Origin of the sequence: Antarctobacter albus (assembly GCF_900101505.1) — a bacterium.
Lineage (GTDB): Bacteria > Pseudomonadota > Alphaproteobacteria > Rhodobacterales > Rhodobacteraceae > Antarctobacter > Antarctobacter albus.
The window spans coordinates 57672-165778 of sequence record NZ_FMZI01000011.1; the positions used below are offsets into that span (position 1 = coordinate 57672).

General features: G+C 65.7%; 116 protein-coding genes, 1 tRNA gene and 4 pseudogenes (1 of these 121 only partly in view). 60 read left to right on the forward strand and 61 right to left on the reverse strand.

Annotation, left to right across the window (positions count from 1 at the left end):
- Positions 1–140: 140 nt before the first annotated feature.
- The 8 genes from BLQ71_RS18445 to cybH all read left to right on the forward strand — a co-directional run bounded on the left by BLQ71_RS18445 (position 141) and on the right by cybH (position 10210).
- A complete protein-coding gene (locus BLQ71_RS18445; RefSeq protein WP_074622771.1) occupies positions 141–1460 on the forward strand; it encodes a sensor histidine kinase in 1320 nt (439 codons plus the stop codon).
- On the forward strand, positions 1457–2449 hold the full coding sequence (locus BLQ71_RS18450; RefSeq protein ID WP_074622772.1) for an NADH-quinone oxidoreductase subunit B family protein: 993 nt from the start codon (positions 1457–1459) through the stop codon (positions 2447–2449). The genes BLQ71_RS18445 and BLQ71_RS18450 overlap by 4 nt, the downstream gene beginning before the upstream one ends.
- Positions 2446–3879 (forward strand): nickel-dependent hydrogenase large subunit, encoded by a 1434-nt coding sequence (locus BLQ71_RS26845; protein WP_074622773.1) that lies wholly within the window; start codon positions 2446–2448, stop codon positions 3877–3879. Before BLQ71_RS18450 ends, BLQ71_RS26845 begins: the two co-directional genes overlap by 4 nt.
- Positions 3876–6146 carry a carbamoyltransferase HypF gene (hypF, locus tag BLQ71_RS18460; RefSeq protein WP_074622774.1) on the forward strand — a complete coding sequence of 757 codons (2271 nt, stop codon included), beginning with the start codon at positions 3876–3878 and terminating at the stop codon, positions 6144–6146. Before BLQ71_RS26845 ends, hypF begins: the two co-directional genes overlap by 4 nt.
- A 222-nt stretch (positions 6147–6368) precedes the next feature.
- Positions 6369–7469, forward strand: a complete 1101-nt coding sequence (locus tag BLQ71_RS18465; protein WP_074622775.1) for a hydrogenase small subunit — start codon at positions 6369–6371, stop codon at positions 7467–7469.
- A gap of 3 nt (positions 7470–7472) precedes the next feature.
- A complete protein-coding gene (locus tag BLQ71_RS18470; RefSeq protein WP_074622776.1) occupies positions 7473–9266 on the forward strand; it encodes a nickel-dependent hydrogenase large subunit in 1794 nt (597 codons plus the stop codon).
- Between the two features lie 15 nt (positions 9267–9281).
- Positions 9282–9455 carry a hypothetical protein gene (locus BLQ71_RS26460; protein WP_157903882.1) on the forward strand — a complete coding sequence of 58 codons (174 nt, stop codon included), beginning with the start codon at positions 9282–9284 and terminating at the stop codon, positions 9453–9455.
- Entirely contained in the window at positions 9452–10210 is a 759-nt protein-coding gene (gene cybH, locus BLQ71_RS18475; RefSeq protein ID WP_074622777.1) for a Ni/Fe-hydrogenase, b-type cytochrome subunit, read from the forward strand. The genes BLQ71_RS26460 and cybH overlap by 4 nt, the downstream gene beginning before the upstream one ends.
- Before the next feature lie 13 nt (positions 10211–10223).
- Here cybH and BLQ71_RS26075 read toward each other — a convergent pair whose 3' ends face one another.
- Positions 10224–10505: a hypothetical protein gene (locus BLQ71_RS26075; protein WP_133066178.1), complete on the reverse strand. Its 282-nt coding sequence runs from the start codon at positions 10503–10505 to the stop codon at positions 10224–10226.
- Between BLQ71_RS26075 and BLQ71_RS18480 the strand changes: the two genes are divergently transcribed.
- The 12 genes from BLQ71_RS18480 to hypE are packed head-to-tail and all read left to right on the forward strand — an operon-like array spanning position 10483 to position 19520.
- The gene (locus BLQ71_RS18480) at positions 10483–11091 is read left to right on the forward strand and encodes a HyaD/HybD family hydrogenase maturation endopeptidase (RefSeq protein WP_074622778.1); all 609 of its coding nucleotides are present in this window, start codon (positions 10483–10485) and stop codon (positions 11089–11091) included. The two genes, BLQ71_RS26075 and BLQ71_RS18480, sit on opposite strands and share 23 nt — an antisense overlap.
- A 4-nt stretch (positions 11092–11095) precedes the next feature.
- Positions 11096–11416, forward strand: a complete 321-nt coding sequence (locus BLQ71_RS18485) for a HypC/HybG/HupF family hydrogenase formation chaperone (protein ID WP_074622779.1) — start codon at positions 11096–11098, stop codon at positions 11414–11416.
- Between the two features lie 9 nt (positions 11417–11425).
- Complete coding sequence (locus tag BLQ71_RS18490) at positions 11426–11809, forward strand: thioredoxin domain-containing protein (protein ID WP_043145616.1); 384 nt, start codon at positions 11426–11428, stop codon at positions 11807–11809.
- 11 nt (positions 11810–11820) lie between these two features.
- On the forward strand, positions 11821–12666 hold the full coding sequence (locus BLQ71_RS18495; RefSeq protein WP_074622780.1) for a hydrogenase expression/formation protein: 846 nt from the start codon (positions 11821–11823) through the stop codon (positions 12664–12666).
- On the forward strand, positions 12663–13454 hold the full coding sequence (locus tag BLQ71_RS18500; RefSeq protein WP_074622781.1) for a [NiFe]-hydrogenase assembly chaperone HybE: 792 nt from the start codon (positions 12663–12665) through the stop codon (positions 13452–13454). The genes BLQ71_RS18495 and BLQ71_RS18500 overlap by 4 nt, the downstream gene beginning before the upstream one ends.
- A gap of 4 nt (positions 13455–13458) precedes the next feature.
- A complete protein-coding gene (locus BLQ71_RS18505; protein ID WP_074622782.1) occupies positions 13459–14370 on the forward strand; it encodes a hypothetical protein in 912 nt (303 codons plus the stop codon).
- Entirely contained in the window at positions 14363–14704 is a 342-nt protein-coding gene (hypA, locus tag BLQ71_RS18510; RefSeq protein WP_043145609.1) for a hydrogenase maturation nickel metallochaperone HypA, read from the forward strand. The genes BLQ71_RS18505 and hypA overlap by 8 nt, the downstream gene beginning before the upstream one ends.
- Before the next feature lies 1 nt (position 14705).
- Entirely contained in the window at positions 14706–15554 is an 849-nt protein-coding gene (hypB, locus tag BLQ71_RS18515; RefSeq protein WP_074622783.1) for a hydrogenase nickel incorporation protein HypB, read from the forward strand.
- Entirely contained in the window at positions 15551–17035 is a 1485-nt protein-coding gene (locus BLQ71_RS18520) for a sigma-54-dependent transcriptional regulator (protein WP_069209640.1), read from the forward strand. Before hypB ends, BLQ71_RS18520 begins: the two co-directional genes overlap by 4 nt.
- A 3-nt stretch (positions 17036–17038) precedes the next feature.
- Entirely contained in the window at positions 17039–17329 is a 291-nt protein-coding gene (locus tag BLQ71_RS18525) for a HypC/HybG/HupF family hydrogenase formation chaperone (RefSeq protein WP_043145603.1), read from the forward strand.
- A complete protein-coding gene (gene hypD / locus BLQ71_RS18530; RefSeq protein WP_074622784.1) occupies positions 17326–18474 on the forward strand; it encodes a hydrogenase formation protein HypD in 1149 nt (382 codons plus the stop codon). Before BLQ71_RS18525 ends, hypD begins: the two co-directional genes overlap by 4 nt.
- Before the next feature lie 2 nt (positions 18475–18476).
- Positions 18477–19520: a hydrogenase expression/formation protein HypE gene (gene hypE, locus BLQ71_RS18535; protein ID WP_074622872.1), complete on the forward strand. Its 1044-nt coding sequence runs from the start codon at positions 18477–18479 to the stop codon at positions 19518–19520.
- 6 nt (positions 19521–19526) lie between these two features.
- On the opposite strand, the gene BLQ71_RS26650 is transcribed toward hypE, so the two are convergent.
- From BLQ71_RS26650 to dctP, 6 genes and pseudogenes are all read right to left on the reverse strand, one after another.
- On the reverse strand, positions 19527–19856 hold the full coding sequence (locus tag BLQ71_RS26650; protein ID WP_254780724.1) for an FCD domain-containing protein: 330 nt from the start codon (positions 19854–19856) through the stop codon (positions 19527–19529).
- On the reverse strand, positions 19739–20236 hold the full coding sequence (locus BLQ71_RS26655) for a GntR family transcriptional regulator (RefSeq protein ID WP_198548566.1): 498 nt from the start codon (positions 20234–20236) through the stop codon (positions 19739–19741). Before BLQ71_RS26655 ends, BLQ71_RS26650 begins: the two co-directional genes overlap by 118 nt.
- 46 nt (positions 20237–20282) lie before the next feature.
- Positions 20283–20670, reverse strand: a pseudogene (locus tag BLQ71_RS27085) (TRAP transporter large permease subunit).
- A complete protein-coding gene (locus tag BLQ71_RS26670; RefSeq protein WP_198548564.1) occupies positions 20637–20777 on the reverse strand; it encodes a hypothetical protein in 141 nt (46 codons plus the stop codon). Before BLQ71_RS26670 ends, BLQ71_RS27085 begins: the two are co-directional and overlap by 34 nt.
- 27 nt (positions 20778–20804) lie before the next feature.
- Positions 20805–20936, reverse strand: a complete 132-nt coding sequence (locus tag BLQ71_RS26990) for a hypothetical protein (protein WP_302848204.1) — start codon at positions 20934–20936, stop codon at positions 20805–20807.
- Positions 20937–20944: 8 nt separating this feature from the next.
- Positions 20945–21793, reverse strand: a complete 849-nt coding sequence (gene dctP, locus BLQ71_RS18555; RefSeq protein WP_198548563.1) for a TRAP transporter substrate-binding protein DctP — start codon at positions 21791–21793, stop codon at positions 20945–20947.
- A 349-nt stretch (positions 21794–22142) separates the two neighbouring features.
- On the opposite strand from dctP, the gene BLQ71_RS18560 reads away from it, so the two are divergent.
- On the forward strand, positions 22143–23354 hold the full coding sequence (locus BLQ71_RS18560) for an efflux RND transporter periplasmic adaptor subunit (RefSeq protein WP_229754903.1): 1212 nt from the start codon (positions 22143–22145) through the stop codon (positions 23352–23354).
- Entirely contained in the window at positions 23351–26449 is a 3099-nt protein-coding gene (locus BLQ71_RS18565) for an efflux RND transporter permease subunit (protein ID WP_074622787.1), read from the forward strand. The genes BLQ71_RS18560 and BLQ71_RS18565 overlap by 4 nt, the downstream gene beginning before the upstream one ends.
- A gap of 78 nt (positions 26450–26527) precedes the next feature.
- Here BLQ71_RS18565 and BLQ71_RS18570 read toward each other — a convergent pair whose 3' ends face one another.
- A complete protein-coding gene (locus tag BLQ71_RS18570) occupies positions 26528–29725 on the reverse strand; it encodes a calcium-binding protein (protein ID WP_074622788.1) in 3198 nt (1065 codons plus the stop codon).
- Between the two features lie 357 nt (positions 29726–30082).
- Entirely contained in the window at positions 30083–30871 is a 789-nt protein-coding gene (locus BLQ71_RS18575) for a class II aldolase/adducin family protein (protein WP_074622789.1), read from the reverse strand.
- Between the two features lie 93 nt (positions 30872–30964).
- On the opposite strand from BLQ71_RS18575, the gene BLQ71_RS18580 reads away from it, so the two are divergent.
- Positions 30965–31912 carry a GlxA family transcriptional regulator gene (locus BLQ71_RS18580; RefSeq protein ID WP_074622790.1) on the forward strand — a complete coding sequence of 316 codons (948 nt, stop codon included), beginning with the start codon at positions 30965–30967 and terminating at the stop codon, positions 31910–31912.
- Here the strand turns inward: BLQ71_RS18580 and BLQ71_RS18585 are convergent.
- The 8 genes from BLQ71_RS18585 to BLQ71_RS18620 all read right to left on the reverse strand — a co-directional run bounded on the left by BLQ71_RS18585 (position 31909) and on the right by BLQ71_RS18620 (position 40409).
- Positions 31909–32415, reverse strand: coding sequence for a DUF2165 family protein (locus tag BLQ71_RS18585; RefSeq protein ID WP_074622791.1), 507 nt, complete (start codon positions 32413–32415; stop codon positions 31909–31911). The genes BLQ71_RS18580 and BLQ71_RS18585 overlap by 4 nt on opposite strands.
- A 64-nt stretch (positions 32416–32479) precedes the next feature.
- Positions 32480–34144: an ABC transporter substrate-binding protein gene (locus BLQ71_RS18590; RefSeq protein WP_074622873.1), complete on the reverse strand. Its 1665-nt coding sequence runs from the start codon at positions 34142–34144 to the stop codon at positions 32480–32482.
- 113 nt (positions 34145–34257) lie between these two features.
- Positions 34258–35139, reverse strand: coding sequence for a TauD/TfdA dioxygenase family protein (locus BLQ71_RS18595; RefSeq protein WP_074622792.1), 882 nt, complete (start codon positions 35137–35139; stop codon positions 34258–34260).
- Between the two features lie 4 nt (positions 35140–35143).
- The gene (locus BLQ71_RS18600) at positions 35144–36538 is read right to left on the reverse strand and encodes an FAD-binding oxidoreductase (protein WP_074622793.1); all 1395 of its coding nucleotides are present in this window, start codon (positions 36536–36538) and stop codon (positions 35144–35146) included.
- Positions 36535–37764, reverse strand: coding sequence for an amidohydrolase family protein (locus BLQ71_RS18605; RefSeq protein WP_074622794.1), 1230 nt, complete (start codon positions 37762–37764; stop codon positions 36535–36537). The genes BLQ71_RS18600 and BLQ71_RS18605 overlap by 4 nt, the downstream gene beginning before the upstream one ends.
- Complete coding sequence (locus tag BLQ71_RS18610) at positions 37761–38555, reverse strand: creatininase family protein (RefSeq protein ID WP_074622795.1); 795 nt, start codon at positions 38553–38555, stop codon at positions 37761–37763. Before BLQ71_RS18610 ends, BLQ71_RS18605 begins: the two co-directional genes overlap by 4 nt.
- Entirely contained in the window at positions 38552–39250 is a 699-nt protein-coding gene (locus BLQ71_RS18615; protein WP_074622796.1) for a glutamine amidotransferase-related protein, read from the reverse strand. Before BLQ71_RS18615 ends, BLQ71_RS18610 begins: the two co-directional genes overlap by 4 nt.
- 286 nt (positions 39251–39536) lie before the next feature.
- Positions 39537–40409, reverse strand: coding sequence for a LysR substrate-binding domain-containing protein (locus BLQ71_RS18620; protein ID WP_074622797.1), 873 nt, complete (start codon positions 40407–40409; stop codon positions 39537–39539).
- Between the two features lie 186 nt (positions 40410–40595).
- Here BLQ71_RS18620 and BLQ71_RS18625 point away from each other — a divergent pair, with 186 nt between their 5' ends.
- Genes BLQ71_RS18625 through BLQ71_RS18650 form a run of 6 tightly spaced genes read left to right on the forward strand, consistent with a single transcriptional unit; the run spans position 40596 to position 47327 of the window.
- A complete protein-coding gene (locus BLQ71_RS18625; protein WP_162846281.1) occupies positions 40596–41348 on the forward strand; it encodes an HAD-IIA family hydrolase in 753 nt (250 codons plus the stop codon).
- Complete coding sequence (locus tag BLQ71_RS18630; RefSeq protein WP_074622798.1) at positions 41345–42271, forward strand: ABC transporter permease; 927 nt, start codon at positions 41345–41347, stop codon at positions 42269–42271. The genes BLQ71_RS18625 and BLQ71_RS18630 overlap by 4 nt, the downstream gene beginning before the upstream one ends.
- A 4-nt stretch (positions 42272–42275) precedes the next feature.
- A complete protein-coding gene (locus tag BLQ71_RS18635; protein WP_074622799.1) occupies positions 42276–43160 on the forward strand; it encodes an ABC transporter permease in 885 nt (294 codons plus the stop codon).
- A 46-nt stretch (positions 43161–43206) separates the two neighbouring features.
- On the forward strand, positions 43207–44757 hold the full coding sequence (locus BLQ71_RS18640; RefSeq protein WP_043145676.1) for an ABC transporter substrate-binding protein: 1551 nt from the start codon (positions 43207–43209) through the stop codon (positions 44755–44757).
- A gap of 59 nt (positions 44758–44816) precedes the next feature.
- Entirely contained in the window at positions 44817–45644 is an 828-nt protein-coding gene (locus tag BLQ71_RS18645) for a metallophosphoesterase family protein (RefSeq protein WP_069209627.1), read from the forward strand.
- A 3-nt stretch (positions 45645–45647) separates the two neighbouring features.
- Positions 45648–47327 carry an ABC transporter ATP-binding protein gene (locus BLQ71_RS18650; protein ID WP_074622800.1) on the forward strand — a complete coding sequence of 560 codons (1680 nt, stop codon included), beginning with the start codon at positions 45648–45650 and terminating at the stop codon, positions 47325–47327.
- A 51-nt stretch (positions 47328–47378) separates the two neighbouring features.
- Here BLQ71_RS18650 and BLQ71_RS18655 read toward each other — a convergent pair.
- Positions 47379–47654, reverse strand: a pseudogene (locus BLQ71_RS18655) (integrase core domain-containing protein); the annotation flags it as partial.
- A gap of 403 nt (positions 47655–48057) precedes the next feature.
- Between BLQ71_RS18655 and BLQ71_RS18660 the strand changes: the two are divergent.
- The 4 genes from BLQ71_RS18660 to BLQ71_RS18675 all read left to right on the forward strand — a co-directional run bounded on the left by BLQ71_RS18660 (position 48058) and on the right by BLQ71_RS18675 (position 52972).
- Positions 48058–48870 (forward strand): class I SAM-dependent methyltransferase, encoded by an 813-nt coding sequence (locus BLQ71_RS18660; protein ID WP_157923321.1) that lies wholly within the window; start codon positions 48058–48060, stop codon positions 48868–48870.
- 406 nt (positions 48871–49276) lie between these two features.
- On the forward strand, positions 49277–49537 hold the full coding sequence (locus BLQ71_RS18665; protein ID WP_074622802.1) for a hypothetical protein: 261 nt from the start codon (positions 49277–49279) through the stop codon (positions 49535–49537).
- Positions 49538–49748: 211 nt separating this feature from the next.
- Entirely contained in the window at positions 49749–50975 is a 1227-nt protein-coding gene (locus tag BLQ71_RS18670; RefSeq protein ID WP_043145582.1) for an ATP-grasp domain-containing protein, read from the forward strand.
- Positions 50975–52972: a hypothetical protein gene (locus tag BLQ71_RS18675; protein WP_074622803.1), complete on the forward strand. Its 1998-nt coding sequence runs from the start codon at positions 50975–50977 to the stop codon at positions 52970–52972. Before BLQ71_RS18670 ends, BLQ71_RS18675 begins: the two co-directional genes overlap by 1 nt.
- A gap of 405 nt (positions 52973–53377) precedes the next feature.
- Here the strand turns inward: BLQ71_RS18675 and BLQ71_RS18680 are convergent, their stop codons facing one another.
- Entirely contained in the window at positions 53378–54268 is an 891-nt protein-coding gene (locus tag BLQ71_RS18680; RefSeq protein WP_074622804.1) for a LysR family transcriptional regulator, read from the reverse strand.
- Between the two features lie 97 nt (positions 54269–54365).
- Between BLQ71_RS18680 and BLQ71_RS18685 the strand changes: the two genes are divergently transcribed.
- The 6 genes and pseudogenes from BLQ71_RS18685 to BLQ71_RS26850 form a co-directional block, all read left to right on the forward strand.
- Entirely contained in the window at positions 54366–55313 is a 948-nt protein-coding gene (locus BLQ71_RS18685; RefSeq protein WP_074622805.1) for a ketopantoate reductase family protein, read from the forward strand.
- On the forward strand, positions 55310–55687 hold the full coding sequence (locus tag BLQ71_RS18690; RefSeq protein ID WP_074622806.1) for a VOC family protein: 378 nt from the start codon (positions 55310–55312) through the stop codon (positions 55685–55687). Before BLQ71_RS18685 ends, BLQ71_RS18690 begins: the two co-directional genes overlap by 4 nt.
- The gene (locus BLQ71_RS18695) at positions 55688–56152 is read left to right on the forward strand and encodes a MaoC family dehydratase (protein WP_043145578.1); all 465 of its coding nucleotides are present in this window, start codon (positions 55688–55690) and stop codon (positions 56150–56152) included.
- Positions 56149–57363, forward strand: coding sequence for a CaiB/BaiF CoA transferase family protein (locus tag BLQ71_RS18700; protein WP_074622807.1), 1215 nt, complete (start codon positions 56149–56151; stop codon positions 57361–57363). Before BLQ71_RS18695 ends, BLQ71_RS18700 begins: the two co-directional genes overlap by 4 nt.
- Positions 57360–58181 carry a shikimate dehydrogenase gene (gene aroE, locus BLQ71_RS18705; RefSeq protein WP_074622808.1) on the forward strand — a complete coding sequence of 274 codons (822 nt, stop codon included), beginning with the start codon at positions 57360–57362 and terminating at the stop codon, positions 58179–58181. The genes BLQ71_RS18700 and aroE overlap by 4 nt, the downstream gene beginning before the upstream one ends.
- 30 nt (positions 58182–58211) lie before the next feature.
- A pseudogene (locus BLQ71_RS26850) lies at positions 58212–58340 on the forward strand (type II 3-dehydroquinate dehydratase); the annotation flags it as partial.
- Between the two features lie 906 nt (positions 58341–59246).
- Here the strand turns inward: BLQ71_RS26850 and BLQ71_RS18715 are convergent.
- Positions 59247–59693, reverse strand: coding sequence for a DUF302 domain-containing protein (locus BLQ71_RS18715; RefSeq protein WP_074622809.1), 447 nt, complete (start codon positions 59691–59693; stop codon positions 59247–59249).
- 98 nt (positions 59694–59791) lie between these two features.
- On the opposite strand from BLQ71_RS18715, the gene BLQ71_RS18720 reads away from it, so the two are divergent.
- Together BLQ71_RS18720 and BLQ71_RS18725 are read left to right on the forward strand one after the other, a co-directional pair.
- Entirely contained in the window at positions 59792–61294 is a 1503-nt protein-coding gene (locus tag BLQ71_RS18720) for a winged helix-turn-helix domain-containing protein (protein ID WP_157923320.1), read from the forward strand.
- A 714-nt stretch (positions 61295–62008) separates the two neighbouring features.
- Positions 62009–62392: pseudogene (locus BLQ71_RS18725) on the forward strand (transposase); the annotation flags it as partial.
- A 575-nt stretch (positions 62393–62967) separates the two neighbouring features.
- On the opposite strand, the gene BLQ71_RS26855 reads toward BLQ71_RS18725, so the two are convergent.
- From BLQ71_RS26855 to BLQ71_RS18855, 28 genes are all read right to left on the reverse strand, one after another.
- Entirely contained in the window at positions 62968–63234 is a 267-nt protein-coding gene (locus BLQ71_RS26855) for a hypothetical protein (protein WP_229754901.1), read from the reverse strand.
- A gap of 301 nt (positions 63235–63535) precedes the next feature.
- On the reverse strand, positions 63536–63745 hold the full coding sequence (locus BLQ71_RS18730) for a hypothetical protein (protein ID WP_074622811.1): 210 nt from the start codon (positions 63743–63745) through the stop codon (positions 63536–63538).
- Positions 63746–63927: 182 nt separating this feature from the next.
- On the reverse strand, positions 63928–64125 hold the full coding sequence (locus BLQ71_RS18735) for a hypothetical protein (protein ID WP_074622812.1): 198 nt from the start codon (positions 64123–64125) through the stop codon (positions 63928–63930).
- The gene (locus tag BLQ71_RS18740; RefSeq protein WP_074622813.1) at positions 64122–64607 is read right to left on the reverse strand and encodes an N-acetylmuramoyl-L-alanine amidase; all 486 of its coding nucleotides are present in this window, start codon (positions 64605–64607) and stop codon (positions 64122–64124) included. Before BLQ71_RS18740 ends, BLQ71_RS18735 begins: the two co-directional genes overlap by 4 nt.
- Positions 64604–64747 carry a hypothetical protein gene (locus BLQ71_RS26465; RefSeq protein ID WP_162846280.1) on the reverse strand — a complete coding sequence of 48 codons (144 nt, stop codon included), beginning with the start codon at positions 64745–64747 and terminating at the stop codon, positions 64604–64606. Before BLQ71_RS26465 ends, BLQ71_RS18740 begins: the two co-directional genes overlap by 4 nt.
- On the reverse strand, positions 64740–65048 hold the full coding sequence (locus tag BLQ71_RS18745; protein WP_074622814.1) for a hypothetical protein: 309 nt from the start codon (positions 65046–65048) through the stop codon (positions 64740–64742). Before BLQ71_RS18745 ends, BLQ71_RS26465 begins: the two co-directional genes overlap by 8 nt.
- 29 nt (positions 65049–65077) lie before the next feature.
- Positions 65078–67333, reverse strand: a complete 2256-nt coding sequence (locus BLQ71_RS18750) for a hyaluronate lyase N-terminal domain-containing protein (RefSeq protein ID WP_074622815.1) — start codon at positions 67331–67333, stop codon at positions 65078–65080.
- A complete protein-coding gene (locus tag BLQ71_RS18755; RefSeq protein WP_074622816.1) occupies positions 67333–67995 on the reverse strand; it encodes a hypothetical protein in 663 nt (220 codons plus the stop codon). Before BLQ71_RS18755 ends, BLQ71_RS18750 begins: the two co-directional genes overlap by 1 nt.
- A gap of 116 nt (positions 67996–68111) precedes the next feature.
- Positions 68112–70601, reverse strand: a complete 2490-nt coding sequence (locus tag BLQ71_RS18760; RefSeq protein WP_074622817.1) for a hypothetical protein — start codon at positions 70599–70601, stop codon at positions 68112–68114.
- The gene (locus tag BLQ71_RS26470; protein WP_074622818.1) at positions 70601–74020 is read right to left on the reverse strand and encodes a phage tail tip lysozyme; all 3420 of its coding nucleotides are present in this window, start codon (positions 74018–74020) and stop codon (positions 70601–70603) included. Before BLQ71_RS26470 ends, BLQ71_RS18760 begins: the two co-directional genes overlap by 1 nt.
- A complete protein-coding gene (locus BLQ71_RS26995) occupies positions 74017–76158 on the reverse strand; it encodes a hypothetical protein (protein WP_074622819.1) in 2142 nt (713 codons plus the stop codon). Before BLQ71_RS26995 ends, BLQ71_RS26470 begins: the two co-directional genes overlap by 4 nt.
- Positions 76155–76628: a hypothetical protein gene (locus tag BLQ71_RS18775; protein WP_074622820.1), complete on the reverse strand. Its 474-nt coding sequence runs from the start codon at positions 76626–76628 to the stop codon at positions 76155–76157. Before BLQ71_RS18775 ends, BLQ71_RS26995 begins: the two co-directional genes overlap by 4 nt.
- The gene (locus BLQ71_RS18780; RefSeq protein ID WP_074622821.1) at positions 76628–79093 is read right to left on the reverse strand and encodes a phage tail protein; all 2466 of its coding nucleotides are present in this window, start codon (positions 79091–79093) and stop codon (positions 76628–76630) included. The genes BLQ71_RS18775 and BLQ71_RS18780 overlap by 1 nt, the downstream gene beginning before the upstream one ends.
- Complete coding sequence (locus tag BLQ71_RS18785) at positions 79090–79680, reverse strand: phage connector family protein (RefSeq protein ID WP_074622822.1); 591 nt, start codon at positions 79678–79680, stop codon at positions 79090–79092. The genes BLQ71_RS18780 and BLQ71_RS18785 overlap by 4 nt, the downstream gene beginning before the upstream one ends.
- A gap of 47 nt (positions 79681–79727) precedes the next feature.
- The gene (locus tag BLQ71_RS18790; protein ID WP_074622823.1) at positions 79728–80183 is read right to left on the reverse strand and encodes a hypothetical protein; all 456 of its coding nucleotides are present in this window, start codon (positions 80181–80183) and stop codon (positions 79728–79730) included.
- A 60-nt stretch (positions 80184–80243) separates the two neighbouring features.
- On the reverse strand, positions 80244–81185 hold the full coding sequence (locus tag BLQ71_RS18795) for a phage capsid protein (RefSeq protein WP_074622824.1): 942 nt from the start codon (positions 81183–81185) through the stop codon (positions 80244–80246).
- A 244-nt stretch (positions 81186–81429) separates the two neighbouring features.
- The gene (locus BLQ71_RS18800; protein WP_074622825.1) at positions 81430–82440 is read right to left on the reverse strand and encodes a hypothetical protein; all 1011 of its coding nucleotides are present in this window, start codon (positions 82438–82440) and stop codon (positions 81430–81432) included.
- Positions 82433–82768, reverse strand: coding sequence for a hypothetical protein (locus BLQ71_RS18805; protein WP_074622826.1), 336 nt, complete (start codon positions 82766–82768; stop codon positions 82433–82435). The genes BLQ71_RS18800 and BLQ71_RS18805 overlap by 8 nt, the downstream gene beginning before the upstream one ends.
- Positions 82769–82801: 33 nt before the next feature.
- Entirely contained in the window at positions 82802–83686 is an 885-nt protein-coding gene (locus tag BLQ71_RS18810) for a phosphohydrolase (RefSeq protein WP_074622827.1), read from the reverse strand.
- On the reverse strand, positions 83683–83892 hold the full coding sequence (locus tag BLQ71_RS18815; protein ID WP_074622828.1) for a hypothetical protein: 210 nt from the start codon (positions 83890–83892) through the stop codon (positions 83683–83685). Before BLQ71_RS18815 ends, BLQ71_RS18810 begins: the two co-directional genes overlap by 4 nt.
- Positions 83889–85535 carry a portal protein gene (locus BLQ71_RS18820; protein ID WP_074622829.1) on the reverse strand — a complete coding sequence of 549 codons (1647 nt, stop codon included), beginning with the start codon at positions 85533–85535 and terminating at the stop codon, positions 83889–83891. Before BLQ71_RS18820 ends, BLQ71_RS18815 begins: the two co-directional genes overlap by 4 nt.
- Positions 85532–85732: a hypothetical protein gene (locus tag BLQ71_RS18825; RefSeq protein WP_074622830.1), complete on the reverse strand. Its 201-nt coding sequence runs from the start codon at positions 85730–85732 to the stop codon at positions 85532–85534. The genes BLQ71_RS18820 and BLQ71_RS18825 overlap by 4 nt, the downstream gene beginning before the upstream one ends.
- The gene (locus BLQ71_RS18830) at positions 85707–86237 is read right to left on the reverse strand and encodes a hypothetical protein (RefSeq protein WP_074622831.1); all 531 of its coding nucleotides are present in this window, start codon (positions 86235–86237) and stop codon (positions 85707–85709) included. Before BLQ71_RS18830 ends, BLQ71_RS18825 begins: the two co-directional genes overlap by 26 nt.
- A gap of 1 nt (position 86238) precedes the next feature.
- Positions 86239–86904, reverse strand: coding sequence for a DUF2829 domain-containing protein (locus BLQ71_RS26685; protein WP_074622832.1), 666 nt, complete (start codon positions 86902–86904; stop codon positions 86239–86241).
- Positions 86905–86907: 3 nt separating this feature from the next.
- Positions 86908–87144: a hypothetical protein gene (locus BLQ71_RS18840; RefSeq protein ID WP_043146379.1), complete on the reverse strand. Its 237-nt coding sequence runs from the start codon at positions 87142–87144 to the stop codon at positions 86908–86910.
- Positions 87145–87148: 4 nt separating this feature from the next.
- Positions 87149–87403 (reverse strand): hypothetical protein, encoded by a 255-nt coding sequence (locus BLQ71_RS18845; protein WP_074622833.1) that lies wholly within the window; start codon positions 87401–87403, stop codon positions 87149–87151.
- Between the two features lie 23 nt (positions 87404–87426).
- A complete protein-coding gene (locus tag BLQ71_RS18850; protein ID WP_175459249.1) occupies positions 87427–89223 on the reverse strand; it encodes a terminase large subunit domain-containing protein in 1797 nt (598 codons plus the stop codon).
- A 183-nt stretch (positions 89224–89406) separates the two neighbouring features.
- A complete protein-coding gene (locus tag BLQ71_RS18855) occupies positions 89407–90120 on the reverse strand; it encodes a hypothetical protein (RefSeq protein WP_074622835.1) in 714 nt (237 codons plus the stop codon).
- Positions 90121–90638: 518 nt separating this feature from the next.
- On the opposite strand from BLQ71_RS18855, the gene BLQ71_RS18860 reads away from it, so the two are divergent.
- On the forward strand, positions 90639–91184 hold the full coding sequence (locus tag BLQ71_RS18860) for a hypothetical protein (protein WP_074622836.1): 546 nt from the start codon (positions 90639–90641) through the stop codon (positions 91182–91184).
- A 52-nt stretch (positions 91185–91236) separates the two neighbouring features.
- Here BLQ71_RS18860 and BLQ71_RS18865 read toward each other — a convergent pair whose 3' ends face one another.
- The 8 genes from BLQ71_RS18865 to BLQ71_RS18900 form a co-directional block, all read right to left on the reverse strand.
- Positions 91237–93114, reverse strand: a complete 1878-nt coding sequence (locus tag BLQ71_RS18865; RefSeq protein WP_074622837.1) for a hypothetical protein — start codon at positions 93112–93114, stop codon at positions 91237–91239.
- Entirely contained in the window at positions 93107–93499 is a 393-nt protein-coding gene (locus tag BLQ71_RS18870) for a hypothetical protein (protein WP_074622838.1), read from the reverse strand. The genes BLQ71_RS18865 and BLQ71_RS18870 overlap by 8 nt, the downstream gene beginning before the upstream one ends.
- Positions 93492–94670, reverse strand: coding sequence for a DUF7146 domain-containing protein (locus BLQ71_RS18875; protein ID WP_074622839.1), 1179 nt, complete (start codon positions 94668–94670; stop codon positions 93492–93494). The genes BLQ71_RS18870 and BLQ71_RS18875 overlap by 8 nt, the downstream gene beginning before the upstream one ends.
- A complete protein-coding gene (locus BLQ71_RS18880) occupies positions 94667–95068 on the reverse strand; it encodes a hypothetical protein (RefSeq protein WP_074622840.1) in 402 nt (133 codons plus the stop codon). The genes BLQ71_RS18875 and BLQ71_RS18880 overlap by 4 nt, the downstream gene beginning before the upstream one ends.
- On the reverse strand, positions 95065–95880 hold the full coding sequence (locus BLQ71_RS26475; protein WP_175459250.1) for a hypothetical protein: 816 nt from the start codon (positions 95878–95880) through the stop codon (positions 95065–95067). Before BLQ71_RS26475 ends, BLQ71_RS18880 begins: the two co-directional genes overlap by 4 nt.
- Positions 95877–96215 (reverse strand): hypothetical protein, encoded by a 339-nt coding sequence (locus BLQ71_RS18890; RefSeq protein ID WP_074622842.1) that lies wholly within the window; start codon positions 96213–96215, stop codon positions 95877–95879. The genes BLQ71_RS26475 and BLQ71_RS18890 overlap by 4 nt, the downstream gene beginning before the upstream one ends.
- The gene (locus tag BLQ71_RS18895; RefSeq protein WP_074622843.1) at positions 96208–96600 is read right to left on the reverse strand and encodes a hypothetical protein; all 393 of its coding nucleotides are present in this window, start codon (positions 96598–96600) and stop codon (positions 96208–96210) included. Before BLQ71_RS18895 ends, BLQ71_RS18890 begins: the two co-directional genes overlap by 8 nt.
- Positions 96601–96705: 105 nt before the next feature.
- Complete coding sequence (locus BLQ71_RS18900; protein ID WP_133065838.1) at positions 96706–96981, reverse strand: hypothetical protein; 276 nt, start codon at positions 96979–96981, stop codon at positions 96706–96708.
- 91 nt (positions 96982–97072) lie between these two features.
- On the opposite strand from BLQ71_RS18900, the gene BLQ71_RS18905 reads away from it, so the two are divergent.
- The 16 genes from BLQ71_RS18905 to BLQ71_RS26490 all read left to right on the forward strand — a co-directional run bounded on the left by BLQ71_RS18905 (position 97073) and on the right by BLQ71_RS26490 (position 102995).
- On the forward strand, positions 97073–97711 hold the full coding sequence (locus BLQ71_RS18905) for a LexA family transcriptional regulator (protein ID WP_043146395.1): 639 nt from the start codon (positions 97073–97075) through the stop codon (positions 97709–97711).
- An 87-nt stretch (positions 97712–97798) separates the two neighbouring features.
- A complete protein-coding gene (locus BLQ71_RS18910) occupies positions 97799–98062 on the forward strand; it encodes a hypothetical protein (RefSeq protein ID WP_043146396.1) in 264 nt (87 codons plus the stop codon).
- The gene (locus BLQ71_RS18915) at positions 98059–98373 is read left to right on the forward strand and encodes a hypothetical protein (RefSeq protein WP_074622845.1); all 315 of its coding nucleotides are present in this window, start codon (positions 98059–98061) and stop codon (positions 98371–98373) included. Before BLQ71_RS18910 ends, BLQ71_RS18915 begins: the two co-directional genes overlap by 4 nt.
- Before the next feature lie 115 nt (positions 98374–98488).
- Entirely contained in the window at positions 98489–98665 is a 177-nt protein-coding gene (locus BLQ71_RS26480; protein ID WP_157923319.1) for a hypothetical protein, read from the forward strand.
- The gene (locus tag BLQ71_RS18920; protein ID WP_074622846.1) at positions 98658–98930 is read left to right on the forward strand and encodes a helix-turn-helix transcriptional regulator; all 273 of its coding nucleotides are present in this window, start codon (positions 98658–98660) and stop codon (positions 98928–98930) included. Before BLQ71_RS26480 ends, BLQ71_RS18920 begins: the two co-directional genes overlap by 8 nt.
- Before the next feature lie 24 nt (positions 98931–98954).
- Positions 98955–99260: a hypothetical protein gene (locus tag BLQ71_RS18925; protein WP_074622847.1), complete on the forward strand. Its 306-nt coding sequence runs from the start codon at positions 98955–98957 to the stop codon at positions 99258–99260.
- On the forward strand, positions 99257–99439 hold the full coding sequence (locus BLQ71_RS18930; RefSeq protein WP_074622848.1) for a hypothetical protein: 183 nt from the start codon (positions 99257–99259) through the stop codon (positions 99437–99439). Before BLQ71_RS18925 ends, BLQ71_RS18930 begins: the two co-directional genes overlap by 4 nt.
- Complete coding sequence (locus BLQ71_RS18935) at positions 99436–99693, forward strand: hypothetical protein (protein WP_074622849.1); 258 nt, start codon at positions 99436–99438, stop codon at positions 99691–99693. The genes BLQ71_RS18930 and BLQ71_RS18935 overlap by 4 nt, the downstream gene beginning before the upstream one ends.
- A 74-nt stretch (positions 99694–99767) precedes the next feature.
- Positions 99768–100382, forward strand: a complete 615-nt coding sequence (locus tag BLQ71_RS18940) for a hypothetical protein (RefSeq protein WP_175459251.1) — start codon at positions 99768–99770, stop codon at positions 100380–100382.
- Positions 100379–101548, forward strand: a complete 1170-nt coding sequence (locus BLQ71_RS18945) for a tyrosine-type recombinase/integrase (protein WP_074622850.1) — start codon at positions 100379–100381, stop codon at positions 101546–101548. The genes BLQ71_RS18940 and BLQ71_RS18945 overlap by 4 nt, the downstream gene beginning before the upstream one ends.
- A 9-nt stretch (positions 101549–101557) precedes the next feature.
- Positions 101558–101773, forward strand: a complete 216-nt coding sequence (locus tag BLQ71_RS18950; protein WP_074622851.1) for a hypothetical protein — start codon at positions 101558–101560, stop codon at positions 101771–101773.
- A 1-nt stretch (position 101774) separates the two neighbouring features.
- Positions 101775–102002 carry a hypothetical protein gene (locus BLQ71_RS18955; RefSeq protein ID WP_074622852.1) on the forward strand — a complete coding sequence of 76 codons (228 nt, stop codon included), beginning with the start codon at positions 101775–101777 and terminating at the stop codon, positions 102000–102002.
- The gene (locus BLQ71_RS18960) at positions 101999–102202 is read left to right on the forward strand and encodes a hypothetical protein (protein ID WP_074622853.1); all 204 of its coding nucleotides are present in this window, start codon (positions 101999–102001) and stop codon (positions 102200–102202) included. Before BLQ71_RS18955 ends, BLQ71_RS18960 begins: the two co-directional genes overlap by 4 nt.
- Before the next feature lie 176 nt (positions 102203–102378).
- Positions 102379–102564, forward strand: a complete 186-nt coding sequence (locus BLQ71_RS26485) for a hypothetical protein (protein ID WP_175459252.1) — start codon at positions 102379–102381, stop codon at positions 102562–102564.
- Positions 102565–102576: 12 nt separating this feature from the next.
- A complete protein-coding gene (locus BLQ71_RS18970) occupies positions 102577–102813 on the forward strand; it encodes a hypothetical protein (RefSeq protein ID WP_074622855.1) in 237 nt (78 codons plus the stop codon).
- Positions 102814–102830: 17 nt separating this feature from the next.
- Positions 102831–102995, forward strand: a complete 165-nt coding sequence (locus tag BLQ71_RS26490; protein WP_157923318.1) for a hypothetical protein — start codon at positions 102831–102833, stop codon at positions 102993–102995.
- A gap of 88 nt (positions 102996–103083) precedes the next feature.
- Here BLQ71_RS26490 and BLQ71_RS18975 read toward each other — a convergent pair.
- A tRNA-Thr gene (locus BLQ71_RS18975) sits at positions 103084–103159 on the reverse strand.
- A gap of 190 nt (positions 103160–103349) precedes the next feature.
- Between BLQ71_RS18975 and BLQ71_RS18980 the strand changes: the two genes are divergently transcribed.
- On the forward strand, positions 103350–104231 hold the full coding sequence (locus BLQ71_RS18980) for a hypothetical protein (protein WP_074622856.1): 882 nt from the start codon (positions 103350–103352) through the stop codon (positions 104229–104231).
- A gap of 37 nt (positions 104232–104268) precedes the next feature.
- The gene (locus BLQ71_RS18985) at positions 104269–104772 is read left to right on the forward strand and encodes a c-type cytochrome (protein ID WP_083342305.1); all 504 of its coding nucleotides are present in this window, start codon (positions 104269–104271) and stop codon (positions 104770–104772) included.
- Positions 104773–104866: 94 nt separating this feature from the next.
- On the opposite strand, the gene BLQ71_RS18990 is transcribed toward BLQ71_RS18985, so the two are convergent.
- The 4 genes from BLQ71_RS18990 to BLQ71_RS19005 form a co-directional block, all read right to left on the reverse strand.
- Entirely contained in the window at positions 104867–105610 is a 744-nt protein-coding gene (locus tag BLQ71_RS18990) for a proteasome-type protease (RefSeq protein ID WP_043146412.1), read from the reverse strand.
- 123 nt (positions 105611–105733) lie between these two features.
- Positions 105734–106531 (reverse strand): transglutaminase family protein, encoded by a 798-nt coding sequence (locus tag BLQ71_RS18995; RefSeq protein WP_074622858.1) that lies wholly within the window; start codon positions 106529–106531, stop codon positions 105734–105736.
- Positions 106532–106547: 16 nt separating this feature from the next.
- Positions 106548–107489, reverse strand: a complete 942-nt coding sequence (locus tag BLQ71_RS19000; RefSeq protein ID WP_043146414.1) for an alpha-E domain-containing protein — start codon at positions 107487–107489, stop codon at positions 106548–106550.
- A gap of 6 nt (positions 107490–107495) precedes the next feature.
- A protein-coding gene (locus tag BLQ71_RS19005; protein WP_074622876.1) for a circularly permuted type 2 ATP-grasp protein crosses the window boundary here: on the reverse strand, positions 107496–108107 show its 3' portion. Its footprint extends 813 nt past the window's final position; only the last 612 of its 1425 coding nucleotides appear in the window; its start codon lies off the right edge, out of view; it ends in the stop codon at positions 107496–107498.

Below are 108107 nucleotides of genomic sequence, written 5' to 3' on the forward strand. Positions count from 1 at the left end.
TGGCAGGTTTCCCAAAGCGCTTGCAGCCCCGTCCCCTCTCGCCCCGGCACGGGACCGCCGTCATGCTGCAACCGCCCGGTACGCCGCCTCTCCTTGCGTATTCCGGTCCGCGTATTACTCTGCCCGCCAAGGAGGCCAGAATGACACCCTCGCCCGCAGACGATCCGATGCATTCCCTCAGCGAAGACACCTGGCGGGACGTCATCGCCGCGATGGACCGCACCTATTCGGAACTCGTCGACTACCAGGAGTTGCTGGAAAAGCAGAACCGCGAGCTGGACGAGATGCGCCAGTTCATGGCTTCGGTGCTGTCGTCGATGTCGGACCTGCTGATCGTCGTGGACAAGAACCGCATCATCGAACGCACCGGCGGCGCCATCGATCAGATCCTGGGCGCCACCGTGGCCCGCAGCGGAACGCCCCTCGGCGCCTTGCTGGAGGATGGTGACAGCGACAACCTGCTGGCCGCGGTCGACAAGGTCATGCTGGGTCGAGAACCCACCACGGTCGAGGCCCGCTTCCTGACCGGGGACGGCCCCACGCCCCTGGAAATCAGCGTCAGCCCCCGGCTTGACCAGCGCGGACGCAGCCGCGGCGTTGTCTTGGTGGGGCGTCCGCTGGGCGAGTTGCGCAATGCATACATGGAACTGGAAGCCAGCCACGAGGCATTGCAACAGGCACAGACACAGCTTGTCCGCAACGAAAAGCTGGCCTCTCTGGGCCGTCTCGTCGCCGGGGTGGCGCATGAGCTGAACAACCCCATCAGCTTTGTCTATGCCAACACCCACGGGCTGGAGAAATACACCAAGCGGTTCGAGACCTATTTCGAGGCGGTCCAGGCCGGCAAGAGCCGCCCAGAGCTGGTTGCGCTGCGCGACGAGCTGAAACTTGAAAAGACCGTGCGCAACCTGCGCACCGCGATCGACGGCGCCAAGGACGGGGCCGAACGGGTCCGCGACATCGTCGACGACCTGCGCCGGCTCAGCGCCGATGGCACCGGCGAACGGTCGGCCTTCGACATGATGGCCACCACCCGGATCGCCGCCGACTGGGTCGTGCGCACCTCGCGGACCGCCGTCCAGATCACCTTTGCGGACGATGCGACACGCCTGGCCTGGGGCAATCCCGGCCACGTCCAGCAGATCGTCATGAACCTGGTGCAAAACGCCATCGACGCCATGTCGGAAACCGGCACGCCGACACTGCACCTGCATGTCCTGGACCGGGACGAACAGGTGCTGTTGCGCGTGACCGACAATGGACCGGGCATCCCCGAGTCGATTGCCGGGTCGATCTTTGATCCGTTCTTCACCACCAAGCAGGTCGGCAAGGGCACCGGGCTGGGCCTGTCCATCTCGCACAAGATCGCCGAAGAACATGGCGGGGCGCTGACGCTGGCCTATACCGGCCCCGAGGGCAGCTGCTTTGAACTGGCCCTGCCGACAGAGGGACACGCATGAACATTTTGTGGCTGCAATCCGCAGGCTGCGGCGGCTGTACCATGTCGCTGCTCTGCGCGGAGTCCCCCGGTGTACTGGACCTTCTGGGCGACGCCGGGCTGTCCTTCCTCTGGCATCCGGCACTGTCCGAACAGACCGGTGCCGAGGTGCGCGCCCTGCTGGCCGGGATCGAGGACGGCAGCCAGACGCTGGACATCCTCTGTGTCGAGGGGTCGATCCTGACCGGCCCCAAGGGCACGGGCCGGTTCCAGATGCTGTCTGGCACCGGGCGGTCGATGCTGGATTGGGTCAGATCGCTGGCGCCGCTGGCCGAACAGGTCGTCGCGGTGGGCACCTGCGCGACCTATGGCGGCATGACCTCGGCCGGCGGCAATCCCGCCGGCGCCATCGGCCTGCAATATGACGGCAGCTATCCCGGCGGCGCCCTGCCCGCCGAATTCCGCGCCCGCTCGGGAATGCCGGTCATCAACGTCGCGGGCTGCCCGACGCATCCCGACTGGGTGACGGAAACCCTGCTGCTGATCGCGGGCGGAGAGATGAACAAGGCGGCGCTGGACGAGCTGGGGCGGCCGCTGTTCTACGCAGAACACCTCGTCCACCACGCCTGCCCGAAAAACGAGTTCTACGAGTACAAGGCCAGCGCAGAGAAACCCGGCCAGCTGGGCTGCATGATGGAACACATGGGCTGTGTCGGAACGCAGGCGGTGGGGGACTGCAACATCCGCGGCTGGAACGGAGGCAGCTGCTGCACCCGCGCCGGTTACGCCTGCATCAACTGCACCGCCCCCGAGTTCGAGGAACCCAACCACCCCTTCACCGAAACGCCCAAGTTCGCGGGCATCCCCGTCGGCCTGCCCTCGGACATGCCAAAGGCCTGGTTCATGGCGCTGGCCTCGCTGTCAAAGGCGGCGACGCCCAAGCGACTGGCCGAAAACGCCGTGGCCGACCGGATCGAGGTGCCGCCCACCCTGCGGACGGGGCGCAAATGACAGAGCGTTCGCTGCTGGTCGGGCCCTTCAACCGGGTCGAGGGCGACCTTGAAATCCGGCTCGAGGTCAAGGACGGACGCGTGGCGCAGGCCTTTGCTAATTCGCCCATGTTCCGTGGATTCGAGATCATGATGCTGGGCAAATCGCCGATGGACGCGCTGACGATCACGCCGCGCATCTGCGGGATCTGCTCGATCAGCCAGTCCGCCGCCGCCTCGGCCGCGCTGGGGTCGCTGGCGGGTTTGCCACCGGCGCCGCAGGGGGCACTGGCCGCGGCGATCATGCACGGGGTCGAGAACCTCTGCGATCACCTGACCCATTTCAACCTGTTCTTTTGCGCCGATTTCGCCCGCGCCGCCTATGCCGGACGGCCCTGGCACGACCGCGCCGTGGCGCGCTTTACCGCGATGCACGGCTCTGCCGTGCGCTCCAGTGTCGAGGCCCGCGCCCAGATCCTGCACATCGTCGGGCTGCTGGGGGGCAAGTGGCCGCACACGCTGGCCATCCAGCCCGGCGGCGTGACCCGCGCGCCCACCGCGCGTGACCGCATCCGCATGACCAGCATCCTGGCCGCCTTTCGCCGCTACCTGGAAAGCACGCTGTTCGGCGCCCCGGTCGAGGAATTCGCCGAACTGTCTACCGCCCAAGCCCTGACCGGCTGGACGCGGGGCGATGCCGGTCTGTTCATGGAAATCGCCGAGGACCTTGTCCTGGCCGACATAGGGCACGGGTCGGGGCGGTTCCTGTCCTTCGGGGCCTATCCCCTGCCAGACGGCCCAGCCCTTGCCGCCGGGACCTGGGACAATGGCACGCTTGGGCCGGTCGACACGACGGAGATCCGCGAGGATCTCAGCCACGCCTGGATGCTGGGCGAGGCGCGCCACCCGACCGAGGGCCAAACCGACCCCGACGAAGACATGCAGTCCCCGGCCTACAGCTGGTGCAAGGCGCCGCGCCTTGCCGGCCGCACGGTCGAGACCGGCGCGCTGGCCCGGCAGGTCATCGACGGCCACCCCGCCGCGCGCGATCTGGTGGCCAGCGGCACCAATGTCCGGGCGCGCGTCGCCGGGCGCCTGCTGGAAATCGCGCGCACGCAGATCCTGCTGGAAACATGGGTCGCAGCGTTAAAGACCGACGCCGCATTCATCACCGATGTCGCCTTGCCGGATGCAGGCAGCGGAGAGGGGCTGGTCGAGGCGGCCCGGGGCGCGCTTGGACACTGGATCAAGGTCGAAAAGGGGCGGATCTCCGGTTACCAGATCGTCGCACCGACGACGTGGAACTTCAGCCCCCGCGACGCCAGCGGCACCCCCGGCCCGGTCGAGGCCGCGCTGGAGGGCGCGCCGGTCGGCCCCGGCGAGGAAACGCCGCTGTCGGTGCAGCACATCGTGCGCAGCTTCGACCCCTGCATGGTCTGCACGGTCCATTGAGCGGCGCCCTGCGCATCCGGGTACGCGGCCAGGTGCAGGGCGTGGGCTTCCGCCCCTTTGTCTGGCAACTGGCGCATCGGCTGAACATCCGGGGCGAGGTGCTGAACGACCCCGAGGGAGTCCTGATCCATGCCCAAGGCGCGCGGATCGCCGACTTTGTCGCCGCGATCACCGCCGAGGCCCCGCCACTGGCCCGGGTCGATGCGGTGGAAACCACCCCCTTCACCTTCGACACCCCACCCACCGGTTTCGAGATTGCCGCCAGCCAAGGCACCGGCGCGGAAACCCGTGTCACCCCGGATGCCGCGACCTGCCCCGATTGCCTGGCTGACATCCGGGGCGATGATCCGCGCCGCCGGGGCTATGCCTTTACCAATTGCACCCATTGCGGCCCGCGGTTCACGATCCTGAAGGGCCTGCCTTATGACCGGGCACGCACGACGATGGCCGGCTTCGAGATGTGTCCCGACTGTGCTGCCGAATACGCCGACCCCGGCGACCGCCGCTTTCACGCGCAACCCGTGGCTTGCGCCCTCTGCGGTCCGCACCTGGGGTTCGAGGATGCCAACGGCGCACATCCGGACGCGATCGCGGCGGCGGCCCGCGCCCTGCTGGACGGGGCGATCCTGGCGGTCAAGGGCTTGGGCGGGTTTCACCTGTGCTGCGACGCCACCAATGCCCAGGCCATCGACCGGTTGCGCCGCCGCAAGTATCGCCCGTCCAAGCCGCTGGCCCTGATGGGCCGATGGCAGGAGATCGACCGGCACGCCCGGCCAGACACCGAGGAACGCGCCGCGCTGGCCTCTGCCGCCGCGCCTATCGTCCTCTTGGCCAAGGGCGATCCGCTGCCCGAGGCCCTTGCGCCCAGCCAGAACCACCTGGGCTGGATGCTGCCCTATACGCCACTGCATCACCTGCTGCTGGATGCGGTTGCCCGGCCGCTGGTCATGACCTCGGGCAATCTCTCGGGCGAGCCGCAAGTGATCGGCAACGCCGAGGCCCGGGACAAGCTGGGCGGGATCGCAGACGCAATCCTGGACCACGACCGCGACATCGCCCGCAGGTTGGACGACAGCGTGATGCGGCTGACGCCCGAGGGACCGATGATCCTGCGCCGGGCGCGGGGGATGGTGCCGGACACCCTGCCCCTGCCGGACGGGTTCGGCGATGCACCGCAAGTGGTGGCCTATGGCGGGCAGATGAAGGGGGCCCTCTGTCTGATCAAGAATGGGCAGGCGCTCTTGGGGCATCATCTGGGTGAGTTGGACGAGGCGCTGAGCTGGGATGCCTTCTGCCAAGCGGATCGGGACTATGCAGAGCTGTTCGACCATACGCCCGAGGTGATCGCCGTGGACCTGCATCCCGGTTACAGGCCCACCCAGCATGGGTGGGCGCGGGCCGAGGCCTTGGGTTTGCCCTGCGAAGAGGTGCAGCACCACCACGCGCATCTGGCGTCTTGCCTGGCCGAGAACGGCTGGCCACTGGACGGCGGCAAAGTGGCGGGGATCATTTTGGATGGCACGGGCCTGGGGAGTGATGGCACGGTCTGGGGTGGCGAATTGCTGCTGGGCGATTACCAAGGCTTTGAACGGCGGGCATGGCTGAAACCTGCGCCCTTGATCGGCGGCGACATGGCGTCGCGCGAGCCGTGGCGGAACGCGCTGGCGCGGCTGGATCAGGCGGGGCTGTCGGATTGGGCGGACCAGTTGTTCGGGGACAAGCCGCTGGAAATCGCACGGATGGCCGCCAGCAAGGGGCTGAACGCCCCTCAAAGCTCCAGCGCCGGGCGGCTCTTCGATGCGGTGGCGGCTTGCTTGGGGGTTTGCGCAGATCGGCAAAGCTATGAGGGTGAGGCCGCGATGCGGTTGGAGACGATGGCTGCGGGCTATCTACAGACGCACTCCCCCGCGCATGGTTTCGGCTTCTATGATGTAAGCGACGAAATCGACCCGTACCCAATGTTCATGCAGATGAGCAGAGCGTTGGCGGCAGGCGAATCCGTAGCGCATTGCGCAGCCCTTTTTCACATCGGGCTTGCACGTGTCTTTGCGCGGAAGATTTACGGCCTGTATAAGAACCTTGAGGCCGAGGCGGTCGTCCTGTCAGGCGGATGCTTTCAAAATGCGCTCCTGCTGAGGCTGGTCTTGGAACAGGTAGACATTGGTCAACTACCCGTTCTGACCCACCGCACAACACCCGCCAATGACGGCGGGCTGGCGCTGGGACAGGCGGTGATCGCCGCCGCTCGACACCCGGTCCGCCGGTAAGCCCTGTGCCACACGGCACCACGGGCCGGTAAAGACCTATCCGCCCAGCCCGCTTTCGAAAGCCCGGCAAACTCCCCTAACCCCATAACCGCAAAGCAGGAATCGCGCCGCCCGCGATCCAGGGCTTTTTTGCAACCTTTGCCCCCGCCCCTGCGCGATCAAGAGGATGGAGACATCCCGGCGGCGGCCCCGCCATCCGGGTCAATGGCGGAGGAGACAGGCTTGGCCGAGATAGAAACTTTTTACGACGTGATGCGCCGGCAGGGGATCACCCGCCGCAGCTTCATGAAATATTGCGCGCTGACGGCAAGCGCCCTGGGCCTTGGGCCCGCCTTCGTGCCGAAGATCGCCAACGCGATGGAAACCAAGCCCCGCACGCCCGTCATCTGGGTGCACGGGCTGGAATGCACCTGCTGTTCCGAAAGCTTCATCCGCTCGGCCCACCCGCTGGCCAAGGACGTGGTCCTGTCGATGATCAGCCTCGACTACGACGACACGCTGATGGCCGCCGCAGGCCACGCGGCAGAGGCCGCGATGAAGGACACGATCGAGAAGTACAAGGGCAACTACATCCTCGCGGTGGAGGGCAACCCGCCCCTGAACGAGGACGGGATGTTCTGTATCTCGGGCGGCAAACCCTTTGTCGAGAAACTGAAATACGCCGCCAAGGATGCCAAGGCGATCATCAGCTGGGGCGCCTGTGCGTCCTACGGCTGCGTACAGGCGGCCAAGCCCAACCCGACGCAGGCAACGCCCGTCCACAAGGTCATCACCGACAAGCCGATCATCAAGGTGCCGGGCTGCCCACCCATCGCCGAGGTCATGACCGGCGTCATCACCTATATGCTCACCTTTGACCGCCTGCCCGAGCTGGACCGGCAGGGGCGGCCGGCGATGTTCTACGGCCAGCGCATCCACGACAAATGCTATCGCCGGCCACATTTCGACGCCGGGCAATTCGTCGAGGAATGGGATGACGAAGGCGCGCGCAAGGGCTATTGCCTCTACAAGATGGGCTGCAAGGGCCCGACCACCTACAACGCCTGCTCCACCGTGCGCTGGAACGACGGCGTGAGCTTCCCGATCCAGTCCGGCCACGGCTGCATCGGCTGTTCCGAGGACGGCTTCTGGGACCAGGGCACCTTCTACGACCGGGTGACCGACCTGAACCAGTTCGGCGTCAAAAAGAACGCCGACCAGATCGGCCTTGCCGCGGCGGGCGTCGTCGGCGGCGGCATCGCCCTGCACGCCGCCGTATCCGCGTTGAAGTCCGCGCAGAGCAAGGCCCAGAAATCCCCCAGCAAAACCAACGAGGAGGCCTGACGCATGGTCGTCCAGACACCCAACGGCTTCAGCCTTGACGACAGCGGCCAGCGCATCGTGGTCGACCCAGTCACCCGCATCGAGGGCCACATGCGCTGCGAGGTCAACGTCGACGACGAGGGCTTCATCCGCAACGCCGTTTCCACCGGCACCATGTGGCGCGGCCTCGAGGTTATCCTCAAGGGGCGTGACCCGCGCGACGCCTGGGCCTTTACCGAACGCATCTGCGGCGTCTGCACCGGCACCCATGCGCTGACCTCGGTGCGCGCGGTGGAGGATGCGCTGGGGATCACCATCCCCGACAACGCCAATTCCATCCGCAACATGATGCAGCTGAACCTGCAGATTCACGACCACGTCGTGCATTTCTATCACCTGCACGCCCTGGACTGGGTCAACCCGGTGAACGCATTGCGCGCCGACCCCAAGGCCACTTCCGAGCTGCAGCAGGCGGTTTCTCCGTCGCACCCGCTCTCCTCCCCGGGGTATTTCCGCGACGTGCAGAACCGCCTGAAGCAATTCGTCGAAAGCGGCCAGCTGGGCCTGTTCAAGAACGGCTACTGGGACAACCCCGCCTACCTGCTGCCGCCAGAGGCGGATTTGATGGCCACCACCCACTACCTGGAGGCGCTGGACCTGCAAAAGGAGATCGTGAAGGTCCACACGATCTTTGGCGGCAAGAACCCGCATCCGAACTGGCTGGTGGGCGGCGTGCCCTGCCCGATCAATGTGCATTCCACGGGTGCTGTGGGCGCGATCAACATGGAGCGGCTGAATCTTGTCAGCTCGATCATCGACAAGTGTATCGAGTTCAACAAGAACGTCTACCTGCCCGATGTCGTGGCCATCGGCGGCTTCTACAAGAACTGGCTCTATGGTGGCGGGCTGTCCTCGCAGGCCTGCCTCGCCTACGGCGATATTCCCGAGCATCCCAACGATTTCTCGCCCGACCAGCTGCACCTGCCGCGCGGCGCGATCATCGGCGGCGACCTGTCGACCGTGCATGACGTCGACCCGCGCGACCCCGAGCAGATCCAGGAATACGTCGATCACTCGTGGTACGATTACGGCGAGGCAGGCAAGGGGTTGCACCCCTGGGACGGCGTCACAGAGGCCAAGTTCGAGCTGGGACCGAAGCTGAAAGGCACCCGCACCAACATCGAGCAGATCGACGAAGGCGCGAAATACAGCTGGATCAAGGCCCCCCGCTGGAAGGGGCACGCGATGGAGGTGGGGCCACTGGCGCGCTACGTCGTCGGCTATGCCAAGGGCCACGAAGAGATCACGGACCAGGTCAACGGGTTGCTGAGAACGATGGACCTGCCGGTCGAGGCGCTTTTCTCGACCCTGGGCCGCACGGCGGCGCGGGCGTTGGAATCCGAATACTGCGGACGGCTGCAAAAGTATTTCTTCGACAAGCTGGTGACCAACATCAAGAACGGCGACGAAAGCACCGCCAACGTCGCCAAGTGGGATCCCTCGACCTGGCCGAAAGAGGCCAAGGGCGTGGGCATGACAGAGGCCCCGCGCGGCGCCCTGGGCCACTGGATCCGGATCAAGGACGGGCGCATCGAGAACTATCAATGCGTGGTGCCCACCACCTGGAACGGCTCTCCGCGCGACAGCAAGGGCAACATCGGGGCCTTCGAGGCCAGCCTGATGAACACCAGGATGGAACGCCCCGAAGAGCCGGTCGAGATCCTGCGCACCCTGCACAGTTTCGACCCCTGCCTGGCCTGTTCCACGCATGTCATGTCCGAAGACGGTGACGAGCTGACCACCGTCAAGGTTCGCTGAAGGAAGGAAAGACCCATGAAACGACTTGTGACCCTGATGACCGTCCTTCCCGGTGCCGCGCTGGCCCACGGTGGCCACGCGCCGGTTCCCGAGGCCGCGCATGGCATGACCCATGCCGCGCCCCTGCTGGGCGGTGCGCTGATCGTGGCGGCGCTGGCGTTGCTGATCCACAAGCGGTGGACGTCATGAACTTCGAGGCCACGCAAAGGCCGGACCCGGGCGTTCCCTTGACGGGGGACGCGACCGAGGCGGATCTGGCCACGGTGACGCGCAATACCTCGGTCTATGTCTACGAGGCGCCTGTGCGGCTCTGGCACTGGATCAACGCGGCGGCGATCCTCGTGCTCTGCGTCACCGGCTACCTGATCGGCTCGCCCCTGCCCAGTGTCGACATGGGCGAGGCCACGCACCAGTTCCTGTTCGGTTACATCCGTTTTGCCCATTTCGCGGCGGCGATGATCATGACCGTCGGGTTCTTCGGGCGCATCTACTGGGCCTTCGTCGGCAACTCGCATTCGCGGCAACTGTTTCGCCTGCCGATCTGGAACCGCCGCTGGTGGTCAGAGGTGGTGGACGAAGCGAAGTGGTACGCCTTTCTCAAGAAGCGGCCCAAGAAATACGTCGGGCACAACCCGCTGGCCCAGATCGCCATGTTCTTCTTCATGACGCTTGGCATGAGCTTCATGATCCTGACAGGCTTTGCGATCTATGCCGAGGCCGAGGGCTACGGCAGCCTGCTGGACCAGGTTTTCGGCCCCCTCCGCGACCTCGTGGGCGGCAGCCACGTCATGCACCAGCTGCACCACTTGGGCATGTGGGCCATCGTCGTCTTCGTCATGATCCACATCTATGCCGCCATCCGCGAGGACATCATGTCCCGGCAGTCGATGGTCTCGACCATCATCTCGGGGACGCGTACCTTCAAGGACGACGATCCGACCTGATCCCGGCAGATCGTCAATTCCTGGAAAGCGGGCGCCCGGCGCCCGCTTTTTTGATGGACAAGTTCAAACCAATATCACACCAATACGGAAAGTAAATTTCCACCATTGTTGCGCCCAGTATTTCAAAGAGCACGGAAAACTCCATGTTTTCAAGCGGATTATAAAATGCACTGAAATTCATCTTTTTTGCAGCTCGGCAGTCAGATGGTAAGCTACCCTGCACCAAAGCCCCGGATGGAAAGCTGACTGGCATCCGGGTGAGGGAGGGACAGATGGCATCGAACGTGCTGGTCATGGGCATCGGAAACGTGCTCTGGGCGGACGAGGGGTTTGGCGTGCGCTGCGTCGAGCACCTGGCGCAGAACTGGGCGCTGCCCGCGGACATCACCCTGTTGGACGGCGGCACGCAGGGGCTCTACCTGCTGCCGTTCCTCGAACAGGCGGACACGCTGATCGTCTTCGACGCGGTGGATTATGGCCTCGCGCCCGGCACGCTCAAGATCGTCGAGGGCGACGCGGTGCCGAGGTTCATGGGCGCCAAGAAGATGTCCCTGCACCAGACCGGCTTTCAGGACGTGATCGCGACCGCGCAACTGATGGGCTACTGCCCGCCGTCGCTCTTGCTGATCGGCTGCCAGCCCGAGGAGCTTGAGGACTACGGCGGCGGGCTGCGCCCTGTCGTGGCGGCCCGGATCGAGCCGGCGGTGTCGGTTGCACTGGAGCGGCTGGCCGACATGGGGATCACGGTTTTGCCGGGCCGGACCCACAGCAACCTGCTGGCGGACCCCTCGATCATGCAGGACGCCTATGAGGCCGGGCGCCCGACCGAGGAAGAGGCCTGCCGCATCGGCGACGATCGTTTCTTTCAGGCCGCGGATTGATCCCATGTGCGTCGGTCTCCCCCTTTGCATCCGCTCTGTCGACGGCATCGCCGCCACGGCCACCAACGGCCAGGAGACGGAACTGATCGACCTGTCGCTGACACCAGAGGCGGGCCCCGGCGACTGGGTGCTGACCTTTCTGGGCGCCGCGCGCGAAATCATTTCCCCCGATGAGGCACAAAAGATCACCGCCGCGCTGGACGGTCTGCGCGCGGTCATGCAGGGCGGCGGCCCCGGCGAGGCCTTTGCCGATCTCGAGGCCGCAGGCCCGCAGCTTCCCCCCCACCTTCAGGCCGCGCTGGACGCGGGCCGCACAACCGGTTGAGGACCAAAGATGACCCATCCCCTTGTCACCCGCCTGACCGAGGAATTCGGCTATCCCGCCCTGACGACAGAGGCCGAGATCGCGGCCTTCACCGAAGCGCCCGGCACGCATGTGATCTTTGTCCCCGGGGACGCACGCCGCAACCTTGAAACCCCCGACGTGGCCGTGGTGCTGCCCGAGTTGCGCCAGGCCTTCCAAGGCCGGTTCGATTGCGCCGTGGCCGCCGACAGCATCGAAACCGGCCTGCGCGAATCCACTGGCGTGCTGAAAACCCCCAGCCTGATCTTCTTCCGCGACGGGCAGGTTCTGGGCGGCATTCCCAAGGTGCGCGACTGGTCGGATTACGTCGACCGGATCACGCAACTGCTCTCGCAGCCCCTTGCCGCCGAATAAGGACCGACCCGATGACCAATCCCTTCATGATGCCGCCCACCGGCTTCGGCCCCGGATCGCAGCCGCTGGACAGCCAGGACGAGGCGCTGGAATACATGCCCTTGCCGCAGGACATGCGCACCTATTCCCCCCGCATCCCCGAGGTCGAGGCGTTGGGAGCGGCCGATCTTTCCCCGGCGCTGGATCTCTTGCATGATGTGGCCGAGGCTGCCGCGTGGATCGGCGGCGACGGCGGCAACGCCCGTTTCGACCTTGCCCCGCTGGACGAGGCGAACCGCGCCCTGATCGCCGAGACCCTGGGCAGCGGCGAGGTCGCCGCCAAGGTCCGCGACATTCCCGCCATCGCAGTGCAGGAAAGCGTCTTTGCCGGGATCTGGACCCTGAAAAGCGCCAAGGCCCATGTGATCGAGGTCGCCGCGATTCCCGCCTGCGTGACCGAGACGCCCTTTGCCCCGCACCGCGCCGCGACAGGTGGCGCCGAGCCGTTGTCCCCCGCGGTGGTCAACGCCCCGCCCCTGCTGGTCGAGCTGACGGACAAGTCCGCCGCCTTTGACGCCGCGGCGCCCCTGCATGTCATCAACCTCACCCTCCTGCCCCATACCGAGGAAGACCTGGCCTGGCTGGACCGGGCCCTGGGCGAAGGCGCGGTCACGATCCTGTCGCGCGGCTATGGCAACTGCCGTGTCACCGCCACCGCCCTGCCCCATGTCTGGCGGGTACAGTTCTTCAACTCGCAGGACGCGCTGATCCTGGACACCTTCGAGGTCACGACCGTGCCCGAGGTCGCCTGCGCCGCGCCCGAGGACCTGACCGACAGCGCCGACCGCCTGTTCAAGGTGCTGGAGGTGATCCGATGAATGGCGGGTTCGAGGGCAGTTTCCTGGGCGCCACCGACAAGATCAGCCCGCTGGCGATCATGGAATGCAAGATCTGCTGGACGCCCTACCACCCGGCCGAAGGCGACGATTTCCGCCAGGTCGACCCCGGCACCGCCTTTTCCGACCTGCCAGAGGATTGGTCCTGCCCCAATTGCAGCGCCCCCAAGTCGCAGTTCATGGTGCTGGAGGACCCCGGCGCGCAATCCGTGGCCGAGGCCGCGAAACTGGACGAGTTGACAGCGCGACTGGTGGCCGAGTTCCGCGAAATCTGGCACGCCAAGATGCGCGATGTGCCGATGGTCAACAAGTTGCTCAGCGTCGAGGCGGTCGGCTTTCGCATGATCGACGGGCGCCCCTTGGGGGTGCTGATCTCGCCCTGGTTCATGAACCTGGTGCAACTGCCCGGAGAGGGCGAGGACTGGTCCGGATTGACAGCAGGCGCCAAGGAGCTGATCGCCTTTCCGTCGGGCGAGTATGAATTCATCCACAACACCCGCGACATGATCGGCGGCTACAAGGCTTGTTCGCTGTTCTCGCCGATGGGGGATTTCTCATCGCAGATGCAGGCGCAAGAGGTCGCCCGGGCGGTCATGGTCGCCCTCTTCGACGAAGGGAACCGGGCCGAAACCGATCGCGCCGCCGACATTCGCGCGGCCCGCGAGACCGAACTGGCGCCCCCGGCCGAGGCCGAGGACACCGACAGCGCCCTTTCGGATGCTCCGACGCGCCGCGCGGTGATTTCCGCCGGCATGGCCGGATCCGACTGACCCCGTGCTGGCTGGGGCCGCATATCCCGCGCTGCGCGCCGTCCCGGTGCCCGGTCTGCCCGTTGCCCGCCTGGTCATCGGCAAACCGGCGGCTGAGGCGGCAGAACTGTTGCCACGCCTGTTCAACCTGTGCCGCGTGGCACAGGGCGTCGCGGCCCGGGCCGCCTTTGGCCTGCCCCTGCCTACCGGCTGGCAAGACGACCTGCGCGCAGAGATCCTGCGCGAACACGTTGCGAAACTCTGTCTCCGGTGGCCCGCGCTGGTCTCGCTCCCGCCGCTTGCGCTGCCGCGCGACTGGCAGGCGGGCAATGCCGAGACACGGCGCGTGATCTTCGGTCCCGCCGGACAGATGCCCGAAACGCCGGAACAGTTCCGCGCCTTTCTGGAGGCGGAACAGGGCTGCGCGCGCTTTCTGCGCGCGATCAGCCGCCTCTTTGCCCCGTTCGAGGCCTGCCGGACCGCCCTGCCCGCTCCGGGTGTCGGTGGGTTCTTCGGCCCTCGCGTGACCGAGAATTCCACTGCGACCCGGCAGGCCGCGCACCCCGTGCTGCAAGACATCGAAACGCGATGGGGGCGCGGGCCGCTCTGGTCGGCAACCGCTCTGGCCTGTGACCTGCAGGCGGTGCTGGACGGCAGGCTGCCTGCCGCCGTCATTTCACGGGGCTGCGCTGTCGTGCCCGCCGCGCGCGGGCTCTACGGGATCACGGCTGCGGTCGAACACGGGCGCGTCACGGCCTTCGCACGGCAGACACCGACGGATCATCTGCTGGCACCGGGTGGCGCCCTCGAGCAATCGCTTGCATCTTTGCGCCCGGCGCGGGCACAGGCCCTGGGACCGCTGGTTCTGTCCTTGCTTGACCCCTGCAGCCCGGTCAGGCTGGAACCCTTCGCACCGATGGAGGCTGACCATGCATGAAATGTCGCTTTGCGAGGGCATCCGCCGGGTGATCGAGGACCAGGCCCGCAAACATGACGTGACGCGCATCAGGCGCGTGCGGGTCGAGATCGGGCGTTTTGCCGGGGTCGAGACCGAGGCGCTGCATTTCGCCTTTGACGTGGTGATGCGCGGATCCGTGGCCGAGGGCGCCGAACTGGTGACGCTGGAACTGCCCGGACGGGCGATGTGCTACGACTGCATGAAAGAGGTGGAAATCATGGACCGCCTCGACCCATGCCCCACCTGCGGCGGCGGCAAACTGATGCCGCAGGGCGGGGACGAAATGAGAATCAAGGACCTGGAGGTAGCCTGAGATGTGTACGGTATGCGGATGCGGAGACGGCGAGACGACGGTGCATGGACATGGTCATTCACATGATCATGACCACGGGCATGATCCCCATCACGGGCATGGACACCACCACCATCATCACGATCACCACCACTACGGCCAGGGCCCTGCCGGCACCGAGGTGCCCGGCATGTCGCAGGACCGGCTGATCGAGATCGAGACCGGCATCCTGGCCAAGAACGACCAATACGCCCAGGCCAACCGCACGCGCCTGGCGGCACGGGGCATCCTGGCGGTGAACCTTGTCTCCTCTCCCGGGTCCGGCAAGACGACCCTGCTGTGCAAGACGATCGAGTCCCTCGGCGATCAGCCGCTGGGCGTGATCGAAGGCGACCAGCAGACCCAGAACGACGCCGACCGCATCCGCGCCACCGGCGCCCGCGCCGTGCAGGTGAACACCGGCAAGGGCTGCCACCTTGACGGGCACATGGTCGGCCACGCGATGGATCACCTGGACCTTGCCCCCGGCAGCCTGCTGTTTATCGAGAACGTCGGCAACCTGGTCTGTCCCGCCGCCTTCGACCTGGGCGAGGACGGCAAGGTCGCCATCCTCTCTGTGACCGAAGGCGAGGACAAGCCGCTGAAATACCCCGACATGTTCACCGCCGCGCGGCTTGCGATCCTCAACAAGATCGACCTGGCGCCGCATTGCGACGTGGATCTCGACCTCTATGAGGCCAACCTGCGCCGCGTGAACCCCGGGATAGAGATCCTGCGCGTCTCGGCCCGCACCGGCGAGGGCATGACGGAGTGGATCGACTGGCTGCGCACCCACCTGGCCGACAAGTCCTCCCCAGAGGCGGCGGAATGACCGCCCTGCCCACCCTTCTGCTGGTCGACGACGAGGAGCATTCCCTGGCCGCCATGCGCATGGCGCTGGAGGATGACTTTGACTGCCTGACCGCGCCGGGCGCCGAGGACGCGATGCGCCTGATGGAGGAGAACTTTGTCCAGGCGATCTTTTGCGACCAGCGGATGCCGGGCAAGACCGGGGTGGAGTTCCTGTCCGAGGTGCGCGAACGCTGGCCGGAAACGGTGCGGATCATCATCACCGGCTATACCGAGACCAACGACATGATCGCCGCCATCAACGAGGCCGGCATCTACCAGTTCCTGACAAAGCCCTGGCACCCCGACCAGCTGGTCATGGCGGCCAAGAACGCCGCGCAACTGTTCCAGCTCAGCCGCGATCACGACCGGCTTTCGCTGGAAATGCGGTTCATGGGCAAGACCGCCGAAAACAAGCTGGAGGCCCGCCGCCGTACCCTGCGCGAGGGCTTTGGCTTTGAGCGGGTATTGCGGGCACCCAACTCGCCGATGAACGCCACGGTCGAGCTGGCCCGGCAGGTGGCCAGTTTCGACGTGCCGGTGCTGATCACCGGCGAGGCGGGCACCGGCAAGGACGTGATGGCGCGCGCGATGCACTATGCCTCGCTGCGGTCGGACCAGTCCTTTTACGAGCTCAACTGCGCCGGCCTGCCGGACGAGGTGCTGATGGCCGAACTGCTGGGCGCCAAGAAAGGTGCCCTTGGCGGCGCCCCCAGCAACCGTATCGGCCTGTTGCAAAAGGCCTCGCGCGGGACGCTGTTCCTGAACGGGGTCGACACGCTCAGCCCGCAGATGCAGCTGATCCTGCTGCGCATTGCCACCGAGGGCAGTTTCGAACCGCTGGGCGGGACAGAGACCCTGACCACAAACACGCGCCTGATGGCGGGCAGCCACAGCGACCTGGCCCCGGCGCTGGCCTCTGGCCGGTTCCGCAAGGACCTGTTCTATGCCCTGTCCACCACCGAACTTTCCCTGCCGCCCTTGCGCGCGCGCATCGACGACCTGGACATCCTGACCCGGCATATCCTGGGCGACCTGGCCGCCCAGCACAGCAAGCCCGTCGAGGGGCTGACCAACCTGGCGCTGGAATTCCTGGGCAACTACGACTGGCCCGGCAACCTGCCGGAACTGAGCAACGAGCTGACCCGGATGCTGATCCTCAGCCAGGAACCACGCCTTGGGCCGGAACTGATCTCGCGCCACATCCTGCAGGCCGATCCGTCGGTTTCCGGCCGCCCCGATCCGTTCGAGGCCGGACTTCTGGCCTCCGAGGGTACGCTCAAGGACCGGATCGAGGCGATGGAGGCCCGCATCCTGCGCGAGACGCTGACCCGCATGAAATGGAACAAGAGCCGCGCCGCCGAGGAGCTGGGCCTCAGCCGCGTCGGCCTGCGCTCGAAACTCGATCGCTACGGCGTGCAGCAACCGGGCAAGTTCGACCCGGCCGAAGAGGAGGAGGACTGAGCCATGTGCCTGGGAATACCCGGACAGATCGTCAAGATCACCGACGAAACCCGCCTGATGGCGCTGGCGGACGTGTCCGGCGTGCGCCGTGAGGTCTCTGTCGCCTGCGTCGCAACGCCGGACCTGTCCGACCTGGTGGGCGAATGGGTGCTGATCCACGTAGGCTTTGCCATGAGCCTGATCGACGAGGACGAAGCCGCCAAGACGCTGGAGGCCCTGCGCGGCCTGGGCGAGGCGCAGGAAACGCTGGAGGCGATGGCCGACGGCGCCGCCGCACTGGAGGGCAGCCAATGAGATATGTCGAGGAATTCCGCGATCCCATCGCCGCCAGGGGCGTGCTGGCCGCCATCGGCAAGGTGGTGGACCAGATCGGCGCCACCGCCGAAAACCCCGTGCACATCATGGAAATCTGCGGCGGGCACACCCACGCGATCTTTCGCTACGGGCTGGACCGGCTGACACCTCCGGGGATCGAGTTCATCCACGGCCCCGGCTGCCCGGTTTGCGTGCTGCCGATGAGCCGGATCGACGAATGCGTCGACATCGCCGAACGCCCCGAGGTGATCTTTACCACCTTCGGTGACGCGATGCGGGTGCCCGGAACGCGCAAGTCCCTGATGCAGGCCAAGGCCGATGGAGCCGACATCCGCATGGTCTATTCCCCGCTCGACGCGCTGGAAATCGCCCGGCGCAATCCTGACCGCGAGGTGGTCTTCTTCGGCCTGGGATTCGAGACGACGACGCCCTCGACCGCGCTTTCGATCCAGCAGGCGGCGCGCGAAGAGCTGAAGAATTTCAGCGTCTTCTGCAATCACATCACCGTGCCGCCCCCGATCAAGGCACTGCTGGACGATCCGCACATGGTGCTGGACGGGTTCGTCGGGCCGGGTCATGTCAGCATGGTGATCGGAACGCATCCCTATGATTTCATCGCGCAGCTGTATGGCAAGCCCATCGTCGTCGCCGGGTTTGAGCCGCTGGACCTGTTGCAATCCGTGCTGATGGTACTGGAACAGATCCGCGACGGGCGGGCCGAGGTCGAAAACCAATATGCCCGCATCGTCCCGGAACACGGCAACCCGGTTTCGCTGGCCGCCATCGCGGATGTCTACGAACCGCGCCCGAGTTTCGAATGGCGCGGCCTTGGAGAAATCGACGCCAGCGGATTGCGCATCCGCCCCGCCTATGCCGCCTATGACGCCGAGGAGAAATTCGGCGTGGGCTATGGGGCGGGTCCGCGTATCGTCTCCGAACCCGAGGGCTGTGCCTGCGGCCAGGTGATGACGGGCCGGATCAAGCCCACTGGTTGTCCGCAATACGGCACCGGTTGCACGCCGGAAATGCCGCTGGGCGCTCTGATGGTCAGCTCTGAAGGGGCCTGTGCGGCCTATTACCAGTACGGCGCAACCGAAGATGCCGTGACGGAGGCCGTGCAATGACGATGGAACGCCCGATCATCCCGTCGCGCCTGCGCGGAGAGCGCGTGACTCTGGCCCACGGTGGCGGCGGCAAGGCCATGCGCGACCTCATCGAGGAGATCTTTACCGGCGTCTTCCAGCCCCCCGGCACCGAGGACCAGGCCCGTCTGACCGCGCAGGCGCTTGCGGAACCGGGCGCACAGCTGGCCTTTACCACGGACAGTTTCGTGGTCTCGCCGCCGGTCTTTCCCGGCGGCGACATCGGCAAGATCGCGGTCTGCGGCACCATCAACGATTTGGCCGTTGGTGGGGCAAAGCCGCTGTGGTTGTCGGCGGCCTTCATCATCGAGGAAGGCTGTGAATTCGAGCTGCTGCGGCGCATCGTGGCCTCGATGCAGGCCGAGGCCGAGAAGGCCGGCGTGCGCATCGTGACCGGCGACACCAAGGTCGTCGGGCGTGGCGCCACGGACAAGGTCTTTGTCACCACCTCCGGCGTGGGTGTGATACCGCCGGGCCGTGACCTGCAGGCGGGCAACATCCGCCCCGGCGACGTCGCACTGGTCAACGGTGTGTTGGGCGATCACGGCGCGACGATCCTCGCCGCGCGCGGCGACATGGCCCTGTCCACCGACATCCAGTCGGACTGCCAGAGCCTGAACGCCCTTGTCGAAGCGGTGCTGCATGCCGCCCCCAATGCCCGCGCAGCCCGAGACGCGACACGCGGCGGGCTGGCCTCGGCCCTGAACGAGATGGCAGAGACCGCCGGCGTCGCCATCGAGATCGACGAAACCGCCCTACCCCTGCGGCCAGAGGTCAAGGGCGTCTGCGAGGTGCTGGGGCTGGACCCACTTTACCTGGCCAACGAGGGCACGCTGGTGGTCTTTGTGCCCGAGGCCGAGGCAGAGGCCGCCCTGCACGCGATGCGTGAAACCGAGGCCGGGCGCGGCGCGGCGCGCATCGGCCTGGCGAAACCCGGCCCGGCGGGACGGGTCACGATGCGCACCGCCTTTGGCGGCCAAAGGCTGGTCGATACGCTGGTGGGTGAACAGCTGCCCCGGATCTGTTGATCCGGGTCAGGTAAAGTAATCGCGGTTGGCGTCCTTGATGTCGGGCAGCCGGCCAATGGTGCCGGACAGATGCGCCCGCATCGCGTCGGTTGCCCCCTGCCGGTCGCCGGCCTGAATGCGGTCGACCACCGCGCGGTGCCCCGCGACAACCGAATGCAGCTTGTCGCTGCGCGGCAGGTCCAGCGTGCGCAGGCGGGCCATCTGGCTGGATTGCTCGATCACCAGACGGTGCATGGCCTCGTGCCCGGCGGCGATGAACAGCGCCTCGTGGAAACTCTCGTCGAGTTCGCGGAACAGCTCGATCTGGTCCGGCTCGTCGACCAGCGCCTCCTGGATCTTGGATAGCCCAGCGCCTTGGTCAGGTCCGCGTCCGCTGTCCGGCACAAGAGGTCCACAACCTCGCATTCCAGGCTGCTGCGCAGGAAGCTCTCGTGCCGCAGGCCTTCGCAATTGATGCGCGTCACCTCGGTGCGGGACTGCCGGTAGGACACCACCAGGTCGATCTCTTCCAGCCTTTGGATCGCCTCGCGGATCGGCGACTGGCTGACGCCGAATGCCTCGGCCAGCTCGGCCCGGCTGAGGATCGTCCCCGGCGGCAGTTTCAGCGTCACGATCCGCGCGCGCAACTCCTCGAAGACGCGGGTAGAAGCCGCGACATTGGCAGTGACCGATATCCTTTCGGATGCGCGGGCACCGCGCAGGTCAGGGCGTGTCATGGGCGCCCCCGGTCTATGCATGTCTGGCTCGGTAAGGCTGGCCTCGTCATCCCATGATCGCCTTGGGTAGTGCCAGCGACATCCAGGGAAAGGCAAGCGGCAAGACGAAGAAGACCACCACCGCCAGGAAGGAGGGCACCGCCGCGATGAAGGCCGGGGAATAGCCCTGCTCGCGCATCGACGGCCCCAGTAGCCGCGCCTCCATCGAGGCATCGGCCACCGCAGAGCCGGAAATGCCCCCCATCAGCATGGACAGCACGATGGAGACCTGCGCCAACCAGCCAGCCGGTCAGCAGGCGCGAGTAGCGGACAAGGCGCTCCGTGATGCCGGCCTCGTTCATCAGGTTGCCCGCCAGGATGAAGAAGGGAACCGCCAACAGCGGAAAGTTTTCCAGCGCCGTCACCATCTTCTGGATCGCGACGGTGGTGGGCATGGTGCCGTCAACATGAAGACCGGGATCACCGCCAGCATCAGCGAATAGGCGGCCGGCAAGCCAATGAGCAGGAACAGGGCGAACAGCGCCGCGATCAGAAGCAGCATCAGCTTTCCCTCAAGCGGGGCAGGAATTCAGTGGCACAGCCCCACGGGCATGGCGAGATGGATGAAGGATTTGGGGATTTGCAGTGCGTCCTGCATCCGCTTGTGCATCAGGGGCACGTTGATCATGGCATGGTACAGCAGGTAGGCCAGCAGCCCCATCACCACCACTACGTTGACCAGCTCGATCCACCTGCGGGCGGGGCTACGTCGGCCAGCGCCTTGTCCCCCAGCTCGATGGTGAGGTTGGAGGCATAGCGCCCGTTCTCGACCGCCAGGTCGCGCAGGATTGCCTTGTGCTCGTCCGACAGTTGGTTCCACGAGTCGGCAGAGATCACCAGCGCCGTGACCAGCTGGATGTGCCCGGTCTTGGTGACATGCTTGATGACCTCGTAACGCTTGGCCCCCTTGATCGCGGTCGGCTGCGCCTCTGCCGCGTCGATGGTGCCCAGTTGCAGCGCGGAACAGACCTCGCCCCTGGCAATCGGCGTCGGTTCGGCGCCCATCGCGCGAATGGTCTCGATCCAGACCGATGCGCCGATGGTGCGCATCCTCACACCCGCCAGGTCCGCCGGGCCGCTTACAGGTGTCTGGGTCAGCGCATGGCGCGCGCCCTGGTACCAGGTCGAGGCCAGCATCACGAGCCCTGCCTCCTCTGCCAGTTCGTCACCCCAGCCAAGGTAGGCGTCGGACAGGGCGAACTTGTCCGCGTCCTCGTAGCTGTCAAAAAGGAACGGTGCCGACATGATGACCAGCGAAAGGACGAATTCCGACAGCCGCGCCACGTCGGTCACGGTGCCCACCCCGGCCCCTGCGCGGACCTGGTCCAGCATCTCTGTCGTGTCACCCAGTTGGCTGTTGTGAAAGACTTCGACGGTCACCCCGCCGCCCGTCGCCTCTGCGACCTCGGCAGCGAACTTGTCCAGCCCCTGCCCCATTGGATCGTCCGGCGCCAGGACCCTGCCGATGCGAATGGTGGTTTCGGCCAGTGCTGCGCCGGCCAGCCCCGCCGCCAGCAAGGCAGCCAGGCACGTCGTCTTGGCAAAAAATGGTCATGCCGCCCTCCCTTGGTATTCTTTTGTGAATTGATATTTTAATCTTATTCGAACATTGAACGATCCCAGATTTCAGTAAATCGTCTTGCCCCGCCCGAACCGGGCCGCCGAATGGTGAAAGGGAAAAGCCATGTCCACGGGCCGGACACCGGGGCATCCGAACACGAAACCGTGCAGTCGGGCGCACTGGTCGGGACAGGCGGTGGATGGCAACTATGTAAGCAAACATCCCCGTCGAAAGCCGTTCCGGACGTCTTTCTCTGCGAACGACTATACGAAAGGTGAAAGAGATGCGAAACGGTATCCAGCCGACATGGCTGCCCTGCTCGCAGCTCTCAAGAACGGATCGAACATGCGTTTCCTGAAACAAGTTATCCTGTCTGTCGTGATCCTGATCGCGACCCTCTTCGTCTGGTTGAACTATGTCCCCGGCGCGGCATCTTTCCTGGACCGCACCGGCGTGACGGGCCTTTTGGGGATCGAGGCCGCGGCGGCGGACGTCTCGAACACCGGTGGCGGCTTTGGTCCGCGCGGTCCGGCGCAGGTCGTCGTGGCCGTCGTGACAGAAGCCACGACCAACGACCGGGTCGATGCCATCGGCGACATCCGCGCCCTGCGCAGCGCGACGCTGCGGACAGAGGTCAGCGGCGAGGTCGTGCAGGTGGCGCTGGAAACCGGGGGGTTCGTGGACAAGGGCGCCGTGATCCTCCGGCTGGACGACGAGGCGGAACGGATCGCCGTGGAACGGGCACGCCTGCTGCTGGAAGACGCCCGCGACGCGGCAAGCCGGTTTTCACGCCTGCAGGATGGCGGCTCTGTCACCGAAGTGCGCCAGCGCGAGGCACAACTGCGCCTTCGGACCGCCGAGCTGGAGCTGAGCGAGGCCGAGTTCGCCTTGTCGCTGCGCACCGTGCGCGCGCCCTTCTCCGGCTGGATCGGCCTTGTGGACGTGGCCATCGGTGAACGCCTGTCGCCCACGGACGTGATCGCCACCCTGACCGACCGATCCGAGATCCTGGTGGATTTCCGCGTTCCCGAACGGGTGGTCGGCCAGGTCGAGCCCGGCATGCCGATCGAAGCCCGCCTGCTGGGAGTCGAGGGGGCGGACGCCCTGACCGGAGAGATCCACGCCGTCGACAACGTGGTCGACCGCAACAGCCGGACCCTGCGGGTGCAGGGACGGCTGGCAAACGAGGACGACCGCCTGCGCGCGGGCATGGCCTTTACCGTCACGCTGCGCTTTCCGGGGGAAACCCTGACCGCCGTCGACCCGTTGTCCGTGCAATGGTCAAGCGAGGGGTCCTACGTCTGGGCCGTGCGCGACGACAAAGTCCAGCGCGTTGGCGTGACCATCCGCCAGCGCGACGCCGACCGGGTGCTGGTGGACGGAGACCTGAGCCCCGGCGACCTGGTCGTCACCCAGGGCGTGCAGACCCTGCGCCCCGGCGCAGAGGTGGCCATCGCCGGACGCACCGAAGCCCGCGCCACCCTGCCTGGCGCCACCAAGCCGAGTGTCACGCGATGAAGGAAAGCTCTGCAGCCGTTTCCGGGTCGGGCACCGCGCTTTTTGTCCGCCGCCCGATCCTTGCGCTTGTCCTTTCGGCCCTGATCGTCCTGGCCGGATTGGCCGCCGTCTTTGGCGTCGAGGTGCGCGAACTGCCGAACGTGGACCGCCCTGTCGTCACCGTAACCACGCAATTCCCCGGCGCCTCTCCAGAAAGCGTCGACCAGGAGGTGACGGGCCGCATCGAGGGCGCCGTGGGCCGTGTGGCCGGCGTGCGCTCGATTTCCTCCAACTCGCGCTTCGGGCGGTCGCGGGTGACGCTGGAATTCGAGGATGACGTCGACCTGGATGTCGCCGCGACCGACGTGCGCGACGCGGTGGCGCGGATCGCCAACCAGATGCCCGACGGCGCCGAAACACCAGAGATCGTCAAGGCCGATGCCAACGCCCAGCCGGTCGTGCGCATCGCCGTCACCTCTGCCGGGCGCTCGCCGCAGGAACTGACCCGGATCGTGCAGGAACGGGTCGAGGATCGACTGTTGTCCGTCAACGGCGTGGCCGACCTGCAGATCTACGGCGATCGCGACCCGATCTTTCGCATCGACATCGACCAGTCGGCGCTGGCCGCGCGCGGCCTGACGCTGGCCGACGTCCGGAATGCGCTGGCGGATGTGGCCTTTGACGCGCCGGCGGGCGACCTGTCGGGCAACAGCCAGAGCATCGCCGTGCGGACCACGGCGACCGTCGCAACCACGGCCGAGTTCGAAGACCTCGAAATCGCCGAGAACGTCCGCATCCGCGACGTGGCCACTGTGACCCTTGGCCCGGCCCCGAATGAGACCGTCCTGCGCGCCAACGGTCAGACCGGCATCGGCCTGGGCATCATCCGCCAGGCAACGTCAAACACGCTGGAAATCTCCTCGGCGGTGCGCGCCGTCGTGACCGAACTCGACGAGGCGCTTCCCGACGACGTCTCGATCTTTGTCACATCTGACGATGCGGTGTTCATCCGTGGCTCGATCGAAGAAGTGCTCAAGACACTTGGCCTGGCCACCGCGATCGTGGTGGCGGTGATCTTTTTGTTCCTGCGCGACGCGCGCGCCACGCTGATCCCCGGGCTGACCATGCCCGTGGCGCTGATCGGCACCGTGGCGGCCATCTACATGGTGGGGTTCTCGGTCAACATCCTGACACTGCTGGCGCTGGTGCTGGCCACCGGCATGGTGGTCGACGACGCCATCGTCGTGCTGGAAAACATCGTCCGGCGGCGCAGCGAAGGCATGGGCGCCCGCGCTGCCGCCGTCCTTGGCACGCGGCAGGTCTTTTTCGCGGTGGTGACCACAACGGCCACGCTGGCGGCGGTTTTCGTGCCACTCTCCTTCCTGCCCGGCCAGGCCGGCGGGTTGTTCCGGGAATTCGGGTTCACCCTTGCGATGGCGGTGCTATTGTCCTCGGTCGTGGCGCTGACGCTCTGCCCGGTGCTTGCAAGCCGCCTGCTGACCGCAGAGCCGAACCCCAACCCGCGCGGCCCCTTTGTCTGGCTGGGCAACCGGCTGGGCGCGCTTTACAAGGCGACGCTGGAATGGGCCCTGGCGATGCCCTTTGTCGTGCTGCTGGTGGCCGTGCTCTTCTCGGCCACGGCGGTCTTTGTCGCCGATGGCATCCGGCAGGAACTGACCCCGCGCGAGGATCGGGCGGTTGCCCTGCTGTCCGTCTCTGCCCCGCAAGGCGTGTCGCTGCAGTACACCACCTCCAAGATGGACGAGATCGAGGCCCTGATCGAACCGCTGCGCGAGACCGGGGAAGTCACCAACATCTTTTCCATCACCGGCTTCGGCTCGGACAACCGGGGGTTCATGGTCTTTTCCCTGGCGCCCTGGAACGAACGTGACCGCAGCCAGGACGAGATCGTCGGAGAGATCAACGGCAAGCTGCGCGGCGTGATCGGCGTGCGGGCCTTCGCGATCCAGCCCAACTCTCTGGGCATCCGGGGCGCGGGCCGTGGCCTTTCCTTTGCCATCACCGGGGATAACTATGCGCAGCTTGCCGATGTGTCTCAACGGCTGGTGGAGCGGATGCAGGAGAACCCGGCCTTCGGCCAGGTCCGGCTGGAATACGAGACCACGCAGCCGCAGCTTTTCATTGAGATCGACCGCGAGCGGGCCTCTGACCTGGGGATCGACATCGCGGGTCTTGGGGACGCGCTGCGCGCGGTTCTGGACGGGCGCACCGTGGGATCGGTCTTTATCGACGACCGCAGCTACGACATCCAGATGCTGTCGACCTCGAACCCGGTCGACGACCCCAGCGACCTGAAGAACATCTTTGTCCAGACGGGGGACGGCCAGACCGTGCCCATGTCCAGCTTTGTCAGGTTGGAAGAGCGCGCCATCGCACCCGAGCTTGACCGTGAAGGCCAGAACCGCTCGGTCGAGATCTCGGCCGGGCTGACGCCGACCCTGGCGCTTGGCGACGCGATGACCCAGGTACAGGCGCTGGCGGACGAAATCCTGGCCGAGGAAAACCGCATCGTCCCGCTGGCCGAGGCCGCGACGCTGGACCAGACGGCCTCCGGCCTTGTGCTGGTCTTCGGCTTTGCCATCGCGGTTGTCCTGCTGGTGCTGGCGGCGCAGTTCGAAAGCTTCATCTCGGCCATCGTGGTCATGGTGACGGTGCCCATCGGGCTGGCCTGTGCCGCCTTCGCGCTGCTGTTCACCGGGTTGAGCCTGAACGTCTACAGCCAGATCGGCCTGGTGATGCTGATCGGAATCATGGCCAAGAACGGCATCCTGATCGTCGAGTTCGCCAACCAGCTGCGCGATGGCGGCGCCACGGTGCGCGACGCGATCCTAGACGCTTCGACCATCCGTCTGCGGCCGGTGATGATGACCATGACCTCGACCGTGCTGGGTGGCGTGCCGCTGATCCTGTCGGCGGGCGCGGGCGCCGAGGCGCGCGAGGCGCTGGGATGGGTCATTGTCGGCGGGCTGGGTCTGGCGACCTTCTCGACGCTTTACCTAACGCCGGTGGCCTACCTGCTGCTGGCCCGCTTCTCGCAGCCGCGCGTCCAGGCCATGCAGCGGCTCGAAACCGAGCTGGAAGAGGCGCTGGCCTGACAGATCAGCCAAGGCCGGAGGCCCTGCGACAGGGCCTCTGACCGGCATTTTCCGGAGGGCGTCGGGGCGATCCCGCATCTAGAGCGTGAAGTCGTCCTCGGTCAGCCCGACCACGTTCGCCACCCGGATTTCACCATCGACCAGGCCGTCGCCGTCGACATCCACCTGGATGATGGTCGAGCCGGAGGGCATCTCCATCAGCCGCAGCTCGGGATTGCCGGAGGGGTCGAACGCCGCCGTGCCGCGGAATTCGAGCACGCCGGGCACCACCCCGGCCAGCGAGATCATGTCCACACCCTGCTCAAAGTCGAGGATCTGGTCCCGGTTGGCGTTGGCCCCCATCTCGGCTGCAGAGGCAAAGGCGAAACAATCGGCATCGGCGCCGCCGGTCAGCATGTCACGCCCCATTCCGCCGATCAGCAGATCCTCGTCATCGCCACCGCGCAGGACGTCATTGCCGCCGTCGCCGCGCAGGTTGTCGAACCCCTCGCCCCCGACAAGCGTATCCGCCCCCTGTCGCCCGATGATGATGTCGTCACCGCCCAGGCCCTGGATGAGGTTCCCCAGGTGGTTCCCGCGCAGCGCATCGCCCCAGGTCGATCCCAGGATGTTCTCGACCGAGGAATAGGTATCGCCCCGGGCGTCGCCCGTGTTCGAGGCGGGCGCGGCAAGGTCGGCGATGATACCGGCATCGGAGGACAGGTAGCTGGCCGTGTCCGTCCCCGTTCCGCCGATGAGCCGGTCGCCGCCAAGATCGCCCTGAAGCAGATCGTTGCCGCCGCGGCCGATCAACGTGTCGTCGCCGATGCCGCCGGTCAGCCCGTTGTCGTTCGGGTCGCCGCGCAGGCTGTCGGAGAAAGCGGAGCCCTCCAGGTTCTCGATACCGATGTAGCTGTCGCCTTTCGCCTCGCCCGAGTTCATCGCCGGGAATTGCAGGTCCGCGATCAGGCCAGCCGAGGAGTCGCGATACGACGCGGTGTCGGAGTCACCGCCACCGTCGAGAATGTCCATTCCCATGCCGCCGATCAAGGTGTCGTCGCCCTCCTGTCCCCGGATCGTATCGTTGCCCGCGTCGCCCCAGACAAGGTCATCGCCCGCGCCGGCCTCGATCAGGTCCGACCCGTCCGGACCGGGGGCCGTGCTGCCGCCGTGGATCGTATCGTCGCCGCTGCCGGCAAGGATGGTGTCGTTGCGGCCACCGCCTTCGAGATAGGCGGCCCCGGGCGTGCCAAGCACGATATCGTCGTTGAGGTCGCCGATGCCTTCGGCTTCGAAGGTCGTGAAGTTGAAACTTGCGCGAACGATCCCGACCGTCATGTCGGAAAATTCGAGCCCTGTGAAGCTGGTCAGGATATCCATCCCGTCCGGGCCGCTCACTTCGATGACGGGGTTGATGCCGAACTCGGTGGGATGGATGAGATAGGACCCGCGCGGCCCGGAAAAAAGCGCCGTGCTCTGGTTGTCGAGAACGGACGACCAGCTCCCGCGGAGGAGATCATTGCCGGGGCCGCCGTCGATGATCGTGTCAATTGTCGCCAAGGCGCTGATCGTATCCTCGCCCATGCCGCCGTCGGCCTGCACAAGGCCAAAGCCCGAAAGGAACATCAAGTCATCCGCAATCCTCCGAACCCCGTCGGAGAACAGGATGTCACCCAGTAGTCCCGGGCTACCGCCGCTCTGGATTTGCACCGTACGATCGTCAAAGACGAGCCGCTCGACATTGGTCAGCGTGTCGGTGCCCTCTGGCCCCTCGACCTGGACATAGCGGATGCCCGCATCCGCGTAGGAGGTCACGACATATTCCGACCGTTTCCCGTAATAGATCGCCAGATCGAGGCCGTCGCCACCGTCTATCGTGTCGTCGCCCGGCCCGCCGATCAGCGCGTCGTTATCCTCGCCGCCATTGAGGATGTCATTGCCTTCGTTGCCTTCCAGCCGGTCGCCGCCGGTGCCACCCTCGACCGTGTCGTTGCCTTCATTGCCCTTGATGATGTCGGGATCGCCGCCCCCCTGCAGCAGGTCGTCGCCGTCGTTGCCGATGATCAGGTCGTCGCCATCGGTGCCGACCACGGTGCCGGCATTGTCGAAGCCCGGAATGCTGGGCAGGATGAACTGTTCGCCGTCGGTCAGGTCAAGATAGTTGGCGACCAGTTCGGCGAATTCGACGCGGTCGATGCCGAACCATTGCAGCGTCTGTTCCAGGACCCAGGCGCTGCACTCGGCGAACCAGATTTCGTTTGCCGACCGCGCCTCGGGGTGATCCGAGGCCACCGGGTTGCCGGCATCGTCATAAAATTCGCCCGAATTGAGCGTGATGATCCTGTCGATGGAGGGGATGTAGTACTGATTGGTCGTGCCCGCGACCAGGTAGGGCCCCTCGAAGTCTCCTGCAGCGTTGTCGACAACGTCGGGGGAAAAGGCGAAGGGAGTGCCGTAGTACCCCGACGCAAGGCGGCCCTCGAATTCTTCAAAACCTGCGGAATAGAACGGGAGGAACTCGCGATCGTCAAGAAAGACCACGAACACCGAGGACGAGGGGGGGTAGTCTGCCGTATATTGTTCGTACAAGGCCTGAAGTGCCGGATCGTAGTCGGGCGAACCTTCGGTTTGTCTCAAGTCCTCAAAGCCGTATTCAACGCTCAGGCGTGAAATGACATAGGTGACCACGTTGTCGAAGAACGTCATGACATCTTCGATCTGACGCGTGATCTTGTCAGAGGCGATTTCGCCGCCCTCCAGTTCGCGCGCGACCTCCATCCTTGCGTACAGCGTGTAGGCCACGGCACCGATCGCCACCTTGATCGTTTCCAGGTCCTGTCCGGGACGAAGCAACTGTTCGGCCTGCGACAGCGCATCGCGCAGAGCGCGCGAGGCATCGGAAATGATTTCGCCCCGGTCGACGTCCTGGTCGATGGCGTAAGACGCCAACAGGTCAAGCGCGCTTTTCGCGCGTGACTGTGCACTTGCCAGAAGCTGTTGCTGCACGCCGGAAAACTGCGAAACGATAAGATCTGTCAAGGCGGCTTCGAGTTCGGTGATATCGTCGCGAAGTCCGTCGATCTCGGCCTTCAACTCTTCTCTCAACGCGGCGATCGCCGCCAGACTGGGATCCTCGACATCGCTGAAAGACCCGTTGCCGTTCACATGAGAGCCAATTTCGGATGCAATGGTGTAAACGGTGCCGGCGATTGTCAGGACGTTGGCGATTGCGCTGAATCCGTTTCCGCCCACAATGCCGGAAACGCCGCCGCTGGTGGCGGTGAAGAAGTTGGGCATGTTATTCCCCCTTGGCGCGGCAATTGTGGCGTTGTCACGATTATTGCCGCCGCCAATCTCGCCTCGCGGGATTTGAAACAATCGATGCCGAAAATTAACCATGTCTGGTCAAAACCGGGCCATCGTGCAATTTCGCCCCCCCTAAGTCAAAGGTCATTTTGCGGCGGCGTGGCCGAAGCAGATCGCCGAAATCGAGGCCGGCCATACCGGGGCGAAATATAACCCGGATACCGCCAAATGGCGTCTTCGACCGTCGTGCGGGACTGTTGTCGACGTGGCGCGAATGGCAAGCCTCTCCATCCGCGCCCGGTGTTCGCGCGCCGCCAGGGCGCTATCGCCTTTCGGTCGGCTCGCCGATCAGTCCGAATATCCCGGCATCTCGACGTCCAGCCGCCGCCGGATCGCGTGCCATTCCAGTTCCCCTTCGTAGCCGTACCACTCGCTGGCATCCATGTCGGACAGGTGGCGCGCCTGCTCTGCCTCGGGGATAGTCCGGACCGTCGCGCCACCGGCCGCCGCCTGCTGGACCTGCAATTGCACGGCACAGGCCTGATCCAGGTAGAACGACCGAAAAAAGGCTTCGCCTGCGCTGCGCCCGAAGACAAAGGCGCCGTGCCAGGCTTCGACGATCATCTTTCTGCCCTGCCCCGCCAAACGCAGACCGGACAGGAAATCATCGGTACACTCGAATTCATAGTCGGTATAGCCGATCACATCGGCGCCCCCGATCATCAGGTAGGCCTGGCTGTAGGGGCCGACGCCTTCGGCCTGGGCGCTGACGCCCATGATCGCCTTGGTGTGGATGTGCATGATGCAATTCATGCCTGGATCGGCCTCGAAGAAAAGCTTGCCGATCTCGGTCGCCGAGGGGTTCGGCTCTCCGTTTTCGGGGGTCTGGTTGGTCCGGTCAAAACCCACCTTGACCAGGTTCGAGGCCGTCACCTCCTCGTGCATCCAGCCATAGTGATGCGTCAGCAGGGCGTCCTCTCCGGGCACGCGCATGGCGTGCCACTGGTTCGTCAGGTCGGTCAGGCGGTATTTCACGAGCGCGTTGTAGATCGCCGCCAATTCGCAGCGCGCCTCCCATTCGGCATCGCTGCAATCCGCGCGGCGGCCCGGGATCGGGGTCGGGGTCATGACGGTCATGGCTTTTCTCCTGCCGGGTCTGTTTTCCGACATGCTATCGCGCCGCATTTTCCGTACTGTCCGATAAACACGAAAAACTATCCGTCAAAGCCCATGCCTCACGTTTGTTTCGTCCTTCATCCACGGTTCCAGATGCTGGCCTATGTCCTGGCGAGCGAGGCCTTGAGGATCGGCAACAAGCGGGCGGGTCATTCCCTGTTCACATGGGAAACCCGGTCGGCCCTGTCCGCCCCTGTCGAGGCCTCCAACGGGCGCAGCGTTGCGCCTGACATCCGGGGATGGGGGACCTCGACGCCGCCCGATCTTGTCCTTGTCATCGCGGGCTACGACCCGCTGGCCGTGGTGCCTTCGGGGCTTGCCGCCTTCCTGCATCGTGCCGACCGGGGCGGGGCCATCCTGGGAGGCATCGACACGGGCGTTGCCGTGCTGGCCAGTTGCGGGTTGCTGGGCAGCCGTTCCGTGGTCCTGCACCACGAGGCCGAACCGGAGTTCCGCGAGACCTGGCCCGAGATCGACGTGATCGACGCGATCTATGCCCTTGATGACCGGCGACTTTCAGCGGCGGGGGGAACCGCGACCGGGGATGCGATGCTGGCCTGGATGGCGCGGACCCGGTCCCCGGCATTCGCCGATGAGGTGGCGCAGGATCTGGTCCACGGCTCCATGCGCCCCGCCGCCCAGAGCCAGCGCCCCCAGGACACGACGGACCCAATCCTGCAGGCGATGCGGTCGTTGATGCTTGCCCACCTCGAGGCCCCTCTTCCCGTGGAAGAGATCGCCATGCGGCTGGGCCAAAGCCCCCGGCAACTGCGATCACGGTGCAGCGCCGCGCTGGGGCAGACCCCGTCGCCCTACTATCTGCGGCTCCGGCTGGACCATGCCCGCGCGCTGCTGAAAGGCACCAGAATGTCCATGACCGAGATCGCCCTTGCCACCGGCTTTGGATCACATGCGGGGTTCAGCCGGACCTTTCGCCAGGCGACAGGCCTCACGCCCCGGGCGTTCCGGACCCGCGCCCAGCCCGGGACGCAGGGCCGCTAGGCAAGCGCCACGGAGGCCGCGATCAGCACGATGGTGCTCAGCATGCCCCATTGCAGCATCTGGAAATGGGTGTTCTGGCCGCCCTCGTGGCCGAACCAGTAGCAGAAGTAATTTCCGACCACGAGAAACCCGGCCCAGACAGAGCTGAACGCCCCGGCCCCGACCAGGCCAAGCGTCAGTGCTGTCGCGACCGAAGCGGCACCAAGCAAGGCCAGCAGGACGCTGACCGCCGCCGCCCAGAGCAGCACCATCGCCAGCAGCTCGAAGGCCACGATCACCCCGAACAGCCATTTCCGCAAACGGGTGTTGGTCAGGCGGCGATAGGCGACATGCACATAGGCCTCGGGGTAGTCCTCGCGCATGCGCGCCATGTCCATCACCTCGGCGGTGTAGGTTTCGTTGAGAAAGGGATGGAACAGGTTTTCCAGGGCCCCAACGGTCATCCATGCGGCCATGAAAAAAAGGTTGGCGCCACAGAGGGCAAGAATGACGGTATCGAGCATGTCGGTCGGTCGTATCCGGGGCTGATGTGGCCCGCCCGGAACGGGGCGGACCAGGGTGGCAGGCTCAGGCCTCCCAGTACATGTACTGCGGGTACATTTCCTGCGAGATGTGGATCGCCGCGCCTTTCAGGTTGCTCTTGGAATGGTTCGCAAGGCCCCGGAAATACGGCTGAATGATCACGCCTTCATCGACCATGATCTGCTCGAGTTGCGCCATCAGGGCACGGCGCGCCTCGACATCCGGCGTCGCCAGCGCCTGTTCGACAAGCGCGTCGAACGCCTCGTTGGCAAAGCCGGTCTCGTTCCACGACGTGCCCGAGACATAGGCCAGCGCATAGGTCTGGATGCCCAGCGCGCGGTGGTTCCAGTTGGTGACGGAGAACGGATACTTGGCCCAGTCGTTCCAGAAGCTCGACGAGGGGATGACGGTCCGCTTGATGTTGATGCCTGCGTCGCGCAGCTGCGCGGCAATCGCATCCGCCGTCGCCTTCCAGAAGGCCGAGTCGAGCGAGATCAATTCATGCTCGAAATCCGCCATGCCCGCCTCTTCCAGCAGGGTCATCGCCTGCGCCGGATCGTGCAGGGCCGGGCCGATGTCGGCATAGTCGGGGTGAACCTTGGAAACATGGTGGTTTTCGCCCACGGCGCCAAGATTGTTGTAGGCCAGTTCCAGCACCACGGCATTGTCCACCGCCAGCGCCAGCGCCCGGCGGACGCGGACATCGGCATAGGGCCTGCTGCCGCCCGTTTCCGCATTCTGGTTGGTGCGCGCCAGAACCACGGCCCCGGTGGTCACGGTGTGCTTGGTCCAGCCGTCCAGGGCATCGAAGGCCGGGATGAAATCGCCCTCGGTGTCATAGGTCACGTCGAATTCATCCGCATCTGCGGCCGCGAAATGCGACGCCGGATCGGTGCCGAAGTCGATCAGTTCCACGCGGTCCATGAAGGCGCCGTTCCCGGCGTTCCACCAGGTGTGATCCGCGTTGCGCACCAGCGCGGCGGCCTCGCCGACGGTGTAGAATTCTGGCAGGTAGGGGCCGGTCCCGACGGGATTGTCGACCATCGTGGCCTCGTCAAAGCTCTCGTGCACGATGGCGGCGGGATAGTCGGACATGCCTGCGATCAGCGAGATGTCCGGCTTGGGCAGGGTGATCGTCACCGTCAGATCGTCGACGACCGTGACCGCATCCGGCAACATGGTGCCGGTTTCGGGGTCGACGATGGTCGCGAAACGGATCGCCATCGAGTTCGCCTCGACCCGGCTGTCGCACCAGCGTTCGATGTTGCGCGCCACGTCCGCAGCGGTGAAGGGATCGCCGTTGTTCCAGGTCACGCCGGGACGGACATTGAGCGTGTAAAGCGTCGCGTCCTCGTTGATGTCCCAGCTTTCCAGCAGCGCGGGCGTAAACGACCCGTCCGAGTTGTACTGCACGAGGTATTCCAGCCAGCCACGGGTAAAGTTGGCGAGGCTGTTGAAGTCGAACTTGCGCGGGTCGCGCATGCCGACGATTTCCTGCTGGATGCGGACGGTTCCGCCCACCTGCGCATGGCTGGCCGCCTGCGCCGGGGCCGGCATGCCCAGCATGGCATAGGCCGTCGCGGCCGAGGCGCCAAAGGAACAGGCCGTGGCCAGGAATTCGCGGCGGCTGACGGCATCGTCACCGAGCCGCGCCGCCGACTTGGCCAGGAAATCCGGAAGGGGTTTGCCGCTTGGCGTCGTGAAGGTCATGTTCATTCCTCTCTGTTGGGTCGTGAGGGGGACCGCCCTGTCGGGAAGCAGCGTGAGGACTGCGGGAAGGCGCGCGGCCGCAAGGGGCCCGGTCGGCCGCGCGGGTTTCGGTGTCAGGCCGGGACGCGGATGCGGTCCAGGCCGTCTTCTTCGGTGACGGTGGCGCAGATGCTGGACAGGGTGCGCGGCTCTTCATAGGGCCAGGGCGTGCCGCGGTGCATCACGGCGCGCTGGTCCCAGATCAGCACATCCCCCACCTGCCAGTTGTGCGCATAGACAAAGGCGGGCTGGGTGCAGAACTCTGTCAGCTCTGCCAGCAGCGCCTCGCTTTCGGCCTCGTCATAACCATCGACCTTGAAGGCATGGCTGGCGATATACAGCGCCTCGCGCCCGTTGATCGGGTTTTCCCAGACCGCGTTCCAATGGGTGTCCGGCCACTTGTTGAACATCGGCAATTCGGCCAGTTCAGGCGAGATCTTGCGCCGCGAATGGCTGTAACGATGCCAGATGCCACGCCCCCGGATCCTGGCCTTCATCTCTTCGGGCATCATCGCCCAGGCCGCGCGGGTCGAGGCAAGCTCTGTCGCGCCACCGGACGAGGGCACGACGCGCGCGGTAATGATATTGATCAACGCGGGCGTGGGCAGAAAGGTGCTGTCCGAGTGCCAAAGGAAGTTCGTCTTCAGGTTCAGTGTCTTGAGGTCCATCTCGCCTGAGGTGGTGCCGTCCTCCTGGACGTTCGAGACCTTGGGAATCTTGAACCCTTCGCCCGGCTTGCGCTCATCCGCCTCGCGATCCTCGATCGGGCCAAACAGCCCGGCGAGCCGCAGGTGTGTCTCGTCCGTCATGTCCTGCGCCCGGAACAGCAGCGCCGAATGCTCCTCGAACAGGGCGCGGATCTGCGGGAACAGGTGATTTGCCGTGACGGTGTTCAGGTCGATGCCCTGCACGTCCGCGCCGAAGTGTGGCGTCAGCGGTTTTGTCTGGATACTCATTGGTTCAGTCCTTGGCCTTTGCTTCGATGTCGTCTGCGGAGAGATGGCGCACCATCTCCCAGGCCCGTGACTTGCCGGGGTTCAGCAGTCCCTTGGGGTCCATGCGTTTCTTCCACGCCAGGTGCCGGTAATCGGCATTCTTCAGACCGCCGCCCTCGACGTGGTAGGTATGGGCGTCGGCCACGGAAAACCCATGCGCGCGATAGGTGTCGTCGATCTCGCGCAGGCGGGTCTCGTCGGTGAACCAGATGATCGGCAGATCGAACGCGACGATCCTTCCGTCCACCCGGGCAAATTCATGGTGCTGCCAGACGTCATCGCCCACCGCGGCGCCCAGACGCGCCACGGCCTCGGCGTCCGACGGATCGCCGACACCGTATTGCTGGTAGGTGGCCGACCGGTCGGCCTTGAGCACCTGCAGCGTGGTGTGATTGTAGGCAAACTCGAATACATGCGGGATGCCCTTGGCCTTGCGTTCGGTGTCGTCCAGCGCCAGGTCCACCGTCCCGCCCTGCGCCGCGATCAGGGCGTGAAAAGCCTCCATGTCCTCTCGCGGGACCAGCGCCACCAGAAGGTGCCGCCCCTTGGTCAAGTGCCCTTCGAGCCGGGGAAAATAGTCGACGATCCGCGCCTCGACGGTCGAGCACAGCTTGCGCCCGATCGCTTCGCTTTGCGCCAGCGCGTAACCGGCGGCATAGCAGTCGCGATAGCTGTCGAAGGTGGCCATGCAGCCGATCCAGTCGCGGGTCGGCACGGTCCGCAGCGTCACCTCTGTGATCGCACCGTTCAGGCCCCAGGCGTGGTGCAGTTGCAGCGCCTCTTCGGCGTCGAACACACGCTCCTGTGGCGCCTCCTCCACCGACAGCGCCTTAAGGCTGATGATATTGCCTTTTTCGCGCAGCGCGCCGTTCGCGATGGACCCGATCCCGGCGCTGCCCCCGGCGACAAAGCCGCCGATGGTCGCGATGTCCTGGGTCGAGGGGAACATGGCCATTTCCCAGCCCCGCGCGATAAGGGCCGCGTTGATGTCGGCCATCAAGGCCCCCGCCTCGACGCGCACGAAACCCTCACCGATTTCCAGGATCCGGTTCATCGCCGTGGTTTCTATGATCAGCCCTCCCTGCAGCGGCACGGCCTGCCCGTAGTTGCCGGTGCCGCCACCGCGCAGCACGACGGGCAGGTCATGCGCGTAAGCAACGGCCAGGCACTGCGCGAGTTCCCCGGACGTCGCGGGCCGGGCCACCAGGTCCCCGAAGCATTTCTTGAGCTGGGCGTTCAGGATCGGCGAGTACCAGAAGAAATCGCGCGAGCGTTTCTTGATCAGCACCGGTTCCTCGATCACCTCGACAGGGGCAAGCTCGGCGGCAATCGCGCGCCAGTCGGTCTGTTTTTCTGTCATGACAGGGCTCCCAAGGCGTCGGACAGGCGGCGCGGCGCGGTGCCGCCCAGCAGGTCCGAGCTGTCGGTTGCGTCGAAGACAAGCAGATCCCCGATGGCGGCCCCGTCGACGGTTCGGGGCGCCAGTCCCAGCGCGCTCTGCGCGTTGGTGGTGATCAGTGGCAGGTGGTCGCCCAGCGGCGGGTCGAGATGCGCCGCCAGCACGCTCAGGCCCAGCACATGCAAAGGGTCATGCCGCCCAATGGGGCAGAAGGCATCGCGCACGTTGTCGGCGCCGATCGTCATGGTGACGCCAGCGGCCTGCAATTCGTGCAGCCGGGTGACACCGCGCCGGTCGGGCGTGCCCCCGGTGCGGCCCTGAAGGTAGAGGTTGGTCTGCGGCAGCATGGCGACGGCAATGCCCGCCCGCGCCAGCTTGTCCGCGATCCGGGCCACGTCCACATCCGCCAGGTTTGCCAGCGAACAGGCATGGCCGCACAGGACCGGCCCCTGAAACCGCGTAGCAAGCGCCGCATCCGCGATGCGTTCCAGCCCGTCGAGCCCCTCTGCCAGACCTTCATCCACGTGGAAATCCAGCGCCAGTCCCAGCCTGTCGGCCTCGCGGAACATGTTGGCAAGCCCGGCGTCGCGCTCTGGCTGGTCAAGGACGAATGCCCCCAGCACGCCGCCCTGATCGCGGAGACCCTGCGCACAGTGACGGGCGTAGTCCGGATCGGCCATGCGCTCTATCCCCGTCAGGGCCGCACGCTGCACGGTCAGGGCACTGTCTGCGGCCAGGTCCCCCAGGATATCCCAGGCCAGTGGAACGGCCCGGGGATCGGCAGCCTCGCCCCAATCCACATGCGTCCGGACCGCGCTGCATCCGGCCTGCTCCAGCTCTTGCAGTCCCCGCGTGGCGCGGCTGCGCAGGTCTGCTGCCGTCCAGTTGACCTTGTCCGCCTTCTGCGCGGCAATGGCCGTGGCCAGGTCCCCGCCGGCACCCTGCATGCGGCCGATGCTGTGGCACTTGTCCAGGTGCACATGCGGCTCTGTCAGGCGTGGCAGGACCATGCGCCGCGGAGTGCCGCCCGAGGCGATCAGGCCGGTTGCGCGCCCGTCCCGGATGACCAGATCCCCGGCCATGCAATCCGCCGCCAGCGCGCCGCCGAACGCCGCCGGATCGGCCAGCAAGGCCCGCGGCACCAGGACGCCGGGGAGGCAGTTGTCCATCCGTTCGGGCCGCATCATGGCCGTTCCCTCCGATGGTCGAACCCTGCGAACTCGGCGAGAAAGGCCGCAAACCCGCGCGCTGTACTGTCCAGCAGGGCCGCCCCCTTGTCCGCGGTCGCGGCGGCCGCGTTGCCACAGGCCCCCTGCCCGTTCAGATCCTGCGCCAGCCAGCCGGGGCTGGCGGGCTTGCTCCCCAACCCGATGTGCGGAAAGGCGCTTTCCCAATCCGTCATCGCCGGGCGAAAATCCCGCGCCTTGCTCATGTCCACGCGGTCCGGCCGCAGGGCCAGCATTGCCGAGGTCTCGCTGTCCCCGGCATGAATGTCATGGGCATAGCTTTCCGGTGCGTAGATCCCCTGCCAATCGGCGAAGCCGCCCCAGGAGCAGCTCACCACGACAAGGTCATGCTGCAAGCGCAGATCGCGCGCGGCCACCTGCAACAGCGCGCTGTTGCCACCATGCCCGTTGAACAGAACCAGCCGCGTCACCCCGGCGCGCGCCACCGAGGCGCCGATCTCTCGCAACACGGCCAGGAGCGTTTCTGCCGAGAGCGTCAGGGTCCCGGGAAACGCGATGTGCTCGTCGCTCTTGGTGATCGTCAGGCCGGGCAACACCAGCACCGACTGCTCGGGCGTCAGGGCCGCCAGCATCCGGTCCGCCACCGCGCCGATCAGATCGCTGTCCACCGAGAGTGGCAGATGCGGGCCGTGCTGCTCGGTCGCGCCCAACGGCAGAACCGCGACCGTCTCTTGCGGCAGGTCCGGAAACGCCGCCGAAGGCAGGTCCGCCCAATAGCCCTGCACGCTCATGCCGGGCGCCCGATGAAACGGTCGAGGAACCCCTCGAACCACGCGCCCTGCACCGAGTCATGTTGCGCCAGCAGGCGGTCCTGTTCGGCGCGGTCCTGCACGCCGGGACGGCCATAGACACCGGCCTTTTGCACCTGCCAGCGGCGAAAGCCCGGCTCTGTCACTTCGGGATGGAACTGCAGGCCATAGACCGTTTCATCCATCCGAAAGGCCTGGTTCGCGTAGTTGTCATTCGAGGCAAGGCGCACAGCCCCTGCCGGCAGATCGAAGGTGTGGAAATGCGCCTGGCAGACAATCAGCGGTCGGTCGAGAAAATCGCCCGCCGTCTCTGTCGGGGTGATCTGGTAATATCCGAACTCGAAGATCTCACGTTTGCGCGCGCCGGCCCAGGCACCGTGGTGATGCGCGATCATCTGGGCACCCTGGCAGATGCCCAGGACCTTGATCCCGGCCGTCAGGCAGGCATCGATCCAGCGGTATTCCTCTTTCAGGAACGGATGCCGGTCGGTCTCGTAGACATTGTACAGCCCGCCATAGATGATGGTCGCGGCAAGATCGTCGCCCGGCACGCCAAGCGCCTCGCCGCCAAACGGGCGACGGGTATCCACCGTGTAGCCGGCGTTCTCAAGCCAGGCGGTTGCGCGATCGTCAAGGGGCTCATCCCCGTGGCGCACGGATAGCACACGCTGTCCCATATCATTCCCCTCAAAAGGAACTGGTTGCGTGGCCCTGTGGAAGATCCGTGCCAGAGATGTCCCTAAAGGCTTCCAGAACTGCGCGAAACTGGCAAGGCTTTTGTTTGATCATAAAAAGTTCAATATCGTCCGTCGGTTGACAAAATTCACTCTTTTGACGCCCCCGGATGCCCATTCTCAAGGCGGGGCAATCCCGCGGGCCGATCCGGCAAGGATCGACCTGTTCGGACGGACTGTATGGAAGATGATTCGAGGCGCCACAGGAGTTGGGCCCCGCTTGCCGGCATCACCGCAATTCGATGCCGTCGACCAATCCGAAAAGCGCGTTCAGCGTTTCCATCTTGCGTTCGACCGGGGCAAAGACCACCTCCGCGCTCGACGTATCGGCGCCCAACAGTCTCAGTTGTTTCACATCCTCGTTGCGCCCCGTTCCTGTCCGCCAGACAAAGCCGATGCCCATGCCATTGACCACCGCCTCGTAGACGCCATCCCGGTTGTCGAGGGTAAGGAACGGCGCCGGGGACACGTCGTGGCGCCGAAAATAGCGGTCGAGAACCTTCTGCGTCGACGACCCGGTCGTGCGAAAGATCAACCTGTGGCGCAGCAGGTCTTCGCAGGTGACAGCCTCTGCGCTGGCCAGAGGGTGTGACAGCGGCACGATGGCGACGACATTGTTCGTCAACAGCACCTGGCGGCGGAAACGCCCGTCCTTGGGCACCTCTGGCAGGATGCCGACGTCGACGGTGTGGTTGATGACCTGCCGCATGATCTTGTCATGCGAACCGGTGGTGACCTGCAAGGCGACCTGCGGGTAGGCCTTGTTGAAGGCCGCGATCACCGACATGCCGGGCATCGCGTTGCCCAGCCCCACGGAAAGCTCCCCCTTGGTCAGCGACCCGTGGCGCCGCAGCATCTGCTCAAGCGTTTCGTATTCGCTGATCACGCGCTCGGCCGCATCACAGAGCCTTTCGCACAGGGGCGTCGGACGCAGTTTTCCCTTTTCGCGGACGAAAAGCACCACGCCATACCCTTCTTCCAGCTTGCGCACATGCTGCGAGATTCCCGGCTGGGTGACGTTCAACTGCCGTGCAGCCGCAGCGTAAGAGCCGGATTCGGCCACTGAACGAAGCGCTTCGAGGGTGCGAAGGGGAATAGTCATGGCCGATCCAAAGCAGGTCTATGGGTTTCCCAAAGCATAGCTTTGCTTTGTCACAGCCATGTCACGGCAAGCAGGCAAATGTGCCGCCGAGGCCGGAAACGGTCGCACTCGAACTTGAACGATCACTTGTCCCCACACCAGACCACCTCGGCGCAGGTTGCGCCGAGGTCCAGGGAGCCTTTGCCCGTGGCCTCAGTACTGACCGTAAACAACCAGATCGCCAGCCAACTTTCGCCCGACCTGGTCGCGCAGGATCGTCTTGTTCTGTGCGATCTCGATGGCTGTCTTGTCTCGGAAGGCCGCGCCTACACGGATTCCGCCTCCTTCCTGCAGAGCTGCGGAGAGCGCCTGTGGCTGGTGTCCAACAATTCGTCCCATTGCGCCGCGGACCTCAGCGCCCGGCTCGCGGCGATTGGCCTGACCGTGCCGGCCAAACGGATCCTGCTGGCCGGGGAGCAGACATTGGCGCACCTGGCGCGCCTGCATCCCGGCGCGCGCCTGGCATTGTTCGCCAGCCCGGCAATGGAACAGGAAGCGCGGCGCCTGGGCTTTGCCCTGACAGGGGACAGGCCCGACCTGGTGCTCTTGTGCCGTGACACGCAACTGTCGCTGGACAGGTTGAACGCGGTCGCGGCCCTGGTCCAGGACGGCGCTGCCTTTTGGGTGTCCAATACCGATACCGCGCACCCCGGCCACGCTGGCCAGCCCATCGCCGAAACCGGCGCCCTGCTGGCTGCGCTGCGCGCCATGCTGACGGAACTGAAGTTCGAGAGCATCGGCAAACCCCACCCCCATCTCGCCGCGCTGGCGCTGTCTCGCACCGGCGTTTCCGCCTCCGAGGCCGTCTTTGTCGGGGATAACCCGGACACGGATGGCGCCATCGCGCGGGCCATCGGCACCCGCTTTGTCCTGCTTCGCCGCACGGGAGCCCCGGAATGACCCTCTATATCCTGCGCACCCTGCTCAAGATGGTGCTGACCCTGTTCGCCATCATCACCCTGGTCTTCTTTGCCACGCGCATGTCGGGCAGCCCGCTGGACACCGCCCTTGGTGACGGCCTGTCCACGGAAGATCGCGCCTTGATGATCGAGTACTTCGGTCTGGATCGATCGATCTGGCATCAATACCTCGCCTATCTGCGCGGCATCCTGGAAGGCAACTTTGGCCTGTCCTTCATCGAGCGCCGCCCCGTGGCCGACATCGTGGCCGAACGCATCTGGCCCACGCTGCAACTCCTGGGCAGCGCGCTTGCGCTGACGCTGGTGGTGTCTGTCCCGCTGGGCGTGGTCGCGGCGCTGTGGCGCGACAGCTGGATCGGCAGCGCGGTCATGGGGCTGGCCTTTATTGGCTACGCGGTGCCCAATTTCGTCATCGCCACCTTCATGGTGCTGATCTTTGCCTTCTCGCTCAACTGGTTGCCGGTGGTGGGCAACGGCACGGCCTGGCACTTCATCATGCCCACGATCGCCATGTCAGGGGTGCTGATTGCGGCTCTGACCCGGTTTACCCGCAACTCCATGCTGGACGTGCTGGGGCAGGATTTCATGCGCACCGCCCGCGCCAAGGGCCTGCCGGAAACGGTCGTGATCCTGAAACACGGTTTGCGCAACGCGGGTGTCACGGTGCTGTCGGTGCTGGGCTTGCAGATCGCCGGCATGGCGGCCGCGGGCAACGTGGTGGTCGAGGCCATCTTTAGCTGGCCCGGCATCGGAGAGCTGCTCGTCTCCGCTGCCATCATGCGGGACTACCCGGTGCTGCAATTCGGGGTGATCTCCGTCGCCTTCGCCGTGGTCGTCATCAATGCCCTCACCGACATCGCCTATGTCGTCGCGGATCCGCGCATCCGCATGGCGAAAGGATAAGACCATGACCGCCACCACGCATATCCCCTCGCGCGCGCCCTTCCTCTTGACGCTTTGGCGCGACAGCAATGTCATCCAGAAAGCGGCTGCCCTGATCGGTCTGGCGCTGGTCCTCATGGCGCTGCTGGCGCCACTCATCGCCCCTTACGATCCGCTGGCCCAAAGCCTGATCTCGCGCCTGCGCCCGCCGCTGGGGTTCGAGCGCTACAAGGACGGGTTCTACCTCGGCACCGACGAACTGGGCCGCGACGTCCTTTCGCGCAGCCTGCACGGCCTGCAACTGACCCTTGGGCTGGCACTTGCGGGGGCCACCATCGGATTGCTGATCGGCGGCTCGCTGGGCCTGTTCGCCGGGTTGCGCCGCGGCTGGGCCGAGGACGCGATCATGGCCGCCGTCGACCTGCAGATCGCCGTGCCCTTCACCCTGCTGGCGCTCTTGATCCTGGCGCTTTTCGGGTCGTCGCTGACCGTCATGATCTGCGTCCTGGGCATCGCCGGTTGGGAGCAATACGCCCGCATCGTGCGCGCCGAGGTCCGCAAGATCACCGAACTGCCCTTCATCGAGGCGGCCCGCGCCTCGGGCGGCGGTCAACGGTATATCGCGCTGACCCATGTCCTGCCCAACATCGTCTCGCCGCTGGTGGTGCAGTTCACCCTGTCCCTGTCCAACATCGTGATCCTTGAATCGACGCTGTCCTTCCTGGGCCTTGGGGTACAGCCCCCGACCGCCACTTTGGGCAGCATGGTCGGCTATGGTCGCGACTACATGCCCACCGCCCCCTGGATGGTGATCGCCCCTGCTGCGCTGATCATCCTTGTCACCTTTTCCGTGCAGATCCTCGGCGACTGGCTGCGTGACCGCGCCGATGTCCGCCTGCGCGACCGCTAAACAAGAGGCCGAAGACGCCCGTCAACGTCCTTCAATGGAGACAATCATGAAAACCCTTCTGATGACCACCGCTGCTGCGCTTCTGGCCAGCTCCGCTCTTGCCCAGTCGATCACCGTCGGCGCGGCCAATATCTCGGACTACCTCGATCCCGGCCGCGACCATTCCAACGTCGGATCGCAGTTCTACTACAACAGCTTCGACACGCTGATCGACCGCGACCACTCCAAGCTGGAGCCCGAATGGGTGCCCGCGCTGGCCACCGAGTGGCGGCTGGTGGATGACACCACGATGGAGCTGAAGCTGCGCGAAGGCGTCAAGTTCCACAACGGCGAAGACATGACCGCCGACGACGTGGTGTTCTCGCTGAACCGCATGTACCAGGCGACCTTTGCCCCCTATGTCGTGCGCTCCAAGGACCGTCTGGCAAACTTTGCCGAGGCGGTGAAGATCGACGACCATACCGTCCAGATCAAGGTCGAGCGCCCCGAGCCGCTGTGGGAAACGCTGGTTTCGCTGCAACAGGTCATGATCATCCCCGAAGACTATACCAAGGCGCTGTCCGGCGACCCGGACGTGGCCGAGGACGGCGATTTCGAGGCCTTCTCGCTGGCCCCCGTCGGCACCGGCCCCTATGCGATCTCGGAATTTGTTCCGGGGCAAAAGGTCGTCTACAGCCGCTTTGACGCGTTCTGGGGCGACCGCGCGCCTCTGGAACAGGCCACCGTCATCCGCATCCCCGAAACCGCCAGCCGTATCACCGCACTGAAGACCGGCGAAGCGGACATCGTCACCAATATCGCGCCCGACCAGCTGGACCTGATCAACGCCGATCCGAACCTCAAGACCGAAGGTTCGGCCACCGCGCTGTTCCACGTCATGATCATGAACGTGAACCATCCCAACCTGGTCGACCCCAAGATCCGCCAGGCCATGTCGATGGCCATCGACCGCGACCTGCTGAACGAGGCGCTGTGGCTGGGCAAGGCGATCGTGCCCTCGACCCACACGATGGCCGAGATGGGCGAGCTGCACATGCCCGAACTCGACACCTTCGAGTACAACCCCGAGAAGGCACGCGAGTTGCTGGCGGAATCGTCCTACGACGGCGAGGAAATCGTCTTTGACGCCTACCCGGTCTATTACACCAACGGCGTGCTGGCCGCGCAGGCCATCACCGAAATGTGGGCCGAGGTCGGCATCAAGGGCCGCGTGAACGTCACCGAACAGTGGACAGGCGCCAGCCCGGAGCTGATGGCGCGCAGCTGGTCGAACCCGATGTATTTTGCCGACCCCTTCGGTTCGTTCGGGGTGATGTGGGCGCCGAACGGCCCCTCCGAAGGCTCGGGCCGCTTCAACACCGACGCCGAATATGCCGCGATCTGGGAACGCTTCCGCTTTTCCGAGGACGTCGAGGCACGCAAGGCCGCCTACGTCGAGCTGATGGACCGCATCAAGCAGGATCCGCCGGTCCTGCCGCTGTACCGCCCCTTCGAAAGCTGGGGCATGCACAAGGGCATCGACTGGGCGCCGCAGCCCGGCCACATCCCCTACGTTCTGGATTTCCGCGCCGGCGCCATCGCGCTTGCCGACAGCTGAACACCTTTGGCGCGTCCCGAACGGGGCGCGCCACCCCTCCCATCAGGACCACACACACCATGACCTTCCGCATCGCCACCATCGCCGACATTCACCACGGCGCCCCCTCGCACACCAAGCGCGGCGATACCGCGCTCTCGCTGATGGCGGATTTCGCCGCATGGGCCAATGCCGAGGCCCCCGACCTTGTGCTGGACCTGGGCGACCGTATCTCCGACATCGACGAGACCACGGACCTGCGGTTGGAAGCCGAGGTGGCCGAGGCCTTCAAGGCCGTGAACGCGCCCATCCATCACGTCAACGGCAATCACGACCGCGACCACCTGACCACGGCCCAGAACGAAGATATCCTGGGCCAAAGCCTTGGGAACGATGTGCTGGACTGCGGCGATTGGCAGATCGCCCTGTGGCGGGCCGACCCCAAGATCAGCCGGGGCACCGACCGGATCGGGTTCGACCTGCCGGAACCGGACCTGCTCTGGCTGTCGCGCACCATGCAGGCCGCCGAAAAGCCGACACTGGTGGTCAGCCATGTCCCGGTTTCGGGACACGGCCAGACCGGCAACTATTACTTTGAACGCAACCCCGGTGTCTCTCGCTATCCGCAAAGCGACCGCGCCCGGCAGGCCCTGTCGCAGGCCCGCGTGCCGGTGGTCTGCCTGTCCGGCCACGTTCACTGGAACACCGTGACCACGGTGGACGGGATCACCCATCTGACCCAGCAGAGCCTGACCGAAAGCTTTACCACCCAGGGCGCGCCCGCCGCCGCCTGGGGGATGATCGAACTGTCCGACACCCTGCATTGGCAAGTCTTTGGCGCAGACCCGTTCGAGGCGCGCATTACCCCGAAACCCGGGCGCTGGACGCCCGCCCTGATGCCGTTCTGACCCATGCTTGATGCTCCCGTCCTTTCCGTTAAGTCGCTGACTGTTGCCTTTGGCAGCCATACCGCCGTGCGCGATCTGTCCTTTGACATCCATGCCGGCGAAACACTTGCACTTGTCGGGGAATCCGGCTCGGGCAAATCGGCAACGGCCTTGTCGGTCATGCGCCTGATCGAACGTGAGGGCGGGCGCATCACCGCCGGTCAGATCCGGTTGGGCGCGCAGGCGCCGATCGATCTGGCGCAATTGTCCGACCACGGGATGCAGACCCACCGTGGCAACCGCATCTCGATGATCTTTCAAGAGCCGATGACCTCTCTCAATCCGGTCATGCGGATCGGCGAACAACTGGGCGAAGTGCTGCGCCGTCACCAGGGCATGGGCCGCAAAGAGGCACGCATCGCCGCCGAACGTGCACTGGACCAGGTGCGCATCCCCGATCCCGCCAGACGTCTGGACCAATATCCGCACGAACTGTCGGGCGGGTTGCGCCAGCGGGTCATGATCGCCATTGCCCTGGCCTGCCGACCCGACGTGCTGATTGCCGATGAGCCAACAACGGCGCTGGACGTCACGACACAGGCCGAGGTTCTGAAACTGCTGAAAAGCCTTCAGCAGGAAATCGGCATGGCAATCCTGTTCATCACACATGACATGGGCGTGGTGGCGGAAATCGCTGATCGTGTCGTCGTCATGCGGCACGGCAATACCGAAGAGGTTGCCTATACCGGCGCTCTCTTCAAGGCCCCGCAATCGCAATATGCACGCGACCTCATGGCGGCAACGCCCAAGCTGGGCCTGTCGCCCCTGCGGCCGCAGGTTCCCTCCGCGGAACCGGTGCTGAAGGTCGAAGGCCTGTCCAAGAGCTTTGCCCGCAGCGGCGGCTTTCTGAAGGCGAAGGTCAAGGTGCCCGCCGTCAAGGACGTGTCCTTTGAAATCCGCCCGGGCGAGACGCTGGGTCTTGTCGGGGAATCCGGCTGTGGCAAGTCCACCCTGTCGCGCACCCTGATGCGCCTGATCGAGCCGGATGCCGGACGCGTCATCCTGGCCGGGCGCGAGCTCACCGGCCTTGGCACGCAGGCACTTCAACAGGCACGCGCCGATGTGCAGATGGTCTTTCAGGATCCGTTCGCCAGCCTCAATCCCCGCATGAAGGTGCGCGATCTCATCACCGAACCGGCCTATCTGCACAGCGGATTGAAAGGCGCCGCTCGTGCGGCGCTGGCCTCTGACCTGCTGGAGATGGTGACGCTTGATGCCTCGGCCGCCGACCGCTATCCGCATCAGTTTTCAGGGGGCCAGCGCCAGAGGCTCTGCCTTGCGCGGGCACTGTCGGTTTCCCCCAAGGTGATTGTTGCGGATGAAGCCGTATCCGCGCTGGATGTTTCCACCGCCGCTCGTGTCACCGCGCTAATGCAGGAACTGCAGGAGAAGCTGGGGATCGCATTCCTGTTCATCTCGCATGACATTGCGGTCGTCGAACGTGTCAGCCACCGTATTGCTGTCATGTACCGGGGCGAGATCGTCGAAGCGGGCGAGACTGAGCAGGTGCTGCGGTCGCCCCATCATCCCTACACGAAAAGACTGCTGTCCGCGGTGCCCAGCCCCCTTCCCCGAAAGCCCGGCCGCCAGGATCTGCAATTGCCCTCGCACAAGACGCTGGTTCTCTCCGGAGGAGCGACCTGAATCGAAATAGTGAAAACTGGCATGCCCCCATCGGGTGGTCCGGTTTGATTGTTAGTGCATCGTGGGCCTTTGGTCCATCGGCACGATGCTTTCTGGTGCAGGCGGGCGATAGCCCAATGCGCTGTGCGGCCTGACGGTGTTGTAGTGAATGCGCCATTGCTCGATGAGGATTTGAGCCTCGCGTAAGCTGTAGAACAGATCACCGTTTAGCAGCTCGTCCCTGAACCGGGCATTGAAGCTTTCACAGTATCCGTTCTCACAGGGCGAACCTGGTTCTATGTAGGCTGTCTTGACGCCCACAGCCGCGATCCAGTCCCGCACTGCTGACCTTGGGCCGTCATTCAATGCTGCACGTTGCCACCGATGTCCGGTTTGGGGAAGCCGCGCCGCAGCGGGCGCGGCCTAACGAAAGACGGCTAAGGGCCGGTGAGCGACATGCTGCTGTGCCCGGGTGGCCTCGCGACCCGCTGCAGCGAGGCGTGACTGTTTCGAGCCCATTTCCGCCGTTCTGTCTCATCAACTGCGACGTGCTCTCGCAAGTGCCTGCAGAACACCTGGCGATGTGCTATGCTCGTGACACATCTTGAACCGCGAACCGGACGCTTTGCGGCGTCCTCATCTGGCTGTCGGACCATCGCACTCACTGCATCGACGGCGTGAAACCGAAGCACTCAGGCCTCGCTGGGCACGACCTCTGCGGTCGGCCGCGAGGATCATGGGGACAGCGACCATGACAGGAAATTCCGGCTTTCAGCTGAGACGGGGCGGTCCAGAGGTCTATGAGGCTTCCTGGGTTCGCGCCCAGATGGGCCGCGCCGCCGAGGATCTTGTCGCAACCGCCATTGTTGTGCCTGGCGACCGGGTCATTGACATCGGCTGCGGCACTGGCGTTGTGGCGCGCGTGGCGGCCGCATGCACGGGTTCGGCCGCAGATGTTACGGGAACCGACGTCTCCGCCGAAATGGTCAAAGCCGCGGCCCGGTTCGCCGCAGAGGCCGGCTACCCGGAAATCGCCTGGCTGGAATGTGATGCCACCGCAATACCGCTGCCGGACGCGGCCTTCGACGTGGGACTCTGCCAGCAAAGTCTGCAGTTCATGCCTGACAAGCCGAGTGCGATGGCCGAGATGGCGCGTGTCATCAAGCCCGGCGGCCGTCTGGCTCTGAGCGTCTGGAGGACGCGGTCACCAATCGGTGCGGCCTTCTCGACGGTCCTGGACCGGGAATTCGGAGACGGCACAACCGCGCCGTGGGACATGGTCTACTCACTTGGTGACCGCGACAGTCTGCACGATCTGGCCGCGGGCGCAGGCCTGAAAGATGTCCATGTCGCCCTTGACGTGAAATTCGCCCGCCATCCCGATTCAACGGCCTTCATAACTGCCGCCATCGCGGGCTCACCCATCGCAGAAACAATGGCAGAGCTTCCCGCGGCCGAGCATGATCGGCTGATCCAGGAGATCGTCGAAGAACTCGCGGACTTCCATGACGACGACGGCCTCGCCGTCCCGGCGGAATGCCTGACTCTGAGGGCGCGAAAGTAGCGGGTCCGCTTCGTCCCGTGCAGTCGGCCTTGCTCTCCAGGCGCATGCTGCACGACGTCACGGACGGCCGGTTCGGGGAAGCCGCACCTTAGCGTTGGTCAGCCGGGCGAAGGTCCGTTTAGGGCCGGATGCTGCGCCAGACGCGGAGGGTGGAAAGCTGACATCCGCGCCGGGTGTGCAGCCACAGCGTCAGTCGACATCCCAAGCCCAAGGCTTCCATATACCCATCATCACCAGAACGCCGACTCCGGTTCGACAGCGAGACAGTGTGCGATCTCATACAGCAAAGAGTGATTGCCGATGTATGGCCAAAGAATTTGACCGTCAGTTCGACACCTCTATCGCCTCTCTGCATTCACCTTGAGCAGTTCTGCACTATGTTATTTGCCGAGAGGGGGTGAACCTTATGGCTGCACCAGCTCAAGTGACTTGGGCCAAGGCTGCTCGGAACGGCGCAGAAATCGTGGCGATCGGCGGGGTCCGAAAATCGTTTTTCGGCAAGTCGAAATGGAGCCTTACAGCAGAAGAGGCGATTGTTCTGATGGAACAGGACGAGTGGTGTTTCTTCGTTGAGGTCGACGATGAGAAGGAGTGGCTGGACGTCCGCGAGGGGGCGGATGGCCGCAAGACGATCAGCGCCGACGGCCCTGCAAAATTCCTTCTCTGATAAGCCTCTTGGCGTTGCTGGCGCTTCCCCCCGTAGCGCCTCTCTTGGGCGGACCAGTTGAAATCCGGCCGCACAGGGCTAGCCTGTAAAACTGAAAAAACGCAGAACCAGCTCGTCGAGGTCGCGTCTTTCGAACAGGACATTCCCTTGTTCCGCGAGCGGACAGGACGCGCGCTCGTCTCTGGGGATCTGCCTGACGAAAGGACAAGCAATGACCGACAAGAACCCGGACAAGGGCTATGTCGCGCTCCTAGGCTGGAGCCTCAACGCCATCGACGCGGTGGACCGTTTCGATCGCAGATACGTCGTGGTCGCTCCGCCTTGGGCCGAAGAATACTGCCAGCAGAACGACATTCCCTTCGTCCCGTGGGATTTCGACCGTCTCAACGAACGGTCGCACGAATTGGCGCATACCCTGGAGGATATGGGCGTCGACGTGGCCATCCCAATCTTCGAGGAGACTGTGGAATGGGCCGGCGCCGTGAATGCCGTGCTGCTGAAGAACCCGCGCCTTTTGGGCCAGGCGATGCTCTTCCGCGACAAGTCGCTTATGAAACGCCGAGCGCAGCTCGGAGGCATCCGTGTAGGCGTTTTCGAAGAGGCCCATGACCGCGGCGACGTGATCCGGTTCTTGAAGCGGGTGAACCAGACGCTTCTGAAACTCGATGGCGACCCGAACGACCCCATCCACTTCAAGGCTTTCGACAAGTCCGGCACCGCGGGGCACAGGGTGATACGCACGCCGGAGGACGTCGACAACATCCCCGACGAGGAATTTCCTGCCCTGCTCGAGAGTCACCTCGACGGCTGGGAATTCGCGGTCGAGGCCTGGATCAAGAATGGCAAGATCGAGTTCCTGAACATCTCGGAATATGTGACGCTGGGCTACTCAGTCTTCGTACCGGCGACGCCTGAGCTCGAGGCGCACCGAGAACGGATCACCGAGGAAATCGAGAAGTTGATCGAAGTTTTCGATATCGATTTCGGATTCATCCACCCGGAATACTTCCTGACCAACGACAACAAGCTCTACTTCGGCGAGGTCGCTTATCGCCCGCCTGGTTTCAACGCGCTTGAACTGATTGAACGGGCCTATGGCTTCAACGGCTACCAGGGCCTCGTGCTGGCATTCGATCCGAAGACGACGCAGGAGGAACTGGATGCCTTCTTCCCGAAGGAGGTCGTCGATGCCAAGGGGCACGCCGGCTGTTTCGGCGTTTATCCCCGACGCCGTGTCGTAAGCCGACTGGAGATTCCGGAAGAGACGGCCAGCCACCCTTTTTTCGAATTCCACGAGCTTTCGGACCCGCGAGAGCAGAAGGTGGCCAAAAGGTCAGCATTCGGCACGCATTGGGGACTGGCATACTTCTTCGGTGACAATGCCCATGACTTGCGGGACCTTCTGAAGAAACAGGAAGAACTGGATTACTACGTCTGATGAGCCTGAAGGAAGCGTCCGCCATGGACGATGAGGCTGCGTTGATACGGCTCTCCGGCACGCTCGACATGGCGATCGAGCGGCTGGAGCGGGCGCGACCCTTCGCCAAGTCCCGCTACCAGCGCCCTGTACTTGACGTGCTGGGTCGCATCATCGCCCAGCCCGGCGGGCTGGACATGGTGCGTCAGAGGGCCGAGAGGATGGATGCAGCGGGACTCTTCGCCGGTTCCGACTGGGACCGGCCCGAGGTCCTGTTGCCGCAACTGGTGGGCAACACGCTTGTATCGGAAGACCCGGCGTTCCAGGCGCTTGAGGCAGCGAACCTTGCCCGCTTTCTTGCCGTGGCGGATGGGGAAGCCCGGCATTCAAATCTGCACCAGGAGGGCGCGCGGCATTTCCTGACGCAGGTGTTGGCGCTGAACTTGAAAGACCTCTTTGGCGTGCCGGACGAAGCCGCCCGCGCGCTCGGGGCGCGGCAGGACGTGAAGCGCCGGGTCGTGACTTATATCGCGGATCATGTCGGCCTGAATGACGTGCTCAGCGTGCTGGTGTCGGAAATATGGCGCCTGCTGGAGCAGCGTTCGATCCAGGTCGGCGTGGTCAAGGATATGATTGCCCAGATTGCCGTCGCCTTGAACGAGAGGGGAACGGAACCCGGGAGCACGCGCCTCGGGGCCGAGCGGCTGGTCAGCGCGCTCTTCGGCCCAACCTCCGCATCGCGCGATGACCCGGGTCTCGCGGTCTATATCGAGCGGATATCGATTGCGGACGACAGCGGCCTTTCGCGTGAGGCCATGGGCTTTGCCCGCGCGATGCACGACACCGGGCTCGTTTCGGATTATCACGCGGCCTTCCTGACCTGGGCTCTCGATCACGAGGAGCGCCCGCTGATCCCCGAAGCCCTTGGCCTTGGAAGCACCGGGCTGGACTGCTGGCGTCATTACCGTGGGCTGATCGAGAAACTGATCCGCAGTGCGGTCTCTCCCGCAACGCCACAGGCGGCCTACGGCCTCGCAATGCTGCTCGACCGGGGCATCCTGCACCACACCCCAATGGTCCCCGCGCTCGAACGGCAACTCTCGCTCCGGCTCGTGGGCGCCGCCCGTGAGCGCATCGCGATCGGGTTCGGCCCCGGCGTTCCGCCTGAGACACAGCTCTTGGCTGGCGTGCTCCAGGTCCTCGGCCAGCCGCTCGGTGTAGGTCAGGGCGCAAACCCGACATGCCAGTCCGCCCGCGCCATCGCAATGTGGGCGCTGAACGATCCCGATTACCTGCTGCATCTCGTCACGCAGGTCGCCGAGTTCGACACGCTGCAGATGCAGTTCGAGGGGTCACCGATCAATTCCGCCGATCTACCCGCCGGGCTCGCCGGCGCAGGCCCGATCGACGCCGATCCGGTGTCGGTCCTCCTCGTCGCCCATCTCGATCGGATCTATGCCGAGATGGGCCGCCTCTGCGCCGGTCGCCCCGGCGATCCGCACACATGGATCAATCCTCAGTTCCACGGCTGGTGGGTCTCACGCGACTGCGCCGTCGCGGTTGACGTAGCCACAGGGAAATTGGCGGGTTACGAGGACTTCCTTCGTCGTTTCTTCGCGGCCTATCATCCCGAGCACAATGGCGGCCGTCCTCTCGGCCATCCGCAACCTGCCGGCATCGCCGTCACCGACGCACAGCAGAGGTTCGTCGGCTGGCACGCGATCTCCATCCTCAGGGTGGCGGAAGACCAGTCGGGGCAGATGCGGGTCTATTTCTACAACCCGAACAACGACAGCGGTCAGGACTGGGGTAATGGCGTCGTCGTCTCCACCTCGGGTCACGGGGAACGCTACGGCGAGGGCTCGCTAAAGTTTGAAGCCTTCCTTTCACGCGTCTATCTCTTCCACGACGAACCCCTCCGGAGCCAACACGGGCAGGATATTCCTGGTAACGTGATCGGAGCCGTCAGTGAGAAGGCCATCGCCAGTTGGGCTGCCGACAGGTGGCCTGAGACGTGAGTCAAGGCGCGTGCTCACCGCACAACGGTCGGAAGGCTGGAACTGAAAGCTGCACCATGGGTCGACCGGCAGTTGTTGGCTGGACGTGGACGTGTCCTTCACCGACTCGAGCGGCAGCAAAGTCCTGCACTGGTAACCTTGGACCGTTAAAAAAAGCTGCGACCTGCATGGATGGCCGCTTCGGTGAAAGTGCACCGCAGAGATGACCCTCCCGGCGAATGTCCACATAAGGGCCGAGACTGACTTCTGCAGCAGGTCGTGCCGGGCTCTTGGTGCTGCGCTGCCACAAGTCAGCTCTCAGCCCTTTGCTGTCGATCATCGTGATCGGCTGCAATCTGGTCGGGCCTGGCGTCAGGGCTTTCGTACGTGTCAGATGTCGGGCCCGAGCGTGACCCCGATGCGGTCTCACACGAGGTGGGCCAATGTGGCGAAGGCCGTCTCGCGCAGCCAGGCATTCGTCGGATCGGCTTGGACGCGGGCATGCCAGTGGACCTTGACCTGAAAGCTGTCGATGGGGATCGGACAATCCGAGATACCCAGGCCCGCCTGCCGGGACAAAGCCGTGCCGATGTGGCGTGGCAAGGTGGCGATGAGGTCGGAGCCCGTCAGGACCGAAGGCAGGCCAAGGAAGCCTGGCAGGCTCAGCGCGATCCGGCGGGTGATCCCGGCAGCCTCCAGTGCCGTGTGCAGCAGCGACTGCCCGGTTCCATTCGTCACCTCGACATGATCGGCCCCGGCATAGCTGTCCCGCGTCAGCAGCCCAAGGGGATGCCCCGCCCGGTGGATCGCCACCCAACCCTGATAGTAAAGGACACGCTGGTAGAACCCGGCTTCGAGACCCGGAATCAGGCCGATGGCGATATCGGCGGCGCCGCTGGACAGCCGCTCGCCCAGACCGGCGTCGATCGGGCTGGCCTCAAGGCTGGAGTGTGGTGCCGCGCGGCGGATCGCGGCAAAGAGGTGCGGCAGCAGGGTCAGATGGCTGGCATCGCTCATGGCAATCCGGAAGCGCCGGGTGGACCGGCTCGGGTCGAAGCCCGCACGGTATGCGCTGAGCGTCCCGACATCGTCCAGCGCGCGCCGGATCGGACCCGCGAGATGATCGGCCAGCGGCGTGGGCGTCATGCCTCCGGGCATCTGGACGAACAGCGGATCGCCGTAATGCGCGCGCAACTGGCCCAACCCGATAGAGACGCTGGGCTGGCTCAGCCCCAGCCGAACCGCCGCGCGGGTGGTCGAACCAGTTTCGTAGACCGCAAGGAACAGGCGCAGGAGGCGGAGGTCGATGTCTGGCATATTGGGCTGTTAAATACTTTATATTGATTTCATTGCATAGATCTATCAGGCCGACACCCGCATGGTCCCGCCAACAGGACCATGCGAGGAGGACATCATGGATATCGCTGTGCTGGGCGCGGGGTCGCTCGGCTCCACCATCGGCGGACGGCTCGCGCAGTCGGGACATGCCGTGAAGCTGATCAACCGCAATGCGGCCTATGTGGACAGGGTGACCCGCGCCGGGCTGATCCTCGACGAAGGCGGGCGGCGCGACGTGATCCGGCTGAAGGCGCGGCAGAAGCCGGACGGCGGATCACCCGTCGACCTGCTCATCGTGCTGGTCAAAAGCTATCATACCGAAGAGGCGATCCGGGCCGCCCGCGCCCTGATCGGGCCTGCGACCACTGTCCTGTCGCTGCAGAACGGCCTCGGGCAGGAGGACATCCTGAGCGCCGTCATCGGGCCGGAGCGCGTCATTGCCGGAAAGACCTATGTCGGCGGCGTCATGTCCGCGCCGGGCGTGATCGCGGCCGGGACCCTGGGCAAGGAGACGATCATCGGCGAGTTGTCCGGTGCGCTCACACCCCGGGTGCAGGCGATCGCACAAGCCTTCGACGCGGCAGGGCTGCGCTGCATCGCCTCGCGCAACATCCGGGGTGCAATGTGGGACAAGCTGCTGGTGAACGTCGCAACCGGGGCACTGGCCGCGATCACGCGGCTGAACTACGGCAACCTCTATGACATTCCCGAAATCGCCGACACCGCGATTGCCGCGGTGGCCGAGGCGATGCAGGTCGCCGCCGCGCTGGAGATAAGCCTGACGACGACAGATCCGCGCCATGCCTGGGACAAGGCGGCAAAGGGGCTGGGGTTCGGGTTCAAGACCTCGATGTTGCAGAGTCTGGAAAAAGGCGCGCCGACCGAGATCGACTTTGTCAACGGTGCCGTGGCGCGGCTGGGTCGCGGCGTGGCGGTCCCGACGCCCGTGAACGACACGCTCGTGGCCTGCATCAAGGGCATAGAACGGGCGCTCTCCCCCAAGATGGAAGGACAGGCGGCATGACCCGCGGCTATCTTGAACATGTGGCGATCCGGGTGCAGTCGCTGACGCCGCACCTCGCCTTCTTCCGCGATGTCTTCGGCATGGAAGTCCGCGACGAGAAAATGATCGGCGGACTCCGGCAGGTCTGGGTGACGGGTGGCATCCAGTTCATCGAGGACCCGGATTTTATCGGCCCCGAAGGACGTTTCGCCCATCTCGGGATCTTTGTCGAAGACCTCGATGCCGCGCTGGACGCGGCCCTTTCGCACGACGTGACCGTTCTGCCAAAGGGGCGCAACTGGCTGCTGCTGCCCGACGGGCTTGAAGTGGAACTGGACCAGGCGCAAGGCGATGCGGTCGCCCGCGCGCTGGCCGTTGATGCAAGGAACGGGTGAATGGCCGACTGGACCTATTTCGATGATCTCGAGGGCGGCGAGACCTGCACCACCGCCGCCGTCACCGTCACGCGCGAGATGATCCGCGCCTATGCCGACCTGACCGGCGACCACACGCCGGTGCATGTCGACGAGGAGTTCGCCCGCAAAAGCCACTTCGGCGGCATCGTCGCGCATGGTCTCCTGGGCCTCGCGCTTGCTGACGGGCTCAAGACGCAGGCGGACCTGCAGTTCCCGCCCGGCGCCTCGCTGGGCTGGGAATGGGATTTCACCGGGCCGATCCACGCGGGCGACGCGGTGCATTGCCGGTTCACCGTCGGCTTCATGCGCACCACCTCGAAACCGGGTTGGGGCATCGTCCACCTCGAAAGCGAACTGGTAAACCAGGACGGAACGGTGGTCCAGAAGGGCCGCCACAAGCTGATGATCCTGCGCAATGCGCAAGCCGAGGATGCCGTGCAATGAACAATCCCCTTCCGCTCGATGGCATCCGCGTCATCGACTTCACTCATTTCCTTGCCGGTCCGCACCTGTCGCGGTCGCTCGCCGCGATGGGGGCCGACGTGATCAAGGTCGAGCGCCCGAAAGGCGGCGATGCCGGGCGGCATCATCCGTATTTCAAGGACGGGCAGTCGGGCTACTACCTGCAACAGAACATGGGCAAGCGAGGCCTGTGCCTCGACCTGAAAGACGCGCGCGGCATGGAGCTGATGCAGCGACTGGCGCGGTCGGCGGATGTCTTTGTCGAAAACTTCCGCCCCGGTGCGCTGGCAAAGCTCGGCCTCGGCTACGATGCGCTGTCACGCGAAAATCCGGGACTGGTCTATTGCTCGATCTCCGCCTACGGCCACACCGGACCCAAAAGCGACAAGCCGGGTTTCGGCCTGATCGCCGAGGCGATTTCGGGCGCGATGGCGCAACTGGGCGAGCCGGACCAGGCGCCGCCGCTGATGCGGATGCCGATCGCCGACATGTATACCGGAATGCATGGCGTCGCCGCCGTGAACGCCGCGCTGCTGGGTCGGATCAAGTCCGGCAAGGGACAGCACATCGATCTCGCGCTGTATGACTGCATGGTGTCGATGCACGATTACGCGGTGCAGCAGTACTTTCTCTCGGGCGGCACGGTGCTTCCGAAGAAGCACGGCTCACGCCAGCCTGAATCGACGGTTTACGGCGCGTTTCGCGCCAAGGACGGCGATCTGGTGATCGCAGCCCAGGTGGACGATGCCTGGGTGCGGTTGGCGGGGCTGATCGCGGGCGCGGCACTGGACGACCGCTTTCGGACGCCGGCGGGCCGCAACGACAACCACGCCGAAGTCTATGCGCTGGTCGAGGCGTGGTGCGCGCGCCAGGACAGCGTCGCCCACTGCATCGCGCAGCTCGACGCGGTGGCGGTGCCCTGTGCCCCGGTGCAGTCCGTCGACCAGATCGTCCGGGATCCGCAGATCCTCGCCCGCGACATGCTGGTCGAGCAGGATCACCCCGTGCTGGGCCGCGTGACGCTGCCGAACCTGCCGTTCCGTTTCTCGGACTGCGACACGACCCCGCGCCGCACCGCGCCTCTGCTGGGTCAGCACAATGCCGAGCTCGCCGCCGAGCTTGGCTACGGTGCGACAGAGATCGCGGCTCTAAAGGACGACGGCGTCTTCTACGCCGAGGAGGCCGCGCGATGACCGACCGCTATGTCGTCTTCGGCAACCCTCTCGGGCATTCGAAATCACCCCTGATCCACGCGCGCTTTGCCGCCGAGACCGGGCAGGATCTGACCTATGGCAAGGCAGAGGCGCCGGTCGACGGGTTCGAACCCGCGCTGCGCCGGTTCATCGCCGAGGGCGGCAGCGGCTGCAACGTGACGGCACCGTTCAAGCTTGAGGCCTTCGCGCTGGCGGACAAAAAAACGCCCGAGGCGGCCATAGCCGGCGCGGCGAACACGCTGCGCTTTGCCGATGGCGGGATCGAGGCGCACAACACAGACGGCTATGGCCTCTTGGCCGACGTCGAACGCCTGCTGTGCGCCCCCCTCGCCGGAAAGCGCGTGCTGATGCTGGGCGCAGGGGGGGCGGCGCGCGGGGCCGTGCTGCCCCTTCTCGATGCCGGTCCCGACACCCTCGTGATGATCAACCGCACGCCCGCCGGGGCGCAGGCGATCCGTGACGCGCTGGAGGCGGCAGGTCGTCCCGGCCTGGTCGTCGGGCCGGCAGATACGCTCGACCGCTTCGACGTCGTCATCAACGCTACCGCCGCCAGCCTGACGGGAGACTGTCCCGCTCTGCCGCCCCGCGTCTTCGACAGCTGCGCGCTCGCGTATGATCTTGCCTATGCCAAGGGGCTGACGCCCTTCCTCGCACGCGTCCGGGAAGCGGGAGTGCCCGTGATCGCCGACGGCGTGGGGATGCTTGTGGGACAGGCCGCCGTCGCCTTCGACTGGTGGCGCGGCGTCCAGCCCCCGACCCGGGACCTGATCGCCGAACTGACCGTGCCGCTGGTCTGACCGGCCGGACCACTCTGAAAGAAAAAGAAAATGTCCAAACTCGTCCATATCCTGAACGGCCCGAACCTGAATCTTCTGGGCAAGCGCCAGCCGCAGATCTACGGGTGCGAGGAGCTTGTCGATGTCGAACGCGACTGCGCCGCGCTGACCTCCTGTAAGTTCGGAGGCGCTCTCGTCATGGAATGGGCGCCGAGAGATTGCACGCGCTGGCTCGCGAGAAGGCTACGGTCTGGCTGCGGGCCAGTGATGAGCCGACTACCGCGTCAGCCAAGCTGACCTACCTGGCCCATCCGGAAGGCAGCTGTGTCGCAACACTTGCGGCCCGCCCGGAGGACAACCGGACCCGGGTCGATGGCGAGGTACGAATGGGTCTTTCCAGTTCGATGCCGACGCGAACCCGGCCGAACTTGGATTGCGGCGGCCTCGCTGGCACGATGCGCCAGCTGATGCCAGTGCTTGCCGCGTTCACTTGGAAGTGGGGACGAACCGCACGCTGCACGCCGATGGCACGACGAGATCGGTTTCGCTGTGGTTGACTGCACCCCCGATGCGGTCATTCTTTCCACCGATGTGTGTCACTACCATATCGCCTTGGATCACTGGGCCGGATCGGGTGCTGCCAGCAGGTCCGCGCAGCAACCAGGCTTGCACATGGTCGCGTCGCGCCGCAAAGCACCTTGGTGCGCTCCGCAGACCGTCGAGAATGGCTGGGATGCGAGTGCGGTTCCCGTCTCAGCTGGCTTGCCCGTTGCGGAGAACCGGCCACGACCCGCGCATCCTCACCAACTCTCGGTTCAAAATATCCGCACTCTGCGCACTGCCGACCTTTGCCCGTGCAAAATGCTGCGGGATGCCTCGAAAGTCCGGTCTGGTGGAGCTGCACCGCAGCACTTGAAGGCATCGGAAATGGCCGTAATGGGTCGAAACTGACTAACAGTCGGCGTGACGCCGATGCTGCTCGCTTTGCGGTGGCGCGAGTCAGCTCTGAGCCAGTTCCTGCCAAATGCTGTAGCGCTTTCGAGGGTCAGGAATGATGAAGAGCAATGCTTCACCATCCCAATGTCGTCATTCTCCCGTTGCAGCCGCCGAGAATTTCTCCAATGCGCCCTTCATTGCCAAAACGGCGGGGTGATCTCCAGTGAGACCGTGGGACGGTGCCACCGCCGTTGGGTCATCGTAGATTGCCCATGTCTGGCCATTCGCGTCCTCGAAGAACAAGATCCGAAGCGGCAGGTCGAGAGCCATGGTTTGCCCTTGCTGCAACGCCTTCGCTCCAATCTTGGGGCTGCCAAAGATGACAACGGTGGTTGGCCGCAGGCTCTCCCCGACTGAGGCAGAGCCTGCGGCAAAATCGACCGTTGTGAAAACCCGCGCCCCGGCCATTTCCACGGCTTTTGTCAGGCGCTTAACGGACGTTGCAACATCGGCGTCGCTGGCCACATTGACGCGGTCTGCCATGGCGGTTCCTGCGACTGTTGCTGCAAAAAGTGCTATACTGATCAATGTTTTCATGGTCCTCTCCTAAACTTTCGGTGTCCTGCGCCATCGGCACGATTTACCTTTAAGCCGCACGCGCGACGGGTTCTGGAGGATTTTTGGAGGAATGCTTCGTGAGCAAGACAAACACAAAACTCTGGAGCTTCGGTGCTTTTTCGCTTGATGAAGCGTCCTTCGAACTCATTCAGTCCGGTGTCCCCGTTGCCATCGAGCCGCAAAGCCTGCGGGTGCTGATCTTCCTTCTTCGTCACAGGGACCGCGTCGTGTCCAAAGAGGACTTGATCGAGGCAATCTGGCAAGGGCGCGCCATCAGCGACTGGGCAATTTCCGGGGCAATCAAAGCGGTCAGGGTCGCGCTTGGCGACATCGACCGTGACAATCGCATCATCAAGACGATCCACGGGTGTGGCTTCCGGTTCGTTGCAGATGCCATTTCCACGGACCGGGAAGGTGGCCGCGGTCCGAAGGCAACTGTGTTCGTCCGCGTCTTTCGGTCCACTGGTGACAACGCCGAGGCCGACTACCTTGCGGACAGCCTGACCGAAGACCTGATCCACAGTCTGTCGCGACACGATGCGTTGACTGTCCTGTCCTACAACACGGCCAAGGCACTCGGGGCTGAGGCACCAGGAGACATCTACGGGGTCACCCATGTCATCGAAGGCAACTTGCGTGACATCAAATCGCGCATCCGCGTATCTACAGCCATTTTGGATGCAAAAACAAAGAACCAGATCCGGTCGGAACGTTTTGATCTGACACGCGACAGCCTTCTGGCGGGTCACGATCTGATCGCCGACCGGTTGCTTGCCGTGATCGCTCCGGATCGATCGCTGGCCGCCAGAAAGCCGCGCGGCACAGTCAATTCCAAAGCATATGACGCCTACCAGAAAGGCCGCTACGCGTATTTTCGCTATGAGCCTCAGGCTTTCGCCCAGGCACTTTCGCAGTTTGAGAAAGCGGCCGAACTGGACCCGGATTTCGCCAATGCCTATGCGCAACAGGCCTACTGCCGGACCACGCTCTATGTATTCGGGTTGCCTGGCAGTGACGAAACGCTCGATGCGGCAGAGGCTCTGGCCCGTGAGGCCATCCGGAGGGATGAGACGGCGGCCCTTGGCTATGCGCGGCTCGGCTGGGTATTGGGATATCTCGGGCGGCCAGAGGAAACCATCGCGGCCTTCGCCGCGGCCATCGCGCGAGACCCCGAAAACCCCGAAGTTTACCTGGCCTACGGCGAAACCATGAATCGTCTTGCACGCCCTCAGGATGCCGGGCCACTTTTGGAGGCCGTGTTTTCAAAAGACAGCTTTCTGCCACCCAGTTGGGAATTCCCGCAGGGTCATTGCCAATTGCTGCTTGGGGAACAAGACGTTGCCGTAGGGCACTTTCAAGCGGTGCTGGACCGCGTACCGCGTTTTATTCCAGCACGTGTTCAGATGGTGCGAGCGCAGTGGGAGGTCGGTGATACCGACGGCGCAAGGCAGACGATTTCGCGGATTAAGAACATCGCGCCAAGATACAGCTTGGCTCACGCGCGACGCATGTTCCCCTATCCCGTACGGAAAGAAGCGAATGCGCTGACCGAAGCGCTTTCGGGTGCCGGATTGCATTAGCAATTGTCCGCGCAGCGGAAATTACATCCTACAAGACTGACAGCAGCAAGGTCCGCAGACCACAAATTGGCAGCGCGCTCTATATCGCACTCGCAGCGAATGACTGCTCTGACGGACTGCACCGCGGCGGCGGAGACCGGCGGTGGACGGCAGCTCCGGGCCGATACCTTGGAAAGACACTCGCTCGCGAGCGAAGAATGTCGACGGCTTAACATGGCGCGAGCGCATTTTTCCGTCAGGCGTTTCGCGGTTGCTGCAGTGCGAGAATGATCTTGGCCAGTTTGCGGAAGCTCATGGTGCAAGGCGACCCGACTCTGGCGGATGTCCATGCCGAACGGCGCGCCGCACTTGACACGATCCACGGGCACTCCCCCGGTTCGACCCGACAGTTGATGTTAGTCGCAGGCGCGAAATCAGGCGCATCGCCGGTCACAAAGTCAACCGGACACCTCCGATAACTCTCCCGGCTCCCTGTGTGGCCCCGGCTATCGGCTTGATGCGTCCGCTAATGCGGCAGTTCCAGGTTGACGCTTGGGTTTTCGGTCAAGCGTCGTTAGGCCTTGCGACCAATCGAAAAGTCGACACAGTTGACGCGTTCCACTCTTCAAGAAAATTTCCACAGACCCGGCACTCGTAGGAGTCCTTTTCCAGGGCCTGACCCGCCCCCGCTGAGTGGTCCGGTTTGAGTGTTAGTGCATGATCGGCCTCTGGTCTATCGGGACGATGGTTTCGACGGCCATGGTCGCGGCGGTTGGACAGGGCGTGACCTTCGACCGGGGCCGCGACTTCGCGGCCTGGGTTGGGCTGGTGCCCCGACAGTTCAGCACGGGTAGCCGCACGATCTTGGGACGGATCACCAAGCGCAGAAGCCGATACCTGCGCATGCTCTTCGTGCAGACCGCCAAGGTGATCATGATGCGCCCCCACCGATGGCAGGCGTTCAGCTTCGGAGCCTGGCTCGAACGCGCCATATCCCGAATGCCCAGGAACAAGGCCGCGGTTGCCCTGGCCAACAAGCTGGCCCGCACCGCGTGGAGCATCCTGCGTCACGGCACGCGCTTCGACACGATAAAAGAGGAGACCATGGAAGCGATCTGACCGCTTCCCGGGCACCACGAAGTTCGCGAAAGAGGACAGCATGGAACGGAGAAACTACGCCCCCAGTGTCTGACGGCCCAAATGGTCATCACTGACTTTGCCGGTAATGAGACCAAGGTGCGTGCGTAACCCCATCGAGGCCACGGCCCGCGAGCCGACAAACAGGCTGGATACATATGAGCGATTTCCGAAGCCGCGCCGAATTCTCGATTGCAAACAGCAGCCGGCACATACATAGGGCCGCTTCGTCACGTTGTTTCACGGCTTCTGAAAGAGCCTGCCACGGATAGCATGAGCTATGGCCGAGCACCTGTCCAACGCGATACGCCTTACATCCATGGCCTTGTGTCCGTCGCGTTTGATCACCTCTGGCGGAATTGGTGAGCGTCATCGCGCCATCGGTCGCAGAAAGCCTGTTCAGCGCGCCAACATCCTCCCGCATGGTCTCGATCTGCGCCGCCTGACGGCGCTTATCCTCTTCCTGATCAGCCCAGGCGCGGGCCATCGCCACCGGGTCGCCGAAATTCGGAAGGGCGTGGGCTATTCGCGCTCTGCTTCGAGTTCCTGCCAGCGGTCTACGATCCGTGCCGTGAACTCGGGGGAGAGTTGCGCCACAACCACAAAGCAATCCCGCTTTTCGAGGTAGTAGACCTGAACAGCGTGTTTCGTCCGTGTCCGGTCTCGATTTGATCTTCCTCCGATTGAGGTAGTTCAATCACGCCACGCTTGACCAGTGTCTCGATGCTGCGCTTCACATCATCGTGGCGTTTCTCCAGCAACTCCGCGATCTCGCGGCTGCACATGGTCAGCGGTGCAGGTTCATCTTTCAGGAACAGGATCATCTTGCGACCCTATTTTCGCGAAAGAATCGCACACTCAAAAACCTGAAGCGAAAACCGCAATCGACAAGGTGGGTAAAAAGGTGGCTTTTTGGAACGCGCCCCACATAAATGATACTTTTCAATTACTTGCATGAAATTCATGGTGCCCCCACACGGACTCGAACCGCGGACCTACTGATTACAAATCACGACACGACGCAATGAAATCAGTGACTTACATAGAATTTGGCGTCAAAACGCATCGTTTGTTTTCAATGGCTTGCAATGCGTCCGAATTGGGCTGGTGCCGGGCTGCGCGTGTTCAATCTGTCCGCGCACCCCACAGAGGATCGGCGCCCGGATCGTAGTACCGCAGCATGTCAGATGCCCCTACATGGCGGCAGCGGCGGCACTTGCACCGGCGCAGGATCTGGTCTCGCAATAGGCCGTGGCTCTCGCGTGGGGCGGGGACGGAGTTCTCGAAACCGCAGGCGGCGCACTTGAACCAGAGGTAGATCATGGCCGCGATCATATCCGGCCCTCACTTCGGAAAAGCAAGGACGTTCAGAACACCGCTATTCGATGCACCCGAAGGCGTCACAGGCCCTGTCCTGGTAGATCACCCAGCGCCCGAACACCGGATCAGCCCCCAGGGCCTCGATAGTTTCCGGCCGCGCGTCGGGCGGCCGCTTGGACACGTCGCTGAACAACGCATCACTCGGCCCCAAGCACATGCTCAAGGGCGCGACGAAGCTCATCATCAGTAAGGTGGTCGGTTTCACTGTCGATCTCCTGTTGCCGTTCCAGGGTCCGCACGCGGCCGACGATCTCGGCCAGCTGCTCGGCGCGGATGTATTGCCAGGCGGCGACCGACCCGACCGCCACCAGCGCCGCCAGCAGCAGGCGGATCATGGTAGCCACTCCCGGCCATCGACCTTGAACCCGGGACAGGCCTTGGCGGCATAGTCGTTGTGACCCGTCACCCATTTCAGTTCGGTCAGTTCGGCCAGCTCGCCCAGGTACTCCTTGACCGCGATCCGCTGCGCCGAGGTGTAGAAGTCCGCAAAATAGGCGCCGGGCCGCAGGACGTTGGGCACCGTGCGCGCGGGGATCAGGCAGATCCCGATGGTGCCCCGGTTGCGCTCTCGGACATGGGCGCCGATCTCGGTGATCGAGCGGAGGAAATCGGTGTTCCACAGCACCGTCCCGTCCGTGCGGATGATCCGGTGATAGCCCACCTTGCGCCAGCGGTGCGGATACCCCTCGACATGCCAGCGCCAGAAGGCATCAAGCACCTCCTGGTCGCTCTTGCCATCGTCCCAGCCGCCCGGCGTGGCCGAGGTATGCAGGATCGCCTCGTGCACCGGGTATCGGGCTTTGCCCTGGTAGATCATTCCGCTTCCTCCGTATGGACCGGCTGTGTTGGGGTGTCGTCGTGTGGCAGCAGCGCCGCCAGCAAGGCCATCAGGATCAGGACCAGGATGCGGTCCCAGCTGCATTGCAGCGTGCGCCTGGTATGAGACACGTCAGCCATTGCGCCCGCCCCCCATGCGCCCGCGCACAATGTCCGCGATCAGTGCCCGGTCGGACAGCAGCGCCATCACCAGATCCAGGACCAGGTGCGCGCCCACGACCAGGAACACCATGACCAGCGTTTCGGGGGCGCCGAACATTGCCGCGACAGGTTCGGACAGGCTCGCCCCCAACAGGGTGGAAGATCCCAGCTTCAGGATGCGGCGCAGGATCGGCGCACGATCCGCGTTGCGCAACGCCATGTAGATCGCCACGCCCAGCCAGGCCGCCCAATAGTCAGACCCTTTGTCGTACCAGGCCATCACGCCCCTCCTTCATTCACGCCGCCGACCTAGCCGACCAACCAGTTCGACCCGTTCCAGAACACGGGCACCGCATTGCCGCCGCCACCGGCGGAAACCGTCGCCCCGAACGCCGACACCGTGGCATCGGTCACAAAGGACCGATCCCCAACCGCCGGCGTTCCAGGCAGGCCCGCATAGGCAACCGGCGTGACCGCCATGCGCCCGACCACTTCGAGGCCCGCCGGGGTCACGCTCACGACCTCTGTTCCCTGCACCTCAACCGCCAGCTCCGGCGCCGATCCTGCAGACGCCGCGTCGGGATCGAGGATCAGCTTGCCGGTCCCCGGCGCGCCCCGCTGCATCGGGTCAACAGGATCGAAGCCAAAGGCCGTCACCAGCCCCTCGTCCAGGTTGCAGATCGCGAAAATCTCGTCGGCGGTCAGGATACGATCCCAAAGGCCAACCTCATCGAGGACCACCCAGGAGTTGTCCGACCCGTTCAGGTTCCAGGTCGCATAGGACCCGGCGCCAAGCGCGGCCGGGATCTCCAGCACGGCGGAAAGGTTCGGATCATAGGGCAGACCGGACGCCGCGTAACAGGTGAATGTCGTTGTCGAAGCATCGTAGCTGACAACGCACCATTGCGAATTGGCGATATGGCTGGTGCTTTTGGTCGTCCAGTTCCGTTCGGTTTTCGAACCCGCAACCGTCAGCTCCAGCTCTATGAAGTTCGAGCGCGGCTTGATCGCCAGGATATTGGTCCCGCCGCCATCCTTGACCGTGAACGTGTTGTGGCTCCCGTCGACCGGGTTGCAGGTACACAGGGCCAGCGTCCAGTCGCTGGTCCAGTCGAAACTGGTATCCGCGACAGTCAGTCCGCCGCCGGCGCCATCCCCGGCCACACCGCTGCCATAGCGCGTGTCTGCGGCCTGCTTGGTGCCGCCCGCATTGGTGGCGACGGCACCGCTCACCGGGCAGGTCCATGCGTTCCCGCCCACATCGTCGAAGGACCACAGGCGCGACAGGCCACCACGGGGCAGGCCCACGCCGGGCAGTTGTGCCTCGGCCTGGACACGCGGCCCCTGGGGTATGACCTGCGAATTCGCGCCGCGCGTAATCCGGTCGGCCCGGAAGCCGTGACCGTAGTAGACCACCGCGTTTTCCACGTAGACGTCACGCTTGAATTTCAGCGTCGTGTCGGGATCTTCACCGGCGATGTTCTCCATCCAGGAGTTGCCGAACAGGCGTGTCCTGCTGCGCGTCCAGTGATCGCCCTTGATGTAGATGCCGTATTCGTCATGGCCGGCCATCTGGCCGCCGCTGACGTCGATCACGTTGTCCACCAGCTGACCGTTCCCGACATAGACACCGATCCGGCAATTCGTGACTTCGCCAACCCCAATGTGGTTGGCCTGACAGAACGGGCTGCTGTCCGCGAGGCCCGCGCTGTTCTCCAGGCGAATGCCAATATCGCAGTCCACCGCCCCGGCGCGGAACGTCTCGTTGTACTGCGCGACCCCTTCCGCCGCCGTCCAGTCCCAGCCCACGGCCGCGCCGATCACCAGCACGTTCGACAGCTCGCAGCCCCGCGCGCCGATGACCTCGATCCCGGTGAAGTTCTGGTAATTCGCATCGCCCGAGCTGGCCGAAATCGTGATGTTGCGCAGCGCCGCCGCCTGCACGCGCAGGCCAGCACCAGCCGCAGAACCGATCTGGAACACCGATCCCGTATGCGTCGGCAGGATCACCACGGGGCGCAGGGCATGGCCGCCACCGCCCCGAACGCCGCCGCGCGGGTTGATCCCCTCGATCTCAACGAAGCTATCGTAGGCAATGGGGGCATCCGTCCGGTACTGGCCCGGTTCGAGAATGATCTTGCCGCTGCCGTCCACCGCCTTGACCCGCTGGATCGCCGCGTTCATCAGCGCCGCCGTGTCGGCCGAGTTGTCCAGCGCGGGGTTCAGCTGCGAGAAGTACCAGATGCCGCTTTTCGGCTTGGCAAAGACCTTGCGGCCCCCGGCCACCGCCATTGCGGCCGCGTCGGTTTCATCATCGGCCGCGCGCTCGTAGAGGTATGGCCCGGCCTGCACATCGTCACCGACCGCCGGCAGCGGCCCGGTGTAGGCCGCCAGCGCAGCGGGCGAGGTCATGGGCTTGCGCGCCAGGGGCACGCCACCCAGCGTCACGCCGTCATGAATGCGCGCCTCGACGGTATCGGTTGCCATCGTCAGCTCGCCGGCGCTGCCGGTAAACAGGTTGTTCTGCGCGGCCGTCCCGCGCCGGTGTTGTAGCTGCTGCGCCATCACACGCCCCCAAGGTCATAGCTGTTTGTCAAAATCGCGTCCTCGACCAGGCCCAGATCGAGCGGAAAGCTCAGCGGGTTTCCGGCGGCAAACGAGGCGAGGGCTGACAGGGCGCTGGCCAAGGCCGCCTCCGCATCGTCCCGCGCTTCCAGTGTCGCCGTCAGGGCCTCCACCACGTCGCCGGCGGCGACTTCGGACACTGCCGGGTTGCCGTCGCCGTCAAAGACCAGGATCGAGTTTGCCCGCGCCTCCGCCGTGACCCGCAGTTCCTCGGCCTCGCCAATGTGGCCGGGAAAGCGGATGCTGGACCGCACGCCCTGGCGCAGCTCCTGCATCAGCATCATGGCCCGATCCATCTGCGCCTCTGCCGCCGTGCCACGCACGCCACCGCCGCCGGTCCAGCCCTGTTGCGGCGAGGTCTCGCGCTCGATCACCAGCGTCTCGCCATCGTAAAGCGCCGCCGCCGCCGTGCTGAGTGTCACCGCCCCATCGGCACCCGCCGCCGGGTCCACCGCGTAATCGTCCTCGGCCAACCGGGGCGCACCGCTGGCGCTGGAGATCCTGACGAAAATCGAGCCTTCGGTGTACTCGTGGCCGATAGTGTAGGGGCCGACACCGGCCACCGTATGCTCCACCTTGGCCGGTAGTAGATCGACAACCATTCAAGCGCCCTCCTGCTGCTGCTCGATGCCGCCCCGGCGTTGCGACGCCTCTTTCGCTGGGCCGGGGCGGCGGCACCGGCAGGGCTTGGCCCGCCGATGTTCTGGTGTGCTGTGGGTCATCGGGCACCGCCGATCACGTTGGTCATGTCCGGGGCGCGTTCCGGGGCCAGCTTGCCCCGTTCCCACCAGGTGCGGGTGCCGTAGTTGCGTTCGCGGTTGGCTTCCTGGCGCTCCCAGACGGCCTCGGCCTCGGGGTCCAGGAAGGCTTGTAGCTGGTCCGCCACGATCCGGTCGAAGGCGGCGCGCTGATACCAGAGGCTGGAGGCAACCGGGGTGTTGTACCGGGCGAAATTCGCCACATCGCGGCCAAGAAAAGTGTCCTCGCGCGCGAAGGCCCGCGCGGCGTTGGAGGCGCCCAGGTTGATGACGTCACCGCCCAGGCCGATCATCGGCCCCGCGATGGTCTCGCCCAGGCCGCCGCCAAAGCGGTTCGTCTCGGCCGCGAAGAAATCCCCGAAGATCCCCAGGCCACCGCCCTGCGCCACGGCGGCCGCCCAGAATGCGCCGCTGTCCATCGGACGCGGATCGCGGGCCTTGCTCAGCTCCTTCAGCTGAACCGACAGTGCCCCCAGCAAGGTCAGGCCGACCACCATCTGGGCCGCGTAGATCGCCCGGTCGGTGCCGGTCGGCAGGGCCACGAAGCGGCGATACTGGCCGATGGTCAGGGACAGGGCAAAGCCCTTGAACATGGTCGAGCTGCGCAGCAACTCTCCTGCGAAGGTGCCCGGCCGGGTATCGCCTACCGTTCGCGCCCTGCCCTCCAGGCGCATGGTCGGCACGGCGTATTCCAGCTGTTCCTCGATCATCATCTGCAGGCGCAGGGCCAGCCCCTCGGCCTCGGTGCGCGGCAGGCTGGACTGGTGTTCCAGCCAGTAGACCGGTGACAGGAAATCGCCGCCACCCTGTTCGACGAACCGACCCTCGGGCGCGCGCAGCAGGTCCCAGTCCGCCGGGGTTATGCCCCTGTCCTGAAGGATCTTCGCCAGGGGCGCGTCCACCTCGTCCAGCGCGCGGTCGGCGTTCTGCGCCAGGTAGCCCGCGAACTCCAGCCGGAACGCGGTTTTCAGCATGTCGGTCCAGTAGGACAGGCCAGAGGCCCGGATGGTGAAACTGGTCAGCCGGTCGATGGTCTCGCTGGTCATCTGCTGCGCCAGGTAGCGGTTGCCTGCGGCGCCGGTGTCGGCCAGCGTCTCGGCCACATAGCCGGCGCGGCGGGCCATCTTGCGGTCGCCTGCACTGGCGGCCAGCTGCACGGCCCGGCCCAGGACGTTCTGCGGCTTCATGCCCGCGATCCGCGCGGCCTTGCTCACCGTCACCAGGTCGGTCGGGGCCGAAAGGATCGCGGCGCCCAGCTTGGCCGAGGTGATCGCGCTGCGGGTGTTCGAGAAGAACCGCGCAAGCGCCTCGTTCTCGGTGTTGTTCACGCTGCCGTCGAAATGGCTGAGCATGGTGCGGGCCAGGGCCGCCTTCTTGCCCACGGCAATCTCGGCCTGCGATTTTCCGGCCACGCGCTTTTGCGCGACCTGCACCGCGTATTCCAGCCCCAGCTTGGGGTTCGGCCCCAGAACGCGCATCTGGGCAATGTCGCGGGCCATGCCGTGCAGCCCGCCGATCAGCGACGAAAAGGGATCGCCCGATCCGAACCGCGCGTTGTAATCCAGCCAGTTGGACCCATCCCGGAAATGCAGCACGCGCGCATCTGCGCGGGTGTTGTAAAGCGCCTTGCCGCCCACGGCCATGCTCGGCTCGCGCTTGTTCCAGCCCTGCGTCACGATCCCGTTGTAGATCTCGCGCAGAAAGACGGTGGCGGTCTCTGCATCCGGCAGCTCGCCCTTTTCCGCGACAAAGGGTTTGCCGGTGGCGCGGTCCTCGATGCGGCTCCAGTCCAGCTTGTCACGGATGAAGGTCGACCAGGTGTCGAACCCCGCCTGCTGGATCACATGATGGTCATGGGTGTGCGTCACCCCGTAGTCGTCCAGCTTGCCAATGTCGCCGCCATGATCGTTGAAGGCCTGGCGCAGGCGTTCCTGCTGACGGCGCACCGCATCGGCCAGCTCTTTCGCCTTGGCGCTGCCGGTGTCCTCCAGGTGCAGCTCGCGCAGGACGTCCTGCAGCAGGGCCTTGTCACGGCTGCGGCCCAGGACGTCACGGCCCGTTGCCGTCAGCGCGTCCTGGATGCCGAAATTGACCGACTGAATGTAGGCGTCGGACAGCGACCGGATGCTTTCCCCGGCAAAGCCGCTGGTCTCGGAATGCTCGATCAGGTCGCGGATCGCCAGGGCCGGGTCCGGCGCGTCCCCGATCAGCGTTGTCAGGCGGCGCATGGCCTGCAGCTGGTTCAGGACCGTGTGCCGGCGGGACCGTGCCTGGCGCCTGGTGGCCTCTTTCAGATCCGCCAGCGCCGCCGCCTCGGCCGCCGGGCCGGGCATCACGCTTTCGTAGCGCGCCAGCAGCTGGTCGTATTCCCGCGCGGCCTCGTCGGCACGGGTCTTGTCCAGCTCGCCGTCCTCTACCGCCCGGTCCAGGCAATCATGGATATTTGCCATCAGGCCGCCCCTTTCACGCCGCACAGGTCAACAACGGTTTCCAGAACCTCGTCCGCGTCCAGATCGTCCAGGATCTCGGACAGCCGGTAGCTGGGGCCGTTTTCATCGAACCGGATTTCCAGATCCTCGGCCCCTTCGCGCAGATCCTCCGGCAGGCTGTCGCGCAGGCTGGCATCGGCCTGGTCCCGCACCGCCTCGGCCTGCTCCGGCGTGACCGGCGTTTGCGGCAGGGGATCAGCCGCAGGCTCGGCCGGGGGCGCGGCGCTGGCGGCGCGGCCGGTCTCGGTCAACTCGCCAAAGGCCTCGCCGTCGATGGCCTTGAGCGCATCCAGCGGGCCGGGTGCATCGAACAGCGCCGCCTCGGTGCCGCCGATCTTCTGCGCCTCCTTGGCGTAGCGTTTCAGGAAATCCGCGATCTTCTCGGCCGGGGCCGCGCGCCCCTTGGGCACGAACTTGCGCACCAGGGCGACGGTCAGCGGCGGCACCGCCCCCTCCAGCAGGTCAATGTCGGCCAGCAGCCCGTCCAGCACCTCGGCCACCTTGCCGCCGTCCCGGGCCGCCGTGTCGCGCGCCAGGGCAATGAGGCGCATCGCGTCCAGCACGAAGGGCGTGATGTCCATTTCCGGGCGCAGCCGCCCCTCCGCCACGGCCGCGCGCATGGCCGCCCAATCCGGGGCGGCCAGCTCCAGCGCCGTCATCAGCGATTTCATCGGGCCTTCGCCGATTTCGGTGTATCGCGCCAGAAGGTCGGGCGCATCGTAGGCCCGCGCGAACAGGGCCTGGCGGATGCGCAGGGCGCCCTCGGCGTTGAGCTTGCCGCCCGCATCCACAAGCCCCGACCGTTCCGCCTGCGGCAGTGCGCCCAGCACGCGCCGGGTAAAGGCGCTGTTTTCCGGGGCGCGCAGCCCGAACCGCGGATCGAACAGGCCAACGGTCTGGGCGTCGATCTTGCGCGCGTCCATCGCCGCGCGTTCGGTCGCGCTCATCCGGGCGATCTGGCTTTGGTTGGCCGCGCGGACAAAGCCCTGCCGGTCGGCGTCGGACAACTCGCTGGTGCGGCGCGCGATCAGCACCGGGCGGTCCACGTCCGCCGGAATGTCAAAGCCCGCCGTCTCGATCTGCTGACGGTAGGCACTGGCACGATCCGGGTGCTGGTCATAGGCGCGTTCCAGCGCCATGACCCGGCCGTTGCCGCTTTCGATCACGTCATCGCCGCCGACGATGGGCGCGCCCCGGTCGGCCTCGGGCGAAGGCATCAGGCGCGCCGGGTCCAGCCGTGCGGCCAACTCCGCGATCTGTTCGTCGCTGGCGGCACGGGTCCGGTCGCGGGGTTGCAACTCGCCGCTGGCCCGCTTGAGCTTTGCCAGGTCGACCACCTGGTACGCCACGTCAACCGTCATTCCATCGCCGGCCGTGACCTGCCCCGTGGCGGTGTAGCCGCGCGACGTGTAGCCGGTGAAGGACCCGCCGCCGGCACCATCGCTGCCGCCGCTGCGCGCCCCCGGGTAGCGCGGCACGCGACCGGCGGCGAAGAACTCCATCAGGTCCTCGGCATAGCCCATGCGCTTTTCGATCCGGGGAATGCCCGGTCTCCAGAACCGCTCAGAGCCGATGCGCGCGGCCTCGGTCGCCGTCTTGGCGGCCCGGATCGCATCGCCCGCCGCCCGTTCGGACGTGCGCAGCTCGTGATCCAGAAAGTCGATCTGGGTATCCAGATCCCGCCAGTCCTTGCCCTGTTCACGCGCATAGGCCAGCAGCGCGTGACGGCGCGGCCCGTTCCATTGCCCCATGCCGATGGAATTGCCGCCGTCCCCCACATGGGCCGTGTTCAGGCGCGGCGTGCTTTCCTGCATCAGGTTGCCGACGATGCCCGCAGCCTGTTCCGGCGTGTAGCCCCGTTCCAGCAGCCTGCCGAAAACGTAGCCGATCGGGTTTGTCGTCGGGCTGGCATTGCCCTTGGGCGTGAAATCGAAATCCGAGAAGGTCAGGGGCTTGCCGGGCTGGGCATCACGCGGGCGGGCCGGCGCGGTGCCCCGCGTGCCCAGCGGCTCGATGTGCCAGGGTTCATTGCCCAGTGGGAAATGCAGCCCGTATTTACCGGCGTTCCGGTGCAGCCAGTCGCGCACGTCCGCCGGGGCCTGGTCGATCCGCAAGCCGTTCCACTTGAGGTCTGCGGCCTGCCCGTGGTTGTGGTTGGACTTGCCCGGCGGCGCCACCCATTTCCTGGCCGCCTGCGGGCTGCCGTACTTCTTCAACGCCCCGGCCCAGAGCCGCGCCTGCAGCTCGGGCGAACGATAGCCGGAATAGACCTGCAGGCCCTCGCGGATACGCGGCGGCGCGGCGGAAATCATCTCTTCCAGGCCGCTGCGCAGGTTGGGCCGCATCCGGGAAATCGCGTCATCGCGCAGGCCCCCATCGGTGCGGTGCCTGTCCCAATCGAACTGGTAGCGATCCGGGTCTGCCGCCGGGCGCCCGGTGCGCAGATCTCCCGCCGCCTGGTCCAGCTCGCGGCGATGCTGCAACGGTGTCACGCCCTCGGGCCTGCGGTCTGCCTCGGCCTCGTCCGCCGCCCGGCGGCTGTGGACGAACCGTTGCGCGGCCATGCCCAGGCCAGACAGCGCACCGGCAAGACCGGCGCCAGCGACGGTTGCCCCAAGGATCTGCCTGCCCGGTTGCGGGGCTGGCTGGTCCAGGTCATCGGCCACCCGGAACTGGTCGGGCAGGCTCAGCCCTTCCTCGGCCCCGGACATGACCCCCTCGAAAGCGGAAAACCGGGCGGCGCTGCCCAGCGTGACACGGCCAGCGGTGCCCACCGCACCCGCGCCCGGGACCACCATCATGGTCAGCCCGCCGGGCGACAAAAGGTCTGCCCCCATCGCGCCCAGGAATTCCGGTACGCCCCAGGCATCGCCGGGGGTGCCGCGCAAGACGTCCTGCACCTCCTGCAGCTCTGCCTGGCGGCGGCGCAGAACCTCGTCCTCGAAATCTTCGATAACCCTGGGCAGATCCCCGAACTTGGCCGGATCTGCCTGCCGGGCGGCGCGCGCCGCATCCAACAGCCAGTCATGCCGCTCGCGCCAGGGCGCCACGGCATAGGCGCTGCGATCCTCGGAGAAATACTCCGGCGGGATCATTTCGGTCAGCTCATCGACATAATCCCGCTCGATGCTTTCGGCGCGGTCCCACTGGTCTTTCAGGATGCGGTTTTCCGTCCATCCCGCGCGCAGCCGCTCTGCCAGTGTGGGGCCCTTCGGTTCCGGCGCCGGGGGCGGATCTTGCGGGGCAGCCGCGGGGGCGGGCGCCGGCACGGCAGCCGGGGCTGCGACGGGGGGCGCCGGGGACGTGGCGTCAGGCTCTTGCCCGAACAGATCGCGCCCCTCTTGCGCCAGCGCGGCAATACCCTTGAGGATAAAGCTCATTGCCCCACCTCGCGCAGCAGTTGGAACATGTTGAACTCGTAGGGGGCGCCGGTGGTATGATCGAGCGCGTATTCCCCGTCGAGCCAGAGCCGGTAACGTCCCGGCCCGACCGCCCGCACCTGGGCCTGGCGCAGATCCTCGGGATGGATCATGAACCCGTCGAAAGTGGGTAGCCCGCCCGACAGGGAAATGCGTTGCAGGCGCGCCTTGCCCCGCTCGCGCGCCTCGTCAGGTGTCAGGAAGGTTTCCGCCCTCGGGCGGCCCGAGGCGATCATGTCGGAATAGCCCTGCGGGTCGGCCGGTGTCCGGGCGCCGGAGAGGTTGGTGGACAACTCGCCAAGGGCATCTTCGACCTGGCGCGCCTTGACCCCGGCGGGCAGCAGCGTCATGGCGCCCCGAATGTCCTGCAGGCCACCCCGCTTGTCGCGGCCGTCGATGGTGCCGCCCAAAACCTCGTGGACGGCGCGGCGGTACTCGGCCCCGTCAACATCCTGGTCCGGGGCCTGCTGACGCACCCGCGATGCATAGAGCGCGTCGGCGGCCGCCAGCACCGATGCCTCTATGTCCTCGCTGGCGGGAACCCCGGCAAAGTAGCCGCGCAGGACCAGGTAGGCCTCATCCTTCCGCTCCGCCTCGGGCGGCATGATGACGGTTTTCTCGGCAATGATGCGCTGCCCCCGCAGGATGTCCTGCGCCACCCGGTCGCTGCCGCCATCCTCCAACAGGCCGGCGACATGGGCGAACACCGGGTCCTCGACCTGGCCAATCACATGGTCCGCCGCCCCGGGGTCGGACCCGATGATCGCCTTGGCCAGCGCCAGGCGTTCGGCCGGGTCAGCATCCACCCCGGCCCGGGCATTCAGCTCGTCGCGTTCGGCATTGCTGAGCATCCGAATGTCGCGCGTGAACCCTTCCTTGACCAGCTGTTCCGCGTTGAGAAAGCGGAACTCCAGCGCCCGGCTGAAGCGCGACGTATCGGCGGGGTCCAGCTCGGGCAGGTCCGTCACCTGCAGGCCGAGGTCCTGCCGGTAGCCGATGGGGTCGGTCTCATAGCCCTTTTCATGCGCGGCCAGCGCATCCTCCAGCAGCTCCAGTTTCTTGAGCTGGTAGGGTTCTTTCAGCTTCTTGGTGCGCTCGCCCGCGATCAGCGCGTCGATCTGCGAGGGCGTCATGGATTTCAGATCAACGCCGTCCTCGCGCAACTGGCGGGCGGCCATCGTTTCGGCAAAAAGCGGATGCGCCTGCGCTTCCGGCGTGGCCAGGAACTTCTCGTCAACCGCTTCGCGCCCGGCCAGCATGATCTCTGTCATGCTCTTGAGCCGGTCGCCCACTTCCTTTTCGCGGGCCTCGGCGGCGCGCTCCAGCTCGCGCGCTTCCTCCTTGGCGCGCGCCTCGATGGCCCGTTCGGCCTGCGTGCGGTAGCGGGCGCGCGTGTCCGCCTCCAACCCGGTAAAGCCGCCGCCGTCCAGCTCGGCAATGAAAGCGTCCGGGTCATCGCTGATGGCCTGGATGGCGCGGGCATTCGACACGTCCGCGCGCAGCCCAAGACGGCGCTTTTCGGCCTCTGCCGGGTCGATGGCGCCGGCGGCCAGCATCGCGGCGATCTGGCGGTCGCCCATCGCGATCAGCTCGTCGCGCTGGCGGGGGTCCGCTGTCGAAGCTGCCACCGTCGCCTCATGCGCGTAGGAAATCCAGTTGGCCTCACGCTGCGACTGGCGCAGGCCCAGACTGCGGCGTCCCAGGCTGTAGGACACGCTGTCGGTCAGGCTGTCGAAGGCCAGGCCGAACCGTTCGGAATTCTTCGGATCGACGCGCGGGCGGCCGTCCTGGTCCGGCGCCTCGTACCGCGCGCGCAGACCCTTGACGCCGTTTTGCCAGGCGGCGTCTGCGGCGTCGGGATCACCGATCTGTTCGATCTCCAGCCGCAGGTCGTTGACGTCGCGGGCCAGGTCGACCTCGTGGCGCTGCATTTCGCGGTCCAGCCGGTCGTTTTCCAGCGTGGTCCCCACGTCGAGCATGGTCTTGCCCAGGTCCTCGATGCCCTCGCCCAGGGCCGAGGATGCCAGGCTCGACAGGTTCGGCGCCCGGGCCACGCGGCCTGCCGAATTCGGCGCCTTGGGAACCGTCAACCCGCTCATGCCAGCAGCTCCGGCCAGACCTTGGGCGCGCCGGTCAGCAGGTTGCCCGCCGCGCTGAACATGCCCTTGGTCAGGGCCAGCTGCCCGCGCGCGCGGGTCAGTCGGGCCTCGTTGGTCAGCTCGGTTGCCTCGGCCATCGCGCCCTGGCGGACGGACTGCGCCGCGAACACCATTTCCTCGGCCGCCGTCTGGCCCAGGTAGATCGCGGTCGGGCTGTCCGTCTCGACGCCGCGCACTGCGAATTGCGAGGCCTGCCGGCGGACCTCGCGCGCCATGTCGCGGCGGGTGCGCTGTTCCTCGACCGCCCGCAGGATCTGCTGCTGGTCGCGCTGCTGTTCATAGGCCCGCGCCTGCACCTGGGCCGTGGCGCTGGCCTGCTGCGCTTGCATCATTGGGCCGACAACACTGGCGGCCAGCCCGACACCCTGCAGCGCCGTGGCCAGCGTCAGACCTGAAATCAGCTCGCACATCAGACGCCCTCCCCTTCAACTTCGGAAACCAGCGCCAGGACTGTCAGGGGGCGCCCACCCTGGGGCCGAATGCGCAGGCGCAGGTCCAGCGTGGCCAAGGTGGTCACGTCCAGGCGGGTAGCGCCGCTCCAGGCCTCGCCCCCATCCGCGTCAAAGGCCTCGGGCACCATGCCGATCCAGCCGCCCTCGCGCGGGGCCTGTCCGAAATCGCGCGCGACCGCCGCGATCTGTCCGCCCGCCGTCCGGTGCAGCACGGCGCCGACGCCGGAATGCAGGCGCATCGGGCGCCCGCGCTGATCGCCGTCCCGACGCACGGCCTGCAGCGGCAGCGTCTCGACCCGGTGGCTGTCATCGAACAGGCCCACGGTGGCCCGCGTGACCGCGCCCGGCAGGGTCACGGTTCCGTCGCCCGCCACGGTCAGGCCGGGGAAATCGCCACCATCGGTCCAGGCGGTCACGGTCTCGTTTGCCAGGTGCGGCACCGACAGGCTGGACGTCGCGGCGCCCTCGTAGATCGACGCGCAGTAAAGGTGGTTGAATTCCTCCACCCCGGCGCCGCCCAGCAAGGCCGCCTCGTTGTCGGCCAGCTGCTCGACCGTGCGCACCGTTCCGCCGTCCAGCGTGCGCAGCACCGTCAGCGTCACCACGTCGCGCGTGCCGTCCGCCGCCGGGCTTACGGTAATGTCCTCGACAAAGCCGCCGGCCACGGGCACCGGCGCCCAGCCCAGGACCTCTTGCTCCGGTTCGTACAGCAGGACCAGCAGAAGGCCATCGGCCCGCCGCATCCAGGCCAGCTTGCCCGGCGCGCCCTGCCATTCGATCTGCTCGATGGGCGAGGCCGCAAGGTGGCGCGACGGCAAGGACAGATCGCGCGGCACGGCCCCGTCCACCTCGAAGCTGTATTTGACCTCCTGCACCCGGCCGCCGCCGCGCACCGGGTAGATCGGATCGCCAAAGGCCGCGATGGGGCGGGCCTCTCTTGCGCCGTCCGGGGCGACAATCTCGGTCGCAAAGGTGGTCGGCCCGATGGCCTCGTTCTGGGAACTGGAATAGGCGCGGTAGACCTCGCCCAGCGATCCGATGAACAGGCCCCGCCGCCCGGTCGCCAGCCACAGGATGCGGTTTTTCTGACCGTCCGTCGCCAGCGTATAGCCCAGCGGCGCATCCGCCGCGTCGCCCACCAGGAAATCCTCGAAATCGCCCTGCTGACTGCCCCAGACCGTGCGCGGATCGCTGGGAGTGGCGGCCGCGAACAGGCGCCGCTCGTGCAGCTCGACCGCCGCCGGGTAGCCGTACTTGTCCGACCAGGCCCCCTCGGCCCAGAGATAGGTGGCGCTGTCGAAACAGGGGCGCGGCACGGGCAGCACCTGGTCGGCCTCGACCTCGTTGGCATCGGTAAAGCTGGTGATGCGAACGATCCCGCGCAGCCCGGAAATCCACTGGTACTTGGTTTCGGAGTTACCGTCCGTCATGCGCGTGCCGCCGACATGGGTTGGCGGGTTCACGCCGCTGTCCGATCCGGCGATGTGCCGATAGATGTTGTCTGCGTACAGAACCAGCTTGCCGTTGCGCTTGCTGTCATTGCCGACCCACACCGGCACGTCCTCGAAATCCACCGGCTCGATCAGCATCAGGCCACCGACCATTTCGGCGTCGAAAGGATCGCCGCTGCCGATCAGGCGCACCGTGCCCTCGCCCTCGGTCACAACGTCGAATTCCCACCGGACCTCGACAATCAGGCCGCCGCCGGAGGTGTCCGCCATCTCGTAGGTCTTGGTGCCGCTGGTGTGCGTCGGCCCTCGCGTGCCGCAGTGTCCATCCACGAACCCGCCGGTGAAATCCGTTTGCGTGCCGCGATAGATGTAGATGTTCGATCCGTACTGCCGCCGGTCGCCATTGGTCAGGTTTTCCTCAGCCTGCCAGTATTCCACCGCCCCGCCGGTGAGGTATTCCACCTGAACCGTCTTGGTTTCGTCCAAGTTCGGAATGCGGAACGGGCCACGATCCAGCGCGACGTCCGCGATGCTCCAGTCGTCCAGCGCGGCGCGGCTGAGCTTTTGCATCGGGTTGCGGCCATCGACCAGGTAAATCACGTCGCCGTCCTGTGCCCAGTCCAGGTTCGGCAGGTCGCTTTCCTCGAAGGGCGTGGCCAGCTCGTAGGGCGATCCGCCGTCCATCACCAGGTCGCCGTAGCGCCAGACGCGCATCACGCTATCGGTGAATTCCAGCTCCACCGCGTCGTTCTGGGCAAAGCTGAAGGGGATGCGCCGCGCCGGGCTGTTGTTGCGGGTTTCGCCCCGGCGTTCGGTGCCCGGCGCCCGCGTGAACCCGCCCTGCACCAGCGGAATGAAGCCCCGGCATTCCGCCAGCCCGGTCTTGAACCGCGTGAAGTCGTTGCGCCCGAACAGGCGCGGGTCAATCTCGCCCGAGGAAAAGGCGTTCTGGACCAGCCGCGCCCGCGTCATCGCAGCGCCTCGCTGACCCAGCTGGTATCCGGCGCGTCCCCGTCCAGCTGGTGCGCGCTGGCGGAATGCGCGTCGTTCACCCGCGCCACGGACAGGACACGTTCCAGCCCGGCCTCGATGCTGTCGCGCTTGGTCCGCGATCCGACGAACACCGGCGCCAGAAGGTGCGCCAGCTGCTGCGCCACCGCCAGCCGCAGATCCGGGCCAAGATCGGCCTCGCGCTCGATCTGCCGGGCATAGCGGATGGTCAGGGTTTCCGCCGTCTCGGACCGGATCACCCGGCCATCGACGCGAAAGGCCCCGGTGCCGTGGACCTTCCACAGTTTCAGGCAATCGGCGGGCAGCTGGTAGCTGTAGGCAAGATCCGGGTCCGTCGCCAGTCCGGCCACCGTGACCGGCGCCAGCGCCGCCATGACCCGCGCGGCGGACCAGTCATGGCTTTGCAGCACCAGGTCGCGCGCCTCGGGGTATTGCTCGGCCAGGGCCAGCGCCTGCGGCGACCCTTCCGCGAAAGAGGCCACCGGACCAATTTCCATGATCCGGCAGGCCTGGCTGACAACGCTCGATGTGGCAATGTCGATGGTCAAGGCGCGCCCCTTTCATGCGCCGGGCGACGGGCGCCCGGCGGCACCCGTCAGGGCATCAGGTAGGCAAGACGGAAGGGCATCGACCCCGCGCCCGTGGCATCGGCCTCGGCGTGCGCCCAGATCTCGATCACGTTGGGCTGCGCGGCCAGGCCCAGCACTTCCCACCAGAACTTGCCGTGGTTGGCATCGCCAATGGCGATGGGCTGGACGATGTTTTCCGTTGCCTTGGTCTGATCGACCAGCGCATCGGTGTCGGTTTTCGTGCCGATCACGACCTGGGCAAAGCCCCAGTTTTCGACGTCGAAAAACGTGTCCTCGTGCACCACGGCGCGGCCCGGAAGGGTCGCTAGGTGATACATCGACGTGTTGCTGTCGGCGGCGGCGTTTGCGACGGTGCCGGTGGAACAGATGAGGCGCCCGCGCGCCTTTTCCGGGTCCGGCGGGGTGGAGGTAAGATCCATCGTGTCGTGGATCAGGTCGGAAAGAGTTTTGACGATGGCCATTGCGGCCTCCCTTGCTCATGTCTGGATCAAGCTGGGGCCGGGATGCCCGGCCCCGCCGGGTCAGGCTTCGTTGCAGCGGATGACGCGCACGCCAGCATCTTCGACGCGCCCGGCGGCCGGGTAGGCATCGGTGAAGATGTAGGGCAGGTTCTTGCGCTCGGTGTTGTTCCACATCGCGCCCTCGACGTCCTGCCACATGCCGCAGACGATGTTGGCTTTCGTCCAGATCGGCACCAGGCGATAGCCGTCGCTGTCCACCGGCAGGCGGTTGGAAAACAGCCAGTTGATGCCCAGCAGAGTGCCCGGCTTGCCGTCGCGGATGGCTTTTACTTCGAAGGGGTCGAGGTTGCTGCCCGTGGCAATCGCCAGGTTGATGAGGTCGGTTTTCTGCTTGGGCGTGATGAGGCCCCAAACCTCGTCCTCGGTTTCCAGGCCAAAGTCCTGCAGCTCCATCGCCTCGGTCGCGGCGCGCAGCTTGTACGTGGTCAGGCCAGTGTTGCCGGAGCCGCCCGCGTTGACGGCGATGAAGTTGCCCGTGGGCAGATCGCTGGTGGAACTCGGCGTCTTGCCGGAATGCACCGCGCCCAGGATACCGCCGCCGGCGATCTCAAAGCTGCTGCCCACCATCCTGACACCCAGGATGCGGTCATAGACACCGCGCTCGACCGTCCACACCTGGTTACGGACCAGCATCGAGGTGTGATCCATCGCCTGGTCGAACTTTTCTTCCTTGGTGATGGTCTGGCCGATCTCGACGCTCTTGGGCCGGATCAGCCAGCGGCGGTTCCGCTGCGGCGTGATTTCCGGGTTGCGCTGACCGTAGTCCTCGCCCTCCTGGTACTCGGTCTTGCCGATCAGGTCGGCAATGTCCTGCGCCTCGCCCGAGGCAGGAACGATGGTGACGGCCGCGCGCAGCGGGTTCTGCACCTGCTGCGCGACCATCTTCACGTTGTTGGAATACTGGAGCTTGTGATGCGGCTCCACGGTTTGATTGTAGGACATTTGTCCCCTCTCTCGAAAAATCAGCGATCTGGTGAGATTTCGGAGGGGCCGCCCGGCGCTGCCGGACCCGCACCTGGCCACAACGGGGGCCTGGGCCGCCGGGAGTTACCCGGATCAGACGGACGTCGCCAAGGCAACGCCACCCGTCACGCGCAGGGTAAGCGCCAGATTTGGGGGGCTGTCAAGAAAAAACCGCCCGATCTGGTCGGGCGGCGCATATCTTGGGATCGTTCCGAAACGGGGTTTACCGTTTCGCGGCCAGGGCGGTCAGCTGGGTGTACCGCTTGTGCAGACGGTCGAAATCCGGGCTGGCTTTGCCCTGGCGTTTCAGCGCAGATGCCTTGGAATAGTCGCTGTCCGGGGCCATCATGGCCTTCAGCTCGGCCCGCGCATCCGCCGGCGTGTCCCCCAGCGTATTGCCCTGCCCCTTGCTCAGCTGCAGCGTGTCCTCGCCCATCATGTCGCCAATGGCCGCGAACAGCTTGATCGTTTGCGCATCGCCCGTCTTGCCCGCCAGCAGATCGCCCAGGGCCTTGAGGCCGTCGCCGTCGATCCCGGCGGCCTCGGCAACCGCACTGGCCGCCATCTGCGCCTGCGCCACCTTGGCATCGTACTGCCCGCCCCAGTCCTTCTGCAGCGTCGTGCGCAGGGCCTCGTTGGCGGCCGCCGCGTCGGTTTCCGCCGATCCGAACAGGCTGGCCACATGTTCAGCATAAAGCGCCGTCATGCCCTGCATCTGCGACTGGCTTAGCCCCAGCTCGTGCCCCTTGGCCCGGGCTGCCTGTTCCAGCGTGTCATCCCAGGGCGCATCCTTGGGCCAGCCCTCGGGCTTTTGCAGCTCGTACTTGTCGGCCGCCTCGGGGATGCCGAACAGCTCGCCGTTCTGGCGCAGCCACTCGCCCACGTCCTGCCCCTCGGCCGGGCGGTCCATCAGTTGGTCGGCGGACTTACCCAGTTTCTTCTGTGCGTCCCGTTCCATCTTGGACAGCTTGGCCACCGCGTCCACGGGATCATCCGTGGTCAATCCCCAGGCCTCCAGCTGGGGCCGCGCATCGGCCAGCCGCTTGTCCTCCCACCAGGTCGAAGCGCCTTCGCCACCCGCGCCGCCGGGCACAGTATCCGCGCCGCCTGCGCCCGCCGTGGTATCTTCGCCGCCGGCGCCGCCAGCGGTATCCTCACCGCCGCCACCGCCGGCGCCCTCGCCCTCGCGCAGCAGTTCGCGCCACGCGGGCGCCAGTCCGAAAATCCTATTCATAGTCGTCTTCCTTCACGATTGCGTTCAACTCGTCGATGCTCACGCCCCCGGCCGCCAGCAGCTGCAGGGCGAGGTCGCGCCGCCCGGCCTCGTAGGCCAGGCGGTGCGGGTCGAGCGGGGCCACGGTCGGCTCCCCCTCGGTCATGGTGACAGGCTGGGGCCGCAGCAGCCCCGCCTGCCGGATCAGGTCGGCGCGCAGATCCGGGAATTCGTGAAAGGCCCGCCGCCAGCGCCGCGCCAGGTCGCCGGCCGACGCGCGCGCCTGCGCCGATCCCGGCCCGGCAAAGACGCCGAACAGGCCCTGCAGGATGCCCATGCGGTCCAGCATCAACCGGCCCTCCGCGCACCGGCCAGCTGCTCGTCAACCGTTTGTGGCATCGTCGCCCTCCCAGCCGCGCGCCGCCAGGAACCCCGCCGCGCCGCGATGCCCGCCGCCGCCGTAGGACGCCGCGATTTCCGAGACGTCGACGCCATCGGCCCGCGACCGCAGGGAAAAGGCCCGGCCATCCGGACCGTCGACATAGTTGGCCGCGAAAGGCGCGCCTTCCGCCATCGTGCCCGCCACGTCCGAGGCCAGCGCATATGGCCCGTTCGCCACCGGCACCACATGCCCGCCGATCACCATGTTGCGCCGGGTCACGTCGATCACCTGGCGCACCAGCTTGTCATGCACCCGCAGGATCGCCTCGCCCTCCTGGATGACACCGCCGGAGGGCGCAGGCCCGGATTTCAGCCGATGGGCCAGCGCGTCCCAATTGGCAAAATCCTGTTCCAGCGATTGGATCACCGCGTTGATTTCGCGCGACCCCTGCATTTGCCAGCGCCACAGGTCACGATCCGCGACGTAATCGACCAGCGGCGGGCGCGCCGTCCGGTGCAGGTAGTCCCAGGCCATCTGCGCGCCGCTGCGCTCCATGTCGAACAACACCGCCGGGTTGCCTGCGGCCGAGACATGCTTCGCCCAGGTTTCGGCGGGCCGGTCCATGCCGGCCAGCTCTGCCTCGGCCGTCTTGTGATGATCGAGGACAAGGATCGAGCGGGCGCTTTTCGCCATCCGCTCCAGCACCTTGCGCGGATAGCTGAAATCCACGATCAGCACGTTGGCCCCGGCCACCTTGGGCGGTTCCGACCCGTAGCTGGCCGGGATGAAATCGACCTTCTGGCCCCGAAAGGCACAGCGCACCGCCCATGCGGCGGTGAACCCGTCCGCGCAGTTGGCGTGGTAGATGCAAATTGTCCTGGTCATGTCGTTTCTCCATCTTGCACGTCTCTCACCCGCAGGCACTCCAACGCATCCAGCATGTCGCCGGTGCTGGAGAAGGCCCCCAGACCTGCGGGTTGGCGCCCGTAGTCCCTTTCTTGCTGCGATACGACCCAGCCACCGTTCGGCATCGGCTCCAGGATCAGCGGCTTGCTGCCACTGAACGGCGCCAGAAAAGGTTTCTTGGTCATGTCGTTTCTCCTTGACCCATGATCTGGGCCGCCTGCGCCATGTCGCGCATCCCGGCGCCGCCCTCGCGGGCCATTTGCGCGGCCTGCGCCGCCTGGGCGGCCTGTTGCTCTTGCTGGGCGGCCGCCGCCGCCTGTTCCCGCGACACCAGCAGGCGCTGGGGCAGCGAGGGGCTGGCCTCGTGCAGCACCTCCATGTAGTCGTCCGGCGAAAACCGGTGCCGCGCCTCGGGGTAGATTTCCATCAAGGGCTGCATGTCGTTGAAGAAGGTCCGCACCGACTGCGCTTCGGAGGCGCGCAGCGCCATTTCCGCCTGCGACTGGTAGCGGGTCTGCAGCGGCACCCCCTCCGGCGTGCCCGGCGGCGGCGGGTCGATCTGCCCGTTCTTGAAAAGCAGGCGGTAGCGCCGCTCGAACTTGCGCGCGGCCCATTCCTCCATGATCCGGTCGGCGTGCGGCGCCCAATTGCGCAGGCGCGCTTCCTCGATCACCCGGTTTTCCTCGTTGCTGACGCCGGTCCGGCCCGTCAGCGACATGATCGAGTAGTAGAACGCCTCCTTGACCGTCTCGACCTTCTGGCGCTTTTCTTCCTCGGTCAGGCCGATGTTGCCGTTGAAATCCTCCGACCGGATCAGCGGCTGACCGGACATGGACACGGCGCCATAGACGACAGATCCGGGCCGGAACGTGCCGTTCAGCGGGATCACGTTGCGATCCGGCGCCATCTTGACCGGATCGGCCGCCCGCTGCGCCGCCCGCAGGGTGGCGTTTTCCATCAGGTCATGGGTCCGGGCACTGGCCAGGGCGATGTAGCCCGGGCCGATGCCATAGGTCATTTCGCTGTCGACGTCCCAGCGCGGGTAGTAAAAGGGCATTTCGTCATAGCCCTTGAGCCGCACCACGCACTCGCCCGTCTCGCAGGCATAGACCGACAGATACCGCTTGCCGCGCGGTCCCAGGGCACGCGGCACGAACTGGTCGTTCAGCCGGACGTGGTGATAGAAAACGTGCTTTTCGGTATCGCCCTTTTCGGCCTGGTCCATCAGCTTTTTGGGCAGATCGCCAAAGGCCCGCACCGCCTGCCGCGCGGTCAGCCGGTACTTGCGCACCACCTCGACCACCTGGCCGTGATGATCGACGTCCACCACCACGCCCGCCAGCGACAGGGTGACGTCCACGAACTTGCGGTTGCCCGTGTCCACCTCGTCATAGCCCGCCGCGTTGCCAAAGGCGGCAATGTCCGCATAGGCCTGGAAACAGGAGGTGTAGAACGACGAACTGGAGGGGCTGAGCGAGGCGTAGATTTTCGAGGTCTGCCGGTCCAGCCATTCGGCAAAGGGCGGCCAGCGGTTCAGATCCTCGTCCGGCGTGGTCAGCCCGGCCCAGCGGGTGGCCGGGTTGGTGATCCCGGCATAGATCCCGGCCGCGAAATTGCCGTGGGCAATCATCGGCTCGGACCCCAGCGCCTTGGTCAGCTGGCGCTGGGTCGCGGTATCCACGCCAAAGCCGCCGCGCTGCGGCCGCATCAGGCGGGCAATGTCGGTCCAGTCATCCTCGAACTGGATGCGCTCCTGGCGCAACTCGTCCCAGCGGCGCCGGGCCTCCTGCGCCAGGGGGCTGTTTTCCGTGATGGCCTCGGGTTTCATGCCGGTGCCCCCAGTTGGGCGGTGCCGCCGCCGGCGGGAATGCCCACGGGGCTGGTGATGATCCGGCTGGCCGCCGAGGCGCGCGCGCGGCGCAACCGGGCCTCCATCGCGCCCGCCTCGACGCCTTCGGCGCTGCGCGGCGATGCAATGATCTGCGTCGCCGGTTTCAAATCAGGAACCTTGGTTGTGATGCACATGCTCTGCCTCCTTTTCGACCCATGCGAATTGTACGAACTCGGCGGGATCATCCCCGCCGAACCCTGCCATTCGGACCTCGGGCAGGAACCCGCAGGCCGCCAGGAACCGGGGCGCCCTGGGGTGCCCGGCCCAGCACCGCGCCTCGACCCGCCGGATGCCCCAGTCGCGGCAGAATTCCGGCATGTCGTCGCGGATGCGCCCCGCCGCCGCCACCAGGCAGCGCCGGAACCTCTTGTGTGACCGCGCCAGCAGCGCGGCCTGCGCGATCCCCCGGTGCCCGGTCGGCGCCAGGCACAGGACCGCGAAAGGCTCACCGCCCCGGGAGGTGTCGCGCAGGATCACCGACAGCAGCGCATTGGCCTGCACCAGGCGCCAGTCGGCAAAGACGTCCAGGTGATCCATGCCGCCGCCCCGCGCCAGCTGCGCCTCCCGCCAGTCGGCGGGGTCCAGCTGCGACAGGACGATGAGGCCCGCGCGATTGTCCCAGGGGGTGACGTCGATCATTCTAGCCCTCGCTCTGCGAGGGCGTTGGCCCGGCAGACGCATCGCTTGTCGATGCTGCCGAGAGGGCGGCGCGGTTCAGGCGGTCGATTTCGGCGGCGATCAAGGCACCCGCCTTGGCGAGGTTGCGCCGCTGGTCATCCCGTGGGTTCCAGTAGTCCTTTTCCCACGGCCATTGCTCCGGCGGCCAACCGGGAACCGGGCAGTCGCCCCGGCCAGTTTCGGCCGCAGACGCCGCCTCCTGCACGTAGCAGCCAGCAGCCCAAAGCAGTTCGCCGCGACGGTGGGTATCGTCATGCCCCGGCGTCCACCCATGATTTTCGATCTGATCCGCGCGTTCGTCTGCGATCAGATCGACGCCAGCCGGCAGGGCACCCGAACCGCCAACCACCGCCCAATCCTCGGCCAGCATGTCCGTCTGCGAGGCCAGCCAGCCCACCACCATCGACCCATCCGCCGCGCGCATGTCGATATGCGGCAACAGCTCGATTTCGGCGTCTGGGTGGTGCAACTCGACCGCCCGTTTCGCAGCAGCATGGCCGCACTTGGCATGGCGCGCCTCGAATGCCGAACCCGGGGTCAAGGCAATCCACATCCCCTTGCCGTTCCAGCCCTCGCGCGCCACGCAGGCACCCGCTTTCAGGGCTTTCAAAGCCTCTCCAAAGTCCATGTCTCAGTCCTCTTGTTTGACGTCTTGCATTTGCCAGCGAGGCTCGCCCTGATTGGTCGGGCGATCCTTCCAGCACTCGAACAGCAGGCCATCGCCCGCATCGCTGACCGTGCAGCGCGGGAACGTTCCGCCCTCCGCAACCGCTTCACTGGCACGCAGATCGAACCAGGCACGGGCTGCGCCCTCATCCCCGACCACATGAGGGTCGAAGGTCTGCGATATGAAAAACGGCTCAGACACCGCCTCAGCCCTCCAGCTTCAGGGCATGACGGCGTGCCGCCCGCGCCCAGTTTTCCAGCGCCAGGTCGCGCGACTGGCGCGCCTCGCCGCGCACCCCGGCAATGTCGATCCGCCAGCTGGGCCAGCGGGGCGACGGGTCCTTGATCGTCATGCCCTCGGCCTCCAGCCGGTCCAGCAGCTCGGCGTGCCGCTTGTCGGTGTAGCTGTCGATCAGCGCCGCCAGCTCGCGCAGATGCTGCGCCTTGTCCTTGTTGCTCATGGTCCTTCTCCTTTCGTGGTTCTTCAGTTTCCGTAGGGGTTCAGCACGTCCCAGCCGGTCTGCAGCCCGCCGGGATCGGGCTGGCCGGGTTTGCGCCTGACGCCCCCGCCCGCCCGGTCCTGCCGCTGGTCGCCCAGCCGGGACGCATAGGGGCTGAGGCCATCGCCCCGGTGCTGGCCAAGCAGCAGGTACTGCAGCGCATCCATCACGTTGGCCTCCGTGAACCGCTTGTTCGGCACCTTGCGCTTGTCGCCGCTGGGATCGACCTCATCGGCCCAGACGTAACGGGCGGCAAAGCCCCGCCGCAGCATCCGGCAGCTGGGATCAATCAGGATACCCGGCTCCCCGGCCTCTATCGGGGCCTCCAGCGCGGCGCGCACGGCCTCCAGCCGGGGCTGGATGCGGTTGGTGCCCACCACCTGGGGCCGGACGTGAAAGCCCGCGGCGCGGCCCACCAGCAGGTTCCAGGTCGCGTTCTCATCCGTCGCCGTCGATGACCCGTGTTCGCCCGCCATGTCGCCCCAGCCGGCCTCGACCCAGGCGCCGGGAAAGCGATCCTCCAGCAGGTCGCGCAGCCGCTGGCCGAAAACCTGCGCCATCAGCCGTTCCTGCGGGAAATGCAGCTCTGCCAGGATGCGCCAACGGTAGAACCCGCGCAGCTGAGCCACCACGGCGGCGCCCTTGAACCCCTGGTCAAGCCCCACCAGCAGCGGCAGTTGCGGATCGACCTCCAAGGGCCGTTCCGAGACGTGGATGCGGGGGGAAAACTCGCGCTTGAACACGGGTTCACCGGCCCGCAGGTAGGTGATCTTGTTGTAAACCAGCCTGTCGTTCAGATCCCCGCGCCCGATGGCGATGTTCGAGCGGATCTGGCGCGGGTAATACTTGTCGCCCAGGTTCTGCAGGTTCTCACAGCCCGCCTCGCCAAAGCCCGGCTGGCGGTAGAACTCGATCCTGACGCCCCCGGCGGCGTTGCCCTCGTCATCCTCGACGTCCGCCAGGATCTTGGCGCGCTCGGCCTCGTCGTGGAACAGCTTGTAGGTCCAGTTTTCCTCATCGGGCGCGTTGAAGTCGCAGGCCACCTGCCCGTAGCTGGTCAGCTCGCGCGGAAGCCCGGCGAAATGCTGACGCCCGGGCCAGCGATCCATCCGTCCGATCCCCACGCCAAAGGTTTCCTCGGCCTGGGTGTCCGCCTCGTTCAGCAGCAGGTCGGTGGTCTGCATCCCGCGCATCGAGGCGATCAGGTTGTCGCCATAGGCCATGAACTCGCTGACGAACTCGATTGGCCCGTGCGCATCCTCGAACTGCATCACATGGGTCACGGGATCGCCGCGCCCGCCCGACCAGTCGCCCCAGCTCTTGGGGAAGGTCTCCAGGTAGCTGGGGATCGTGGTTGACCACAGCTGGCGATAGGTTTCCCGCGCGAACACGCATTTGTACCGCCGCCAGCCGTCGATAGTGCTGCGCGGCATCATGATGGCCCGCCGCAGTCGCGATTTCAGCAGCGTCGTGGTCTTGCCCGATCCGACCGGCCCCTGGATGCCGATCACATCCGCGTCCGACCAGTAGAACGCCTCCGAGATCGGGCCGGGGAACGTGACCTCGGCCTGGCCCGACAGGAACTCCTGCAGGTCGGCACCATCGGAATAGGGGTTGCCGCCGGGCGAGGTGTCGCCTAGCGTGGTCAGTGCCTCTTTCGCATCCAGACCTTCCCAATCGACCTTGGCCGATGGACCGGCAGATGCACCCCCGGACCCCCCGTCCGGTGCCGCCCAGGCGCACCCCCGACCCCAGCCCCACAGATCCAGCATCGCGCTCAATTTCCGCCCCTCCGGCTGGCCGGAATGGTGTACGGGGTCGGCGGGACGGGCAGGCATCCAAGGCCGGACGGCCCCCCCCGGGGGGTCGTCGCCCCCTCGACCAGGGCGCGCGCGATCCGCACCGGCCCGAGGGTGGGCAACTGATTTTCAATCAGTGGGACCGTGCCGAATTGTGCCGCGTTTTCAATCATTTGTGCCATCCGTCCGAGTTTGCCCGTCCGACTGTCCGTCGCGCCCATCGCCAACCCCTTGATTTTCCTGCATTCCGTGCCGCACGTCCGCCGGTGCCATCCGACGCGCCGAGGGCGTCACATCGCGCGCCTGGGCGCCGCGATCCGCAGGCGCCGAAGGCCCACCAGGCACGTTGACGAACACCGCCTGGTTGACGTTCACATCCGGCGAGGCCTTGGGCGTGCCATAGGGCATCAGGTCCGCAGCCGCCTGCCGCGCCATCCCGTAGAAAAACCGGAATGTGTCGATGAACTCCGAAGGCGAGGGCTTCCAGGCATCCGCCAGCACCACATGGCCCTTGTCCGGCGTCCAGATCCGGTTCTCTGCCGTCTCGCCCACATGGGCCAGCAGCCGTTCGGTCTGCGCCAGGGCGAACCCGAAGGCATCGAGGCCCGTGGCCCGCAGCCCCGCCATTTCGGCAATGACCTCTTCCGGCATCCGCAACCCGCGCGCCGCCATCCACTCGCGCAGCTGCGAGCTGCCCTTGTTCTTCGCGCCAGCAGGCCGACCCACCTTCCCGCCGCCGTCACCCGCGCCCTGCCCGCCGATCTGCGGCAACTCAGGCTCCGGCAACAGGCCGAGCTGTTCGCCTCGCGCCTGGTCCTTGTCGATCCGCTCCGCCGCATCGCGCGCCAGCTGTTCGGTTTCCCGCTCACTTCGCGTCATGGCTCGACTAAAACCCCCGTTTTTTATTGCAGATCAAAGGCTTGCACGATTTTCGACCGCCACCCACAACGGCAGGCACAACGCTTTCAGGCCCTGTTGTGGGCTGTGTTGTGGGCAATTTCCCTGCAATTCCAGTGACTTGATACCTATCTACAACGCCACAACGGAAAGAGAGAGAGATACGCATACGCGCGCGCGCGCATGTGCACACATATGCGAGGGGCGGCGTTTGCCGTTGTGCCGTTGTGGGTGAAGGGTAAGCGGTTGATAGTGCAGGGAAATCCCCCACAACAGAGGGCACAACACCAGAAAGCCGCATCTGTGCGCCGTTGTGCCCCGGACCCGACAGCAGGGCCGAAATCCGCGCGAAAATCGTGGCACAGATCGGGGTGGGGGACAAGCGGCACGCGTGGGACCGGCGGACAGGAGGGCCGGGAGGACGCGACCGGGCGCGCGCTTGACTTGATCCGGTGCACTGCGCCCAATGGGCCGAAAAGTGAGTGATGCGGGGTGCGCCAATGGCCGAGCGTTCGGCAATCGAGGATTTCATGCACGACAAGCTGGTCGACCGCATGAAAACGATAAACAAGTTCCACACGGACAACGTACAGGCCGCGCTGGACCGCCACGCCACCGAGCTGACCGAGGCAGAGACGGCCTTCGTAGATCGCCAATCCGAGGCGGTCGGGGTGATCGCCACCGTCGCAGCGGTGCGGATCGGACACGCGGTCCGTGGAGAGGCAGGAGCCACCGACAACAGCGCAATCGAGGCCGAGGCCCTGCGCCTCAAGGTGGCCGAAGAGGCGTATTCCAAGGCTGTGAACGAGGCCACATCGCGGCTGAAGCGCAGCCTGGCATGGTCAGAGCGGGAACGCGCCAAGCTGCTGGCAGAGGACCTGGCGAACATCGACGCCACCATGCCACGCAGCCCAACGGCCCCCGGAGAACCCTCTGGAAAGGCGCCGAAATCGAAGGAGGGCAGCCGCAATCCACCATTCGTGCCCCTGCCGCTGGTTATCCTGGGTGGCCTGATCCTCGTTGTGCTGGTGGCGAAGCTGAACTGACGTGCCTTGACAGATACCGCGCGGCGCCCCGCCTGGTATGACCCCCACCGCATCAGAAATGCTCCAGGTCATCATCCAGCGCAGCCCCGCGCGCCTCGGGTGATCCGCCGTCCCGATCCATCGGGAAATTGCTCATCCCGGCGATGGACTTGAGCGGTATCCAGTAGCCCCGCGACCGGATACCGGCCAGCGTCAGGGGGTGCGGGGACGGCTCTGCACCGGGCACGCGCCGCGCCGATTGTGACCAGACGCCGCTGTGAAAATCGCTGTCCTTGAACAGGTTTTTCAGGCCCTGTATCTGCTTGTTCGCAATGAACAGTTGCGCCTCATCGCCAAAGCCCGAGACGCGCAGCCCCACCTTTGCCAGCTTGGCGTTGTGCTTGCTCTGCCGTTCCCGCTGACCGTCCACCGCCTCACTAATCAGGTTTTCCGGTGCGCCAGGCTGACAGGCCGCCGCCGCGACCCATTGGCCGACCGTGAAAATCTCGCCGCGCCGGAACGTGTCGAAATCCTGCCCCATGAGGTGCAACAGCATCGCCTCGGCGTCGTTGGTGACGTCCTCTTTCGTGGCCGCCTGCTGGAACGCCACCTTGCGGCACAGCGGCGCCATCATGTCCGGGCTGGCAATCGCCTCGCTCTGGCACATGTCCGCCATCGCAAGAACGGTTGACCAGTTGTCCGCATCGCGCCCCATGACGCCCTGCAGCTCCAGCGCCTGCCGCCAGGCCGACAGCCGGTCCTGCCAGCTGGGCCAGCGCGCGATCAACCGCGCCTTGAGCCGCGCGCCCCGCGCCCGCCAGGTGCGCGGCTGCAGCCCCAGCTTGGCCTGACCAGGTGGCAGCGGATCGAGGTCCAGCCGGATCAGGCGCTGAATGTCCTGCGTTTTCATGATGCCGGGGATCAGGATCGAGCTGAACAGGAAGGCCGAGTAAACCTTGCCGCCGACGCCGGTCTGGTCCGCCGATCCGCGCAGCCACTGGCCACCAGAGGCCGCCACCCGGGCCAGCGTCACAATGTCCTTTTCCTTGCTGGACCGTTCGTCGCCCGGCTCCAGCTCATCCACCGCCACCGGCAGGCTGGACTGTTTCAACTGGCTGGTGAGGCCCGACTTGGTGACGTCCGTGGACTGGACCAGCCCGCGATCCCCGTGCAGCATCGCCAGGAACCGCTGGAACTCGGACTTGCCGGACCCCGCCGCCGCCGTCATCCAGAACACCGGGCGCCAGTCCAGCGCCCCGCAGAGCATCATCACCCCGATCATGCCCAGGGCCGCGACCGGATGCAGATCCCGGTTCGACCAGGCCCAGGTCGCCAGCACCTGTTCAATCTCTGCCACCGGGTCAGGCCCGCCCGGTTCAGGGTGCGGGATGGCCCCCGCCGCCGGGTAGATATGCCCGCCGATCCGGCCCGGCCCCAGCACCTCGCCGCCGTACAGCACGCGGTCGCCCATGTGATAGACCAGGCCGCCGTCATCATCCTGCCAGGCGCCCACGCCGCGCACCGCGTTGTCAGGATCGAACACGCCGCATTCCGCCGCCGCCTGCCACATGGTCAGGCTGGCCGTGGTCTGGTCGAAACGGTTGCGCACCCGCTCCAGCTCGCCCTCGTTTTTCTTCCACTGCGGGAACTGCCAGCAGAGCCTTGGAATGGCAGAGCCGAAAAGAGACTGGATGTTCTGCGCGTTCATGTTGTCGATCGCGCGCAGCTGGCCCAGGGCATCCAGGAAAAAGGCATACTTGCCGTTCACCCCCAGCGGCTTGACCGGGCAGTTGTCGAAAATCTCGCCCGCCGCCCGGTCGCCGTCGCGCCCGCCGCCGCCGTTCGCAGGCGGCGCCCCGGACATGACCGGCCCGCCGACCGTGGGCGCCTCGTCCAGCGCCCGGCCCACGTCCTCGATGGAGACGGGGCGGTTGTCCGTTCCGTCAGACATGGGCGGCGGCCCAAAGGACCACGAGGCTCATCACCAGACCGACCGCAGAGAGAGAGACACTCAAACCAATGTGCCAGGTCGCCCGGCGCAATATCTGGGCCGCCTCGGCGCGCGCCGCCTTTGCCTTTTCAAGCAACTTGTTGTCCAATTCGCCCCAAAGCTGCGCCCCCGCCTGCGCCTCAGCCTCGGCTTTCGCCGTCCGCGCCCGCGCCAGCAGCGCCGCCACCTCGCGCCCCTGCGCAGGCAACAGATCAACGCCCAGCGAGACGACAAACCGCGTCCCCGGCCCGTGGCATTCCGCAATGGCGGCCCCGGTCCGAAATTCCTGCTCCAGCTCTGCCACCAATTCAGTGGCCGTAACCCCCCGTGCTGAATGCTCAGTCATCTGCGTCCTCTTTTTCCCGCTCTGCCTCCAGCGCCTGCCTCAGCGCGTCGTTGAGGTCTTTGCCGCCCCATCGGTTCTGGAACAGCCGCACCTCGCGGCCCGCCTTGCGGTGCAGCTCCACCGCGCGGGCCAGCGCCTTTTGCGCCTGTTCGTGTTCGTCCAGGTCCGCCACCAGCGTCACCCGCGCCACGTTGCGCGGCAGCTCGACGCCGCCCATGTTCGACAGGCTGATGGCCGCGATCACGCGCACCGCCGGGCGCAGCACGACCACGCTCAGCGCGTCCTCGATCCCCTCGGCAATGAACACATGGGAACCGGGCGGGCATTGCGGCAGGCTGGCGGGCTTGCCGCCACGCGGGCCGGTGCCGCGCCAGATGTTGATGGCAGCACCCCGATAGTCGCCCATGACCTTCTTGGGTTCGGGCAGATCCGCCTTGCCCCAGGCGCCGCCGCGACCGCGCCCCAGGTAGGTCCGATGCACCGCGGCGAAACCGCCCTTGCGATCACAGACGGCGGCCAGCATCGCCGGGAAACGCCCCTCGATCACCTCGCCCGTTTCCTTGTCGGTGTGCTGATACCAGCAGGCGGGATGAAACCGCAGGACACCGGGCGCGCGGCCCAGGGCCGACAGGTCGATGCCCCGCGCATCGCGCAGGTAGTGGTCAACCGGCGTGCCGCGCAGCTCGGGCGAGGCCTCCAGCCACAGCGCCTGCGCCCGGCGCGCGCGCTTTTCCGCCTCCAGCGCATCGCGCCGCGCCTGGTCCTCGCGCCGCCGCTTGGCCTCGGCCGCCGACCGTTCGCGCTGGCGCCGGACCTCGGGGCTGATGGTTTCCAGCCCCAGGAAGGCCCGCGCCTCTTTCAGGATCTCGCCGGGATCACTCAGGCCCAGGGACAGGCCGATCAGATCCAGCACGTCGCCGCTGGCGCAGCTGGTCCGCTCTCCCCCGCGCGGGGCCATCGCGTAGTCGATCCAGCGCCCCGCCTTGGCCCCGCCCATGTGGATGCAGAAACTGCCCACGCTGCGATCCGCACGGCCCGGGTTCAGCGTGAAATAGAGGCCGTGATGGGTATAACTGCCAGAGGCCGGGGGCGCGTAGTGATACACCACGTCCCCCAGCCGATCCAGCAGCATGTTCTTGATCTGGTCGATGGAATAGGTCTGCCGGGTCATGTCATCCCTTTGCCTGCGAAGGGACCCCCGGCAGGTGCATCGCCCTGCGATGCCGCCGAGAGGGCGGCGGTCTCTTGCCAGATCTCGGCCTCCACGATGGCGATCAACCAGGCCACCGAAGGGGCTTCGCAACAGCCGGTCTTGATGATTGGCTTCAAGTCGTCGCCACGATCCAGATCCAGCATCGCCTGCGAAATGCCGCCACGGTTGAAAATGTCCCAATCCCAATCCGGCAACACCGCCTCGTGCAGCGCCTCGGCTGCATCTAGAGAGCCAAGCGAAGCATTGACTGCATGGGCGTATCCGTTGGGCCAAATGCGGCTCGCATCGTGCGCGGATACCGCCTTTCCCGCCTTCACCTTCGCCAACAGGGCTTTGCGTGCGTCGATATGGGTCATTCCTCCGCCAGCTCCACCCGCAGCTTGAGGATCTTCAAAAGCGCCGTCTGGTTTTCCAGCGTGACCTCGGGCAAGAGCGCCTTCCAGCGGCCCCGCGCCTGCGCCGGTGACAGGCCGGTTGACCGCGCCGCCGCATCCATGCTGCTACCGGCCCCCAGCGCCTCCACCAGTTTCAGGTCACTGGACGGGGTGAAGGGGCTGGGATAGCCAATCGCCCGCAACCGCCGTTCCGCCGCCTTTTCCCGCGCCGTGGGCAGGGCATCCAGGTTGAGCGCATATCGACCTGTTGCGACAGAACAGGGCGCCGGGGCAGGGGCAGGTTCCGGCTCGGGGGTCGGCTCCGGCACAGGATCAGTGTCCGGGGCGGGCGCCTCGGCCCGTTCCTCTTTCAGCTTCTTGAGACGCAGCCCGACCGCCTGCCAGCTGCGGCCCAGGCGCGGGGCGATCACCGCCTTGACGGGATGGCCCTGCGCATCCAGCGCCAGCAGCTCCCGATCCTCGTCCTCGGTCCAGTCTCCGGTTTTCGGGGCAGCGGACGGCCCCGGCTCGGGGGCCGGGGCGGGCACCGGATCACCGTCCGGGACAGGCCCCGGCTCGGGGGCCGGGGCAGGCACCGGCAGGGCCTTCGGCGGACCCACCAGGCGCAGATCCAGCGCCAGCTTGCCCTTCCAGGGTTTAACCTCCAGCCGCACGCCGTCCTTCTCCAGCGCCTCGGCGTGGTCGGACAGCGCATTCACCAGATCCATCCAGGCCTCGGCCAAGCGCAGATCCGCCTCGCGCATGGCAATCAGATCCTCCAGCATCCCCATCACGCCACCGCCTTTCCGGCGCGCACCCGGTCCAGGGCGACACCCAGCCGCCACATGGCCCACTGTTGCAGGGCACGCTGCAGCCGGTGCCGCGCGCTGGCCCATTCCGGCGATCCCGGTCCGCGCCCGTGCAGGCCGATGGTGCGCAGATCCTCGGCCGCGAGGGCCACTTCCTCGACCTTGGAATTCAGGGCGCTGGCCTTGCTGGCCTCTGTCGCCAGAACGTCCAGCAGCATCGCCCGTTCGCCGTGGTCCTCGACCAGCTGCAGCACCAGCGCCAGCGCGGCATTGCAAAGAACGTGATCCGCCGTACTCATCGGCGCGTTCATGTCAGCCATTCAAATCCCTCCTGTCCGCGCCGGGCACATCCGGCATGGTCGCCAGCTCCAGGTAGCGAAGCATGTCCGCCGCCAGCTCCACCTGGCGCGGCCGATCCGCCCGCGCCTCGATCACCTGTTCGCAAAATCCGCGTGCCGCCCGCGCCACCGGCAGCTGCAGCATCCCCTCGGCCTGGCGCCGCAGCGCCTCCAACTCGTGCGGGTCCAGCGTGTCGGCCTTGAGGCTCAGCGCCACCGCGAGGGCACGCAGTTTGAGGGCCACGGCCTCACGCGGCATGGCCCCGGTTCCCGCGCGGCGGATGATCCCGTTTCCAGAAATCCATGCGCCGGGCGGCAACATCCCCACCCGCCCGGCGCGGATCACGGCGGGACGCGGCTTGTTCAAAACGCCCCACCGGATGCAAATTCTCGGGCGCGGCCTTGGCCCCAGGGAATGAAAACAGCCCCGGCCGCGCCCCGCCGGGGCAACCGCACGATGCCCCGCCGATCCTCATTCCGCCGCCACCGGCGCCGACAGCGCCGCCTCGACCTCATCGGAGGTGGCGCCCACCAACAGCCATTCCGGCCGCATCGGCAACTTGCGCGCCTCGCAGTAGCGCCACAGCTGGCCCGCCCGGTTGATCGGGATATACCCGGCGGCCCGACCCTGCGCCGCCCGGCGCCAGTGATAGGGCGCCTTGGCATCCAGGCCGCAAATGACCGCCAGCACCGGGATACCCCCGATGATGCGTTCGGCCACTTCCAATGGTGTAAATGTCTCACTCATGCACAACACCTAGACCGCAGTTTGAGCGGAGCGCAAGTTTTTTGTGGACTTCTCACAAGAAATTTGTGTGAGCGGTGCGTACCTAGGGAAAATGGAAGCGGACTGGTTCAGACGACAACTCAAGATTAAGCGCAAGACGGCCGAGGATGTCGCACTGGCAGCCGGGCGGCACCGCTCGAATGTCTCGCATATCCTCGCGGGCAAGCAAGCCATGTCGCTCGACTGGGCGCGCGCCTTTGCCGAAGTGATGGATGCACCGCTGGACGAGGTAATGAGCCACGCGGGCATGCTCGACCAGCCCACGGCCCGCGCGGTCGCGCATGGGTTTTCGGACGGCGACGCCGCACCCTTTGTCGGACAGGGCGGAAAAGCCCAGAAAACACAAAGCATTGCCGAGATCATGGGCGGCGGGAAACCCGGCGTTGACGTCTGGACCGTGCGCACCAACGCGCTGTGCCTGGCAGGCTACCTGCCCGGAGACGCGATCCTGGTGGACACCAACGCCGCCGAGCGTGCGCGCTCTGGAGATACCGTCATCGCACAGCACTATGACGCCCAGAGCGGCACGGCAAAAACACTGCTGCGCCGCTTCGAAACGCCCGTCCTGGTGGCCGCATCACCGGAACAGGAACACCAGCGCGTCCTGTTCGTGGACGGCCAAAACGTTGTTGTGCGAGGCGTAATCCTTGCCTCCTGGCGCCAAAGGTCGGATAGGCATACCCAACCATAATTTGAGGGTAACTCAAATTTTGAGTTGACAGTGAGCGATGCGCACCCCTAACTCTTGGGCATCTGACAAGCCCCAGGAGTTGGAATTATGCCTCTCAAACAGGAAGCCCCCGAGGGTTTCGCTCTCACGCACATCGACAATCAGACCCTGCAGATGGTGGCCGAGATCGGCGCCCGCGTGAAAAAGTCCGGCCAGCTGGTCGATAGCGAAGCCGCGCTGATCTACCACACCGCCGGGACCATCGCCGCCGAGCTGCTGCAGCGTCGCAAGAACCTCGAAATCCTGCACGACCTGAGCGATCCCAAGGTGGTCCGCCTGTTCGACCTGCAGGACGACGAGGCAGGCGCATGACCGCGCCCCACCCCGCCCCGGCCATCGCGCAGCTGCTGGCGCTCTACAACACCGCCGGCCGCGTGCCCGTCATGGCCCTGCCGCCCGCGAACAAGCTGCCGGTCCTGCCCAAGGACGAACAGGCCGTGCGCGGCGTCATGTACGCGCTCGACACGATGCAGACCTGGTGCGCCCAGCTGCTGGCCACCGCGCATCACGCCTCGAACGATCCCGATGATGCCAAGCTGCTGACGCCGCGCACGATCCTGACGGAACGACTGCAGTTCACGGCCGACCTCGCCAAGGCGCAGCAGCTCGGGTTCTACGGCTGACGCTTTCCCACGGGGCGGCCCGCGCGGACCCCCAATTCAATCCACCGCGTGCCCGAACCACTCACGGACCCCGCGCAGGCCGCGCGCGGGGCAAACCAAGAAACGAGGGCAGACAATGCAGGCTCACCCCATCTTTTTTATCGCGCTGGCCGCTGCACTGGCCGGCGCTTTCGCCTTCGGGCTGCGCGCCCTGGTGGCGCGGCTGCGGGACGATCCACCGACCGAGACGCAGGACGATTTTGCCGCCGCCCTCCGGCGCGGCCAGGTCCAGCTGGAGCGGATGAATGACTGAGCAGGCCGCAACCCGCCCCCGCGAATTCATCACGGCCTCGACCGTGGCCCAGCTGATCGGCCTGCCCCGTGGCGCGGCCTTCCTGCGCCAGCGCGACCGCCTGGAAAAGGACGAGGGCTTTCCCGCCCCGCTGCCCACCAGCCGCCGCCCGATGATCTGGCGCCGCTCTGCCGTCGAGGCCTGGCTTGACCAGCTGGACAGCCCGGCAGGCCCGCCGCCCGGCGGCGGCAATGTCGTCTACCTGATGCGCGAAGCGCGCCGCTAACCCCCACAGCCCGAAAGGACCAACATGCAAGACCTGACCTGCGCCCCCTTGGGCGCCCCGCTGACCACCGATGAATTCACCTCTGCCCTGGTCCACCGGGTCGAGGACAACGACCTGCCCGAGGCCGAGGCCATGACCGCCCTGCGCGAATGGGTCTACGGCGCCTGGGACAGCGCCCTGGAAATCTCCGGCATGGCGCCCGAAGACACGCCGCCCGCCGCCCCGCTGTTCCAGACCAGCCGCACCGCAAGCGGGGTGACGTACCTCTCGGCAGCATCGCAAGACGATGCGCCTGCCGGAGGTCACCCCGCAAGTGGGGTGACGTCATGACCGAGGGCGCGGATCAACTCTGGTACGCCCGCGCGGTCCTGGCCGACATTGCCGCCCATGACGACGCCGTGGTGATCGCGGCCTGCCGCCTGGTCGAGGCATCCACCACCGACAGCACCGAACAGGCCGACACCGCGCAGCTGCGGGAGCGGCTGGAGGGGGCGGGGGGGCGGACGTGACCACCGCAACCGACACCCTCGCCGTCGATCACCTGGGGAATGGCTGGTATGTCGTGGACGCCAGCGGCGATCCCGTCACCGGGCGCTACAGTTTCAGGGCAGAGGCGGAAATCCGGCTGGACAAGATCCGCCGCCGCGCCGCCTCCAAGGTGCGGTCCTGCCTCTGCTGCGGCACGCGCTTCGCCTCCGAAGGCCCGCACAACCGTCTCTGCACGCCCTGCAGGCGCGCCGACATTTCGCCGTGGGCGCCGTGATGGAACAGCCCATTCTTTTCAGCGGCCCTATGGTCCGCGCCCTACTGGACGGTAGGAAGACCCAGACCAGGCGGGTGTTGAAGCCGCAGCCGGAGCCGTTCGATGCCATGTTCAGTGAGGACGGGCGTTGGTGGACCGGGGACGCCGAGACCGGCGACGTTCATCAAGAGCTGCGCCTGCCCTACGCCATCGGAGACCGCCTCTGGGTGCGGGAAGCGTGGCACACATCACGGCACTACGACGACCTCAAACCCAGCGAAATGGGCGGTGAGGAGCCTGTGCAGTTCATCGCAGATGGAGCAGTCTACGCCCATGCAGGGAGCGTCGATGACCTGTCGGGGCGGGCGCGGCCAAGTATGTTCATGCCCCGCTGGGCCTCTCGCCTGACGCTGATCGTGACGGACGTGCGCGTGCAGAGGATGCAGGAGATAGACGCGAAGGACGCTTGCGCCGAGGGGGCGCTGACGCTTCATCCCAACGGCGGTCTGACACCACGAGACGCTTTCCGCGACCTCTGGGACAGCCTGAACGCCCCGCGCGGCTTCGGCTGGGACGTCAACCCGTGGGTGGCCGCCTACACTTTCAGCGTCCACCGCCAGAACGTCGACCAGTTGCCGGCGCCCCTCTCGGCCGCATCGCAAGACGATGCGCCTGCCGGGGGTCACTCCGCAAGCGGAGTGACGACATGACCAAAGCCCCTTTCGACAAGCTCCCGCGCGGGCTGGGCCTGCGCCAGCGCAAGCGCAGTGATGGCAGCTGGCGGGTCTGGTGGGAACCGACCGGCGCCGAGCGGGCAGAGGGCGCGGCCCCGGCCGAGCTGGACGCCGCCCGCCCCACCTGGTCCCTGCGCGAGGCAAAGCGGCTCAAGGCCGAGGCGTCCGGCCAGGCGCAGCCCGCCCCGGTCAGCTCCGGCGGCCGCACCATCGCCGCCCTGGTCGAAACCTACAAACGCGCGCCCCGGTTCGGGAAGCTGGCCGATGCCACCCGCACCGGCTACGAGGCCGACTTTCGCGTGATCGTGGAAAAGTGGGGCACCCAGCCCGTCGCCAGCTTCACCAAGCCCGTGATCTACACCTGGTGGGAAACCCTGCACACCCGCAGCCCGACCTATGCCGGCAAGCTGATCCGCAGCTTTTCGGTCCTGTTCACCCATGCCGAGCGCCTGGGCTGGCGCCCCGAGAATTCCAACCCCTGCCGAGGGCTGGGGATGCCCGGCGCCACCCGCCGCAAGCGACACGCCAGCTGGGCGGAAATCGACGCCCTGCTGACCACGGCCGAGCGGCTGGACATGCACAACATGGCCTGCGCCATCGCCCTGGCCCTGTTCACCGGCCAGCGGCAAAGCGACGTGGCGGGCGCGCGGATCGCAGACTTCCACCGCTCGAACACGCTGCAGCTCGACGGCTCGCCCGTCACGGTCTGGCACCTGCGCCGGTCCAAGCGCGGCAACCTGGGCAGCGTGCCGCTGCACCCCGAGGCCGCCGCCCGCGTCCAGGCGCTGATCGACGCCGCCCCCGAGGGCGCAGAGACACTGCTGCGGGACGAGGCCACGGGCCAGCCCTACAGCCTCGACCTGTTCCGCAAACGCTGGGCCACGATCCGCGCGACGGCCGCGAAGAGCTGCCCGTCGCTGCTGAGCCCGGCCCTGCAATTCCGCGACCTGCGCCGCACCTTCGGCGTACTGGCCCGCGCCGCCGGTGCCCTGCGCGAGGACGTGGCGGACGTGCTGGGCAACTCGGCCGACACCGACGCCGGCCTGGGCGAGGTCTACATGCCCAGCCAATTCGACACCGCCCTGCGCGCTGTCCAGGCCATCAAGCGCCCGGGCACCGAGGGCCGAAAGAAAAGCAGCTAGGAGAGACAGATGAAGAAAATCTCATTGATTCCGGGGAGCGACCAAACCGAACCTGCCGCCTTTTCGCGCGAAAAGATGGACGAGGCCAGTATCGACAGCATGAAACTTTCCAGTCTTCTGGCGGAAAACCTGGGCCATTTCGCCACGCTACTGGAGGACGGCGCCGGTTTTGCCGTCTACGTCCGCGACGGTGAGGCAACGGTGACAGGGATCAAGGCACCCTGATATGTTCAACCTGTTTCCAACCTTTGGCGGAATGCCGATCACGGTTTCACCCCACGCCACCGAGGTAAGGCCGAGGTTTCCAGACAAGAAATGGTCCAAGCGCCGCCGGCGCCGCGTGATCGGAAAGTATGGCAGCTGGACCTACCGCGTCCCCGCTGCGCTGCGCCTGGGCAACCGGCTGATTGTTCACCCTGCGATCTACAATCAACTTCGGAAGGAGCTGGCATGATCCACCTGTCACACACCGTATCCGGCGGTGAAATCGGCAACCAGTTGGCCAACGACGAGGAAGAACTGGCCTATGCCTTGGCGGCAATCGCCTTGGTCGGCGTCGATGACAATGCCGTGGCCGACTATCTGAGTGGCGAGGACCGGGAGCGCGTCCGCACATTGTGCAACGCAATTGCGCTGTCATTGGCAGACGAATGATGCTGACCAAGCCACCTCACGGCAGCCCCTGCAACGGCTGCGGCGGATGCTGCGCGGATCAACGGTGCCCGCTCGGACAGATCGTCTTTGGCCCCGGCGAGCGGTGTCCCGCACTCGAAATGCGCCTGCCCGCCTTCACCTGCGGACTGGTCGAAAACCCGGAGAGATACGCGCCGATGATCACCGAACGCCACGGCAAGGTCAGGGCAGCCCAGGCCGCCGCCGTCCTGATAGGTGCCGGGCTGGGATGCGATGCCCTGCTGGACGGGGAAACGCCGAACGAGGACTGGCGGGCCTGGGCGATGAAATCTCTGGACCGCGATGCCGGCGCGCAGGCGGCTGCAATTTGGCAAGCAACCTAGAAGGAGACCGACATGAGCTACCCGACACCAACAGAACCCGGCTTCTATTGGGCCAAGCTGGTCCATCCTCGAGAAGAACCGGAGAGTGAGGACTGGGCCTCTACCAACTTCGAGGTCGTGCACGTCGATGAGAACTATGGCCAAGACGACGACGAGTTCCGCGTCCACGTCACCGGGATCGCCCCAAGCCAGCTTATCGACGCTTTCACTTGGGGGCCGCGCGTCCCCGATTTCCCGCAGTCCAGCTGACCCGGAGGGATGGACCGATGAACAGAACCCGCTTTTTCCAGCTCATCGAGCTGGCCGAGACCTACGCGAAAGACGGCGCCTGGGCCACGGCGGCAGATCGACTGCGCTCAGCGGCCGACATGGCCGAAGAAGAAGCGAAGCGGCGCGCTGATTTGTTCGAAGAACAGAAAGCCGCGCCCTGAAAAGGCTCCGTCCGAGTTGGACGAACTCGGACGCTCGGACGGACGCCACCGCGAATTTCAGGAATTCTGTTTATTGTCAGGACATTAATGGTGCCCCCACACGGACTCGAACCGCGGACCTACTGATTACAAATCAGTTGCTCTACCAGCTGAGCTATAGGGGCACCGGGCCGCGAACCCACTGGGGTGCGTCTCGGCGTGGGCGGTGTTTAGCCTGACTCGCGGCGCAAAGAAAGCCTCGATTTTCATCTCTTGCGGCGCAGATGTCACCCATGCGCCGCTTTGCGACACCCGCGGTTTTCCCCGCCGTCAAGCCCGCTATACTGCGCGCCGAGCCAACGACAAACAAAGCCCATGCAGGTCATTCTTCACACCGGCGTCCACTGCACCGATGACGACCGCCTTCTCAAGGGGCTTCTGCGCAACGCAGAGGCCTGGCGCCACGAAGGCGTGGCCATTCCCGGCCCGTCGAAATACCGCACCCTGCTGACCGAGGCCTTGAACAAGCTGCGCGGCGGCATCCCTGAACCGGGCACGCGCGATCTCTTGCTGGATGCTATCCTGCAAGAGGATTCGGGCCAGATCTCGCGCCTTGTCCTTTCAAACGACAACTTCTTTTCCGTGCCCAAGCTGATGTTCCAGAACGGCTACATCTACCACCGGGCCGAGGAACGCCTGACCAGTTTCATGCAGGCCTTCGAGGGCGACGAGGTGCAGCTGTTCATGGGGCTGCGCGACCCGGCAAGCTTCCTGCCCGCCGCCTTTGCCGCAACCCCACACAAGACATTCGCCGGTTTCATGGAAGGCGTGAACCCGATGCGGTTCCGCTGGTCCGACCTGATCCGGCGCATCAAGGGCGCGCAGCCGGACCTGCCGGTCGTGCTGTGGTGCAACGAGGACACCCCCTTTCTCTGGGGGCAGATCATCCGCGAATTGGCCGGCATCAAGCTCAACCGCAAGATCACCGGCGCCTTCGACCTCTACTCGCAGATCATCTCGCGCGAGGGGATGCAGCGGTTCCGCGCCTTCCTCAAGGAAAACCCCACGATCACGGAATCGCAGAAGCGGCGCGTGATGATGGCCTTTCTCGACAAGTACGCGTTGGACGAGGCGATGGAGGAAGAGCTGGACCTTGACGGCTGGGACGGGCCTTACGTCGACATGCTGACGGAACTCTACGAGGATGACCTCGAAGTCATCTCCGCGATGGAGGGTGTGCGGCTGCTCACGCCCTGAAACCACGGGTTTCACCTCTCTGCCATGATCGGGATCAATGTGCGCCTTCGCCCCCCTGCCTACCGTTCGGGGCATGGTCGGCCCTGATGCCCGGCCAGTCACTCGGGAGGAAATCATGTCGAAATCCGCTAAGATTGTTTTTCCGGTGCTTTTGGGTTTTCTTTCACTGCCTGTCGCGGCCCTGTCCCAGGAGATCGGGAAAGAGGCGTTCCAGGCGAACTGCGCCGTCTGTCACGGCACGGACGGAAAAGGGGGCGGTCCGATCCTCGACTACCTCAAGTCCGCGCCATCTGACCTGACGAGGATATCAGAGCGCAACGGCGGCCAGTTTCCGGCGCAACAGGTCTATGACCTCATTGCCGATGCTGGCCAGACTCGCGCGCATGGCACCAGCGAGATGCCGATCTGGGGCAACCGGTTCAATGCCGAGATCATTGCGCAGCAAGGCGAATACGGCGGCGGTCAGACGGACATGCCGTCGGCACAGGCCCGGATTCTCGAACTGGTTTTCTTCCTGGCCACCATCCAGGAGGCCGGCTGACCGTATGGCACACACCTGCCGGTCGTGGTTTGCCGCACGGCGGGGTCCCGTCAAGCCATTCTGAAAGGCGCGGTCGGAGGGCCGCGCCCTTAACCTAGTTGCCGGACATCGACCCGAAGGCCGGCAGGCTGTCCAAAGCCTGTTTCAATGCATCACCCCAGCCCTGGCTGATGGTCTGAAAATAGGGATCGTCCTGCTCGACCCGCCCGGTGTCGCCGCGCACCAGGCTGTCTACCGTGTAAAGGTGATAGTCAAAGGGCGCGCCCACGGTCAGGTTGGCCTTGACCGTGCTGTCGAAACTCACCAGCAACAGCTTCATGGCCTCGTTGAAATCCAGGTCGGGATCGTAGGCCCGTACCAGGATCGGGCGACCGTACTTGATCTCGCCGATCTGGAAAAAGGGCGTGTCCGGCCCTGCCTCGATGAAATTTCCCTCGGGATAGATCAGGAACAGGCGCGGCGGGCCGCCGGCGATCTGTCCGCCCAGGATCAGCGTGGCGTTGAACACCGACGAGGCGCGCTGGCCGGTATCCGAATGGCGCGCGATCACGTCCCGCAGTGTGTCGGCCACCAGCCGCGCCACCTGGTACATCGAGGCGGACTCCAGCACCGAAGGGTTACGCTCGCCATGTGCCTTGACGCGTTCGTCAAGCTCGCTGACCACGGCCTGGGTCGTGGCAAGGTTGCCTGCGCTGAGCAGGGTGATCACACGATCACCCTCGGCTTCCCAGATCTTCATCTTGCCGTAGGTCGAGATATTGTCGAGCCCGGCATTGGTGCGGGTGTCGGACATGAAGACCAACCCCCGGTTCAGCATCATCCCAACGCAATAGGTCATCCCGCGCGTGCCTTTCCTGCCCGTATCCAGAGGCCTTCTACGGTCAGGACAGGGAGCCGACAAGCGCCAGTTCCGGGCAGCACGGATTCCGTGGCGGGACGTGCCGCCCGGGCCGCCTCGCGATTACTGCTGGGCAACCTCTATTTCCACGTCCAGCGCCTCCAGCGCGCCGCCCTGACGGGTGCCGCGCACCGGTGCCGCGTCGTGGTAATCCATGCCGGTGGCCACGCGGACATAGCGCTGGTCAGGCGAAATGCTGTTCGAACAGTCGAAACCGACCCAGCCAAGACCCGGCAGATGTGCCTCTGCCCAGGCGTGCATGGCGTCCTGTTCCGTGGTGTGATCCAGCATCAGGTAGCCAGAGACGTAGCGCGCCGGCAGGCCCATTTCGCGGGCGCAGGCGATGAAGACATGGGTATGGTCCTGGCAGACGCCCCGGCCCGCAGAGAGCGCTTCCTCGGCGGTCCAGTCGGATTCGGAGGATCCGACCTCGTATGTCACGGCCTCGGCCACCGCCGCCATCAGGGCGTGGGCGCGGTCCAGCTCGGTATCGCCCGACACGCTGCGGACCAGCGCGCGCACGCCCTGCCCCGCCTTGGTCTGCGGCGTTACCCGGCGGTAAAGCCAGAGCGGCGCCGGGCCCAGGTGGCGGCCCACGACGCCGTGGTTGTCGGCCAGTTCGACCTCACCCTCGCAGGTGATGACCAGTTCCTGCGCGCCGCGCTCGATCTCGATCAGATCAACGGTGTTCTGGTGATGGTCGGTATAGGACAGCGCCTGCGTGCCGCCGGTGACGGAGGTCTCCCAGCGCAGCACGTTCTGGCTGTGCCGCGACTTGGGTGTCTTGCGCAGCTGTTGCAGGCCAAAGCTCACCGGTTCTTCGAAACGGTAGCGGGTGATGTGGCGGATGGTCAGGTTCATCGGGGCCTCTGGGCAGTCATTCGTAGAACCGGTAGTCGACTTCGATCTGGCGCCCGAGGTCACCCAGCAGCAACAGCATCTTCTGGATGTACTCGTGCAGGCCGTAGTCGAACACCGCGTCGATGTCGAAACTCAGGTAAGCGCGGTCGATATGGTCGATCTTGGCGTAAGAGGCCGCACGTTCACCATAGTCCCCCCCCAGGAATCCGAGGTTGTCCCGCAGCTTGCGCGCGCAAAAGGCCAGCGAGCGCGGCATCCGGCGGTTCAGGATCAGGAACTGCGCGATGTCGCGCGGCTCCGTCGAACCGCCGTATTCCATCCGGTAGCCCCCCTGCCCCGAGACGGAACGCAGGATGGTTTCCCACTGCACGTTGTCGATGGAGGTCCCCACCGCCGTGACCGATGGCAGCAGGACATAGTATTTCACGTCAATGATGCGCGCGGTGTTGTCGGCCCGTTCCAGGAAGGTGCCGATGCGCGCGAAATCGTAGATGTCGTTGCGCAGCATGGTGCCGTGGGTGGCACCGCGCACCAGCCCGGTGCGTTGCCGGATCATGCCCAGCACCTGTGGCAGGTCGCGTTCGCCGACCTTGCGGGACAGCACCTCCTTGACCCGCATGTAGGTGCCGTTCATTGCCTCCCAGACCTCGCCGGTCAGGGCGGTGCGCACCATGCGGGCGTTCAACCGCGCCTGTTCGACACAGGAGAGGACCGAAGACGGGTTGTCACGCGACCGCAGCAACCAGTCGATGGCCGCGTCCTTGGTCACTTTCTCATGGCCCGCAGTATACCCGTCCAGCGCGCCCGCCGACTGCAGGACGGACCGCCATTCCTCGTCCGAAGCGCCCATGCGGGTCAGTGCGATGCGCTGTCCGGTCTCGATCAGGCGGGCAGTGTTTTCGGCGCGCTCCAGCGCGCGGTACATCCAGAACAGGCCGTTTGCCGTTTTTCCCAACATCGCGCGTCAGTCCTCCAGCACCCAGGTGTCCTTGGTGCCCCCGCCCTGCGAGGAGTTCACCACGAGCGAGCCCTTCTTCAGCGCCACGCGGGTCAGCCCGCCCGGCGTGATATTGATCCCCTTGGGGCTGACCATCACGAAGGGCCGCAGGTCGACGTGGCGCGGCGCCAGGCCCGACTTGGTAAAGATCGGCACGGTCGACAGGCTCAGCGTCGGCTGGGCGATGTAATTTCCGGGCCGCGCTCCCAGCTTCTTGCGGAATTCGGCCAGCTCTTTCTTGGTGGCGGTGGGGCCGATCAGCATGCCGTAGCCGCCAGAGCCGTGCACCTCCTTGACGACCAGTTCCTTGAGGTTGTCCAGAACGTAGGCCAGCGACTCCTTGTCGGAACAGCGCCAGGTCGGCACGTTTTCAAGCAAGGGCCGTTCCCCGGTGTAGAACTCCACGATTTCAGGCATGTAGCTGTAAATCGCCTTGTCGTCGGCGATGCCGGTGCCGGGCGCGTTGGCGATGGTCAGATTGCCGGCGCGGTAGACATCCATGATCCCCGGCACACCCAGCGCACTGTCGGGGTTGAAGGTCAGCGGATCAAGGAAATCGTCGTCGACCCGGCGATACAG

Excerpts from the sequence above, each read along its gene's own strand:
- BLQ71_RS18445 (WP_074622771.1), top strand. The coding sequence starts at position 141 with ATGACACCCTCGCCCGCAGACGATCCGATGCATTCCCTCAGCGAAGAC.
- BLQ71_RS18450 (WP_074622772.1), top strand. The coding sequence starts at position 1,457 with ATGAACATTTTGTGGCTGCAATCCGCAGGCTGCGGCGGCTGTACCATG.
- BLQ71_RS26845 (WP_074622773.1), top strand. The coding sequence starts at position 2,446 with ATGACAGAGCGTTCGCTGCTGGTCGGGCCCTTCAACCGGGTCGAGGGC.
- BLQ71_RS18470 (WP_074622776.1), top strand. The coding sequence starts at position 7,473 with ATGGTCGTCCAGACACCCAACGGCTTCAGCCTTGACGACAGCGGCCAG.
- BLQ71_RS26460 (WP_157903882.1), top strand. The coding sequence starts at position 9,282 with ATGAAACGACTTGTGACCCTGATGACCGTCCTTCCCGGTGCCGCGCTG.
- cybH (WP_074622777.1), top strand. The coding sequence starts at position 9,452 with ATGAACTTCGAGGCCACGCAAAGGCCGGACCCGGGCGTTCCCTTGACG.
- BLQ71_RS18480 (WP_074622778.1), top strand. The coding sequence starts at position 10,483 with ATGGCATCGAACGTGCTGGTCATGGGCATCGGAAACGTGCTCTGGGCG.
- BLQ71_RS26075 (WP_133066178.1), bottom strand. The coding sequence starts at position 10,505 with ATGACCAGCACGTTCGATGCCATCTGTCCCTCCCTCACCCGGATGCCA.
- BLQ71_RS18485 (WP_074622779.1), top strand. The coding sequence starts at position 11,096 with ATGTGCGTCGGTCTCCCCCTTTGCATCCGCTCTGTCGACGGCATCGCC.
- BLQ71_RS18490 (WP_043145616.1), top strand. The coding sequence starts at position 11,426 with ATGACCCATCCCCTTGTCACCCGCCTGACCGAGGAATTCGGCTATCCC.
- BLQ71_RS18495 (WP_074622780.1), top strand. The coding sequence starts at position 11,821 with ATGACCAATCCCTTCATGATGCCGCCCACCGGCTTCGGCCCCGGATCG.
- BLQ71_RS18500 (WP_074622781.1), top strand. The coding sequence starts at position 12,663 with ATGAATGGCGGGTTCGAGGGCAGTTTCCTGGGCGCCACCGACAAGATC.
- hypA (WP_043145609.1), top strand. The coding sequence starts at position 14,363 with ATGCATGAAATGTCGCTTTGCGAGGGCATCCGCCGGGTGATCGAGGAC.
- hypB (WP_074622783.1), top strand. The coding sequence starts at position 14,706 with ATGTGTACGGTATGCGGATGCGGAGACGGCGAGACGACGGTGCATGGA.
- BLQ71_RS18520 (WP_069209640.1), top strand. The coding sequence starts at position 15,551 with ATGACCGCCCTGCCCACCCTTCTGCTGGTCGACGACGAGGAGCATTCC.
- BLQ71_RS18525 (WP_043145603.1), top strand. The coding sequence starts at position 17,039 with ATGTGCCTGGGAATACCCGGACAGATCGTCAAGATCACCGACGAAACC.
- hypD (WP_074622784.1), top strand. The coding sequence starts at position 17,326 with ATGAGATATGTCGAGGAATTCCGCGATCCCATCGCCGCCAGGGGCGTG.
- hypE (WP_074622872.1), top strand. The coding sequence starts at position 18,477 with ATGGAACGCCCGATCATCCCGTCGCGCCTGCGCGGAGAGCGCGTGACT.
- BLQ71_RS26655 (WP_198548566.1), bottom strand. The coding sequence starts at position 20,236 with ATGACACGCCCTGACCTGCGCGGTGCCCGCGCATCCGAAAGGATATCG.
- BLQ71_RS26670 (WP_198548564.1), bottom strand. The coding sequence starts at position 20,777 with ATGCTGCTTCTGATCGCGGCGCTGTTCGCCCTGTTCCTGCTCATTGGC.
- BLQ71_RS26990 (WP_302848204.1), bottom strand. The coding sequence starts at position 20,936 with ATGGGGCTGCTGGCCTACCTGCTGTACCATGCCATGATCAACGTGCCC.
- BLQ71_RS18560 (WP_229754903.1), top strand. The coding sequence starts at position 22,143 with ATGGCTGCCCTGCTCGCAGCTCTCAAGAACGGATCGAACATGCGTTTC.
- BLQ71_RS18565 (WP_074622787.1), top strand. The coding sequence starts at position 23,351 with ATGAAGGAAAGCTCTGCAGCCGTTTCCGGGTCGGGCACCGCGCTTTTT.
- BLQ71_RS18570 (WP_074622788.1), bottom strand. The coding sequence starts at position 29,725 with ATGCCCAACTTCTTCACCGCCACCAGCGGCGGCGTTTCCGGCATTGTG.
- BLQ71_RS18575 (WP_074622789.1), bottom strand. The coding sequence starts at position 30,871 with ATGACCGTCATGACCCCGACCCCGATCCCGGGCCGCCGCGCGGATTGC.
- BLQ71_RS18580 (WP_074622790.1), top strand. The coding sequence starts at position 30,965 with ATGCCTCACGTTTGTTTCGTCCTTCATCCACGGTTCCAGATGCTGGCC.
- BLQ71_RS18585 (WP_074622791.1), bottom strand. The coding sequence starts at position 32,415 with ATGCTCGATACCGTCATTCTTGCCCTCTGTGGCGCCAACCTTTTTTTC.
- BLQ71_RS18590 (WP_074622873.1), bottom strand. The coding sequence starts at position 34,144 with ATGACCTTCACGACGCCAAGCGGCAAACCCCTTCCGGATTTCCTGGCC.
- BLQ71_RS18595 (WP_074622792.1), bottom strand. The coding sequence starts at position 35,139 with ATGAGTATCCAGACAAAACCGCTGACGCCACACTTCGGCGCGGACGTG.
- BLQ71_RS18600 (WP_074622793.1), bottom strand. The coding sequence starts at position 36,538 with ATGACAGAAAAACAGACCGACTGGCGCGCGATTGCCGCCGAGCTTGCC.
- BLQ71_RS18605 (WP_074622794.1), bottom strand. The coding sequence starts at position 37,764 with ATGATGCGGCCCGAACGGATGGACAACTGCCTCCCCGGCGTCCTGGTG.
- BLQ71_RS18610 (WP_074622795.1), bottom strand. The coding sequence starts at position 38,555 with ATGAGCGTGCAGGGCTATTGGGCGGACCTGCCTTCGGCGGCGTTTCCG.
- BLQ71_RS18615 (WP_074622796.1), bottom strand. The coding sequence starts at position 39,250 with ATGGGACAGCGTGTGCTATCCGTGCGCCACGGGGATGAGCCCCTTGAC.
- BLQ71_RS18620 (WP_074622797.1), bottom strand. The coding sequence starts at position 40,409 with ATGACTATTCCCCTTCGCACCCTCGAAGCGCTTCGTTCAGTGGCCGAA.
- BLQ71_RS18630 (WP_074622798.1), top strand. The coding sequence starts at position 41,345 with ATGACCCTCTATATCCTGCGCACCCTGCTCAAGATGGTGCTGACCCTG.
- BLQ71_RS18635 (WP_074622799.1), top strand. The coding sequence starts at position 42,276 with ATGACCGCCACCACGCATATCCCCTCGCGCGCGCCCTTCCTCTTGACG.
- BLQ71_RS18640 (WP_043145676.1), top strand. The coding sequence starts at position 43,207 with ATGAAAACCCTTCTGATGACCACCGCTGCTGCGCTTCTGGCCAGCTCC.
- BLQ71_RS18645 (WP_069209627.1), top strand. The coding sequence starts at position 44,817 with ATGACCTTCCGCATCGCCACCATCGCCGACATTCACCACGGCGCCCCC.
- BLQ71_RS18650 (WP_074622800.1), top strand. The coding sequence starts at position 45,648 with ATGCTTGATGCTCCCGTCCTTTCCGTTAAGTCGCTGACTGTTGCCTTT.
- BLQ71_RS18660 (WP_157923321.1), top strand. The coding sequence starts at position 48,058 with ATGACAGGAAATTCCGGCTTTCAGCTGAGACGGGGCGGTCCAGAGGTC.
- BLQ71_RS18665 (WP_074622802.1), top strand. The coding sequence starts at position 49,277 with ATGGCTGCACCAGCTCAAGTGACTTGGGCCAAGGCTGCTCGGAACGGC.
- BLQ71_RS18670 (WP_043145582.1), top strand. The coding sequence starts at position 49,749 with ATGACCGACAAGAACCCGGACAAGGGCTATGTCGCGCTCCTAGGCTGG.
- BLQ71_RS18675 (WP_074622803.1), top strand. The coding sequence starts at position 50,975 with ATGAGCCTGAAGGAAGCGTCCGCCATGGACGATGAGGCTGCGTTGATA.
- BLQ71_RS18680 (WP_074622804.1), bottom strand. The coding sequence starts at position 54,268 with ATGCCAGACATCGACCTCCGCCTCCTGCGCCTGTTCCTTGCGGTCTAC.
- BLQ71_RS18685 (WP_074622805.1), top strand. The coding sequence starts at position 54,366 with ATGGATATCGCTGTGCTGGGCGCGGGGTCGCTCGGCTCCACCATCGGC.
- BLQ71_RS18690 (WP_074622806.1), top strand. The coding sequence starts at position 55,310 with ATGACCCGCGGCTATCTTGAACATGTGGCGATCCGGGTGCAGTCGCTG.
- BLQ71_RS18695 (WP_043145578.1), top strand. The coding sequence starts at position 55,688 with ATGGCCGACTGGACCTATTTCGATGATCTCGAGGGCGGCGAGACCTGC.
- BLQ71_RS18700 (WP_074622807.1), top strand. The coding sequence starts at position 56,149 with ATGAACAATCCCCTTCCGCTCGATGGCATCCGCGTCATCGACTTCACT.
- aroE (WP_074622808.1), top strand. The coding sequence starts at position 57,360 with ATGACCGACCGCTATGTCGTCTTCGGCAACCCTCTCGGGCATTCGAAA.
- BLQ71_RS18715 (WP_074622809.1), bottom strand. The coding sequence starts at position 59,693 with ATGAAAACATTGATCAGTATAGCACTTTTTGCAGCAACAGTCGCAGGA.
- BLQ71_RS26855 (WP_229754901.1), bottom strand. The coding sequence starts at position 63,234 with ATGATCCTGTTCCTGAAAGATGAACCTGCACCGCTGACCATGTGCAGC.
- BLQ71_RS18730 (WP_074622811.1), bottom strand. The coding sequence starts at position 63,745 with ATGATCGCGGCCATGATCTACCTCTGGTTCAAGTGCGCCGCCTGCGGT.
- BLQ71_RS18735 (WP_074622812.1), bottom strand. The coding sequence starts at position 64,125 with ATGATCCGCCTGCTGCTGGCGGCGCTGGTGGCGGTCGGGTCGGTCGCC.
- BLQ71_RS18740 (WP_074622813.1), bottom strand. The coding sequence starts at position 64,607 with ATGATCTACCAGGGCAAAGCCCGATACCCGGTGCACGAGGCGATCCTG.
- BLQ71_RS26465 (WP_162846280.1), bottom strand. The coding sequence starts at position 64,747 with ATGGCTGACGTGTCTCATACCAGGCGCACGCTGCAATGCAGCTGGGAC.
- BLQ71_RS18745 (WP_074622814.1), bottom strand. The coding sequence starts at position 65,048 with ATGGCCTGGTACGACAAAGGGTCTGACTATTGGGCGGCCTGGCTGGGC.
- BLQ71_RS18750 (WP_074622815.1), bottom strand. The coding sequence starts at position 67,333 with ATGGCGCAGCAGCTACAACACCGGCGCGGGACGGCCGCGCAGAACAAC.
- BLQ71_RS18755 (WP_074622816.1), bottom strand. The coding sequence starts at position 67,995 with ATGGTTGTCGATCTACTACCGGCCAAGGTGGAGCATACGGTGGCCGGT.
- BLQ71_RS18760 (WP_074622817.1), bottom strand. The coding sequence starts at position 70,601 with ATGGCAAATATCCATGATTGCCTGGACCGGGCGGTAGAGGACGGCGAG.
- BLQ71_RS26470 (WP_074622818.1), bottom strand. The coding sequence starts at position 74,020 with ATGAGCTTTATCCTCAAGGGTATTGCCGCGCTGGCGCAAGAGGGGCGC.
- BLQ71_RS26995 (WP_074622819.1), bottom strand. The coding sequence starts at position 76,158 with ATGAGCGGGTTGACGGTTCCCAAGGCGCCGAATTCGGCAGGCCGCGTG.
- BLQ71_RS18775 (WP_074622820.1), bottom strand. The coding sequence starts at position 76,628 with ATGTGCGAGCTGATTTCAGGTCTGACGCTGGCCACGGCGCTGCAGGGT.
- BLQ71_RS18780 (WP_074622821.1), bottom strand. The coding sequence starts at position 79,093 with ATGACGCGGGCGCGGCTGGTCCAGAACGCCTTTTCCTCGGGCGAGATT.
- BLQ71_RS18790 (WP_074622823.1), bottom strand. The coding sequence starts at position 80,183 with ATGGCCATCGTCAAAACTCTTTCCGACCTGATCCACGACACGATGGAT.
- BLQ71_RS18795 (WP_074622824.1), bottom strand. The coding sequence starts at position 81,185 with ATGTCCTACAATCAAACCGTGGAGCCGCATCACAAGCTCCAGTATTCC.
- BLQ71_RS18800 (WP_074622825.1), bottom strand. The coding sequence starts at position 82,440 with ATGAATAGGATTTTCGGACTGGCGCCCGCGTGGCGCGAACTGCTGCGC.
- BLQ71_RS18805 (WP_074622826.1), bottom strand. The coding sequence starts at position 82,768 with ATGCTGGACCGCATGGGCATCCTGCAGGGCCTGTTCGGCGTCTTTGCC.
- BLQ71_RS18810 (WP_074622827.1), bottom strand. The coding sequence starts at position 83,686 with ATGACCAGGACAATTTGCATCTACCACGCCAACTGCGCGGACGGGTTC.
- BLQ71_RS18815 (WP_074622828.1), bottom strand. The coding sequence starts at position 83,892 with ATGACCAAGAAACCTTTTCTGGCGCCGTTCAGTGGCAGCAAGCCGCTG.
- BLQ71_RS18820 (WP_074622829.1), bottom strand. The coding sequence starts at position 85,535 with ATGAAACCCGAGGCCATCACGGAAAACAGCCCCCTGGCGCAGGAGGCC.
- BLQ71_RS18825 (WP_074622830.1), bottom strand. The coding sequence starts at position 85,732 with ATGTGCATCACAACCAAGGTTCCTGATTTGAAACCGGCGACGCAGATC.
- BLQ71_RS18830 (WP_074622831.1), bottom strand. The coding sequence starts at position 86,237 with ATGATCGACGTCACCCCCTGGGACAATCGCGCGGGCCTCATCGTCCTG.
- BLQ71_RS26685 (WP_074622832.1), bottom strand. The coding sequence starts at position 86,904 with ATGGACTTTGGAGAGGCTTTGAAAGCCCTGAAAGCGGGTGCCTGCGTG.
- BLQ71_RS18845 (WP_074622833.1), bottom strand. The coding sequence starts at position 87,403 with ATGAGCAACAAGGACAAGGCGCAGCATCTGCGCGAGCTGGCGGCGCTG.
- BLQ71_RS18855 (WP_074622835.1), bottom strand. The coding sequence starts at position 90,120 with ATGACGCGAAGTGAGCGGGAAACCGAACAGCTGGCGCGCGATGCGGCG.
- BLQ71_RS18860 (WP_074622836.1), top strand. The coding sequence starts at position 90,639 with ATGGCCGAGCGTTCGGCAATCGAGGATTTCATGCACGACAAGCTGGTC.
- BLQ71_RS18865 (WP_074622837.1), bottom strand. The coding sequence starts at position 93,114 with ATGTCTGACGGAACGGACAACCGCCCCGTCTCCATCGAGGACGTGGGC.
- BLQ71_RS18870 (WP_074622838.1), bottom strand. The coding sequence starts at position 93,499 with ATGACTGAGCATTCAGCACGGGGGGTTACGGCCACTGAATTGGTGGCA.
- BLQ71_RS18875 (WP_074622839.1), bottom strand. The coding sequence starts at position 94,670 with ATGACCCGGCAGACCTATTCCATCGACCAGATCAAGAACATGCTGCTG.
- BLQ71_RS18880 (WP_074622840.1), bottom strand. The coding sequence starts at position 95,068 with ATGACCCATATCGACGCACGCAAAGCCCTGTTGGCGAAGGTGAAGGCG.
- BLQ71_RS18890 (WP_074622842.1), bottom strand. The coding sequence starts at position 96,215 with ATGGCTGACATGAACGCGCCGATGAGTACGGCGGATCACGTTCTTTGC.
- BLQ71_RS18900 (WP_133065838.1), bottom strand. The coding sequence starts at position 96,981 with ATGAGTGAGACATTTACACCATTGGAAGTGGCCGAACGCATCATCGGG.
- BLQ71_RS18905 (WP_043146395.1), top strand. The coding sequence starts at position 97,073 with ATGGAAGCGGACTGGTTCAGACGACAACTCAAGATTAAGCGCAAGACG.
- BLQ71_RS18910 (WP_043146396.1), top strand. The coding sequence starts at position 97,799 with ATGCCTCTCAAACAGGAAGCCCCCGAGGGTTTCGCTCTCACGCACATC.
- BLQ71_RS18915 (WP_074622845.1), top strand. The coding sequence starts at position 98,059 with ATGACCGCGCCCCACCCCGCCCCGGCCATCGCGCAGCTGCTGGCGCTC.
- BLQ71_RS26480 (WP_157923319.1), top strand. The coding sequence starts at position 98,489 with ATGCAGGCTCACCCCATCTTTTTTATCGCGCTGGCCGCTGCACTGGCC.
- BLQ71_RS18920 (WP_074622846.1), top strand. The coding sequence starts at position 98,658 with ATGACTGAGCAGGCCGCAACCCGCCCCCGCGAATTCATCACGGCCTCG.
- BLQ71_RS18925 (WP_074622847.1), top strand. The coding sequence starts at position 98,955 with ATGCAAGACCTGACCTGCGCCCCCTTGGGCGCCCCGCTGACCACCGAT.
- BLQ71_RS18930 (WP_074622848.1), top strand. The coding sequence starts at position 99,257 with ATGACCGAGGGCGCGGATCAACTCTGGTACGCCCGCGCGGTCCTGGCC.
- BLQ71_RS18945 (WP_074622850.1), top strand. The coding sequence starts at position 100,379 with ATGACCAAAGCCCCTTTCGACAAGCTCCCGCGCGGGCTGGGCCTGCGC.
- BLQ71_RS18950 (WP_074622851.1), top strand. The coding sequence starts at position 101,558 with ATGAAGAAAATCTCATTGATTCCGGGGAGCGACCAAACCGAACCTGCC.
- BLQ71_RS18955 (WP_074622852.1), top strand. The coding sequence starts at position 101,775 with ATGTTCAACCTGTTTCCAACCTTTGGCGGAATGCCGATCACGGTTTCA.
- BLQ71_RS18960 (WP_074622853.1), top strand. The coding sequence starts at position 101,999 with ATGATCCACCTGTCACACACCGTATCCGGCGGTGAAATCGGCAACCAG.
- BLQ71_RS26485 (WP_175459252.1), top strand. The coding sequence starts at position 102,379 with ATGATCACCGAACGCCACGGCAAGGTCAGGGCAGCCCAGGCCGCCGCC.
- BLQ71_RS18970 (WP_074622855.1), top strand. The coding sequence starts at position 102,577 with ATGAGCTACCCGACACCAACAGAACCCGGCTTCTATTGGGCCAAGCTG.
- BLQ71_RS26490 (WP_157923318.1), top strand. The coding sequence starts at position 102,831 with ATGAACAGAACCCGCTTTTTCCAGCTCATCGAGCTGGCCGAGACCTAC.
- BLQ71_RS18980 (WP_074622856.1), top strand. The coding sequence starts at position 103,350 with ATGCAGGTCATTCTTCACACCGGCGTCCACTGCACCGATGACGACCGC.
- BLQ71_RS18985 (WP_083342305.1), top strand. The coding sequence starts at position 104,269 with ATGTGCGCCTTCGCCCCCCTGCCTACCGTTCGGGGCATGGTCGGCCCT.
- BLQ71_RS18990 (WP_043146412.1), bottom strand. The coding sequence starts at position 105,610 with ATGACCTATTGCGTTGGGATGATGCTGAACCGGGGGTTGGTCTTCATG.
- BLQ71_RS18995 (WP_074622858.1), bottom strand. The coding sequence starts at position 106,531 with ATGAACCTGACCATCCGCCACATCACCCGCTACCGTTTCGAAGAACCG.
- BLQ71_RS19000 (WP_043146414.1), bottom strand. The coding sequence starts at position 107,489 with ATGTTGGGAAAAACGGCAAACGGCCTGTTCTGGATGTACCGCGCGCTG.